This window comes from Exiguobacterium sp. SH0S7, assembly GCF_004337195.1.
Lineage (GTDB): Bacteria > Bacillota > Bacilli > Exiguobacteriales > Exiguobacteriaceae > Exiguobacterium > Exiguobacterium aurantiacum_A.
Genome location: NZ_SJVA01000002.1, coordinates 57672 through 173014, shown reverse-complemented (window position 1 = coordinate 173014; position 115343 = coordinate 57672). Strand labels below are relative to the sequence as shown.

Here is a 115343-nt window from a genome sequence, read left to right as displayed (position 1 = left end):
AAATCGACGGGTGAAGTCATGGCGACGGACCGAACGCTTGAAAAAGCACTCTATAAAGGACTCGTCGCTGCCGGGATGACGATCGCCTTGAAAGGAAACGTCTTGTTGACGGTCGCCGATCAAGACAAAGATGAAGCGCTCGACATCGCCCGTCGCTTCAACCGGCTCGGCTTCCGCCTGATGGCGACGTCAGGCACGGCGACGGCACTTACGGCAGCCAAGTTGCCGGTCCGACAAGTCGGGAAGATCCATGAAGCGGGTGAGACGATGCTGAGCGTCATCGAGCGGGGCGATGTCGACATCGTCTTGAATACGACGACACGCGACGCCTTAGCGACAAAAGACGGATTCATTATCCGCCGGGCCGCGGCCGAGCAAGGTGTGCTCTGCTTGACGTCGCTCGACACGGTGAAGGCGCTCTTGCAAGTCATCGAGAGCCTATCGTTCCAGACGACGAGCCTGCCGGCGTTCACCGAATTCAGGGTGACTGTATGAGACAACGGGCGACCATCTTATCGAACCGGGAGATCGCGAAAGCGACAATGGAAATGAAAGTGCGAATCGGTGATGCAACAATCGCACCGGGGACGTTTTTCCATGTGAAGACGTCCGAACTGTTGCGCCGGCCACTGTCGGTCGCAAACGTCGAAGCAGACGTCGTCACGTTTCTGTACAAAGTGGTCGGGACCGGGACGGCTGAACTCGCGACGAGACGAGCCGGGGACGAACTTGACGTCCTCGGTCCGCTCGGTAACGGGTTCCCGCTCGCAAAAGACGGCAAGCGCGTCGTTCTCGTCGGCGGGGGGATCGGGGTGCCGCCACTCTATTACACGCGCCGGATGCTCGCCGCGCGCGGAATCGAAACGGTGGCGATTCTCGGGTTTGATTCAGAAGCGAGTGTATTTTATGAAGACGAGTTCCGCGAACTCGGCGAGACGATCATCACAACGGTCGACGGAACGTATGGAGAGGCAGGCTTCGTGACCGGGCCGCTCGCTAGAATCGACGCCGACGTCTTGTTCAGCTGTGGTCCGGAACCGATGTTAAAAGCGGTCGCCGCGTCGCATATCGAAGAGCGCTACATCTCGATCGAGAACCGGATGGGTTGCGGCATCGGGGCGTGCTTCGCCTGTGTGTGCAAAGCGCCGGACGGTTACGTGAAAGTGTGCAGTGACGGACCGGTATTTCGGGCAGAAGAGGTGACGCTATGAGATTACACATCGAACTACCCGGCTTATCGTTAAAAAATCCGATCATGCCGGCATCCGGTTGTTTTGGATTCGGCGAAGAGTTCGCCAAGCTGTACGACTTGTCGATCCTCGGGGGCATCATGATCAAAGCGGCGACCGGGGAGGCACGGTTCGGGAACGAGACACCGCGTGTCGCCGAGACGGCGCAAGGAATGTTGAATGCGATTGGATTACAAAATCCGGGTGTCGACGCGATTGTTGAAGACAAGTTGGCATTCCTCGCCAAGTTTGACACTGAAATTATTGCCAACGTGGCGGGTTCGACCCCAGAAGAATACATCCACGTCGCGCGGAAAATGAGCGCCGACCCGTGCGTGAAAGCACTCGAGCTGAACATCTCGTGCCCGAACGTGAAGTGTGGCGGCATGCAGTTCGGGACCGATCCTTTGATGGCGGCCGAACTGACGCGCCTCGTCAAGGCGGCGTCGACGAAACCGGTATACGTCAAACTATCCCCGAACGTCACGTCAATCACGGAGATGGCACGTGCGGTCGAAGCGGCCGGCGCCGACGGCATCACGATGATCAATACGCTCGTCGGCATGAGGATTGACATTGCGACCGGTCAACCGATCTTAGCGAACCGAATCGGCGGATTATCCGGTCCGGCCATCAAGCCGGTCGCCATCCGGATGGTGTACGAAGTCGCCCAAGCGGTCAATATCCCGATTATCGGCATGGGCGGTGTGCGGACGGTCGACGACGTGCTCGAATTTATCTATGCGGGTGCATCGGCGGTCGCGGTCGGGACTGCCAATTTTGAAAACCCATACGTATGCCAGGAAATCATCGAAGCGTTGCCAGGCCGGCTCGATGAACTCGGCATCGATCATATTTTAGACGTTAGGGGGAAGGCGTATGAACAGGTTGTATCTCGCGCTTGATGTCGAAACACGTGACGAAGCGTTTTCACTCTTGAAAAAAATTGACCAACGCCCGGCCGTCAAAGTCGGCATGGAACTGTTCTACCGTGAAGGTGGACGGTTCGTCGAAGAACTCGTCGCGAGCGGTTACCCGGTCTTTCTAGACGTCAAAGTTCATGACATCCCGGAGACGGCAAGGCGGACGCTCCGCCAAATCGGCCGGCTCGGCGTCGAAATGACGAACGTTCACACGCTCGGCGGCGAGACGATGATGCGCTACGCATTGGATGGATTGCGTGACGTGAACGAGACGACCACATTGATCGGGGTGACCCAACTGACATCGACCGACGAGCGGATGCTGTCAGAACAACTCGGAATTGAAGGAAGTCTCGAGCAGGCCGTCTTGCGCCAAGCGGGACTTGCCAAACGGGCAGGACTCGACGGGGTCGTCGCGTCCGTTCACGAAGCCCGCGCGATTCGACAAGCGCTCGGTTCACAGTTTTTGACGGTGACGCCCGGCATCCGAATCAACGAAACGACAGACGATCAAGTCCGGGTCGCGACACCGCAAGCCGCTTTTGACGCCGGTGTGTCAGCTATCGTCGTCGGGCGCCCGATCACCCGGGCAGCCGACCCGAACGCAGCTTACGAATACTTTATGAAGGAATGGAGCCAAACGTATGAGACAAATCGCTGAGGCATTATTATCGATTGAAGCCGTCACCTTATCACCGAATGAACCGTACACATGGTCGAGCGGGTTAAGAAGCCCGATTTATTGTGATAACCGACTGACGCTCAGTTATCCAGAAGTGCGTTCACAGATTATCGATGCACTTGTCGACGCCGTCCGTCCGCTCGACGCCGACGTCATCGCGGGAACGGCGACGGCCGGGATTCCCCATGCGACGCTTTTAGCCGACCGACTCGGTCTACCGCTCGTCTACGTCCGGTCGAGTGCGAAAGGGCATGGGAAAGGCAACCAGATTGAAGGGCGATTCGACAAAGGAGCGCGCGTCGTCGTCATCGAAGACCTGCTCTCGACTGGAAAATCGAGCATCGAAGCGGCTCAGGCGATTCGAGCGGCCGGAGGCGAAGTCGTTTTGATTCAAGCCGTTTTCTCATACGGCTTAGACAGCTTGAGCGTAAATTTGACCGATGCGAACTTGACCGCCTCGTCACTGACGACGTTCGCTGAACTGATTGAAGTTGCTCGGAATCAAGACGTGATTTCTGAGAACGAAGCAATCTCGCTCACAGCTTGGCAAGAAAGCCCAACCGTTTGGAGCAAACAAGTGACATGCTGAAGAATCCACCTCCGGGCGGATTCTTTTTCATTTGGTAACATGTGATACTGAACGTGTTAGAATAGGGAAAGCAGTCGAAAAAGGAGAGAACTATGGCGTATTCTAGAATTAAAGGACAGTCATTGAAAGTACGGTTTCAAAACATCCCTAAACATCGCAAAATCGCATTCGGTCTCGTCCTCACGGTGTTACCTTTATTATTTTTCGTGAATTTATTCGTATTCAGCCACATGTTGGCGCTAGGGGACAAGTATGAGGACCGTTACCAGATGAAAAAGCTTCGGCTTGAGACAACGCATGGGAATGTTGAATTTTTCCGGAGTACGAACGAAAAAGTTCAGATCGAAGTACTGCAGACGAATTCGAAAGAACGTCGCATTAAAGTGAAGTCGGTCGGGGACACGATTTCCGTCGTCGAACGGTATGGACCGATGAGCCAGTTCGGGAGTCGGGCAAGCGCGGAGCCGTCCCGTTATAAAATCCGGGTCGCGTTGCCAAGTTCGATGACATCGATCGAAGTGACGGCTGAGCAAGTGACCGGACAAGGCCTAGTCGCGAAAACCATCGTTCTCGATGCCAACGCGGTCAATCTGAAGAAACTTGAAAGCGACCGGCTTCGAGTCGAGACGAAAAGCGATGCCACGTTTGAGACGGTTCGTGTCGTCACTGGCGACATCCGGTCGTATCGGGACGCGACAATCCGTGACGTCGTCGTCAACCAAGCGCTGACCGTCCAGACAGAGGCCGGGGCGCTCACGTATGAGCCGCGAAACGCGACCGGACAAGTAACCGTCACGACAACAGGAAACATCGCGGCGGCTGAGCGCTTTAAAGAAATTAGCAACGGTGTGTACCATCTTTCGAACTCGAATCGTCCGAACGTGGAACTGATTTCTGAGACAGGGAAGGTCGAACTGAAATGATCAACAAACGCTACATTCCTAAAGTCGGACTGCGAACGTTTAAGACCGGGATCGCCGTCGCCATCACGATTGCCTTGTCATGGTACGTCTTCGGCATTTATTCGGGGATGGGTGCCATCGCCGCCGTCGTCGCGATGCAACCGACCGTCAAACGGTCGTCGAAAATCGTCTTTAGCCGTATATTCGGTACGATCGTCGGCCTCATGTGCGGCTTGTTGATTGTCTATGCGTTCGGGGTGAACCCGATTTCGATAGGTCTTGCCGTCATCGTCGCGCTCACGCTCAACACGACGTTCGATAAGACGCACATGTCGACGTATGCCGCGTTCGCGATTGTGCTCATGCTTGAAAACCCGACGACCGACTTTTTCCACTACGCGTGGACGCGTTCGCTATTGACGGCGGTCGGTGTGTTCGTCTCGCTCGGCGTCAACTATGCGTTCATGCCACCGCGTTATGAAGAGCGTCTGCTCGGCGAGATTCGGAAGACGTCGGCGTATATGTTCCATCATTGGCGCGAACTGATCGGCTCCCCGGCAGAACTGCTCGAGACGCGCGCCCGTATCCTCGGCCATCAAGAGCTCCATATGATGTTGCAAGAGGATATGCAAATGACGAAGGTTAAGTTGAAGCATTTGACGATCAAGCAATATCGGTTATTGATTCATTTAGAGGATAAATTGGTCTTGCTGCTCGAGAGTCTCGCTGAGCACCGGGAAGCGTTACTCATGATGACCGAGGACGAACGTCACGCGTTCGAGTCCGAGTTTTTATTCTTGCTCGCCCACCATCACGATATTCTCTACACGTGTGACAAACCGTACTCGCTCTTCCAATTGAAGCATGAAGACTTATCTGTTTCTGAAATTTTACACGGACATCTGCTCGACTATCATGAACAGCTCGAGGCGTTCAAACATAATCCGAAATGAACAAAGGCCACGTCGCATGACGTGGCCTTTGTTCATTGTTTAAGCGATTTGACGAGCTGCTCGTCCGGAGTCACATATACCGTCTGCTGATCGGTGTAGATGACGAATCCCGGCTTGGCGCCGCTCGGTTTTTTCACGTAACGGGCTTTCGTATAGTCGACCGGCACCCCGCTCGAGGCACGTGCCTTCGAGAAGTAGGCGGCGACGGTCGCTGCTTCGAGGAGCGTCGTCTCGTCCGGTTCGGTCGACCGGATGATGACGTGTGAACCGGGGATATCTTTCACATGAAGCCAAATTTCGTCGCGACGCGCGAACTTGAACGTCAAGTGGTCGTTTTGCGTATTGTTTTTACCGACGTAAAACTCGATACCGGTCGAAGATGTGTAGCCTTCGAGCGCGACTTTGGCCGTTTGTTTCTTCTTCTGACGTTTTTGTCGGATGTACCCGCCTTCGGCCAGCTCTTCGCGAATCTCGACGATATCGCGCGGCGCGGCGACGTCGAGTTGGGCGACGAGCGTCTCTAAATAGCTGATTTCGGTCTCGTTCAGTTCAATTTGCTTTTGTACCTCGATTTTGGCGACTTTTAGTTTGTTGTATTTCTTATAGTAACGTTGCGCGTTCTCGTTCGGTGTTTTAAGCGGATCGAGCGGGATATCGATCATGGCGCCGTCCTCGTCATAATAGTCGACGACGTGGGCGACTTTCATCCCTTTCTCGAGCTGGAACAAATACGTCGTCAACAGCTCACCGTATTTTTGGAGCTCGTCCGATCGTTCCGTCGCTTTCATATCCTCGAGCAGGCGTTTCCGTTTTAATTGGTTGCGCTCGAGCTCTGACTTGAGCAGACGCTCGACGTCATGGGCTTGCTGCTTGACCCGGTCACGGTTCGCCTTCTCATAGTAAAAGCGGTCGAGCACTTCCCGGCTCGAGTCGTAGCGTTCTTCAGAAACGATATCGCCTGACGTGAGCGCGATCGGACTGAACCGTTCCTTCCCGGAGGCGAGCTGTTGGAATACATAAGCGCCGTCAAGATCCGCCATCACGCTGTCAAACGCCGCCTCTAAGTTCGTACGGTTCGGCGTCTTGGCCCGATGCATAATCTCTTGAGCGATCTGCGGGCTCATCCCAGAAAAGTGAGCGACGAGCTGCTTATCGAGCATACCTGCGTTCCAATCGATTCGTTTCAATCCGGCTTCCCGTTCCGTCAACGGATCGGACTTTTCTTGCGCCGGCGGCAAGATGTACTCGCTGCCTGGCATGATCGTCCGATACGTGTTTTGAGACGGAGGAAGGTGTTTGATCGCGTCTAAAATCTTGCCGTCCTCGTTCGTCAAGACGACGTTCGAGTGACGCCCCATCAGTTCGACATAGACGCGTTTGTTTTCTTCATCACCGAGCTCGTTACGCGATCTGATTGAGAAAACGATGACGCGGTCGCGGCCGACTTGTTCGATCGCTGTGATAAAGCCGCCCTCGATATGCTTCCGCAGCATCATACAAAACATCGGAGGCTCTTGCGGGTTCTTGATCGGGGTGTCCGTCAATTGAAGTCGCGCATACATCGCGTTCGCTGAAACGAGCAACGAGACGCTTTGTCGGTTCGATCTGACTTGAATCATCAAGTCGAGCGCATACGGTTGATGCACTTTATTGATTCGACCGCCAACGAGCGGTTGTAGTTCTTTTACGACACGATATGTCATTAATCCATCATATGCCATTAGTCTCATCACCTTTGTCCTTTTTCTGTCTCTACGTTATCAGATTCACAGAAAATATGGTACGATGAAGTAGGAAATCCGAACTTCTTCTTGCCGTAACAATTAAAGGACTGCTATTATAATGTAATGTGATGTTAGAAGATGGAGGGCTTGCATTGAATTTTAAAGAACGAGGATTATTAATCGTCTTATCTGGTCCAAGCGGTGTCGGCAAAGGTACTGTTTGCCGAGTGCTCCGTGAAGAGGCGGACAACAACCTTCAGTATTCGGTGTCGGCAACGACTCGAAAACCACGTGAAGGCGAAGTTGAGGGAGTGCATTACTTCTTTAAGACGAGAGAGCAATTTGAAGACATGATTGAACACGATCAACTGCTTGAGCATGCAGAATTCGTCGGCAACTATTATGGGACACCGGTCGAATGGGTGCGCGAGACGCTTGAAAGTGGCAAGGACGTCATTTTAGAGATTGAAGTCCAAGGAGCTTTCCAAGTAAAGGAACGCTTCCCAGAAGCCGTCTTTTTATTCCTCGCACCGCCGAGTCTGCAAGAACTTCGAAACCGTTTAGTCGGTCGAGGCACTGAATCGGAAGAAGTCATCAAGCAACGCTTGCTCGTCGCCCGTGAAGAAATCGAGTTGATGGATGCTTACGATTACGTCGTCACAAACGACGAAGTCGATAAAGCGATCGACCGGATCAAAGCGATCGTGACGGCCGAGCATTGTAAACGTGAACGTGTCGCGTCTCTCTATAAAAAAGCTATGATGGAGGTCATTTAATGTTATACCCTTCGATTGATGCCTTACAACGTATCATCCCGTCGAAATACACAATCGTGACGGTGGCCGCCAAGCGTGCCCGTCAGATCCAAGACGGAAAAGCACCAAAAATCGCTGCGCCAAAATCGTATAAACCGGTCGGTCAAGCGCTAGAAGAAATATTCTCGGGTGACACGACAATCATCGTGAACGAAAAGAACAACGGATGAAGTGTGACCCAAGTCGGATACGACTTGGGTCTCATTGTCTATAAAGGGGAGAAATGTGAATGGTGAACGACCGGAACATCTTGCTTTGTGTGAGCGGCGGTATCGCTGCATATAAGGCGTGCGCACTCACGTCAAAACTCGTTCAAGCAGGCGCGAACGTCCGCGTGGCGATGACAGCATCGGCTGAGCAGTTCGTCGGAAAAGCGACGTTTCAAGCACTCAGTCGCAATCCGATCTATTCGGACGTGTTCGAAGAGCACGACCCGACGAAGATCGCCCACATCGATGTCGTTGATACGAGTGATTTAATCGTCGTCGCCCCGGCGACGGCGAATATCATCGCTAAACTTGCTAACGGCATCGCCGACGACTTCATCACGACCTCGATCTTAGCAGCGAAATGTCCCGTCATCGTATCTCCGGCGATGAACGTCAACATGCTCGAACATCCGGCGACCCGCCGAAATATCGAGACGCTCAAATCATACGGCTATCAAATCATCGAGCCGGGTGTCGGCAATCTGGCCTGCGGCTGGATTGGCGGCGGACGTCTGCCCGAACCGGAAGATCTCGTCCGCATCATCGCGAGCCAGTTCGTCCCGAAACACTTGCTTGAAAAGCACGTCTTGATCACGGCTGGTCCGACGGTCGAACGTATCGATCCGGTCCGGTTTTTATCCAACGATTCATCCGGGAAGATGGGAGTCGCCCTTGCTGAGGCGGCGCGAGATATGGGCGCGAACGTGACGCTCGTCCACGGCCCGCTCCAAGTCCCGGTCCCAGACGGGGTGACCGCGATCGCGGTCGAGTCGGGACAACAGATGCTCGAGACCGTGCTCGAGCGATTTGCGACGCAAGACATCGTCATCAAGTCGGCGGCGGTCGCAGACTATCGTCCGAAGACGGTCCACACCGAGAAACATAAAAAAGTCCACGGCCCGTTGACGATTGAGCTCGAGGAGACGACCGATATTTTAAAAGAGCTTGGAACGAAGAAGACGCATCAGCTCCTCGTCGGATTCGCTGCCGAGACAGAGCAGCTTGAAGACCATGCCCGGGCTAAACTCGAGCGTAAAAACGTCGACTTCTTGGTCGCGAATGACGTGTCGAAGCGAGACATCGGTTTCCGGTCTGACGACAACGAAGTCGTCTTATTCCGAGCGGATGGCTCATTTGTCCGTCTGCCGCGGCAGAGTAAACAACGTCTCGCCCACGAGTTGCTCGCCTACTTTAAGGAAGGTTTACGATGATTGCCCACGTCCACGTCGATGCTCCGGTCATCACGATCGACCGACCGTTTGACTATGAGGTCCCGGTCCAGTTCGAGTCGTTGATCGAGCCAGGTATGCGCGTATCGGTACCGTTCGGATCGAGACGGTTACTCGGCATCGTGACAGGGGTATCGGACGGAACACGCGAAGGGTTAAAACCGCTCGAAGCACTTCTTGACGAAGAGTCGTCTTTGACCGAAGAGTTGCTCGAACTGTCGATGCACGTGAAACAGACGACGCTTTGCTTCCGCTCATCGGCACTTCTCGCCATGCTGCCGGCAGCGCTGAAAGTCAGTTACGATAAAGCGATCAAAGGGGAGTCACTTCCTGAAGGCGTTCGGGCCGGCACACACTTGTCCGAGTATCCAAAAGAAGTTCAGTCGCTGATTTTGGCCATGGCCAAAAAAGGGGACTTGTCGCTTTCACCGGTGCTTAAAGAGAAACGAACGGTCAAAACCGACTTGTTGATCGAGTTGAAGGATGCGAGCGTCGTCCCGGCGCGTGCCAAAAAACAGCTCGAGGCGGTCCGGCTACTTGAAGACGTGCCTCGTATGTACTGGTCGTCGCTCCGTCAAATCGGATTGACGCGGCCCCAGCTGCAAAAGCTCGAGACGCTCGGTGCTGTCAAAGTGACCGAAGTCGAATTGAATCGAGACCCGTATGCTTCGATCGAACAAGTAATCGATGATGTCAAACTGAACGACAGTCAAGCGGAAGCGGTGCGCGCGATTCGCGAGGCCGAAGCCGGTGAGACGTTGTTGCTCCACGGCGTGACGGGAAGCGGAAAGACCGAAGTGTATCTCGAGTCGATCGGCCAAGTCGTCGATGACGGGAAGCAAGCCGTCTTGCTCGTCCCAGAGATCAGCTTGACACCGATGATGGTCAAACGGTTCAAACGCCGTTTTGGCGACCGCGTCGCCGTACTCCATAGCGCCTTGTCGCAAGGCGAGAAATACGATGAGTGGCGGAAAATCAAGCGACGGGAAGTCGACGTCGTCGTCGGCGCCCGATCGGCCATTTTCGCTCCGCTCGAACACATCGGCCTGCTCATCTTAGACGAAGAGCATGAGACGACGTATAAACAAGAAGAAAATCCACGTTATCATGCGCGCGATGTCGCAATTTGGCGCGCGCGTCATCACGGTTGTCCGGTCGTGCTCGGAAGCGCGACACCGTCGCTCGAGTCATTCGCCCGCGCTCAAAAAGGCGTCTATCGCTATTTGCATTTGAGTGAACGCTACGGTGGCAAGATGCCGCCCGTCCATATTGTCGATATGCGCCGCGAGCTCGCGAAAGGGAACACGACGATGTTTTCAGAAGACTTATTTCTGGCCATCAACGACCGGATTGCGAAGAAAGAACAATGTGTCATCTTGCTCAATCGCCGCGGGTTCACGACGTTCGTCATGTGCCGTGATTGCGGGGAAGGGCTGACCTGCCCGCATTGCGCCGTCAACTTGACGTATCATCAGCACGGCGACCGGCTCAAATGCCACTATTGTGGCTATGAGATCGGGATGCCGTCGAAATGCCCGACGTGCGACAGTAAAAAGATCAAACAGTTCGGCACCGGCACGCAAAAGATCGAGACCGAGCTGTTGAACCGAATCCCGGAAGCACGGATCATCCGCATGGACCAGGATACGACGTCGCGGAAAGGGTCACACGAACAGCTGTTGAAACGGTTTGAGGACGGCGAGGCCGACATCCTGCTCGGTACCCAGATGATTGCCAAAGGGCTCGATTTTCCGAACGTCACGCTCGTCGGCGTGCTCGCAGCCGATGCGACGCTCGGCATGCCCGACTTTCGAGCGACCGAACGGACGTTCCAACTCGTCACCCAAGTCGCCGGACGAGCCGGGCGTGGTAGTTTACCGGGTGAGGCGTACGTCCAGACTTACAATCCGGACCATTATGTCATCGAGACAGCGAGTGGGCATGATTATGAGTCGTTTTTCGAGCGCGAGATGAAACTCAGACAAGTCGGCAACCATCCGCCTTACTGGTACGTGACGCTCGTCACGTTCGCGGCTGAAAATCCGCTCGTCGCGCAAGCCGAGGCCGACCTGTTCGCCGCCGATTTCGCGGCAGCGCACGTCGAGCAGTCCCGGCTGAACGGACCGATGCCGGCACCGTTATCGAAACTTAAAAACTTGTATCGCTACCAGCTGTTCATCAAGACGAAACAACCGGAAGCGTTATATCCCGTTCTCGCCATGTTGCAACAAGCGCGGGCGAAAGCGATCAGCAAAAAAGAATATCAATTGAGTATAGATGTAAATCCATACGTCTTCATGTGAGGTGGAACGAAATGTATAAAGTAGTCGAAATTCCAAATGAGATTTTGCGGGTCAACTGTGACCCGGTGACAAAGTTTGACAAGAAGTTGCGCCAGACGGTCGACCGGCTGTTTGACACGATGTATGAGTATGATGGCGTCGGTGTGGCCGCGCCGCAAGTCAATTTGAACCAGCGCCTTGCCGTCGTCCATACTGACGACGAAACAGGTCCGCTCGTATTGATCAATCCAGAGATCATTTCGACCGCAGGCAAAGCCGTCGGATTAGAAGGGTGCTTGAGCATCCCGGGTGAGTTCGGATTCGTCGAACGACATGAGTCGATCGTCGTCAAGACGCAAGACATGAAAGGGCGCTTTCAAGAAGTGAAAGCAAGCGGCTTCTTCGCGCGCGCCATCCAACACGAGATCGACCATTTAGACGGTGTCCTATTCACCGATAAACTCGCCGTTCCTAAGCCAGGAACCGACAAGCGGATCGTCTTCATGGGTACACCGGCGTTTGCCGTATCCGTACTTGAGCGCTTGCTCGAAGAAGGATACAATGTCGTAGGTGTTGTCTCTCAGCCGGACAAACCGGTCGGCCGCAAGCGTGAGCTCAAACCGACACCGGTCAAAGAGTGTGCGCTCCGTCATAATATCCCGGTATTGCAGCCGATCAAAGTTCGCACCGATTATGAGGATATTTTGGCGCTTGAACCGGATTTGATTGTGACGGCGGCTTACGGGCAAATCGTGCCGAGTGAACTGTTAGAGGCGCCGACATATGGCGCGATCAACGTACACGCCTCGCTCCTTCCAAAATACCGGGGGGGCGCACCGATCCATCAAGCAATTTTGGACGGAGAGACAGAAACGGGCGTCACAATCATGTACATGGTCGATAAATTGGATGCAGGTGACATGATCGCGAACACGATCGTCCCGATCGAAGAGACAGACACGGTCGGTACGCTGTTCGACAAACTTGCCGTCGCGGGGTCTGATCTGTTGATCAAGACGTTGCCAGCCTTTTTAGAAGGCTGGATCGAAGCGGTACCGCAAGACGAACGTGACGTCACGTTCGCACCGAACATTAGCCGGGACCGCGAACAGCTGGACTGGTCACAGCCGGGCGCATCGATTTTCAACCACATTCGTGGCATGAACCCGTTCCCGACGGCGTATACATTGATCGCGGGTGAGCGGGTGAAAGTGTTCGCGAGCGAGAAGACGAGCGGGAGCGGTGAGGCGGGCACAATCGTCCGGCTTGAAGAGGATGGGTTTGTGGTCGCGACTGGAGATGACGTCGCCATCAAAGTGACAGAGTTACAGCCGGCCGGAAAAAAACGGATGGACGGTGCCACGTTCATGCGCGGTGCCGGACAAAAGCTGCAAGTGGGCGACCAATTAGGAGGGTGACATGAACGTAAGACAAGCAGCGCTTGATACGCTGATCAAAATCGAACAAGGCGGAGCCTATTCGACGATCGCGGTCAACGATTTATTAAACCAAAAAAAGCTAGCTTCAAAAGACGTGGGACTTTACACAGAGCTCGTCTACGGAACACTCGGGCGGAAGCGGACGCTTGATTATATATTGGAGAAGCGTGTCCAAAACCCGAAAAAACTGGACAGTTTCGTCTTACCGCTCCTTCGGATGAGCGTGTATCAACTGTTCTATTTAGACAAAGTGCCGGACCGGGCCGTCTTACACGAGGCGGTCGAGATCGCCAAAAAACGTGGGCACTCCGGCATCGGCAAGTTCGTCAACGGCGTGTTGCGCAACGTCACCCGTGACGGGTTCCCAGATTTGAGCGGGCTCCCTGACGCCGAACGGATTGCGATCGAGCACAGTCATCCCGACTGGCTCGTCGCGGATTGGGTCAACACGTACGGGATTGAGGCGACCGAGGCGATGTGCAAGTTGAACAACGAGCCGGCCCCGGTGACAGTTCGCGTCAACCGCAAACAAATCACGGTCGACGATATGATCGAACGCCTCGCCGAGTCAGGCGTACAAGCGTCACGTTCTGAGCTATCGTCAGACGGTCTCGTCATCGAGTCCGGAAACGTTCATACGACGCCGTTTATCGACGCAGGACTTTTGTCGATTCAAGATGAGAGCTCGATGATCGTCGCCGACGCGCTCAGTGCCGAGAAGACCGAACGCGTGCTCGACGCGTGTGCCGCGCCAGGCGGCAAAGCGATGCACACCGCCGAACGGATGGACGGCGGGACGCTCGTGGCGCTCGACCTTCACCCTCATAAGGCAAAACTGATCGAACGACAAGTGAAGCGATTGCAAATCGATGGAGTGACCGCACTAGCCCTCGATGCCCGAGACGCCGGAGATGAGTTCGAACGCGAGAGCTTTGACCGCATCTTGCTCGATGTCCCGTGCTCGGGTCTAGGTGTCATTCGCCGCAAGCCAGATATTAAATGGACGAAGGACAAAGAATCCCTTTCTGGACTGCCGATCATCCAACGTGAAATTATCGACGCTGTCTTGCCACTACTGAAGCAAGGTGGTACGCTAGTGTACTCGACATGTACAATCGACCCGTCTGAAAATGAACGGCAGGCCGACTATATATTGTCGAACGGATTGACGTGGGATGAAACACTCCGAGATCGTCTTCCTGAAGTGTTACGTCCGATGGTGTCATCGGACCGCGCCGAACTCAAACTACTTCCGACAACGTTCGGAACTGACGGCTTCTACATCGCCGCATTTAAGAAAGAGGTATAAACATGAATCCAAAAGCAGTTGAAAAAAACCCATTAGTCGGCGCCAAGCCGTCTTTATATTCGCTCACATACCCTGAACTCGAACAATGGCTCATCGATGCAGGAGAAAAGTCGTTTCGCGCGAAACAGTTATATGACTGGATGTATGTCAAACGTGTGACGTCATTCGATGATATGACGAACTTGTCGAAACCGCTTCGTGAAAAACTCGATGCTTCGTTCCAGTTGACGACGTTAAAAGAACTCGTCCGTCAGGAATCGCAAGACGGCACGATCAAGTTCTTGTTCGAGCTCCAAGACGGCTACTCGATCGAGACGGTACTCATGCGCCACGAATACGGCAACTCGGTCTGTGTCACGACTCAAGTCGGCTGCCGCATCGGCTGCACGTTCTGTGCCTCGACGCTCGGCGGTTTGAAACGTAACCTCGAAGCTGGGGAAATCACGGCCCAGGTCCTCGACGTCCAGCGCGCGCTTGACGTGAGCGGCGAACGTGTCGACTCGATCGTCGTCATGGGAATCGGCGAACCGTTCGATAACTATGACGAATTGATGCGCTTCTTGCGTACGGTCAACCACGATGACGGGTTGAACATCGGTTCACGCCATATCACCGTCTCTACAAGCGGAATCGTGCCGAAAATCTACAAGTTCGCCGACGAAGGGATGCGCATTAACTTTGCGATCTCGCTTCATGCGGCGTCGACGGAGATTCGGACACGTCTCATGCCGATCAACCGTGCCTATAACTTGGACAAGTTGATGGAAGCCGTCAACTATTACACGGAGAAGAGTGGACGTCGTATCACGTTTGAATACGGTTTGTTCGGTGGCGTCAATGATACAGAAGAAGATGCACACAAGCTTGCCGACTTGTTGAAAGGCGTCAAATGCCACGTCAACTTGATTCCAGTCAACCATGTGCTTGAGCGCGACTATGTGCGCACGCCACGTAATCAAATTTTTGCCTTTGAAAAAGTGCTCAAAGATCGAAAAGTGAACGTGACGATTCGTCGCGAACAAGGTTCGGATATCGATGCGGCTTGTGGGCAGCTTCGAGCGAAGGAGCGCGAACAAGAAACGAGGTAATCAGGAAGATGGAATTAGCATACCGAACCGACCGTGGGCAGGTGAGGGCTCAAAACGAGGATGCCGTCTTGATTTTAGGAGACGAGCATGCCGGGATCGCCCTCGTGGCCGACGGCATGGGGGGGCATGAAGCAGGAGAGGTCGCTAGTCAGCTCGTCATCGAGCAGTTTCGTCGCGCTTTTCCGACGCTTCCGGCCACACCGTTAGCGATGGAGACTTGGTTCCGTGACAACGTGGAGCTGGCAAATGAGCAAGTGCTTGAATTCGCGAAGCAATCTAATCTCGTCATGATGGGGACGACCATCGCTGGCGTCTGTTGGCATGACGAAACGATTGTCATCGTACACGTCGGAGATAGCCGCGTCTACGCCCTTCGTGGCGGTACACTCCAACAATTGACGGAAGACCATTCTTACGTCAACGTGCTAAAACAACTTGGGGAATTGACAGAAGAAGAAATGCGGATCCACCCGAAACGAAATATTATCACCCGTGCGATCGGCTCAAAAGAGCACGTCGAACCTGATCTGCAAGTGTTTGCCGAACCCGAGTTCGACACGATTTTAATCTGTACGGATGGCTTGACGACTCACCTGACAGATGAAGCTATCAAACACGCCTTAACTCGTCCCATCTCTGCGGACGCTAAGGCGGACATGTTGATCGATCAAGCCAACCGATTGGGTGGGAGCGACAACATCACTGTGGCGCTCGTCCAATTTACAGATAGAAAGAGAGGATGAATCCGATGCGAAGTGGAGAACGAATCAACGATCGTTATCGGATCGAACAACAAATCGGTAGCGGCGGCATGGCAAATGTCTACCGGGCTCACGATGAGATTTTAAACCGAACCGTCGCCATTAAGGTGTTACGATCTGAATTCTCGCATAACGAACAATTTATACGCCGGTTCGAACGAGAAGCCCATGCGGCAACCAGTCTGAACCATCCAAACATCGTCGCCATTTATGACGTCGGAGATGAACAAGACATTTATTACATCGTCATGGAACATGTCGATGGTATGACGCTCAAACAATATTTACAGGAAGAGTACATATCAATCGAGGAATCGTTGCGGATCATGGGACAGATTTGTGATGCGATCGATCATGCCCATGCCCATCGCATCATTCATCGGGATATCAAACCGCAAAACATGATGATCGACCAAAACGGGAACGTCAAAGTGACCGATTTCGGGATTGCCGTGGCCATGTCGAACGCGACGCTGACCCATACGATGTCAGTCCTCGGGTCGGTCCACTATTTCTCTCCGGAACAAGCGCGTGGCAAGTTTGCTGATGAGAAGTCAGACATTTATTCGCTCGGTGCGGTGCTGTACGAACTTGTGACAGGACGAGTCCCGTTCATCGGTGAGACACCTGTCGCGGTCGCGTTGCAACATTTGCAAGATGATCCGATCCGACCGCTCGACTTGAACCCTAAAATTTCACAAGCGCTTGAGAACTGTATTATGCAGGCGCTCGCCAAATCGCCAGGGGCACGGCATGCCTCGGTCGCTGCTTTTAAAAAAGACTGCTTGACGTCGCTCAGCCCAGACCGCGCGGACGAACCGAAACGGAGGCCGACAGAACAAGACGAGTTTGATCAGACGCTCGTCATGGCGCCTGTCGTTCCGGAAGAACCGAAAGAAGTCGTCAAGCAGCCTGTAGCTGCAGTCGAGCCGGAATCAGCGACGCCGAAGAAACAAAAGAAAAAGAAGTGGTGGCTCTGGCTAGTTCTCGTTCTTCTATTGATCGGTGGCGGAGTGGCGGCGTATGTGGTTGCAGATGAAATGTCACGTGCCGTCGTGCCTGATGTCGTCGGCATGAGCGTCGGTGATGCGACGACTGAACTAGAAGCATCCGGATTTGTCGTTGAGACGACGGACCGGGTGAGTGACAACGTGTCTGAAGGCGACGTGATTTCGCAGAATCCTCAACCTGGGCGGAAGCCGAAGCGCGGAACGGTCGTCACCATCGTCGTGTCCGCTGGGAAAGAGACGGTCGAGATGCCTGACGTCGAGGGGGTGTCCCAAACAGCAGCGGAACGAACGTTGAAAGATCTTGATTTCACAGATATTGAAATCCAATCCGAAGCGTCCGAAACGGTCGACAGCGGAGATGTGATTTCGCAATCGATCACGCCAGGTGAAGAAGTCATCGCGTCGGAAGAGACGGTCACGCTCGTTGTCTCGACCGGCAGCAATAAAATCGAGCTTGCTAATTTGACGGGCTATACGTTCGAAGAAGCGTCAACTTATGCCGAGCAAAACAACTTGAAAATCGTGAAACGCGATGAGTATTCGACGAGTATCCCAGCGAATCAAATCATTCGTCAACTGCCGACGTCAGGGACGGCGGTCGATCCGGGAACGGAACTGACGGTCATCGTCTCACAAGGAGTCGAGCCGACCGACATCTCAATCGAGCGGGAAGTGGACGTCGAAATCGAACCGCCGGCAGAGGGTGACGAGGCGGAACCGGTCGAAGTCGTCATTCGTACCGTCGATGCCCGTGGTGAGATCGAAGTGTTGCGTGATATGATCACAGAAACGACGACGTATTCCTATACGCTCGTCATTGCTCCGGACGAAGTCGGTACCGCGACGATTGAAGTCGAGGGTGAAGTCGTTCGGACCGATACGGTGACATACGCACAAGCAAAAGATTCACAATGAAGAGGTGGCGTGCGCGTCACCTCTTTTCTAAGGAGGAAACAGGATGAAAGGAACGATTATTCGCTTGCAAGGTGGATTTTATGATGTCATGACCGAAACGAAAGTTGAAATCAGATGTCGCGCCCGGGGAAACTTCCGGAACCGAAACATTTCGCCCGTCGTCGGGGACGACGTCGATATTCAAGACCAAGGGGACGGGACCGGCTACATCATGGCTGTCGATGAGCGGTCGAACCATCTCGTCCGTCCGCCGATCGCCAACATCGATCAGGCGTTTCTGCTCTTTTCCGTGAAAGAGCCGGCGTTCTCGTTTCATTTGCTTGACCGCTTTCTCATTTTGATCGAATCGAAGCAAGTTCACCCAATCATCGTGTTGACGAAGATGGACTTGTTGCTAGAAGCTGAAAAAGAAAAAATTAGTGCGGCGGCAGCGCTATACCGTTCGATCGGCTATCAAGTCATTGAGACGTCGACCGAAGACGGAGCTGGAATCGAGCTCATCCGCAGCGCGTTCAAAGACAAGACGAGCGTGTTCGCCGGACAGACCGGCGTCGGGAAGAGTTCGTTGCTGAACGCGGTCGCACCGGAGCTCGAACTCGCGACTGGTAAGATTTCGAAAGCGCTTGGCCGCGGGAAGCATACGACGCGTCACGTCACGCTCATCACACTCGCGGACGGGTTCGTCGCCGATACACCTGGATTCTCGAGTCTTGAGTTCCCGGAAGAACTTGAAGTCGAGGAGATGCGTTGGTGTTTCCCTGAATTCGTCTTGCGGCACGATGACTGTAAATTCCGTGGTTGCGCCCATTTGAACGAGCCGGGTTGTGCCGTCAAAGCGGCGGTCGAGGCCGGAGAAATCGCTTCCACCCGCTATGCGAACTATGTTACGTTTATGGAGGAATTAAAAGATAGACAACGGAGGTACTAACATGATTAAAATCGCACCATCGATCCTGTCGGCCGATTTTGCCAACCTTGAGGCAGAGGTCAAAGCGGTCCAAGAAGCAGGGGCCGATTACATTCATTTTGACGTCATGGACGGTCAGTTCGTGCCGAACATCTCGATTGGACTGCCGGTACTCAAAAGTTTGCGTGACAAGTCGGACATAGTATTAGACGTCCATTTGATGATCGACCAACCGGAACGGTTCGTCGAGGACTTCGTTCAAGCAGGCGCCGATATCGTCACGGTCCATGTCGAGGCGACAAACCATTTGCATCGCGTATTGCAACAAATCAAAGGAGCCGGCGCCAAGTGTGGTGTCGTCTTGAACCCACATACGCCGTTGTCATCAATCGAGCACGTGCTCGGTGATGTCGATATGGTGTTGCTCATGACCGTGAACCCTGGCTTTGGCGGCCAAGCGTTCATCGAAGCGGTCGTCCCGAAGATCGCGGCGCTCAGCGAGATGCGCCAAGCGCGTCGTCTCGACTTCGAGATCGAGATCGATGGCGGGGTAAATCCTGCGACGGCAAAACTTTGTATCGACGCAGGTGCCGACGTCCTCGTTGCCGGTTCAGCCATCTATAACGAACCGAGCTATAAAGACGCAATCGATAGCATTCGCAACGCGTCTCGTGTATAATCATCTATAGAACAACAAATATTGTCGCAAGGGGTGTCACATCTGTGGCTGAGAGGCATGAGCTAACCCTTTGAACCTGTTCCGTTCACACGGACGTAGGGATGTGGCGAAAATGCACGTTGCTACACGATAGCAGCATGGCGTTTACGTCATGCTGCTTTTTGTCGTTCACTCATATCAAGGAGGGAATAAGATGAAACAACGTTTAAAACTACAGGCGCTCATTGAAATCTCGCTGTTCGCCTCACTCGGACTGATCTTTGACATGCTCATCCCATATCGGTTGCCGCAAGGCGGAGCAGTCAGCTTGGCGATGCTACCGATTCTCGTGATGGCGTATCGCCACGGATTGAGAGGCGGACTCGCGACGGGCGCGCTCGTCGGGACGCTACAACTGTTATTTGGGGCCTATATCTTCACGCCGGTCCAATTTTTACTCGACTATACGGTCGCCTACGGCCTCGTCGGAGTCGCCGGCATCTTCGCCGGTCAAGTCAAACAGTCGGCAAAAGACGGCGCCAAGAAAACGCTCACGTTCTATTTGATTCTCGGGGCGTTGATCGGCTCGGCGCTCCGCTACGTTGCGCACGTCGTCTCCGGCATTGTCTTCTTCGCCGAGTATGCGGAAGGACCGGTCGTCTTGTACTCGCTCGGCTATAACTTGACGTATATGTTGCCGTCGTTCCTCGTCTCGGCGGTCGTGATCGTGCTCTTGTTCACGTCGGCGCCGCGCTTCGCGACGCTCGCGACACGGGACATCAGATAATGCGCGTCTTGATTGTGGCTGCGAGCCCGGAAGCGGTCCCTGATCTTCCTCGGAACGCCGATTACGTCATCGGTGTCGACGGCGGCTATCATACGCTGCTCGACCGTGGGATGAAGCCGGACCTGCTCGTCGGTGACTTTGATTCGTTCACAGGCACCGTGCCGGAGGAAGCTGTCCGTTATCCGTCTGAAAAAGACGTGACCGACCTTGAGATCGCCCTCGAGGCGGCACGAGGGAAAGGAGCGGACGTGATCGACGTGTACGGTGCACTCGGGGGCAGGCTCGATATGACGCTCAGTAACGTCGGTCTGCTCGAGGCGTACCCCGAGATGCGGTTGTTCGCAGACGGGCAAGAAGTCCGTCTCGTCGGAAAAGGGGACTATCGTCTCCCGCGTCGTCCTGACCATTACTTGTCGCTCGTACCTTGGAAACGGGCCTCGGTCTCGATTCGTGGCGTCAAGTACCCGCTCGAGAACCATGACGTCGTCAGCTATGAGGCGCTGACGATTTCAAACGAGTGGTCGGCAGAAGAGGCGGACTTGCTCGTTCACAGTGGCAACGTCTTGATTATGTATATAAAGAAGTAAACAAAAAAATCCCATCGGCGTATGCCGCTGGGATTTATTTCGTTCGTGTATGGTAATTATACGCGTTCAACGAGACCTGATTTAAGAGCGCGAGCTGAAACCCAAACTCGTTTAGGTTTACCGTCAACGAGAATGCGAACTTTTTGTACGTTTACACCCCAAGTACGTTTTGTCTTGTTGAGTGCGTGCGAACGGTTGTTACCTGACTTAGGTGACTTACCTGTTACGTAGCATTTACGTGCCATGCGTTTCCCCTCCTTTTTTATGTGGGTTCGTCCTAATAGACACTCGTTTATATTAGCATGGGTTTTTTCACGATGCAACTAGAAAATAACCGGATGACAAGAAAAAAACTTGACATTACGGATGAGGATTTTAATAATGAATGAGGGTTGCGGTTACAATTGACCGAGTTTAGGGGCATGTCCTTTTAATAACTAGGTACTTATTGTAGAATATACTGTAGGAATCATTCCGAATAAAGGAGGCTACTCCATATGGCAATTGAAATGAAGACAACATATGGCAATATTGATATCACGAACGACGTGGTCGCGACACTCGCGGGCGGTGCGGCGATGGAATGTTTCGGCGTCGTAGGAATGGCGTCACAAGCTCAACTGAAAGACGGGATCGCAGAACTGCTCAAACGTGAGAACTATGCGCGTGGCGTTGTCGTACGTCAAGATGGAGAAGACGTACATATCGATATGCACATCATCGTGAGCTACGGGACGAAAGTGTCAGAAGTCGCGTACAACGTGCAAAGTCGTGTGAAATACACGCTCGGTGAAACTTTAGGATTAAACGTTTCGTCGGTAAATATATTCGTACAAGGCGTTCGTCTGACGAATGACTGACGAGAACGAAGGAGGATTTGGTGTGGGGTTAAAACGTTTAGATGGATTGGTGTTTGCGCAAATGGTCGCAAACGGTGCAGCCAACTTGAGCCAAAATGCAGATTACGTGGATTCGCTTAACGTCTTCCCGGTCCCAGACGGCGACACGGGAACGAACATGAATTTGACGATGACTTCAGGTGCGAAGGAAGTGGCCGCACTCGATACGGCGAACATCGCTGACGTGTCATCGAAGTTTGCCCGCGGCCTACTTATGGGGGCCCGTGGGAATTCGGGTGTTATTTTAAGCCAATTATTCCGTGGTTTCGGTAAATCGATCGAAGGAAAGACAGAATTGTCGACACTCGACTTTGCCGAGGCACTCAAACGTGGCGTCGACACGGCATACAAGGCGGTTATGAAACCGGTTGAAGGAACGATTTTGACGGTTGCTCGTGAAGCGGCCGACGAAGCGCTCCGTGCCTCTGAGTCGACGAGCGACTTCAATGAGTTCATGGAGCAAGTGATCACGGAAGCGAAAGCTTCGCTCGAGCGGACACCTGATTTGTTGCCGGTCTTAAAAGAAGTCGGTGTCGTCGACTCAGGCGGTCAAGGTCTCCTCGTCATCTATGAAGGGTTCCTCGCGAGCCTTGAAGGGAAAGAGCTCGAGAAGCCGCACGCACCGGTCATGGATGCCCTCGTTGAGGCAGAACACCATGCTGCGCAAGGTTTCATGTCGACGGAAGATATCGAATTTGGATATTGCACGGAGATCATGGTCCGTTTCCAAGACGAAAAGTTGAAACAGACTCCGTTCGATGAGGACGTGTTCCGTAACGAGCTGTCTGAACTCGGCGACTCGCTCCTTGTCGTCGCCGACGAAGAGTTGCTCAAAGTCCACGTTCACGTCGAGACGCCGGGCGACGTCATCACGAAAGGACAACGTTTTGGTGAGCTTGTCGCGGTCAAGATCGAGAACATGCGTCAACAGCATTCGACGATTCTTGAAGAAGAGCACGGTGCCAACCAGCACGGCGTTCAGGCGACTGCCGTCAAAGCGAAAGTGCCTTACGCGATCGTCACTGTCGCCATGGGTGAAGGTGTCAGTGAACTGTTCCGTTCGCTCGGTGCCGCACATGTCATCGAAGGCGGGCAGACGATGAACCCGTCTACGGAAGACATCGTCAAAGCGATTGAAGCGGCGAACGCCGAGCACGTCTTCATCTTCCCGAACAACTCGAACATCATCATGGCCGCTGAGCAAGCGGCATCGGTCGCACCTTGCGGCGTCTCGGTCATTCCGACGAAGACGGTACCACAAGGACTAGCGGCTGCCATCGCGTTCAATCCTGAAGCGGATGTCGAGACGAACGAGTCGGTCATGAAGACGGCCGCAACTACAGTCAAGTCAGGACAAGTGACTTACGCTGTCCGTGACACGAGTATCGACGGTGTCGAGATTCGTAAAGATGATCATATGGCGATTGCCGAGAAGAAAATCGTCGCATCATCAAAATCGAGTCTAGAAGCGGCAAAAGCGCTCGTAGATGCACTCGTAGACGCGGATGATGAGATTGTCACGATCTTGACGGGCGAAGGTTCGTCGGCGGAAGACGTCGCAGCACTCTCGGCTTACATCGAATCGAAGAACGATGAGATTGAAATCGAAGTTCATGACGGTAAACAACCGCTCTACTCCTACATTTTTAGTGTGGAATAAGCTGTATCTCAGCCCTGCCTTCTGTATAATGAAGGTAGGGTTTTTTTGAAAGGGGGAAATGCGATGAAATATCGCAGTGTGTTTGATATTATCGGACCGGTCATGGTCGGACCATCGAGTTCGCATACGGCCGGAGCCGCACGCATCGGTCTTATGGCCGGCAAACTGTTCGGCCGAACGCCGGACCTCGCGCGGATCACGTTTTACGGGTCGTTCGCCGACACGTATCGAGGTCACGGGACAGACGTCGCCATCGTCGGAGGCATCATGGGATTCGATACGTTCGATCTTCGCATCCCGCAAGCGCTCGACATCGCGAAAGAGCGGGGAATCAAAGTCGTCTTTGAGACGAGCGACGCGCTCACGGATCATCCGAACACGGCCCGGGTTCATCTCGAGGACGCGGAGGGGATGTTTGAGATCGTTGGGATCTCGATTGGCGGTGGCACGATTGAAATCACCGAATTGAACGGATTCCCGCTCAAGCTTTCCGGCGGTGGACCGGCACTCGTCGTCTTGCATCACGATCGCTTCGGGGCGATCGCGGCCGTGACGGGCATACTCGCCAAGCACGAACTGAACATCGGGCATATGGAAGTGAGCCGTCATGAAAAAGGCAAGCAAGCCTTGATGGCGATTGAAATGGATGAACCGATGCCAAAAGATGTATTAGCGGAACTGGAACGGTTACCTCAAATCGAACGGGTAGCTATCTTTGGGGAATAAGGAGAAACGACTATGTTTAAATCAGTAGAAGAATTAGTACGGACGGCAACGGAACGAAACATCCCGATCTCTGAAGTGATGATCGAGCAAGAAGTCCACGTCAGACGCTCGACACGAGAAGAGGTCATGGCGATGATGGAACGTAACCTTGAAGTGATGGAAGAAGCGGTCGAGCGGGCGATGCAAGGCGTGACGTCTGTGACGGGGCTGACTGGGAATGACGCCGTGCTCATGCAAGACTATGTCCGGTCGGGCAAATCACTTGCCGGTGACTTGATTTTAGATGCCGTCGCCAAAGCAATCGGCACGAACGAAGTGAATGCGGCGATGGGACGGATTTGCGCGACACCGACGGCGGGGAGCGCCGGGGTCGTACCGGGGACGCTATTTGCGGTCAAGGACCGTCTCGAGATGGACCGCGATGCGATGATTCGGTATTTGTTCACCTCGGGCGCGTTCGGATTCGTCGTCGCGAACAACGCCTCGATTTCGGGTGCGGCCGGAGGCTGTCAGGCCGAAGTCGGTTCCGCGACCGGTATGGCTGCAGCAGCCATTGTCGAAGCGGCCGGCGGGACGCCGGAACAGTCGGCGACGGCGTTTGCGATCGCCTTGAAAAACATGCTCGGGCTCGTCTGCGATCCGGTAGCGGGTCTCGTCGAAGTCCCTTGCGTCAAACGAAACGCTATGGGTGGAGCGAACGCGGTCGTCGCGGCTGATATGGCGCTCGCCGGCATCACGTCCCGCATCCCGTGCGATGAAGTCATCTCAGCGATGTACGAGATTGGTCAAATGATGCCGACCGCCTTGAAAGAGACGGCGCGGGGCGGACTCGCCAACACACCGACAGCACGTCGGATCGAACGCAATATTTTTGGAGAGAAAGAAAATGCCAAACAGTGACGCGTTGACGACGCTCCGAGGGGTCGGGCCAGAGATGGCCAAAAAACTAGAGACGATGGGTCTCGAACGAATCGAGGACGTGCTAGAGCACGTCCCGTTTCGTTATGAAAATTATAACAGCGGCACCGTGACGACGGCAGTCCACGGGGACCTCGTCAAATGGAGTGGGACCGTTCAAGCGGAACCGCTCGTCCGCTATTATAGTAAAGGTAAAAATCGACTTCAGTTCCGGCTGTTGTTAGAAGAGCGCTACGTCGTCCATGTGACGATGTTCAACCGCGCTTTCTATAAAGACAAACTGGCGCTTGGTGCGACGGTGACGGTCAAAGGGAAATGGGACATGAACCGGATGACGATCAGCGCGACCGATCTCGAGTTCGGTGAGCTTGCGGACGGGTTACAGCCGATCTATTCGCTTCGAGCCGGATTGACGCAAAAGAATTTCAGTCGAATCGTCAAACTCGCCTTCGATCAGACGACGACGTTTGAGGACCGGCTGCCGGAATCCATCCGCTTGCGTTACCGCTTGGAGGACCGGGCGTCGATGCTCAGAGGGATGCATTTCCCTGATTCGATCGACATGTACAAACAAGCGCGCCGCAGTTATGTGTACGAAGAATGCCTGCTCTATCAATTAAAGCTTCAGGCGTTTCGAAAGATGGAGCGTTCCGGGAAAGGAAGGGCGCTCACGCTCGAAAAAACGCAACTGAACGAGTTCGTCAAGCGGCTCGCCTTCCCGTTGACGGGTGCACAGACGCGCGTCATTCGTGAGATCGTGAGTGATATCGAGAAGCCCGAACGCATGAATCGCCTGTTGCAAGGGGATGTCGGGAGCGGGAAGACAGTCGTTGCCGCGATCGCCTTGTATGCGACAGTGAACGCGGGTTACCAAGGCGCGCTCATGGTGCCGACCGAAATTTTGGCCGAGCAGCACGTCGCTTCGCTTGAACAACTGTTCGAGCCGTACGGGATCCGTGTCGCCTTATTGACGAGTTCGGTCAAAGGGAAGGCGCGCGCTACGTTGCTCGAAGCAATCAAAGCGGGTGACGTCGACATCATCGTCGGCACGCACGCCTTGATTCAAGGGCCGGTTGAGTTTTCGCGTCTGCACTTGGCGATCACAGACGAGCAACACCGGTTCGGCGTCGAGCAGCGGAAGATGTTACGAGACAAGGCCGATCTTGCGGACGTCTTGTATATGACGGCGACGCCGATTCCGCGGACGCTCGCGATCAGCGCGTTCGGGGAGATGGATGTGTCGACGATCGATGAGATGCCGGCCGGCCGGAAGCCGATCGAGACGTATTGGGCGAAAACGGATCAAATCGACCGGGTGCATACGATGGTCGAGCGCGAACTGTCACTCGGACGTCAAGCGTACGTCATCGCGCCATTGATCGAGGAATCCGATACGCTCGAAGTCGAGAGTGCCACCGAGTTGTATCATTTACTCAACGAGCGATTCCCGAACTATGCGGTCGGACTCATGCACGGAAAACTGTCGAGTGCCGAGAAAGATGAAGTGATGAAGGCGTTCGCTGACAACTCCCTGCAAATTCTCGTGTCGACGACGGTCGTCGAGGTCGGGGTGAACGTGCCGAACGCCTCGCTCATCGTGATCCACGATGCGGAACGGTTCGGTTTGGCCCAGCTCCATCAGTTACGGGGGCGCGTCGGTCGAGGCGCACATCAATCTTATTGTATATTAGTAGGAGACCCGAAGTCTGATGTCGGTAAGCTCCGCTTGAAGACGATGACGGAGACGAACGACGGATTCATGTTAGCGGAAAAAGATTTAGAACTCCGCGGCGCCGGCGACTTCTTTGGGACAGCCCAAAGCGGGTTGCCGAGTTTCCGTGTCGCCGACCCGGTGCTCGACCTCAAAGTGATGGAAGTAGCGATGCAAGACGCCGTCCGCTTGCTCGGCAGCGAGACGTTTTGGCAGGAGTCCTCGTACAGACCGCTGCGTCAATACTTGAAGCGACTCGACTTACTTGTCGGTGAAAGGTTAGAATAACACTTGAAAATTAAAACTAAAGAATATATACTGCTATTAGTACCAGGTATTAAGTTCTTTAGGGAAGAGTTTAGGAGGGAACTGAATGCGGGTACCTAAGAAGGAGCGGCAACGCTTACTGCAAGAAACGATTGAACATAACCCGTTCATTAAAGACGACGAGCTGTCGAAGCAGTTCGCCGTCAGCATTCAAACGATCCGTCTCGATCGGATGGAGCTTAAAATTCCTGAAGTCCGGGAACGGATCAAGCATGTTGCTTCGGAGCACCTCGATGAAGTGAAGTCGCTCGCAATGAGCGAGGTCATCGGTGATATGATTGACTTGAAACTCGACGAATCGGCCATCTCGGTTCTCGACATGGAAAGAGAACACGTCTTTAGCCGCAATGAGATCGCCCGTGGACACGTCTTGTTCGCTCAGGCCAACTCGTTAGCGGTGGCGCTCATCGACGACGAACTGGCGTTGACCACTAAAGCGGAAATCCGGTTTAGTCGCCAAGTTCATCTCGGAGAGCGAGTCGTTGCCAAGGCTCGTGTTGTCAAACTGCGTCGAGACGGACGGACGGACGTCTCAGTGGATAGTTATGTCGGCGAAGAGTGTGTCTTTAGCGGAGACTTCACGATTTATCGTCGCGGTGAGGAGGAACAAGTATGAAGTTAGCAATTGATGCAATGGGTGGGGATCATGCCCCAAAAGCAATCGTGGACGGCGTAAAACAATTTGCTGAAAGTTTTCCGGACGAGCAGATGGAACTGTTTCTAGTCGGTGATGGAGTGAAGCTTGCATCCTACGGGTTGACCGACCCGCGGATTACAATCGTTCCTGCGAGCGAAGTCATCACAGGCGAAGATGAACCGGTCCGGGCGGTTCGCCGGAAAAAAGACAGCTCGCTCGTCGTAGCGGCTCAGCTCGTCAAAGACGGGAAAGCAGATGGACTCGTATCGGCCGGGAACACCGGGGCGCTCATGGCGGTTTCGCTTTTTGTCATCGGTCGGATTCCTGGAATCGAACGTCCGGCACTGTCGCCAACGTTCCCTACATATACGGGTAGCGGTGTCGTCGTCTTAGATGTCGGGGCCAATCCGGACGCTAAGGCAGAACATTTGGTTGATTACGCGATCATGGGTTCGCTATACGCCGAGCACGTCCGCGGCATCAAGCGCCCACGTGTCGCACTCCTAAACATTGGGACGGAGGCTGGGAAAGGAAACGCGCTGACGAAAGAAGCGTTCCCCCTCCTCGAACAGGCTCCGGTCCACTTCGTCGGAAACGTCGAGGCCCGCGAGGCGATGTCAGGTGACGTCGATGTCATCGTGACAGAAGGATTTGCCGGAAACATTTTGTTGAAAGGTGTGGAGGGTGCTTCGTCAATGCTCATGAAAATGTTGAAAGAACAGTTCACGAGCGATATTGTCTCGAAGCTTGCGGCTCTCGTCTTAAAACCGAAACTGAAAAACTTGAAACAAACATTAGATTATCGTGAGCAAGGTGGTGCGGGCTTGTTCGGAATCAACGCTCCCGTCATCAAAGCGCACGGGTCGAGTGACGCACTAGCCATCATGAGTGCGCTCAAACAGGCGAAAATCATGGTTGACCATGATGTCGTCGCGAAGATCAAACAAGCGAAAGCAACAGACTAACGTAAAGAAGGTGAGTACATGAGAGAAGCGTGGATATTTCCCGGCCAAGGGTCACAAACAGTCGGTATGGGTCAAACGTTCTTAGACGATCCTGAACAGATGCAAGCGATTGATCGTCGAATCGGATTTGATTTGCTCGACGTCATGGCGGCCGGATCAAAAGAAGAGCTTCAACAAACGGAAGTCGCACAACCTGCCATCGTGGCGCACGCGGCGCTGCTCGCGCTCGCACACGGGAAGACCGGTGCCAAACCGGACGTCGTGATTGGCCATAGTGTCGGTGAGTATGCGGCACTCGTCGTCGCGGGCGTCATCGATCTCGAAGAAGCGTGTGTGCTCGTACGTGAGCGCGGTAAGCTCATGTCCGAGGTGAAGGACGGAACGATGGCAGCGGTCATCGGCATGACCGATGTCGCAGAAGCGTTCCACTTGACCGAGAAGATCAGTGCCAGCGGAAACCTTGTACAAATCGCCAATTACAACTGTCCGGGCCAGTTCGTCATTTCGGGTCACGTCGACGCGGTCAAACAAGCAGAGACAGACTTAAAACAGGCTGGGGCGAAACGCGTGTTGCCGCTAGACGTGTCAGGCGCGTTTCATAGCTCGTATATGATGCCTGCTGCGACACGGTTTAAAGATGTGCTCGCATCGTCACCGTTCAAAGATGCGACGATTGGGATCATTTCGAACGTCGACGCGGCGATCCATACTGACGCCGAGAAACTAAAAGCTCTTCTCACCGAGCAACTGTACGCCTCGGTCCGGTTTGAGGACTGTGTGCGGAAAGCGATTGCTGAGGGGGTCGATACGTTCATCGAGTTCGGTTCGACGTCACCGTTGTCCGGGCTCATCAAACGAATCGATAAAAACGTAACACTTAAACAAGTGACGACGTTAGAAGAGGTTGCAGCGTTAGGGGGAGAAGTGCGTGCATGACCAAGTAGCAATCGTGACGGGTGCGTCCCGGGGTATCGGGGCCGCCATCGCGAAGCGTTTAGGGGAAGACGGCTTTCGAGTCGTCGTCAATTACTCGGGTAGTGTCGAGCAAGCAAAAGCAGTCGTTGCAGCCATTGAAGCGGCGGGCAGCGAGGCGATCGCCGTCAAAGCGGACGTCTCGAACGCTGACGATGTGAAAGCACTCGTCAAGACGGCAGTCGATACGTTCGGCCGTTTGGATTGCCTCGTCAACAACGCCGGGATCACACGAGACGGTCTGCTCATGCGCATGAAAGAGACCGACTTTGACGATGTGCTCGCGACGAACTTGAAAGGCGCGTTCTTGACGTCGCAAGCGGCGACGCGTCCGCTCCTCAAGTCGAAATCAGGGCGCATCATCAACATCGCCTCGGTCGTCGGAATCACGGGGAACGCCGGACAAGCGAACTATGCGGCAGCGAAAGCTGGACTCATCGGACTCACAAAATCGGTGGCGCGCGAGCTCGCGGCCCGTCACGTGACGGTGAACGCGGTCTGTCCAGGCTTTATCGAGACCGACATGACCGGTGCGTTGACAGACGCGCAGCGCGAAGCGACGCTCGGACAAATTCCGTTCAATCGCTTCGGCCGAGTCGAAGACGTGGCGAGCATCGTCTCGTTTCTCGCGTCAAGCGAGGCCGCTTACGTGACCGGGCAGACAATCGCCGTCGACGGCGGCATGACGATGGCGTAAAAACAGAACTTTACCAATTGTAGTACATTTAATATAATTTACTTTGGAGGGATTTTATCATGACAAAAGAACAAATCTTAGTAGACGTACAAGCAGCAGTAGCAGAGAAACTCGGGAAAGACGTTTCTGAAATCACAGCCGAAAAATCATTTAAAGACGACCTCGGTGCGGACTCGCTCGAAGTGATGGAAATGGTCATGGACCTTGAAGACAAGTTCGATATCACAATCGAAGACGAAGATGCCGAGAAGCTTGCAACTGTGGGCGACGTCGTGTCTTACATCGAAACAAAATTGTAATCAAGCCTCCCACCGCTCATTATGAGCGGTGGGCTTGTGCTTATACACGGAGGGACTTATGACAAAGGATAAGCGACGGTTCGACCGTCAAGGGTCGGCGCAAAGACGCCGACGAAATGAAGTGGAGCGAGCACGCATCGTGGAGAAGTTCACGTCACTCGAGGAACGACTTGGTGTGAAATTTACGAACCAAGAACTGTTAATGCAGGCGTTCACCCATTCATCATATGTCAATGAACAACGCGGTTTGAAAAAAGACAATGAACGGTTAGAGTTTTTAGGAGACGCGGTGCTCGAGTTGACAGTGTCCCGGTTTTTATATGAGACGTATCCGGAGCGCTCCGAGGGGGAATTAACGAAGTTACGGGCGGCCATCGTTTGTGAGCCATCGCTCGTGAACTTTGCCGAAGCCTACGCTTTCTCTGATTTTATCTTGCTTGGAAAAGGGGAAGAGCTGACGGGCGGACGGAAACGTCCCGCGTTACTCGCCGATGTGTTCGAATCATACATCGCCGCCCTCTACCTTGACCAAGGGATCGAACCAGTAGAACAGTTCCTCGCCGAAGCGGTTTTTCCGAAAGTCTTAGCCGGTGTGTTTGAAGAGCAGACCGATTATAAGAGTCAACTTCAAGAGAGTGTACAGCGCGAAGGGCTCGGCCCGGTCACGTATACGATCATCGAAGAACGCGGTCCGGCCCACAGCCGTGAATTCGTCTCCCACGCTCGTCTCAGTGACGATATCGTCGGCGAAGGGATCGGTCGTTCGAAGAAAGAAGCCGAGCAGATCGCGGCTAAAGAAGCGTTGATCGAATTCAATCGGCGGTACGCCGGCCTATAAAAAAAGGAGTGGACCCGCGCGGGTCCACTCCTTTTGGTTACGTCAATTGGCCAAGTTCTTCGACGAGACCGTCGACTTCAGAGATCGAGAGTGATGACCGGTTCATCACGTAGTCGTAAATCTCTTTCACGGCCGATGCATCGGCTTTGTTATATTCTTCCGCCTTGATCGCACCGCGGTTGATGATGTTCATTTTATCGAGGATTTCCTCGATCATTTGTTCATTCGTCATGTGTAGTACCCCTTTCTACAGTTCTTTTTAGAATAGCATGATTCTAGCATTTTGACGAACTAGCAACTGTGGTAAAATAAACGAATGAATGCTTACTTAGGATAGGATGGTCACGATGCACTTAAAACGAATCGAACTCGCTGGCTTTAAATCGTTTGCCAAGCGGATTGAACTAGATTTCCGTCCCGGCGTGACAGCCGTGGTTGGACCGAACGGGAGCGGGAAATCAAATATATCGGACGCTGTTCGCTGGGTACTCGGCGAACAGTCGGCCAAATCGCTCCGTGGGGCGAAAATGGAAGATGTCATCTTTGCCGGTAGCGAAGGCGAGAACCACCGCAACGTCGCCGAAGTGACGCTCGTTTTAGATAATAGCGATGCGCACTTGCGCCTGCCGTATGAAGAAGTGAGCGTGACGAGACGCGTGACGCGCAGTGGCGACAGCGACTATTTCATGAATAAAAAGCCGTGCCGCCTGAAAGACGTCATCGACTTGTTCATGGATACGGGTTTGTCCCGTGACGCGTTTGCGATCATCGGGCAAGGACGGGTCGAACAAGTCATCTCGGGTAAACCGGAAGATCGCCGCGCCGTCATTGAAGAAGCGGCCGGCGTGTTGAAGTACCGCCAACGCAAAAAACAAGCGGAACGAAAGTTGCAAGACACCGAGCTGAACTTGTCGCGCGTCGACGATATCTTATATGAACTTGCCGACCGGGTCGAACCGCTTCGTGAACAAGCGGCACTCGCTCGAGAGTTCCAAGTCGCCAAGGCGCGGCATGACGACCTCGAGACCGGGATTCTCGGTGCCGAGATCACCGAGCTCAAGGCGAAAATCACTTTCGCCACAACACAACAGACGGCAGCAGAAGAACAGTTACGCAACCAAGAAGCGGCGCTGAACGCGCTCGTCACCGAACGGGCCGCGCTCGAGGAAACATTGACCGAGCATCGGGCCGTCCTCGAGACGCTCCATCAGGATGAGCGTCTTCAAGCGACTGAGCTCGAACGGCTCTCAGGAGATATTAAACTCGCCAAAGCGCGAGAAGAACACGGAGCAGAGACGAAAGAACGACTCGAGCGCCAACGCGCGGAGTTGGTCGAAGAGACAGAGCAATTGCAGTCGCGATTGTCGGTCGCTCAAACGGACAAAGCCTTGAAGTCAGAAGCGTTGCAGGCCGTTGAGACGACACGTGACGAGCTCGCGCGGAAGCTTACGGCGGCGACTCGCGATTTCAACGCGGAGATCGAACAGCTTCAAAGTGAAGCGTTCGAACTAGCAACGACACGAGCCACGCTCAGCAACCAACAGAAACGGGAACGACGTGACATCGAACAGGCAGAGGAAGCGAAAGCACGTCTCTTGCGTGAGAACAAGGACCGGCTTGATGTTCGAACCGAACAGACCGCCTCGCTCGATGCAAACCGAGATCGTCTTGAAGCGGTACGTACGGCTTGGCAGGAACTGTTGGCCGAAGAAGAGGCATTGGTCGCTAAGGAAGTCGCGCTCCGAGAAAAGTTGTCGCGAGCCGAACAATCGTATCATGACCTCGACCGGCGCCGTCAAAAGACCGAAGACCGGATCGACATGTTAGAGCGGATGAAGCAATCATACGAAGGGTATTTCCATGCCGTCAAATTCGTATTGAAAGACCGTGCGAGCGGCGTGCTCGGAGCAGTTGCAGAGCTGATTCAAGTGCTCCCATCATATGAGGCCGCCATCGAGACGGCACTCGGTCAAACGCAACAACACGTCGTCGTCGAAGATGAAGCGGTCGGACGCCGTGAGATCGACAAGTTGCGCCGGGCTAATGCCGGGCGGGCTACGTTCGTCCCGATGACGACGGTGAAAGAGCGCTTTATCCCGAGCGAGGTCGCCCATCGTCTCGAGGCGATGGACGGCTTCGTCGGCATCGCATCGGACCTCGTGACGACGGAACCTTTGTTTGACAAATTGAAACGGTCCTTGCTCGGGGCCGTCATCGTGGCCAAGACGCTCGAGGTCGCGAACCGGATCGCTCAGACGACGGGCTATCGCTACCGGATCGTCACGCTCGACGGCGATATCGTCAACGTCGGTGGTTCGATGACAGGGGGGAGCCGGAAACAAGGCGTCGCCCTGTTCACCCAGTCAAGAGAGCTCGATGATTTGAAACAAGGATTGACGCAAGGGTTGGCCATGCTGCACGAACAGCAGCTTCGTGTGACGGAGTATGAAGCGGAGACAAGTCGTCTCAAACAGTCGCTCCACACGCTCAGAACACGGAAACGGCAAGAGGAAGAGACGCTCCGGGCGTTAGAGACCTCGTTCCGGGAATTAGAGCGGACGACCCAGGACGCGAAAGCGCAACTCGAACTGTTCGATCACGAGATGAATCGCTATACGCATACGATTGAAACATCTTCGGCAGAATTGACGCGCCTCGCAAGTGAACTCGAGGCGACGGAAGTTTTGCAGACGTCGCTGCGGACAGAGCTCGAGCAGTTGCGTGCGGAGCAGGCGAAAGGCGCGGAGACGACGGGGCAATTGCAAGAGGCAATCCGTCTAAACGAGCTCGACCTGCAACGTCATACGCTTGACCTGGATCGGGTGAATACGGAAGTCGAACGGCTCGTTGCCGAAGTCGACAAACAGACGACCCGACTCGATCAAATCAAACACGAACTAGAGCGGCTCGAAAGCGGACGGATCGTCTCATCCGCGGAACTTCGAATCGAGCATGACGGGGCGACGGAGCAGATGAAAGTGTTGAAAGGGCGAATTGAAGCGCAGTCGCAAGCGCTGAAAACAGAGGAAGAGACACACCGTATCCTCAGACAGCGTGAGCAGCAGGCGACGGACGTTCGCCGCCAATTCGAGGCCGACGTCCGTAAGCTTGAAACTGAGGCGAATGAACTCGAGTTGAAACAGCAGTGGAAACTAGACGCCCTCGAAGAACGTGGACTCGTCTACGACCTGCTCCCGGTATTATCGATCCCGCTCGACGAGGCGAAAGAAGAGTTCAAGTTGCTCGTCCGTCAAATCGAGGAGATCGGACCGGTCAACTTGAGTGCGATCGAAGAGTTTGAACTCGTCAATGAACGGTTCACGTTCTTGTCTGAACAGCGAGACGATCTCGTCAATGCGAAACAGGACCTGTACGACGTCATCTCCGAAATGGACCGAGAAGTGACACGGTTGTTCAACGAGACGTATGCGACCGTCCGCACGCATTTCAAACAGACGTTCAAAGAACTGTTCGGAGGCGGCGAGGCCGACCTTAAACTCGTCGATGCGACTGATTTATTAAACACAGGGATCGATATCGTCGCCAAACCGCCCGGCAAAAAGTTACAGACGTTAAGTCTGTTGTCTGGTGGCGAACGGGCACTGACCGCGATCGCGCTCTTATTTGCGATTTTAAAGACGCGCCCTGTCCCGTTCTGCGTGCTCGACGAGGTCGAAGCGGCGCTCGACGAGGCGAACGTCCACCGGTTCGGTGAATACGTCCGCACGTTGTCGATCGATACACAGTTCGTCATCATCACCCACCGTAAAGGGACGATGGAGGCGGCCGACACGCTCTATGGCGTGACGATGCAACAAAACGGTGTCTCGGAGGTACTTTCGGTCGAATTATCAGAAGCGAAACGTGTCGTCGAGACAGATGAAGAGATGGAGGAATTAACTTGAGTTTTTTTAAAAAATTAAAAGATAAATTGACGACCTCGACCCAAGAGGTGTCGCAAAAGTTTACAGACGGGTTGACGAAAACACGTGACGGGTTCGCGAGCGCCGTCAACGACCTCGTCTATCGGTTCCGTGAAGTCGATGAGGACTTCTTCGATGAACTTGAAGATTTGCTCATCCAGGCGGACGTCGGTGTGACGACGACGATGGACCTCGTCGAAGATTTAAAAGAAGAAGTGAAGCGTCGCAATTTGAAAGACCCGGTCGCCGTCCGCGACGCCCTCGTCGAAGTCGTGGCGAAACGTCTACAAGAAGACGAGTCAGACCGCGAGTTGAACATGCAGGACGGGTTGACCGTCATCTTGTTCGTCGGTGTGAACGGTGTCGGCAAGACGACGACAATCGGAAAGCTCGCCCATCAGTTGAAAGCAGAAGGTCGTTCGGTCATGCTTGCGGCGGGCGATACGTTCCGGGCCGGCGCGATCGACCAGCTGCAAGTATGGGGTGAACGTGCCGGTGTCCCTGTCATTCGCCAAGCGGAAGGTTCAGACCCGGCCGCGGTCGTGTTTGATGCTGTCCAAGCCGCGAAATCCCGCGGTGTCGACGTCTTGATTTGCGATACGGCAGGACGACTCCAAAACAAGGTCAACTTGATGAAGGAGCTCGAGAAAGTGAAACGGGTCATCGAGCGCGAAGTGCCAAACGGACCGCACGAAGTCTTGCTCGCGTTAGACGCGACGACGGGACAGAACGCGATGCTTCAAGCGAAGGCGTTTCAGGAAGCGACGAACGTGAGCGGGATCGTGCTCACGAAGTTAGACGGGACGGCCAAAGGCGGCATCGTCCTCGCAATCAGAAACGAGCTCGATATTCCGGTCAAATACGTCGGTCTCGGTGAAAAAATTGATGATTTACAGGCGTTCGACCCAGAGCAGTTCGTCCTCGGACTATTCGGTGACGTATTTGAAGAAAAAAACCAGACAAACGATGACCTCGCCTAACTTTCACTGTTAAGAAAAAAACTTGACAAGACGTTAGGACGGCTGTACTATTGTTAGTTGTAAAGGGATTTCACTTAACATGTGGAGGTGAGAGGTATGTCGCTCGAAAAGACGAATCGAATGAACTACTTATTCGATTTTTATCAAGCGCTTCTCACGCCGAAACAGCGCAACTACATGTCTCTTTATTACCTAGATGACTACTCGCTCGGAGAGATTGCGGAAGAGTTTGAAGTCAGCCGTCAAGCGGTCTACGATAACATAAAGCGTACCGAAGCAATGCTTGAGCAGTATGAAGAAAAGCTGGAGCTGTTCGAGAAATTCGAGCAACGGCAACTGCTTCTCCAAACGCTCAGACGTCAAGTCGAGCAAATGCCCGACGTGACGGAGACGGTTTCGGCGCTTGAGAATTTAGAGTAGGGGGCTGAAGCATGGCATTTGAAGGATTATCAGAACGGTTGCAATCGACATTGGCGAAAATGCGGGGGAAAGGTAAGATTTCCGAAGCAGACGTCAAAGAGATGATGAGAGAAGTTCGTCTTGCGCTCCTTGAGGCCGACGTTAACTTCAAAGTGGTCAAACAGTTCGTCAACGACGTGAAAGAACGGTCAATCGGCCAAGACGTCATGAAATCGTTGACACCTGGCCAACAAGTCGTCAAAATCGTTCATGAAGAATTAACGACCTTAATGGGGAGTGACGTCGTCCCGATCACCTTTAGTTCAAAACCACCGACAGTCGTCATGATGGTCGGATTACAAGGTGCGGGTAAGACGACGACGACCGGAAAGCTCGCGAACTTGATTCGCAAAAAGCATAACCGGAGTCCGCTTCTCGTCGCTGCTGATATTTATCGGCCGGCGGCCATCAAACAGCTCGAGACTCTCGGCAAGCAACTCGATTTACCGGTGTTCTCACTTGGCGATCAAGTGACGCCGGAAGAAATCGTCACAAAAGCTCTCGAGCACGCCAAAGTTAATCATCACGATTTCGTGTTGATAGATACGGCTGGTCGTCTTCATATCGACGAGACGCTCATGGGCGAACTCGAAAATGTGAAAACGATCGCCAAACCGAATGAAATCTTCCTCGTCGTCGATGCGATGACGGGTCAAGATGCGGTCAACGTGGCCGATCGCTTTAATGATTTGCTCGGAATTACCGGCGTCGTGTTGACAAAACTCGACGGTGATACACGTGGTGGGGCAGCCCTTTCAATCAAGGCAGTCACGGGAGCGCCGATTAAGTTCGTCGGTCTCGGTGAAAAGTTGGATGCCCTCGAACCTTTCCATCCGGAGCGCATGGCGTCAAGGATTCTTGGAATGGGTGACGTGCTCACGCTCATCGAAAAAGCGGAGTCACAAATGGACCAAGATGCCGCGAAAGAGCTTGAAAGCAAAATTCGTGATGCATCGTTCACGTTCGATGATTTTATCGAGCAATTGGGTCAAGTGAAAAACATGGGCCCGATTGATGAATTACTCTCGATGTTACCTGGTGCAGGTAAGATGAAAGGGTTGAAAAACGTCCAAATCGACGAGAAACAACTCGATCATGTCGAGGCAATCATCCGGTCGATGACGAAGCATGAGCGCACGAATCCCGAAGTGCTCAACGCGAGTCGTCGCAAGCGGATCGCAAAAGGGAGCGGTCGCTCCATCCAGGAAGTGAACCGTCTCATCAAACAGTTCGATGACATGAAGAAGCTCATGAAGCAGATGTCAGGACAAATGAAAGGGAAGAAAAAAGGTCTCGGCCTTCCGTTCTTCTAAGAAAACTTTTGTCAGTCAGGCAAAAAAGCAGTATACTATTAAAGTTGTCAATTCTTAAACACATAATGGAGGTATATTACCATGGCAGTTAAAATTCGTCTCAAGCGCATGGGCGCAAATAAATCACCTTTTTACCGGATCGTTGTAGCAGATTCACGTTCACCACGTGATGGCCGTTTCATCGAACAACTCGGTCACTACAACCCGGTTGCAAAACCAGAAGCAGAAGTTCGCATCAACGAAGAACTCGCGCTCAAATGGTTGGCAGACGGCGCGAAGCCATCTGACACAGTCCGCAACTTGTTCTCTAAAGCAGGGATCATGGAGAAATTCCACAACGCGAAAAACGCTAAGTAATCCTGAGGCCGACCTTTTATGAGGTCGGCCTATTTTTTTGAGGAGGTTTTATGATGGATTGGTTAAACGTAGGCAAAATCGCCAACACGCACGGTTTAAAAGGAGAATTGAAGTTGCTCGCCGCGACTGATTTTCCAGAAGAACGTTTTAAAATTGGTGAGACGCTCTACCTTGACGTCGACGGGAAGAAGATGCCGCTCGAAGTGACGACGTATCGTCCGCACAAACAGTTCCATCTCGTCACGTTCAAAGGGCTAGACAACATTAATCTCGTCGAAAAGTACAAAGGGATGTCGCTCTACGTCCATGCCGGAAACGTCCACGAGCTTCCGGAGCATGAATTTTACTACCACGAGATCATCGGATGTGAGGCCGTCGTCGACGGAGAAGTGATCGGTGTCGTCGAGGACATCTTTGAGACCAATGGCGCGAACGATGTCTGGGTCATCAAGCGTCCCGGCAAGACGGATGCGCTCATCCCGTACATCGAATCGGTCGTCCAAGACATCGACGTCGAAGCGAAACGTGTCATCATCACGCCGATCCCTGGAATGATCGACGATGAAAATTGATGTCTTGACCTTGTTCCCGGAAATGTTCGCCCCGCTCGATCATTCGATCGTCGGGCGTGCCCGGACACTCGGCCAAGTCGAAGTGCAGTTCACGAACTTCCGTGACTTCTCGACGAACAAACATCATAAAGTCGATGATGCTCCGTACGGAGGCGGCGCCGGGATGCTACTCACGCCGCAGCCGCTATTTGATGCGTTCGATTCGCTCGCAAAGTCGAAGCCGCGCGTCATCGTGACGACGCCGACGGGGCGACCGTTCAATCAACGCGTCGCCGAAGAGTGGGCGAACGAAGAGCACTTGATCTTTTTATGCGGCCATTACGAAGGGTTTGACCAACGGATCCACGACGAACTCGCGACAGACGAAGTGTCGATTGGAGACTTCGTGATGACCGGTGGTGAACTCGCGGCGATGGTCATGATCGACGCGACGGTCCGCCTCATCCCGGAAGTGCTCGGCGATCAAGCGAGCCACGAGGATGACTCGTTCTCGACCGGACTGCTCGAGTATCCGCATTATACGAGACCGGCTGACTTCCGCGGCCTCAAAGTCCCGGACGTCCTGTTGTCGGGCAATCACGCCAAAATCGAGTCGTGGCGCCGTGAGCGTTCGCTCGAACGAACGTTCAGGCGTCGACCGGAACTGTTAGATCAAATTGATCTGTCACCGTCCGATAAAAACTTCATCGAATCGTTGCGCGATTCATAAAATTATGCTATGTTTGAGCATGTGGGTTAGCCCCACCGATTACCGATGTTCCGCTATTGGATGCCGAGGCAAACGAAGATATGAACATTGAAGAAAAAGGAGATCAATTCATGAACGCACAAAAACTGTTCCGTGAAATCACAGAAGAACAATTCAAATCGGACGTACCTGCTTTCCGTCCTGGTGACACAGTACGTGTCCACGTTAAAGTCGTAGAGGGAACGCGTGAGCGTATCCAGATCTTCGAAGGCGTAGTCATCAAGCGTAAAGGTGGCGGCATCAGCGAAACATTCACAGTCCGTAAGATTTCTTACGGCGTAGGTGTTGAGCGTGCATTCCCGCTTCACTCACCGCGTGTCGCGCAAATCGAAGTCGTTCGTTACGGTAAAGTCCGCCGTGCGAAACTTTACTACCTCCGCAACCTTCGCGGTAAAGCAGCACGTATTAAAGAAATCCGTCGTTAAGATGGGGAAAGCTTGTCGCTTGCGACAAGCTTCTTTTTTTCTAGTACAATAAGTTCAAACGGACAGAGGAGTGAGGCAATTTGAAAGAAGTGTTCAGTTGGCTTAAAGCAATCGTAGTGGCGCTCGTCATCGCGTTCGTGATCCGAACGTTCATCTTTGTACCTGTCATCGTCGAAGGTGAGTCGATGATGCCGACGCTCCAAAACGCCGATCGGATGATCGTCAGCAAAATCTCTAACTACGTCGGTGAACTCGACCGGGGCGATATTATCGTCTTTCATGCGACTGAATCAAAGGACTATATTAAACGCGTCATCGCCATTCCTGGCGATACGCTTGAATATCGGGACGATACGCTCTATTTGAACGGAGAAGCAGTCGAAGAACCGTATTTAGAGGATTTTCAAGCCCAAATGAACGGCTTTCCTCTAACCGAGAACTTTACGCTCGAACAAGTGACGGGTGAAGCGGTCGTGCCGGAAGGCTCATACTTCGTTATGGGAGATAACCGACAAAACTCGAAAGACAGCCGTGAAATCGGCTTTGTCTCGAAAGAAAGCGTCGTCGGCAAAACGAACTTTGTGTTCTGGCCGATGGGTGACTTCGGGACGGTAGAAGAATAAGGTGGTGTTTTTTTGGCAATTCAATGGTTCCCTGGCCACATGGCTAAGGCGCGAAGACAAGTAACAGAGAAGTTAAAACTGATTGACGTCGTCATCGAACTCGTCGATGCACGTGTTCCGCAATCGAGCCGAAATCCGATGGTCGATGAGATCACGGCGGGTAAACCACGGCTGATCGTGTTGAACAAGGCTGACATGGCCGATCAAGCTGTCACTGACGCCTGGATGCGCGCCCTGAAGCGTGACGACATCGAAGTCGTCGCCGTCGATGCGAAGCATAGCAAAGGCTTAAAGCAGCTCATGACGGGCGCGGAGAAGCTCATGCAAGACAAGCACGACCGCATGCGTGAGAAAGGCCGTAATCCTGGCCCAATCCGTGCCCTCATCATCGGCATCCCGAACGTCGGGAAGTCGACACTGATCAACCGGCTCGCCGGGCGCAATATCGCCATCACCGGCGACCGTCCTGGTGTGACGAAACGGCAACAATGGATCAAGATGAAAGGCGGCGAGATGGAACTGCTCGACACGCCTGGTATTCTGTGGCCGAAGTTCGAGGACCAGATGGTCGGATATCGCTTAGCTGCTACGGGTGCGATCAAGGACGATATTTTAAACCTTGATGACATCGCGATGTATGCAGCGCGTGAACTACGCAGTCGTTACCCGGAACAGTTGAAAGAGCGGTTTAAACTCGACGACTTGCCGGAAGACGCGGTCGAACTGCTCGAGTTGATCGGAAAAAAACGTGGCCTTCTCAGCGGCGGCTACGTCGATTTCGAAAAAGCGAGCGAACTATTATTGAATGAGCTTCGTCATGAGAAGATCGGACGTGTCTCGCTTGAGACGCCGGCAGATCATAATATGGCGTGAAGTCCTGTGAAAACAGGGCTTTTTTGGATAGGAGGCAGATCGTGACGATTCAAGAGATTAAACAACGGCTAAAAACCGTCCGATATGAAGAGTGGGACGATGTCCGGGCCGAACTGAAGGATGACCCGCGCACGGGCGTCCAGGCGCTCCTGCAGCAACGTCAGAGACGGTTTGACGCAGAGCGGGACGAGCGGGACGATTATACACGCCGCCTGCAGTATGAGGCCGAGCTGAAACAGCAAGGCTTCAAGTTGGTCGCTGGCATCGACGAGGTCGGGCGGGGGCCGCTCGCGGGTCCTGTCGTCGCGGCGGCCGTCGTCTTGCCGGACGATTTTTACAGCCCGGGACTGAATGATTCAAAGAAGATGACGAAAGCGGCACGGGAACGAGCATATGCAAGGATCCTCGACGAGGCATTCGTCGGGGTCGGAATCGTCGACGCAGAAGTGATCGATCAAATCAATATTTATGAAGCGACGAAGCTCGCGATGACCGAGGCGGTCCGACAGCTTGACGGGGCCGACGCGCTCTTGATTGACGCGATGACACTCGAACTCGATTTGCCGCAGACGTCGCTCATTAAAGGGGACGAGTTGAGCGTCTCGATCGCGGCGGCGAGCGTCGTCGCGAAAGTCGTCCGCGACAAGATGATGGAAGAGTTCGCCGCGACGTATCCGGGATACGGTTTCGAACGCAACGCCGGCTACGGGACGGAACTTCATTTGAACGCGTTGAACGAGCACGGCATCACACCGATTCATCGCAAGTCGTTCGCACCGATTAAACATATGATATGAAAGGGGGAGCCCGATGCGGATCGATCACCAAGGCGTCCTGCCGTTCAAAGTCACCGAACAGACGTCGCGTCAGCTGCTCGTCGGCAACACGGTCGTCGGCAGGGTGCTCCAGCTCTTGCCCGGGAACGAAGCGGTCATGCAACTGCCGCAAGGACTGTTCCGGGTCGGGGTGAACGCAGACGTTAAAGAGAACGTCACGTACAAGATGGTCGTCACCGAGCTCGAGCCGAAACTCGTCCTGAAAGTGATGCCGCCTACGGCGGAACCGGCCCAGGCCGGGAAGACACCGGTGACGTTACTCTTAGAACAACTCGGCCGCTTCTCAAAAGAGGCCATCCAGACACCGGAATCCGTCAAAGCGATGGGACGGCAACTGCTCGAGAGCGGAGCGGGAAGTGACGTCAAACAGCTCGTCGGGGAACTGTTCAAGGCGAAAGGCGACCCGAAGTTTGAACAGTTCGTGCGGGCCCAAGAGACGTTCAACGCGGTCCAGACGCCGCCGTTCGTCGTCCAAGCATTTCACATACCGCAATTAGGACCGTTCGAACAAGTCAGGTTCCGGCTTGAGGCCCCGAAAAGCGAGATGATCGACGCAGACCATGCCCGTATCGTCTTATTTCTAGAAACGCCTCGCTTCGGCGAGACGGGCATCGACCTGCTCGTTCAAAAGCGGCACGTCACCGTGAAAGTATTCAACGAACAACACGACTTGTCCCCGTTCATCAAAGCGTACGAGCCGCTGCTCGGCAGTGCGCTCAAAGCGAACGGCTATGAACTGTCCCGATTCTCGTTCGAAGTGAGACAAGAATCGCTCCCCGAGACGTTCGCCCCGTTAGGAAAGGTGGATTTTCATGTATGATGGACCGTAAAAAAGCAATCGCCTTGTCTTACGAACAATCGATGGAATCTCCGCGCGTCGTCGCGAAGGGCGGCGGCCTCGTCGCCGAACGGATGCTCGCCCTCGCACAAGAGAACGGTATCCCGATCCATGAAGACCCGGCGCTGTTGTCACTCCTGTCGGCGTTACAGATCGAAGAGCATATTCCGGACGACCTGTATCAAGTGATCGCCGAGCTTTTTGTGTTTCTCTATCAGATGGAACAAGGTAAAATCGAAAATGTCTAGGGGTAGATGTGAAAAAAAGATGAAAACTTAAAGCAAGAACGATAGACAGCGCTTTCAGTTTTTCGTTACAATAGATATGCCGATATTAAAGGGGACTAAGGGGGAAACTAAATGAATATCCATGAGTATCAGGCGAAAGAATTGCTTAGAACGTTTGGAGTGGCCGTACCTACGGGCTATCCGGCTTTCACGGTAGAAGAAGCAGTTGCCGCCGCCGCCAAGCTAGACGGTGAATTGAAAGTAGTCAAAGCACAGATCCACGCAGGTGGCCGCGGGAAAGCCGGCGGCGTCAAACTTGCCAGAACGGATGAAGAAGTAAAACAGTACGCGACAGAGATTCTCGGTAAGACGCTCGTCACGCACCAGACTGGACCTGAAGGAAAAGTCGTGCAGCGCCTCTATATCGAAGAAGGTTCTGCCATCGATCAAGAATTTTACTTAGGACTTGTGCTTGACCGTTCGATCGGCCGAATTGTCATCATGGGTTCATCTGAAGGCGGTATGGACATCGAAGAAGTCGCTGAACATACTCCTGAAAAGATTCATAAAGAAATCGTCGACCCGGTCGTCGGACTCCGTCCGTTCCAGGCGCGCCGTCTTGCTTTCAAGATGGAAGTGCCGACTAAACTCGTCAACAAGTTTAGCGACATGGTCATGAAGCTTTATAAAGTGTACGTCGAGACGGACTGCACGATTGCGGAGATCAACCCGCTCGTCACGACGAAAGACGGTAACGTCGTCGCGCTCGATGCGAAATTGAACTTTGACAGCAACGCGCTTTATCGTCATACCGACATCGTCGATCTTCGTGACACGACGGAAGAAGATCCGCGTGAAGTCGAGGCGTCGAAACACGACCTTAGCTATATCGCCCTTGACGGCAATATCGGCTGTCTCGTAAACGGTGCCGGCCTCGCCATGGCGACGATGGATATCATCAAGCACTACGGCGCCGAACCCGCTAACTTCCTCGATGTAGGCGGCGGTGCGACAAAAGAAAAAGTCACAGAAGCGTTCAAATTGATTTTGTCGGATGACCAAGTCAAAGGAATCTTCGTCAACATCTTCGGTGGCATCATGAAGTGTGACATCATCGCCGAAGGAATCGTCGCGGCGACAAAAGAAATCGGACTCGACTTGCCACTCGTCGTCCGCTTAGAAGGAACAAACGTGGATGCGGGAAGACGCATTCTCGATGAATCTGGACTTGCGATCACTTCTGCGACCTCGATGGATGATGGGGCAGAAAAAATCGCGGCACTCGTTCGATAAGGGGGAAACGACATGAGTATTTGGGTGAATCAAGATACAAAAGTGATCATTCAAGGGATCACGGGGAAACAAGGTATGTTCCACGGCGAACAGATGCTAGCGTATAACACGAAACTGGTCGGCGGGGTCACACCTGGTAAAGGTGGTACGACCGTACTCGACAACGTACCTGTGTTTAACACTGTCTCTGACGCGGTCGAGGCGACCGGTGCGAACGCATCGATCATCTACGTGCCACCAGCTTTCGCGGCCGACTCGATCATGGAAGCGGCTGATAGCGGCATCGAACTCATCATCTGTATCACGGAAGGGATTCCTGTCATCGACATGATCCAAGTTAGCCGCTATCTCGAAGACAAACCGGCCCGTTTGATCGGACCGAACTGCCCAGGGATCATCACGCCGGGTGAGGCGAAACTTGGCATCATGCCAGGCTACATCCACACGAAAGGCCATGTCGGCATCGTCTCACGTTCAGGGACGCTCACGTATGAAGCGGTCCATCAGTTGACGACGGCCGGAATCGGCCAATCGACTGCGGTCGGGATCGGTGGGGACCCGGTCAACGGGACGAACTTCATCGACACGCTCCAAGCGTTCAACGAAGATGAAGACACGCTTGCGGTCATCATGATCGGCGAGATCGGTGGGACGGCTGAAGAAGAAGCCGCTGAATGGGTCAAGGCGAACATGACGAAACCAGTCATCGGTTTCATCGGTGGTCAGACGGCTCCTGAAGGCAAACGGATGGGCCACGCTGGAGCGATCATTTCAGGCGGAAAAGGAACGGCCGCTGAAAAAATCAAGACGTTAAACGCAAACGGGATCGAAGTCGCCGAGACACCTGCTGTCATCGGTGAGACGCTCATCCGTGTGCTTAAAAATGAAGGTCTGTATGATGCTTGTGTCACGGGACAACCGACGACGTAAGACCAATCGGAATGAGGGGTGCGCGCATCCCTCATTTTTTTAAAGGAGATTGTGATGAATCAAACAATAGCTCGTTTTGCGGCAGAACGTTTGCCGGTCGAGTTCGTCCATCATTACTTATCAAATCCGGGTCTGACTGAACGTAATTCGTTCCATCCGAACGTTTGGAAAAAAGCGAATCGGGCGTTCCGTTCAACGGTCACGTATGACCGTTTTTTGACGTGGGAGGACGAATTGTTCCCACGAATGCTATTACATATCCCCAACCCTCCGTACTGTTTGTTTTATCAGGGCGATTTAGAGGTACTACAAGAACAAACGACCGCTTTGGTCGGGAGTCGTGAATTGAATCGGATCAGTCGACCGCTCGTTGAATATTTACACCCTTTAATAGAAGAAACTGTATCGATTTCAGGCGGCGCGCTCGGTATTGATGGACTCGTTCATGAGTTGGCAGTCAGGCGGAACCGACCGACGATTGCGGTCCTCGGTTCGGGCTTTTCGCACATGTATCCACATGTTCATCACCAACTGTTCGAACAGATTTCGAAACAAGGATTGCTCCTTAGTGAATATACTCCGGAAACACCTGTCAAAAAATTTCAGTTTTTAGAACGGAATCGAATCGTCAGTGGATTAGGCGACCGACTCGTCGTCGTCCAAGCGAGACGAAAGAGCGGGACGATGAATACGGTGAGTCACGCGCTCGAGCAAGGCAAGACGGTGTTTGCGGTGCCGGGAAGTCCGCTCGATCCGTTAGCGGAAGGACCGAATAAATTGATTGAAGAAGGAGCGATTCCTTTGACGAATCCCGATCAAATTTTAAATGGTGCGATGATTGCACGTTGACAAACGGTCGGTAACATGAATATTATGGTAGGGATTTAAATGACCTCCAAAAGGGGAGCAGATGTATGGCAAAATATTTGGTGATCGTCGAATCACCTGCGAAAGCAAAGACAATTAAACGTTATTTAGGATCAAACTACACGGTCAAAGCGTCCATGGGTCACGTCATCGATTTACCGAAAAGTCAACTCGGTGTCGACGTTGAACATGACTTTGAACCGAAGTACATCACGATCCGTGGAAAAGGCCCAGTGTTAAAAGAACTGAAGACGGCCGCTAAAAAAGCGACGAAAATTTTTCTCGCGGCTGACCCGGATCGCGAAGGGGAAGCAATCGCCTGGCACTTAGCCCGTGCCCTCGGCGTCGATGAGACGACAGAATGTCGTGTCGTCTTCAACGAGATCACAAAAGATGCGATTAAAGAATCGTTTAAACATCCACGCAAGATCAATCATGATCTCGTCGACGCCCAACAGGCGCGACGGATTCTCGACCGTCTTGTCGGATACGGGATGAGCCCGTTGTTATGGAAGAAAGTCAAAAAAGGTTTGTCAGCCGGTCGTGTTCAATCCGTCGCTGTCAAAATGATCATCGACCGCGAACGTGAAATCAACGCCTTTGACCCGGAAGAGTACTGGACGATTAAACTGATGCTCAACCATGAGGGTGAGACGTTTGAGACATCGTTCTACGGAAAAGACGGGAAAAAGATGGAGTTGAAGACGGAAGCGGATGCCGACGCCGTCCTCAAGACGATCGATGAGTCATTCAAAGTCATCGATGTCACGAAGAAAGAGCGGAAGCGTAACGCATCATTACCGTTCACGACAAGTTCACTCCAACAAGATGCGGCTCGGAAACTGAACTTCCGCGCCAAGAAGACGATGATGCTCGCCCAGCAGCTTTACGAAGGGATCGACCTTGGTAAGAAGGAAGGGACTGTCGGGTTGATCACATATATGCGTACCGACTCGACACGAATTTCTGACTTGGCGAAAGACGAAGCGAAATCGTATATCGAATCGACGTTTGGTCCAGAGTACGTCGCCTCTCAAAAGCAGAAAGAGAAAAAAGCGGCGAACGCACAGGATGCCCACGAGGCGATCCGGCCGACGTCGGCGTTGCGTGACCCGGCTTCGATGAAGGCGTACTTGTCACGGGATCAACTCCGATTGTATAAACTCATCTGGGAACGGTTGGTCGCGAGTCAAATGGCGCCAGCGATTCTTGATACGGTGAAAATCGACGTCGAATCGAACGGCATGATTTTCCGTGCCAACGGATCGACCGTCAAATTCCCAGGTTTCATGAAAGTGTATATCGAGTCAAAAGACGACGATATCGAAGACATGAACTTAGAGCGGGAAGGATTGCTTCCGCCGCTTGAAGTCGACGACCTCGTCGCATTCGAAACGGTCGAGCCGAAGCAACACTTCACACAGCCACCACCGCGTTACAGTGAAGCGAGACTCGTCCGAGCGATGGAAGAGCTCGGCATCGGTCGTCCGTCGACTTACGCGCCGACACTCGACACGATCCAAAAGCGCGGTTACGTCGTGCTTGAAGAGAAAAAATTCATTCCGACCGAGCTCGGAGAACTTGTCATCGAGATGATCGATGAGTACTTTAACGACTTCATCACGGTACAGTTCACAGCCGACATGGAGACGCTTCTTGATTCGATCGCCAATGAAGAAGTCGAGTGGACGGAAGTCGTTGCCCCGATTTACCGGTCATTCGAGAAACGTTTGAAACGGGCCGAATCCGAAATTGAGAAGATCGAAGTGAAAGACGAGCCAGCCGGTATCGATTGTGAGATCTGCGGTTCGCCGATGGTCATCAAGATGGGACGGTACGGCAAGTTCATGGCTTGTTCTGGATTCCCGAACTGTACGAACACGAAGCCGGTTCAAGTCGAAATCGGCGTCCCGTGCCCGAACTGTAAAGACGGACAAGTCGTCGAGCGCCGCAGTAAGAAAGGTCGCCTGTTCTATGGCTGCTCGAACTATCCAGACTGTGAGTTCGTCTCATGGGACAAACCGGTCGCGAAACCGTGTCCTGAATGCGGTAAGTTGATGGTTGAGAAAAAGATTAAAGATGGCGTCAAATATCAATGCACGAACTGTACCCATACCGAGGTACATCAGTTAGAGGAGGATTGACCTTGCAGCAACGTGTAACTGTGATCGGAGCGGGCCTCGCCGGCTCCGAGGCGGCTTGGCAACTCGCAAAACGCGGGATTCAAGTCGATTTGTATGAAATGAGACCAGTCCGACAGACGCCGGCGCACCATACGGATCAGTTTGCTGAACTGGTCTGCTCGAACTCGCTTCGGGCGAACGGACTTCAAAATGCGGTCGGTGTGTTAAAAGAAGAGATGCGCACACTCGACTCGCTCATCTTGAAAGCGGCCGATACGGCAAGCGTTCCGGCCGGTGGCGCCCTCGCCGTCGACCGTCACGACTTCGCCGGCTTCGTCACCGACACGCTCAAGAACCATCCGCTCGTGACGGTACACAATGAAGAGATTAAACAGATTCCGGACGGGGTCGTCATCATGGCGACGGGACCGCTCACATCTCCTGACTTGTCTGCTTCATTGAAAGCTTTCACCGGTGAAGACTATTTATACTTCTACGATGCGGCCGCTCCGATATTAGACGGAGAGACGATCGACCGAGACAAAGTCTACTTGAAGTCACGTTATGACAAAGGCGAGGCGGCTTATCTCAACTGTCCGATGACGGAAGAAGAGTTTAATCTGTTTTACGAAGAACTCGTCAAAGCCGAAGTCGTACCGCTCAAAGAGTTTGAGAAAGAGATTTACTTCGAAGGCTGCATGCCGTTTGAAGTGATTGCTCAACGCGGGAAGAAGACGCTCTTGTTCGGACCGATGAAACCGGTCGGACTCGAAGACCCGAAAACGGGTAAACGTCCGTTTGCGGTCGTCCAACTCCGCCAAGACAATTCGGCCGGAACGCTCTATAACTTGGTCGGGTTCCAAACCCACCTCAAGTGGGGCGAGCAAAAACGGATCATTCAATTGATCCCAGGTCTCGAGAATGCGGAGATCGTCCGTTACGGTGTCATGCACCGGAACACGTTCATCAATTCACCGAGCCTGTTGAAACCGACGTATCAGGCCCGTACTCGCGATACGCTATTTTTCGCCGGTCAGATGACCGGTGTTGAAGGCTACGTCGAGTCGGCCGCGTCAGGACTACTCGCCGGAATCAACGCGGCGAAGATGGTTGCCGGTGAAGATCTCGTCGTCCTCCCGCGCGAGACGATGCTCGGTTCGATGGCGCATTACATCACGACGACAGACGGGAAGCACTTCCAGCCGATGAATGCAAACTTCGGTCTCGTGCCGTCGCTCGAAGATGCGCCGAAGAAGATGAAAAAGCAAGAACGTTATGAGCGCTATGCGAATCGTGCCCTTGAGACGATTCAGCAATATAAAGAGATTTAAGGGAAAGGAGCCAATTTTTGGTTCCTTTTTTTATGAATTTAAATTTCAATTGTGTAATTTGTGCAATACTTTGAAAATTTTCAGATTATTGAAGGGGTTTCTATTGTCACCTCTGATTCTGTATGCTATGCTAATTTCGATTTGACGGGAACATGCGTTTTTAAGCTGAAAGCAAGGGGGCGAGAGGATGGGATTCGCTGAGGATCAACAATCATTTTTACGCTATTGCCAAATCGAACGAAGGCTGTCGCCTCATACGAAACGCTCTTACGAACAAACACTCGAACAGTACGCCGCTTATTGCCAATCGACACATCAAGAGCCATATGATGTGCAGTCGGCGCGGCGTTATTTATATGTCCTTTACGAGAATGAAGCGGCGACGACGACCGTTTCCCAAAAAATCTCTTGCCTTAAACAGTTCGGGAAATTTGTGGCTCGAGAAACCGGGAGTGAACCGTTGTTTCATGACTTGACGTCGCCGAAACGTCGCAAGTCGCTGCCGACGTTTGCCGTACCGAGCGAGGTCGAACACCTGCTCATGACGGCAAACGGCCAAGACGACCCGTTCCTGCGGGCACGTGATGTCGCGCTTGTCGAAGTGTTGTACGGGACCGGGATGCGTGTCGCCGAACTTTGTGGCATGGACATATCGTCATATGATGCGGCGCTCTCATTCGTTCATGTCATCGGGAAAGGCAAGAAAGAACGTTACATCCCGCTCGGGCAATTTGCCGTCGAAGCGTTGGAGCATTACCTTGAATTAAGGCAAAACTGCGCCGCGGCACACGAAACGGCATTATTCGTTAGTCAAAAAGGGAATCGAGTGACAACAGACCAAATTCGTTACGTGATGAAGCGACTCCGGAAACTCGGCGGACTTCAAAAACCGTTAACACCGCATTCGTTACGTCATAGTTTTGCGACCGACCTGCTCGAACGCGGGGCCGATTTACGTGCCGTCCAAGAGTTGCTCGGACATGAGTCACTATCGACGACCGGTCGTTACACACACGTATCGACTGAACGCCTGCGAGCGGTCTATCAAGCCACACATCCGAGAAAGTAGGGGGTCATTCTATGTTTCATGCAACAACTATTTTCGCAGTCCGGCACGACGGAAAATGTGCGATGAGCGGAGATGGGCAAGTCACGTTTGGCAACGCCGTCATCATGAAAAACAAGGCTAAAAAAGTGAGACGGTTATACGGCGGGAAAGTCGTGGCCGGTTTTGCCGGTAGCGTGGCCGATGCGTTCACGTTATTTGAAAAGTTTGAGTCAAAACTCGAGATGTATAATGGGAACTTACCGCGAGCGGCTGTCGAACTCGCCAAAGAGTGGCGCGGCGACAAGATGCTTCGTCAGCTCGAAGCGCTTCTCATCGTCATGGACGCGGAACATCTCTTACTCGTGTCCGGGAGCGGCGAAGTGATCGAACCGGACGATGGCATCCTTGCGATCGGTTCAGGTGGGAATTATGCGCTAGCAGCGGGACGCGCTCTCGTACGTCACTCACCGGAGAAAACAGCCGAACAGATTGCTCGCGCGGCCCTAGAGATTGCTGGTGAATTATGCGTCTATACGAACGACCAAGTTATCGTAGAAACGATCGGAGGCGATATAGAATGAAACGTGAATTGACACCACGTCAAATCGTAGCTGAGCTAGACCGGTTCGTCATCGGGCAAAAAGATGCCAAACGTGCGGTCGCGATTGCACTGCGCAACCGTTACCGTCGTCAGAAGCTAAGCGCTGACTTACGCGACGAAGTCACACCGAAGAACATTTTAATGATTGGTCCGACCGGTGTCGGGAAGACGGAGATCGCGAGACGTCTTGCCAAGCTCGTCGGTGCCCCGTTCGTGAAAGTCGAAGCGACAAAATTCACTGAAGTCGGATACGTCGGACGGGACGTCGAATCGATGGTCCGAGACCTTGTTGAAGACTCGGTGCGCCTCGTGAAGGAAGAAAAGAAAGAAGACGTGAAGGAACCAGCGGAAGCCGCTGCAACCGAACGTATTCTCGATGCACTGCAAGGTAAGGCTAAAGTTGAGCCGACAGCCGCAAACCCGTTCGAAGCGCTGTTTGGCGGTCAAGGGCAGAAGACGCAAGAGCCGACGGACGATCAATCGACTGATCGGTCTCAATTACGTAAGTTGCTTGAACTCGGTGAACTTGAAGAGCGATTGATCGAAGTCAACCTTGAAGAGAAACAGACAGTTGATTTGTTTCAAGGACAAGGGATGGAAGGCTTATCGAATCTTCAAGACATGCTCGGCCAAATCGTCCCGAAAAAGCGGAAGAAGCGGAAGATCCCGGTTCGAGAGGCTCGACCGCTCATCGTTGCCGAAGAGGCGGAAAGTTTGCTCGACATGAATGAAGTACATGACGAGGCGGTACGGCGTAGCGAACAGATGGGCATCATCTTCGTCGATGAGATCGATAAAATCGCGACGAAGTCACAAGACCATGCTGGCGTCTCTCGTGAAGGTGTGCAGCGAGACATCTTGCCGATTGTCGAGGGCTCGACCGTCGTCACAAAATATGGTCCCGTCAAAACGGATCACGTTTTATTCATCGCGGCAGGTGCTTTCCATATGGCGAAGCCGTCAGATCTGATTCCTGAACTGCAAGGTCGTTTCCCGATCCGTGTCGAGTTGAGTAGCTTGACCGAGGAAGATTTCGTCAAAATTCTGACGGAACCTTCACAAGCGCTCATCAAACAGTACAAGGCCCTTCTCGAGTCAGAGGAGATCAGCGTCGAATTTACCCACTCGGCCATCGAAGAGATTGCGAAGATCGCAACGCACGTTAACCGAGAAACCGATGATATCGGAGCACGCCGTCTCTATACGATCATGGAGCGCGTGCTCGAGGACTTATCGTTTGAGGCGGCCGACATGCCACAAACACACGTCGAGATCACACCAGCGTATGTGAAAGAAAAAGTCGGCTCGATCGCGGAAGATCGAGACCTTAGTCAATTTATTTTATAAGAATTCTGTATGCACATACAGGGAGGAAAATTAGAATTATGAACTTACTAGATAAAACACGTCAATTGAACACGATGCTTCAGCAAGAGGCGAGCGCGCACGTCGACTTTAAAGAGATGGCAGATAAGATGCGTGAAGTACTCGAAGCGAACACGTTCATCGTGAGCCGTCGCGGTCGCTTGCTCGGTTTCGCCATTAAACAACAGATTGAGAACGAGCGGATGAAAGCGTTCCTAGTCGATCGTCAGTTCCCTGAACCGTACGCATCGAACTTGTTCAACGTGAAAGAGACGACGGAAAATATCGGCATCGATAGCGAGTATACGGCGTTCCCGGTCGAGAACCGTGAGCTGTTCCTTGATTCAATGACGACGATCGTCCCGATCATCGGTGGCGGAGAACGACTCGGGACACTCGTTCTCGGCAGACTGAATAACGAGTTCACTGAAGACGACCTCGTCCTTGCAGAATATAGCGCGACAGTCGTCGGAATGGAGATCCTCCGTGAGAAAGCAGCGGAAGCAGAGGCGTCGGCGCGCAAGAAAGCCGTTGTCCAAATGGCAATCAACTCGCTGTCTTATTCAGAGCTTGAAGCGATCGAACATATATTTGAAGAACTTGGGGGTAATGAAGGCCTGTTAGTTGCTTCCAAAATTGCCGATAGAGTGGGAATTACTCGCTCTGTCATCGTTAACGCATTGCGCAAGCTTGAAAGCGCTGGCGTCATCGAATCACGTTCGCTCGGAATGAAAGGAACGTATATCAAGATATTAAATGATAACTTCTTGTTTGAATTGCAGAAGTTGAAATCAAATTAAAATCGAGCGGATATTCGCTCGATTTTAGCTAAAAGTCCTTTCAATTAGGACTTTAGTTGCAAAAAGGCGTTCCTTTGTGAAAAGGAGCGTCTTTTTTTAGTGCAAAAGTAATTATTTTCAGAATATGTCGTGAATTCGACAAAAACAGACGATACCATTTACCTGTTTTAATAAAAATATCTTTCAGAACTGTTACAGATTTGTTTCAATGAAGTAGTAGAATTTCCAAATAAGGTATATACATGCATTCTTTTAAGTGAAAGTGAGTGAGACGCATGAATTGGATCGGCACAGATTATCAATTAATGAAGCAAGCGATCAATCATTCAGTCATGAACCAAAAAGTGATCAGTCATAACTTGTCGAACATCGACACGCCGAACTTTAAAGCGAAACAGGCTGTGTTCGAACAGACGTTAAGCAACGAGATGCGCCTCAAATTAGCCGGGGGCCGTCCGAGTGACCGCGGTAGTGCAACGAAAATCGTTGACCGGGCCGGAGGGGCGATGCGAAGTGACGGGAACAGTGTCGATCTCGATTATGAGATGAGTGAACTGGCCCGTAACCAACTGCAGTATGAGGCGATGATGGAACAATTGAACCGTCGACTCGGTGGACTTAAAACCGTTATTAGAGGAGGACGTTAATTATGGGTATGTTCGATAGTTTTCATATATCCGCTTCGGCACTCATGTCTCAGCGCCTTCGGATGGATACGGTATCGGCGAACATCGCGAACGCCCAGACGACTCGCGGCAAACTTGTCGATGGGGAATGGCAACCGTATACACGGAAAATGACGGTGCTCCAAGAAGCGCCGTTTCGTCAACAGCTGTCGGCGGTGAGCGGAGGCGTCGAAGTTTCCAGCATTGTCGAAGACGAAAGTCCTTACAAACTCACATATGACCCGAGTCACCCGGATGCGGATGAACGGGGATATGTTCAGATGCCAAACGTCGACCTGTTAAAAGAAATGGTTGATTTGACAGGTGCGACAAGATCATATGAAGCGAACATTGCAGCGATGAATGCGTCAAAAGCGATGCTCGTCAAAGCGCTCGAAATCGGTAAAGGATAAGGAGTGACAGACTATGCAAATTAACCCGATTCAATTAATCGGTAACCAGACCGCGGCTCTGCCGACAGTGAAAGAGACACCGTCTCAGTTTGGGTCATATTTGAATGAAGCGATGCAGTCGCTCAATGAAGTTCAACAGGCAACGAGTACGGCACGGAAAGACCTTGCCGTCGGTAAAGCCGATCTTCACCAAGTCATGATCCAAAGCGAAGAGTCGTCGATTGCGATGCAACTCGCCATTGAGGTGCGTAATAAAGCGGTCGAGGCCTATCAAGAAATGATGCGAATGCAAGTTTAATGAAGAGGATGACGAGTTGCGATGAATGATAAGTTAAAAGAACAATTCAGCTCACTAGCCGGCTCACTGAAGGCGATGCAAACGAACCGTAAAATCATTTGGGGAGTCGTCATCGTCGGCGTACTTGTCGTCGCGGTGCTCTTGACGGTTTGGCTCTCGCGCCCGAACATGGCTCCTCTCTACACGAACCTCTCGGCCCAAGAAGCTGGAGAAGTGACGGAAAAGCTGACGGCTGATGGAGTAAAGTCAGAAATCAAAGCGACGTCGAACGGTGTCAGCGTCTACGTGCCGAGCGAGCAAGTCGACCAATTGAAAGTTAACTTGGCGGCTGCCGGGATTCCAAAGTCAGGTGCGATCGATTACAGCTTTTTCAGTGAGAACGCCGGATTTGGAACGACGGACCGAGAAATGGCAGTCATCGAGCGAAGCGCGATGCAAACCGAACTCGAACGTTTGATTACACAAATCGAAGGCATCAATCAGGCAAAAGTCATTATCTCGCTTCCAGAGAAATCGGTGTTCTTGGCCGAAGATCAAGGGGAGCCGACGGCTTCGATCGTCCTAAATTTAGGAGCAGGTACGAATCTTGAGCCGGCGACGGTCAAAGGACTTTATCATTTGATCAGTAAGAGTGTCCCGAACTTAAAACCGGAGAACATCTCGGTCATGGACCAATATTTCACGTATTACGATTTGGATCAATCGACGATGGCCGGTGGAACTTCGACCGACCCGTTAGCACTGAAGCGTCAAGTCGAGAAAGACGTACGTCAACAGATTCAACAAATGCTCTCGGTCTTACTCGGAGAACGCAGCGTGCTCGTCTCGGTCACGGCCGATATCGACACGACCCAATCGGCAGAAGAGCAAAACCTGGTAACCCCGGTCAACGAGGATACGATGGAAGGGATTGTGACGTCTGCTGAACGGATCGCTGAAGCGTACACAGGTGGTACGGGAGCAGCGGCAGCGGCAGGAGCTGGTGAAAATGATACCGTCAACTTCCCAGCCGCCACGGGAACCGGGGAAGAAGAAAGCGAAAAGAACCATGAAATCATCAACTATGAGGTCAATCGCATCACGAAACAAATTCAGAACGCCCCATACACGATTCGTGACCTCGGTGTTCAACTGATCGTCGAGCCGCCAGACGGCGCTCAAGCGATCGATCCGCAACTTGAGGGCGACCTTGAGACGATGATGTATTCCATCATCCGGACGTCGCTCGCTAAAACGGGCGAGGCGTTGACGGAAGCGGAACTCGAACAGAAAGTCGTCGTCGTGTCACGACCGTTCGCTGAGACGGAAGAAACGGCAGTGGCAGAACAGCCGACAGCGTGGTGGATGTACGCAGCCGCAGCAGGTGCTGTCGTCTTGCTCGCACTTCTATTCTTCGCCATGCGAAGACGGAATAAGCAACCGGTTCCGGAAACGAATGAATGGGAAGTACCGTATGAAGACGAAGTACCTGATCTCGACTTGGAAGAGCGAGGCGAAGGTGCCGTCAAGAAGAAACAGTTGGAGAAATTGGCAGAGAGTAATCCAGAAGAGTTCGCCAAGCTTCTTCGTACTTGGATGTCTGAGGAGTGAGTACTGTGAACTACGCAAAACAACCGAACCGAGAAAAAGCGGCCATGCTCATGATCTCGCTTGGACCTGAAGTGGCGGCAAGTGTGTATAAACACCTGTCCGAAGAAGAGATGGAGCAGTTGACGCTACAAATATCGGCACTCCGAAAAGTGTCGTCTGAACAAAAGGAAGCCATTTTAGGAGAATTTCATGACCTGGCGATGGCACAGAGTTATATCACCCAAGGTGGCATCGGGTTTGCGAAAACGGTTTTAGAGAAAGCGGTCGGAGAAGAGAAGGCGATGGCGTTGATTCATCGTCTCACTTCGACGCTGCAAGTCCGACCGTTTGAATTTGCCCGAAAAGCCGATCCGAAGCAGTTGCTCAACTTTATTCAAAACGAGCACCCGCAGACGATCGCCTTAATTTTGGCTCATCTTGAACCGGTCAAGTCCGGGCAAATCTTGTCGGAACTTCCGCCAGAGATTCAGTCGGAGGTCGCGAAACGAATCGCGACGATGGACCGCCTCAACCCGGACGTCATTCATGAGATCGAACAGATTCTTGAAAAGAACTTATCGCAAACCGATATGCAAGATTACGCCCAATCCGGCGGAATCGAGGCAGTCGTCGAAGTGCTTAACGGTGTCGACCGGACGACGGAGCGGACGATTCTTGACGCGCTCGAGATCGAAGACCCGGAACTCGCGGAAGAAATCAAAAAACGGATGTTCGTCTTCGAAGATATCGTCACGCTCGACTCACGTGCGATTCAACGGATTATTCGCGAAGTCTCCAACGACGACCTTCTGCTCGCGCTCAAAGTATCTTCCGAAGAGGTCAAACAGATCATCTTCAAAAACATGTCGCAACGAATGGTCGATACGTTCAAAGAAGATATGGAGTTCATGGGACCGGTCAGACTGCGTGACGTCGAAGAAGCACAAAGCCGCATCGTCGGAATCATCCGCCGCCTAGAAGATGTTGGAGAGATCGTGATTAGCCGTGGTGGAGGAGATGACATCGTTGTCTAACGTAATCAAACGTCAACGAGCGATGCCGCTCGAACCACAGCGAATCGATTCGCGTCCATTCCTTGAACCGTTTTCAGAGGTTGTGGTCGAACGTAGTCATGAACAAGAGTTAGAAATGAGATATGCTTCACTCCGCCAAGAGGAAGAAGCGATCAAGTTGCACCGTGAAGCAGTGGAACATGAGCTTGAACTGTTACGAGAGCAAACGCTTGAAGCTGCTTATCAGGAAGGGTACGGGTCAGGTTTTGACTTAGGACGTCAAGAAGGAAAGTCAGAGTTCGATGAGTTGACAGCCCGATTGAACACGGTCGGCACCGAACTTGAGAACTTGTTCGAACAGAAATGGCGAGATGCCGAGACGAAGTTAGTTGATTTGGCTGTCGAGATCAGTGCACGTGTCACGACCGATCTCGTCCGAAACGAGGAGGCGTTGTTCGCCGACATGATCCGCGAACAACTGCTACGCCAAATCGATGCCGAAGCGTTGACCGTCTTCGTCCACCCGACGCGACTTGCATCGATCCAACGTTTCGAGTCGATGTGGCAATCCGAACAGATGCCGCCGTTGAAATATCGGGCCGATGTCTCGTTGACAGAGACGAGCGTGCGGATCGAGACGCCACATCATGGCAACGAGCTCGACGTATCGTACAGTTTTGAACGAATTCGTTCAAAGATCGAGGAGGTTCTATCCGATGGCGCTTATTGACCGCGTATTCGACACAATCACCGCTGCTCCCGAAGATGAGTATGTGCGTAAAGTCGGTCGTGTCTGTCGCGTCATCGGGCTGATGATCGAATCGAACGGTCCGAGCGCGTTTATCGGTGAGCGCTGCCTGATCGAGTTACCGTCCGGCCAAACGGTTGAAACCGAGGTCGTCGGCTTCAATGAAGAGCGCGTCTTGCTCATGCCTTACGGAGAAACGACACAGATCGCCCCAGGTTGTATCGTCAAAGGGACGGGGCACATGCTCCAAGTACCGGTCGGGTTCGAACTGATCGGTCAAGTCCTTGACGGGCTTGGGCGTCCTTTATCGGGTGCGGCGATGACGACGGGCAAACGCTACGATGTGCTTCGAAAACCGCCGAACCCGTTAGAACGTCCACGCATTTTAGACGTTTTGTCGACCGGGGTCCGGATCATCGACAGTCTGTTGACGGTCGGAAAAGGTCAACGTGTCGGTTTGTTTGCGGGATCAGGCGTCGGGAAATCGACATTGCTTGGCATGATCGCTAAACGCTCATCGGCAGATATAAACGTGATCGCATTGATCGGCGAACGGGGACGAGAAGTGAAAGAGTTCATCGAAAAAGAACTTGGTCCTGAAGGCATGGCTCGATCGGTCGTCATCGTAGCGACGAGCGATCAACCCCCGCTCGTGCGTTTGAAGGGCGCTTACACGGCGACGGCGATCGCCGAGTACTTCCGGGACCAAGGCAAAGAGGTCGTCCTTATGATGGACTCAGTGACCCGATTCGCGATGGCCCAACGAGAGATCGGGCTAGCGACCGGAGAACCACCGACATCGAAAGGATATACGCCTTCCGTGTTCGCGATGCTTCCGCAACTGCTAGAGCGGAGCGGGACGTCCGTCACCGGTTCAATCACGGCGTTTTATACCGTCCTCGTTGACGGGGACGATATGAACGAACCAATCGCGGATGCCGTCCGTGGGATTTTAGACGGTCACTTCGTGATGGACCGTTCGCTCGCCAACCGAGGGCAGTTTCCGGCGATCCATGTCTTAAAGTCGATCAGTCGGGTCATGAACCAGATTGCTTCACCTGTACATCGCGATGCCGCGCAGACGTTTCGGAGTTGGCTCGCCACTTATCTGGATGCGGAAGACTTGATTAACATCGGAGCCTATAAAAAGGGCACGAATCCTGCGATCGATACAGCAATCGATGAATATCCGGGACTGCTCACATTTTTAAAACAGTCGATTGAAGAAGAGGCATCGATCGAGCAGACGCTCGATCGTCTTGTCGGAATTGCGAGAGGTGAATCATGAACAAGCTGTTGTTAGAACGCATCATGCCGATTGCCGAGCATGCAAAAGAAGAATCGGCGACAGAGATGAGAGGTCATAAGGCGCGATTCGAAGCCGAGATGGAGACGCTGTATCGATTAGTAGTGACGTATGAGACGCTCATGAAGAGTCAAGATGAACAATCTGGTGTGATTGATCTGCTCATGTTCCAATATCGTGAAAAGGCGAGGGAACAGTTAAAGCGTCAAATTGAGACGCAACAACTCGTCGTGCAACAGTCGCGGAACCGTTACAATCTGGCTCAAGAGCGTTTGCTCGGAAAAGTTGTCGAAGAGAAAAAATATGTAACGTTGCATGAGAAGGTCAGCCAAAATGAAGTGGCCGTCTCGAAACTCACCGAACAACATTTTATCGATGAGTTGGCAGTGATTCATCACGGGAAAGGGAAGTAAGCGGATGGAAAAAGAGAACAATAAGCGAGGCATACAGCTCTTGGTCGCTCTTGTCCTCGTCCCGGCAATCTTTTTACTCGTCGGCGGAATCGTCGTCATGAACTATGCGATGGACCGGCCGCTATTATCGGTGCCGTTCATAGAAACAAGCGAACAGGCAGACAAAGATGAGACGGTTGAAACAAAAGTCAATGTCACCGGCATTGACGCGGACACGACGAATCGTTTAAAAGTCGCGAACGCTGAGATTGAAAAACTTCGCACGGAAAACGTCGAATTGACGAATGAAGTAAAAGCGAGACAAAAAGAAGTATCGGACTTGATTAAAGAGCGGGATCGCCTCGTGTCTGAACTCGGAGCCACTACGGAAGCAGAAGTGGAGGAAGAGACGTCGAACGTGTCTCGCGTCTATGAAGAAATGTCCGCCAAACAAGCGGCCGCAATCATGAACGAACTCGACAGCCCGCAAGTGGTGACAATCTTAAAAGAACTGTCGCCGAAACAACAGGCTGACATATTAGGACGGATGGACGCACAACAGGCGGCCGTCGTCACGCAATTGCTCCAATGAAACGTGAAAGGAGGAAGAGATGATGAATATCGCCTTACTTGCTCAAGCGGTCCAAGGAACGACAGCGAAAGGCGGGGAGACAGGATCTACCCCGACCGGACAGTTTTTAGAGCTGCTGTCATCGATGCTCGGCACCTCGACGGAAACGTTAGCTGAGTTGGAAGCTGCGCCGACGACACTTGCACCGAATGCGCCAATTGTGACAGATAGCGCCCTTCCGCTCGAGAACTTGTCGAGCCAACTTGAACAGTGGTTACAACAACCCGATAGTTTAGAGTGGTTAAAGTCTTTGCCACAAGACGCCTATCGTAAGTTCATGGACGCCTATATCGGCATCATCGCCCAAACAGCTACAGCTACAGGAACGACAGCAGAAACGGTCTCTTCAGACGTTATGACCACAATGGCTACCGCCCAAACGATATTACCGGGCGCGATGATGTTAGGAAAGGCGGAACGTGATGCGTTGGGTGGAAAACAAGGCCAGCCAACCGTAAACGAGAACGTCCAAGTCATCCAGCAAATCGTTTCGCAATTTAAAGGGAGTTTAACCCAGACCACAAAACATATTCCCCTCCCTTATCAAAATGAAACGCCGATAAATGTATTACCGCAAGCCGGAAAAGAAAACGTCGACTGGTTACCGAAAGGCATGACATGGTCACGACCACAAATTGACTCGGAAACGGTCATGTACGCGTCAAAGGGATCGCTTCCAGAGAACCTCCAAGCCCGGATTGAGGCTGCTCTTCAAAGAGCACCGTTCCGAAGCGGGGCCGATGGGTCGAAAGTGTTTACCGTTCGACTCTATCCGGAACAGCTAGGTGAACTCGTCGTCAAACTCGAGCGCCATAACGGCGAACTCGTCGTCAAGCTGTTCGCGAGCAACCAAGAAGCAAAACAGCTGCTCCAGTCGCAAATGCAACAACTGCAACAGACGCTCCAACCGCTGTCGCAGCACATCCGGGTCGAAGTGAGTTTGACGCAACAAGCGCTCGAAGCGAAATCATCGACGTTTAGCGGGTCAGACCAACCTGAACCAGAACAACAGGAACAACCGAAAGGGGAACCCGACGATGACGACCATCCAACCGAAGACGAATGATTATACGTTACCTGATCAATCGCTGCCTAAAGCGACGAACCAATACGATAAGGACATGTTCTTAAAGCTATTGATGGCCCAACTTGGCAACCAAGATCCGATGTCACCGATGGAAGACCGAGAGTTCATCTCACAAATGGCTCAATTTTCATCACTCGAACAAATGCAGACGATTTCGAAACAACTTGATTCAGTACTCGTCGACCGCCACATGGCCTCGATCTCCGAGTTCAGCAATATGATCGGCAAGACGGTCGACCATAAAACGGAGACTGAGACGGAGACGATCAAAGGATCGGGACGTGTCGTCTCGATTTCAAGAACGGATGAGTCAGGATACATGGCCGATCTCGAAGACGGCAGCTCGGTAAGCGTCTACAATATTACGTCCATCAAACAAGCATAAGGGGGATTCATCATGTTAAGAGCAATGTACTCAGGAATCAGCGGATTAAAGAACTTCCAGTCAAAGCTTGATGTCGTCGGTAACAACATCGCCAACGTCAACACGTTCGGGTATAAAAAAGGCCGCGTCACGTTCAAAGACCTCGTCAGCCAGCAAGTCGGTAGTGCGTCAGGCGGGAACGGGCTAACAGCCGGCGGGATCAACCCGAAAGAAGTCGGTCTCGGAGGCACGATGGCGACGGTCGACAACGTCTACAACCAAGGCGCGATGCAAAACTCAGGGAGAGCGCTCGATGTCGGGATCTCAGGTGAAGGCTTCTTCGCAGTCAACGTGAACGGGCAAACCCAATACACACGGGCCGGTAACTTCTATACAGATAATGCCGGGGATATCGTCAATGGTGATGGAGCATATGTACTTAGCACAGCGGGCGCTAAAATCACTGTACCTGCTGGAGCGAAATCACTATCGATTGGAAAAGACGGACAAGTCAGTTACGTCAATGCTGCGGGTGCTTCAACAAACGTCGGTCAAATTCAAGTCGTCACGTTTGCCAATAACGCCGGTCTATCAAAAGTCGGAGCGAACAACTATATTCAATCGCAAAACTCAGGGGCTCCAAACCCTGGCATTCCAGGTCAAAACGGACGCGGTGAACTCGTCTCGGGCGCACTCGAAATGTCGAACGTCGACTTATCAGAAGAGTTCACAGAAATGATTATCGCGCAACGTGGGTTCCAGGCGAACACACGAATCATCACAACGTCAGACGAGATTTTACAAGAACTCGTCAACTTGAAACGCTGATGATACGCGTCACGACATTGCGGGATGAGGAATTTGTCTTGAACGCCTTGTTCATCGAGACGGTCAAGGCCGAACCTGACACGATCATTCATTTGTATAACGGTAAAACTTATATCGTCAAAGAGACGAAAGATCAAATCATCGATCGGACGACAGCATTTTACGGCTCGATTGGGTTGATGGGAACGACAGTCACAAGAGGTGAAGAAGATGAGTGAAGAAAAACAAAAAGGAGGCGCCATGAAAATGGTGCTCATCCTGCTCGTCGTCCTACTCGTCATGGGGGGCGCTGGGTTTATGACTTATAAATATGTATTCGGCGACAACGTGACGGCTAAAACGAAACCTGTGACGGCAGAAGAACTCGCCGAGCGCAGCTTCACGACCGAGGATATGACGACGAACATTCAAGACGAACGGTTCATCAACGTCCAATTCACGATTGTGACCGATGCGGCAGAGACGAAAGAAGATCTTGAACTTCGTAAATTCCAAGTCCATAACGTCATCCTTGGTGATTTGGCCGGTATGACGAAGGCACAGCTCACGACGAAGGAAGATATGCAGAAGTTCGAGCAATCCTTGCGCGAGCAATTAAACGGACTGCTGGAAAAAGGTGAGGTCCAGCGCGTCTATATGACGAAGAAAATTATACAGTGAGGTGGCATCATGGGAGAAGTACTGTCTCAACAAGAAATTGATGCCCTGTTATCAGCGCTAAGCAGTGGAGATGTCGAAGCCGATTCCTTTTTGAATCAAGAAGAAGAACGAAAAGTACGGCAGTATGACTTCAAACGGGCCGTCCGTTTCTCTAAAGATCAAATTCGTAGCTTGACCCGGATCCATGAACATTTCACACGGATGCTGACGACTTTTTTCTCGGCCCAACTTCGGACGTATGTCCAGTTCACGGTCAATTCAGTCGAACAGCTTCCATATGATGAGTTCATTCATTCGATTCCGAGTATGACGATGATCAACTTGATTGAGGCGCCCCCGCTTAACGGCCGGTTCATCATCGAAGTCAATCCGAACATCTCTTACGCGATGTTGGACCGACTGCTCGGGGGACCTGGCGTCGAGATTGAAAAAGTCGAGAGCTTCACTGAGATCGAGATGCGAATCTTGACTCAGCTATATAAACGAGCTTTTGCCGGTTACGGGGAAGCGTGGGAGTCGATTGCCGAGATCAAGTCCGAAATGACGGCTGTTGAAGTGAATCCACAGTTCCTTCAACTCGTGTCACCAAACGAGACGGTCGTGCTCATTTCGATCGGGGTCACGATCGGAGAAGTGAGCGGGACGATTAACGTCTGTTTGCCGTTCGTGACGATCGAGCCGGTGCTATCGAAACTATCGAGTCATTATTGGATGCAAGAGGCGAACCGCCGCAATGCGAGCGGGAACAGTCAAGAACCGCTCAAAGCCCAATTGATGAACTCGACGGTAGAAGTCGTGTCCCTGCTCGGGGAGACGACAATCACGTTCGGTGACTTGTTGCATTTAGAGATCGGTGACTGTTTGACGCTCGACCAATTAGTGAAAGACCCGCTATCTGTCTTAGTTGGGGAAAATAAAGTATTCAGAGGGCAAGTCGGTGTGAGTGGGAAGCGGATGGCGGTCCAAGTACTTCACCGGGTGAAGGAGGAAGAGCAATGAGTGAGATGTTGTCACAAGATGAAATTGACGCGTTATTACGAGGAACGAGCGACAGTTCGCCAAAACCGGTAGACGAGAGCGGAGAACATCTCGACTCGATGGAAAGCGACGCCCTAGGAGAGATTGGGAATATCTCGTTCGGAAATTCCGCGACGGCGCTGTCGACGTTACTGCAACAAAAAGTAGAAATCACGACCCCGGTCGTCAGTGAAGTGACGATCGATGAGCTCAGAGATCGTTATCCGACACCTCACGTGGCGCTTCGGGTCGGTTATACCGAAGGGTTGAAAGGGGAGAACGTCCTCGTCTTGACCCGTGAAGACGCGGCCATCATTTCTGATTTGATGCTCGGCGGGACCGGTATCGGTGTCGATCCGGAAGGACTCGATGAGATTCGATTGTCGGCTGTTCAAGAAGCGATGAACCAAATGATGGGGGCTGCGGCCACGTCGCTCTCGACCGTGTTCTCTAAAAAAATTGATATTTCGCCGCCGCTCGTCGAAGTATTCGATGCGACGAAAAATCAGACGATCATTGACCGGCTCGAACTTTGGGAGACGATGGTGCTGATCGAGTTCGATTTGAAAGTCGGCACGTTGATTGATTCAAAAATTGTCCAAATTGCCCCTATTCAATTCGGGAAACAACTGGTGAACGAACTGATTGCAGCTACGACTTCAGCCCCGGCCGCGCCTAAACAAGAGCAGCCGAAAGTTCAAGCGGCGGTCACACCAGCGAAAGCTCCGGCACCTGCTCCGGCACGCGCTGAAAAAACGTCAGCCCCAGAAGTGGCGGTCAGCCAGGCTGAGTTCATGCCGCTCCACGCCCCAACGTCAAACGATTCGGTGCCGGCAAACCTAGGTTTGCTGTATGATGTGCCGCTCAACGTGACGGTCGAACTCGGCCGGACGAAACGGTCAGTGCGAGAAGTGCTCGAACTGTCGCAAGGGTCGATCATCGAACTTGATAAATTGGCAGGGGAGCCCGTCGATATTTATGTGAACCAACAACGCATTGCCCGCGGCGAAGTCGTCGTCATCGAAGAGAACTTCGGGGTACGTGTGACAGAAATCATCCAACCGCATGAGCGGATTGGAATCGTTTAAGGAGGAAGAACAATGAGTGCAAAAATTTTGGTGGTAGATGATGCGGCGTTCATGCGCATGATGATTAAAGATATTTTAACGAAGAACGGGTTTGAAGTGGTCGGTGAGGCAGAGAACGGTATTGACGCGGTCGCAAAATACCGTGAACTCACGCCAGATCTCGTCACCCTCGACATCACGATGCCAGAAATGGACGGCCTGGCGGCATTGAAAGAAATTCGCGGGTTCGATTCGAACGCCAAAGTCATCATGTGTTCGGCGATGGGGCAACAAGCGATGGTCATCGATGCGATCCAAGCGGGAGCAAAAGACTTCATCGTAAAACCGTTCAACGCGGAACGTGTCGTCGAGGCAGTTTCGAAAACGGTCGCACAATGAACAAGTGGTGGTTGATTTTCCTGCTCGTGGTCGGGCTGTCTGTGCCGGCCACGGTCGAGGCCGCCACCGTGGATAAACAGTTCGAACAACAGCAGCCTGAAGCCAAAGATCAATCTGTCCCTACGACCGTCTCGACGGTCGGGACGTTGGTCAAGGTCGTCTTGAGTTTAGTTGTCGTAATTGGAGGATTCCTCGTCTTGATGCGTTGGTTAAACGCACGGACGCAAGGTGTGAAGACGGCGCAACATATGAAACATCTCGGTGGGGTACCGCTTGGGAAGGACCGCTCGGTGCAGCTCGTCAAGTTAGGTGAGCAAGTATACGTGCTCGGTGTCGGTGAATCGATTCAATTGATTGATCGAATCGACGCGGAATCGATCGATGAAGCAGCGCACGACGCGCCTTCACTGAACACTTCGAACACATCAACGTTCTTAGATACGTTCAAACAACAACTGTCACAGATTGAAGAAGTGAGGAAGAAGCAATGACGACGATTGAACAACTGATCAATTTAGAAACGCCGGACAGCACGTCGACTTCGATTAAATTATTAGTCGTATTGACACTGCTCACGCTGGCGCCGTCATTCTTGATTTTGATGACTTGTTTTACACGTGTCGTCGTCGTCCTTTCGTTCATTCGGCCAGCCTTAGGAACGCAACAGACACCGCCGAACCAATTGATCATCGGGCTCGCCTTGTTCATCACGCTGTTCGTCATGTCTCCGGTCTTATCTGATTTAAACGACAAGGCGTTGTCTCCGTATATGGACGACGAAATCAGTCAAGATGAGGCGTTCGAGGAAGCCGGTAACACGATGAAACGATTCATGGCAAAGTATACGCGACAGGAAGATTTGCAACTGTTTATCAAATACGGGAATTATGAGCAACCGGAGTCGGTCGAAGACGTTCCTTTGCTCGCGATGGTACCAGCTTACGCCATCAGTGAGCTCAAGACGGCGTTTCAAATCGGCTTTATGATTTTCTTGCCTTTTTTGATCATTGATATGGTCGTGGCGAGTGTGCTCATGTCGATGGGGATGATGATGCTTCCACCGGTCATGATCGCTCTGCCGTTCAAATTGTTGTTGTTTGTATTAGTGGATGGATGGCACTTAATCGTGGAATCATTGCTTAGAAGTATGTAGGAGGAACGATTATGACGCATGAAATGGTCATCTATTTGGCGACAGAGAGTGTATGGACGTTATTAAAGATTTCGATGCCACTTCTTTTGATCGCCCTCGTCGTCGGACTCGTCATCTCGATTTTACAGGCGACGACTCAAATTCAAGAACAGACGCTATCGTTCGTTCCAAAGCTGGTCGCAGTCTTTATCGGGCTCGTCGTTTTCGCGCCGTGGATGCTGCAACAGATGGAAGGATTTACGCGGATGATCTTTGAACTGATGGTCGAGGTCGCCTCGAAATGAATGCGGTCGATTTCATTAGTTTATATGGATTGACGTTTGCGCGTCTATCCGGATTTTTCGTAAGTGTGCCTTTATTTTCTTCAAGGCAGCTCCCGGTCATGCACCGTGTCGCGTTTAGTGCTTTTTTAGCTTATTATGCGATGTTCACGGTAACAGAGCCGCTTGAACTCGGGCAGGCCTTCATCGTTCAAGTGCTGTACGAAGTGCTGATTGGACTTCTGCTCGGCATTTTGATCAACATCTTATTTTTTGCCCCACAGATTGCCGGGGGAATCATCGATTTGCAGCTCGGTCTGGCGATGGCGTCAGCGTATGACCCAATGTTTGGCGGACAGTCACCGTTGATCGGGCGATTTTATTACATCTTTACGCTGTTCATCATGCTATCAAGTAATCTGCACTTACTGTTGATCGACGGTATCTATTACAGCTTTCAAATTTATCCGCCTGGTCAACCGATGATCAACTTTAGCGAAGGATCGCTCATGATGGCCGTGAAGGTCGTCACGATGACGATGATGGTCGCATTGCAACTCGCGTTCCCGCTCATGGCATCGCTGCTTCTCGTCGACTTGGCGCTTGGCTTCTTAGCAAAATCGGCCCCGCAGTTCAACATTTTTGCCATCGGGTTCTCGTTCAAATTGATCGCCGGGTTTTCCGTGATGGTCATGATGATGGGATTGACGCTGAATGGGATCAGCCAATTCATCCCGGTGTTGCAAGAGATATTACGTGATTTTATGAAGTTGTTAGGAGACGCTCAATGAAGCCTCTATACTCTTTATCGGTCGATCTTCAGTTTTTTGCAGGAGAAAAAACGGAAAAAGCAACACCTCGAAAACGAGAAGACTCGCGTAAAAAAGGACAAGTTGCGAAATCAGCCGATCTGACCGGAGCGTTCGCCTTGTTCGCGATGTTCCTCATGTTATCTTTTCTCGGACCTTATGTCGGTCAGCAACTGTTTGGCCTGACGAAAGAGCTGCTCGGTCCAACGTATTTGCTGTACGACTTATCAGAAGGCATGTCCGGGATGATGATCGATTTGGTCATTCGCGCCGGGATCATTTTAGCACCGTTCTTGATCGTTGCGGTCGTGTTCGGTATTTTAATCAACTATTTCCAAATCGGTTCACTGTTCTCAACAGAGGCGATTCAACCAAAGTTAGAGCGGATTGACCCGCTCAAAGGGGTAAAGCGCATCATCAGCATGAAAGCAGTCGTCGAATTTTTAAAGTCCTTATTCAAATTATTGATTATCCTGACGACTGCGGTCGCTATACTTTGGCAAAATCAAAAAGAATTGTCACGCATGGCCGTCGAACATGTTCGTGAATCGGTCGTCGCACTCGCTGCAATCACGATCGAACTCGGGCTGTGGGTCAGTGTCGCATTGCTCGCGCTCGCATTGCTCGACTTCTTTTATCAACGGTTCGATTTTGAAAAATCGATCCGCATGTCGAAACAAGACATTAAAGACGAGTATAAGAACAGTGAAGGCGACCCGCTCATCAAGTCGAAAATCAAACAACAACAACGGGAGATGGCGATGCGGCGCATGATGCAAGAGATTCCTAACGCGGACGTCGTCATCACCAACCCGACCCATTTCGCTGTCGTCATCCGTTATGACGATACGAAAGACTTTGCGCCGCTCGTCGTCGCCAAAGGGGTCGACCAAGTCGCTTTCAATATTCGTGACGTCGCAAAAGAGCACGATATCCCGATCGTGGAAAATAAACCATTGGCCCGTGCGCTCTACGCACAGCTAGACATCGGAGAAGTCGTCGACGAGTCGTTTTATCAGGCGATCGCCGAAGTGTTGGCGTTCGTCTATCAACTGAAACAACCGTCTTGAGGAGGAGTATGCGTTGGCTGTAAAAGCTAAAGATTTCGCAGTATTGATTGGCGTTCTTATGATCGTCGTCATGCTGGTCATCCCGTTACCGGGGTTCTTACTAGATTTTCTTATCATAGTGAATATATTGATCGCCCTCATGATTTTACTCGTGGCGATGAACGCCCGGGAAGCGCTTGATTTCTCTGTCTTCCCGTCCCTCTTGCTGATCGTCACGCTGTTCCGTCTCGGGCTGAACGTGTCAACGACCCGTTCGATCCTTTCGACCGGATATGGTGGGGAAGTCATTGAAACGTTCGGGAACTTCGTCATCGGCGGAAACGTTCTCGTCGGATTCGTCGTATTCCTCATTCTCGTCATCATCCAATTCGTCGTCATCACGAAAGGTGCCGAGCGGGTATCTGAAGTCTCGGCTCGATTCACACTCGACGCGATGCCGGGGAAACAAATGGCGATCGATGCCGATTTGAACTCTGGATTGATCGATGACAAAGACGCCCAAATCCGCCGTAAAAAGATTCAAAGCGAGGCTGATTTTTATGGTTCGATGGACGGGGCCTCGAAATTCGTAAAAGGTGACGCGATTGCCGGGATCATTATCGTCGTCATCAACTTGATTTTCGGTATCATCATCGGCGTTGTTCAAATGGGATTACCTGTCGGTGAGTCGTTTACGACGTTCTCGCTTATGACAATCGGGGATGGGCTCGTCAGTCAGATTCCGGCCCTCCTCATTTCGACGGCGACCGGGATCATCGTCACCCGTGCCGTCTCGGACGGGAATCTCGGGGAAGACGTGATCGACCAGCTCGGTCAAAATCCGACGTTGCTCTATATCGCCGGCACGGTCATCTTCTTGCTCGGATTCGTGTCACCGAGCCTACTACCGGTGACGACGCTGATCGCGGGTGCGACATTCTATGGGGCGTACTCGATGCGCCGCAGCCTGAAGCAAGCGATTGCTGAACCGCTACCGGATGAGGAACCGTCGGCACCGACCGAGACCGTCGTCTCGCTCCTGCAAATCGATGCGATCGAGTTCGAGTTCGGCTACGGGCTGATTCCACTCGCGGATGAGTCGCAAGGCGGCGATCTGCTCGACCGTGTCGTTATGATCCGCCGTCAACTCGCACTCGAACTCGGGTTCATCTTACCGACGGTTCGAATCCGTGACCACTTGCAACTGTCACCGAACGCTTACCGGATCAAAGTGAAAGGCAATGTCGTCGCAGAAGGTGAGTTATTGCTCGATCACTACTTGGCGATGAGCCCTGGAATTGAAGACCCTGAAGTGTACGGGATTGAAACGACGGAACCGGCTTTCGGATTGCCCGCCCTTTGGATCGATGAAGAGACGCGGACGCGGGCCGAGATGAGCGGTTATACCGTCGTCGATCCACCTTCTGTCGTCGCCACGCATTTAACGGAGACGCTTAAAAAACATGCGTCCGAACTACTCGGACGGGAAGAGACGAAACAACTCGTCGAGCACTTGAAAGAGACACACCCGGTGCTCGTCGAAGATGTGACCCCATCCGTGCTCTCAATCGGAGATATCCAAAAAGTACTTCGTCATCTATTGAAAGAGCACGTCTCGATTCGCAACTTGCCGCTCTTGTTTGAGACGATGGCCGATTATGGGAAAGTGACGAAAGACGCTGATATATTAGGCGAATACTGTCGTCAAGGACTCGCCCGTCAGTTGACTGACCAAGTCAGCCCGCCGGACGGTCCACTCTATGTCGTCACACTCGGAGGACAGACCGAGCAACTTATTCAAGACGCTGTCCAAAAAACCGAGTTCGGCAACTATTTGGCGCTCGATCCGGAACAAGCGCGCGAAATCATCGAGCGCTCTGGTGAACAGCTGTCGATGTTTGAACGCTACGGGGCTTCGGCGGTCATTCTTTGCTCGCCGACGATTCGGATATTCGTGAGACAGTTGCTCGAACGGTACTATCCTGACGTTCCGGTACTTGCGTATAACGAATTGCTCAGCTCGCTCGAAGTGAAAAGTATTGGGGTGATTTAATATGCAAATTAAAAAATATACAGGCAAGACGATGTCCGAAGCGATGGCGAAAGTGAAACAAGATTTTGGCGACGAGGCTGTCATCTTAAATTCTCGCCAAGTCAAGAAAGGGTGGTTCGGGTTGTTCGCTTCACAAGAAGTTGAAGTGATTGCCGCACTCGAGAAAGCGCCGCTAACGGTCAAGCCTCGAACCGAGCCGAACCTACAGCCGAAGCAAGCAAAGGCGAAATCGATTCCTACACCTACACCCACTCCACAACCGGTGATGCCTGTTCCTGAAAAGAGGCGTTTGCCGGCGGGGCTGAACCATATCGAGTCGCTCTTATCATCTGAGTCGTTCACGGATGAATCGTGGGAAGAGCGAATCAACGAACTGTACTATACGACTAAATCGCTAGAGGTCGTCGAGCAATACGTCTATGACCAGATCCGCAGTTCCTTTTTACCGGTCCCGGATGCGTTGCGCTACGTCATGCTCGTCGGTCCGACCGGTGTCGGCAAGACGACGACGCTCGCGAAGCTTGCCGCCCACTATAAGCTCGACCAAGGGATGTCGGTCGGTTTGATTACGACCGACACGTACCGGATCGCAGCGATTGAACAGCTGAAGACATACGCTGAGATTTTAAATATCCCCGTCGAGGTAGCCTATGACTTTGACGACTTTAAACGGGCGAAACAACTGTTTGCCAGAAAAGATATCGTCTTGATCGATACGGCCGGACGCAATTTCCGCGACGAGGCGTACGTCGAACAGTTTCATAACCATCACGACTTCTCGGAGACGAGCCTGTCACTCGTGCTCAGTCTGACGTCGAAAATGAAAGACATGGATTTGATTTACCGACAGTTTGAAAAATTGCCGCTCCGGTCGCTCATCTTCACGAAAGCGGATGAGACGAGTGATATACACGCGATGTATCGGATGGTGCGCGAGAGCGGACTCCCCGTCGCTTGGCTGACAGACGGCCAGGAAGTGCCGGACGATATGGTCGCCGGCGACTCAGACATCTTGACGCAAAAGATGCTTGAGAAGGAAGGGTGGACACGATGGACCAAGCAAGGCGTTTAAGAGCGAAGACGGATGTCGCGCCAACGACAATCGCGTTCGCGAGCGGAAAAGGCGGCGTCGGCAAGACGAACGTCTGCGTGAATACCGCAATCGGGCTCGTCGAACTCGGAAAACGTGTCTTGATCGTCGATCTCGACATCGGGATGGCGAACGTGCACATTCTTTTGAATGCGGCGCAGTCTAAAACGATGGTCGATTCTGTGAAAACACGGACTCCGCTTGCGTCTTCGGTTCAGAAAGACGTGCACGGTGTCGATATATTACATGGGGGAAGTGGACTTGACACATTAGTTCAATTCTCAGAAGCAGACATGCAGTTTTTAATGCGTGAACTTGAAGTGCTGACGACTTATGATTACGTACTGTTTGACATGGGAGCAGGAGCAACGGACGCATCGTTACGATTCATTGAAGGATGTGACGAGATGTTTCTCATCCTGACCCCAGAACCGACATCGCTGATGGATGGTTACGCGTACACGAAACTCGTGCATCGTCAAAGTCCGGATTTACCGATCGGGGTCATCGTCAATCGGGCGCAGTCGGGGGAAGAAGCACTCCAGTGTTACGAACGGATGGAAGTCGCATGCCGACAGTTTTTGAATAAACCGATTCGGTTCCTTGGATTTTTACCAGATGACGCTTCTGTAAGGAAAGCGGTCATCGCTCAAGTCCCGTTTTACCAATTTGACCGAAAGAGTGATATTAGCTGGAGGCTTGAGCGTATTTTGACAACGCTTACCGGTACACCACCGAAGCCACGGCACTTCATGGATCGGTTGATTGGGAATTTGCGGCAACAGTGGAAGCGAGTCTAACGACAGGGAGGCAATATAGATGGACGTGAACGAATACTTAGGGTTGTTTTTGGATGAGTCACAAGAGCATATCCAATCGGTCAACACACAGTTGATGAAATTTGAGCAAACGGCTAGCGCTGAAGCGGTTCAAGAGATTTTCCGTTCGGCCCATACGCTCAAAGGGATGTCGGCGACGATGGGTTACGAAAGCGTGGCCAATTTGACACACGAAATGGAGAGCGCCCTTGACCTTGTCCGGTCAGGCAAAAAAGAGAGCAACCAATTGTTGCTTGATACGATGTTTATCGCGATGGAACAGATTGAAGCGATGATTGCCGACATCGAGACGGGTGGAACCGGTACGAACGTCGACGTCAAAGCGACGGTTTCGGCATTCCAGTCGTTTATCGGAGGTAAGGAACAAAAAATCGCTACGGCGGAAGAGTCGTCGGTGTTTACTGTCGACTTGTATGCGGATTCGGTCATTGAACAAGCGAAACAGACCGGTTTTGAGGCGTTCCAACTTCATGTTAAGTTATCGGATGCCGTCGTCTTAAAAGCAGCCCGGGCTTACATGGTGTTTGATCGGCTCCAAGAGCTCGGTGAAGTCGTCCGGACCCACCCTGAGACGGAAGCGATTGAGCAAGAACAGTTCGACTTGTCGTTTGATGTCTTGTTCTTGTCACAAGAGACGGCTGCAGTCATCGAACACGCCGTCTCGCAAGTGTCGGAAGTTGAAACAGTCCACGTCTCGGTATTTACGAGCGTGAGCGAGAGCGAGCCGGAAATTGCTGTGAGTGCAGAAGCGGTAGCGGTGCAAGAAATGAAACCGAAAGCGCAAGAAGCAGAAGAACCGAAAGAACAAGCTGTCGCTCAAGCGAAGACGATTCGTGTCAATTTAGAACGGATCGATCGTCTCATGAACTTGTTTGAAGAATTCATCATCGACCGCGGCCGACTCGAACGCCTTGCCGACGAGGTCGGACAACCCGAACTAAACGAGACGGTCGAGAAAATCAAACGCGGCACGAACGAACTGCAATCACTCGTGTTGACGTTACGGATGATGCCAATCGAGCAAGTGTTCAACCGGTTCCCACGGATGGTCCGCTCGGTCGCAAAAGACATTCATAAAAAAGTTCAACTCGATATCTCAGGAGCTGACACGGAACTCGACCGGACCGTAATCGATGAGATCGGTGATCCGCTCGTCCACTTGATCCGCAACGCGATCGATCATGGCATCGAGCTTCCTGACAAACGCGTCCAAGCCGGCAAACCGCAACAAGGGCGACTCGCCCTCCGTGCTTACCATGGCGGTAACCGTGTCTTCATCGAGATCGAAGATGATGGAGCGGGAATCAATGTCGATAAAGTCCGGTCGAAAGCGCTCGAACGTGGTGTCATCACGACCGAAGAAGCGGCGTCGATGACAGACAACGAGCTCGCGATGCTCATCTTTGCACCGGGCTTCTCAACGGCAGATGTTGTCACAGACTTGTCAGGTCGTGGCGTCGGACTCGACGTCGTCAAAAATAAAATCGAATCGCTCGGTGGTGTCGTCACCCTCGAGACCGTGGTCGGACAAGGAACCAAGTTCCAAGTCAGTCTACCGCTCACGTTATCAATCATCTCGGCGATGCTCGTCCAAGCGGGTGATGAGACGTATGCCATCCCGTTGTCATCGATTCTCGAGACGACATTGCTCGATGAAGCCAACATCCTGACGGCCCATCGCGAACGTGTCTTCGATTTCCGCGGACAACTCGTCCCGCTCGTTTATTTAAAAGAAATTTTCGGGATCGATTCGGAAACAAAATCACAGTTCCCGGTCGTCGTCGTGCGTAAAGGTAATAAACTCGTCGGAGTCGTCGTGAACGACTTGATTGGTCAACAAGAGATTGTCATGAAGCCACTCGGGACGTATCTCGAAGGCATTCCGGCTATTTCGGGGGCAACGATTCTCGGAGATGGACGGGTCGCTCTCATCGTAGACAGCAACGATCTCTTTTAAGGAGGAAGAAAGATGGAACAAAAATGGGTAGTGTTTTCACTCGCATCGAACACGTACGGAATCGATGTCCAATCAGTCCGTTCGATTGAACGGTTACAACCTGTCACCCGGGTGCCGAACGCACCAACACACGTGAAGGGTGTCATCAACCTCCGTGGTGTGGTCACACCGGTCATCGACCTCAGGCTTCGCCTCGGTTATGAAGAAATCGCACCGACAGATGAGACACGGATTTTGATCGCTTCTTTGAATCAAGGCGATGCTGGTTTTATCGTCGATCGTGCCAATGAAGTCGTCGAGAGCGATGAAGTCCGGATCGAACCGATTCCGGATTCGAGCCACGAGATGCACTCGGCACACTTGACGGCGATCGCCAAAGGCGAGGACAAGCTGTTCTCGCTTCTCGATGCGAACGCGTTGTTCGAGGACCAACATGCTGAGTGAATTTGAACAAGATTTGTTAAAAGAACTTGGGAATATCGGTTCTGGTCATGCGGCGACCGCGCTCTCGACACTGCTCGCCAAGCCGGTCAACATCACGGTGTCGTCTGCCGAAATGGAACCGATCACGTATTTACCGGACCGCGTCGGCGGCCCCGAGCGCCATGTGGCCTCTGTCCTGTTAGAGCTTGGAGGCGAGATCAGTGGCATGATCTTGATCATGTTCCCGGTGGATGATGCGGAGAGTATGGTGGCTTCGCTGATCGGTTCACCGTTCACGTTCCAATCGAACAACGAGCTCGGTCAATCGGCGTGGGAAGAGATCGGTAATATTATGAGCGGGGCTTACGCGCGAGCGTTAGGCGACTGGCTCAATACGCCGATCATGATTCAAGTGCCGGCGACCGCGATTGATATGGCCGGATCAATCGTCGAGTTTGTCGTCACGTCCGTTCAACCGGAAGAAGATGCCGCGCTCTATATCGACACGACGTTCATGATTGACGAGAAGGTGAGTGCCGGGCATGTGCTCTTCTTACCGACGCACGGCTCGCTAGATCGGATTCAACGAAGGTTGCTTGGCCATGGCTGAAGTTCTTAAAATCGGGATTGCCGAGTGGAAGCAGACGACAGCACCGAACCGGCTCCGCACGGCGGGACTCGGTTCATGCGTCGGTGTCATCTTGTATGATGCCCGGATGCAAGTGGCAGCGATGGCGCACGTCATGCTTCCAGATTCGGCGATCGCAAGGAAACACCAGACGATCGAAGTCGGGAAATATGCGGATACAGCTATCGATGCTCTCGTCGAGTCACTCAAACGGGTCGGGGCAGGACGTCTGCAAGCCAAGATGGCCGGTGGGGCTCAAATGTTTCAATTCAAATATGAGAACGCGGCGATGCGCATCGGGGAACGAAATGCCGAAGCAATCCGCGTCGCTTTAAAAGCACACCACATCCCGCTAATCGCCGAGGATTGTGGTGGGCATAACGGACGAACGATTGAATTTGACGTCGCAACATGCGTCTTATCGATTCGGACAGTGAGTATCGGAACAAAAGAACTATAAGGGGGGATCGACATGACGACTCAGCTTACCCAGTTGTGGGATCGTTGGAATACTGACCGCGATATGGATACGGCAAATGAATTATTATCACATTATGAATTTCTGATCCATTATCACGTGCAACGAATGATCGTGACGCTCCCAAAGAGCGTCGAACGCGACGAATTGAAAAGTTTGGGTTACATGGGATTGTACGATGCCCTCATGAAATATGATCCGGAACATAATAATAAATTCGATACGTATGCAGCTTTTCGGATTCGGGGTGCCATTATCGACGGACTTCGAAAAATCGATTGGCTGCCGCGCTCGGTACGAGAGCGCGTGAAGAAGATAGACCATGTCGCCGAACAACTCGAGCAAAAGCTGCACCGTGCCCCGACGAAAGAAGAATTGGCCGACGCGTGCGCGCTTCCGATCGCTGATATCGAAAAGGCGATGGCGGAAGGGTATTTCGCGAACATGTTGTCGATTGACGAGGCGGTGACGCTCCAAGAAGAAGGGAAAGTCATGTCGGTCACGTATTTTGACCCCGATTCGGAAAAACCGGAAGACACGTTGTTGCAACGCGAGTTAGTCGACGTGCTGACGACCGAGATTGATCATCTGTCTGAAAAAGAACGTCTTGTCGTCTCGCTATTTTATTTTGACGAGTTGACATTGACGGAGATTGGGGAAGTGTTAGAATTATCGACTTCCCGCATCTCACAGATTCATTCGAAGGCGTTAAAGACACTCAAACAGGCGCTAGGCCGCTCGTATCTAGAAGAGAAGACATCGTGAGGAGGTGAAGGGATGACTTTTGTGTTGATGATCGCGGGGATCGTGATTGCCTATGGTCTATTGATCGGGTTCCGGCAGATCCAAACATTGAACGAACGCGTCAATCGGCTCGAAAGCGAGAAACGCGAGACAGAGGCGTTGCTCTTGTCATTCATGGAATCGATGAGCGATGTTGTGAAAAACGACGCGCCTGAATCGTCAAAACCGACCTCGGCTGAAATCGTCGAGACAGAAACTGAAACGTCTGAAGACGGCACGGGTAACCCGAGCGTCGAAGAGGTTTTGCTCCGTCATTCAGTCCGTGACACGGCACGTCTCCTCGGAAAAGGAGAGGGCGAAGTGGCGCTTTATGCGAAACTTCGACAAAAGTGAGAGTTGCCGGATTCGGCGACATGTGCTATATTAATTTTCGGTGTTAAAACACATCACACACGTCTCGGGATGGTATTCCTCGGTGCCGAAAGGTCGGAGTACAACGATGAACGAGGCGGAGGACTTTTTTAAACCACAAGGAGGAAACTTATCATGGCAGTAATCTCAATGAAGCAATTGCTCGAAGCTGGTGTACATTTCGGTCACCAGACACGTCGTTGGAACCCAAAAATGGCGAAATACATCTTCACGGAGCGTAACGGAATCTACATCATCGACCTTCAAAAGACGGTTAAAAAAGTAGACGAAGCTTACAACTTCGTTCGTGAACTCGCGGCAGAAGGCGGAAACGTCCTCTTCGTAGGTACGAAAAAACAAGCTCAAGATACAATCAAAGAAGAAGCACTCCGTTCAGGTATGTACTTCATCAATGAGCGTTGGTTGGGTGGAACACTCACAAACTTCTCAACAATCAAAAAGCGTATTAACCGCTTGAAGCAACTTGAGAAAATGGAAGCTGACGGCACGTTCGAAGTACTTCCTAAAAAAGAAGTCATCATCTTGAAAAAAGAAATGACACGTCTTGAGAAGTTCCTCGGCGGAATCAAAGATATGCCAGGCGTTCCTGACGCTCTCTTCATCGTTGACCCACGCAAAGAGCGGATCGCGATTGCAGAAGCTCACAAATTAAACATCCCAATCGTTGCGATTGTCGATACAAACTGTGACCCAGATGAAATCGACTACGTTATCCCAGCGAACGACGATGCAATTCGTGCGGTTAAATTGCTCACTTCTAAGATGGCTGATGCGATCATCGAAGCGAAGCAAGGCGAAGAAGAAGTTGCTGAAGAAGCTGTAGCTCCAGAAGCTGAAGCTACAGAAGCTGAGTAATCAGTTAGACAACAGGTGATAAAGGGAAAGCCTTTTATCACCTTTTTTTAGGACATAGTCTATTCGAAGCCTAGTGCTTTTATTTTAAAAAAATGTAAGTTTTACAAGGAGGAATTTCCGATGGCAGTTACAGCAGCAATGGTAAAAGAACTTCGTGAAAAAACAGGAGCAGGTATGCTCGATTGCAAGAAAGCACTCACTGAAACAGACGGTGACATGCAAGCGGCAATCGACTTCCTTCGTGAAAAAGGGATTGCTAAAGCAGCAGCTAAAGGCGATCGTATCGCAGCTGAAGGCTTGACAGCAGTAGCGGTTGAAGGCAACAAAGCTGCTCTCGTCGAAGTCAACTCAGAGACGGACTTCGTTGCGAAAAACGAGAAGTTCCAAACACTCGTCAGCGACGTGGCGAAAGCGGTTCTCGCTTCAGGAGCGACAACAGTTGAAGCAGCACTTGCTGCTGAATTCGTGGCTGGTAAAACGCTTGAGATTCACATTCAAGAAGAAGCATCGACAATCGGAGAGAAAATCTCGCTCCGCCGCATCGCTGTTCTTGAAAAAGCGGACGACGCTGTATTCGGCACTTACCTTCACATGGGCGGACGCATCGGTTCGGTCGTCGTCATCGACGGCACGACAGATGAGTCAGTAGCGAAAGATGTAGCTATGCACGTAGCAGCAGCTAACCCACTTTATGCGACACGTGACCAAGTCTCGGCTGAAGAAGCAGAGCGCGAGAAGAAAGTCTTGACTGAACAAGCAATCAACGAAGGCAAACCTGCTAACATCGTCGAGAAGATGATCGCGGGACGCATGAACAAGTACTTCGAAGAAATCTGCCTCGTCGACCAAACGTTCGTCAAAGACGCTGACTTCAAAGTTGGAAAATACGTAGAGTCTAAAGGCGGCCGTATCAACTCGTTCGTACGTTTCGAAGTTGGAGAAGGTATGGAAAAACGCGAAGAAAACTTTGCTGAAGAAGTAATGAACCAACTTAAAAAATAATCTGCGTCATGTATGATGATGCAATTAAAATTGGGAACACGTCTGTATAACCTTGAGTTAGTTCGTTAAGGGAGCGTGTTCCCTTTTTTCAAGCATGAGGAGGCAAAGTATGGAACCGAAATATAAGAGAATTGTGTTAAAATTGAGTGGAGAAGCGCTCGCAGGAGATCAAGGATACGGAATCGATCCGGCAATCGTCAACTCGATTTCTGGACAGATTAAAGAGTTAGTCGCCATGGGCGTCGAAGTAGCGGTCGTCGTAGGTGCCGGGAATATCTGGCGCGGAAAGACGGGAAGCGAACTCGGTATGGACCGTGCCAATGCCGATTACATGGGCATGCTCGCAACTGTACTTAACTCGCTTGCACTTCAAGACAGCCTCGAAACACACGGTGTCCAAACCCGCGTCCAAACATCAATCGAAATGCGTCAAGTTGCTGAGCCGTATATCCGCCGCCGGGCCATGCGCCACCTTGAAAAAGGCCGGGTCGTCATCTTTGCAGCAGGGACGGGTAACCCGTACTTCTCGACAGATACGACAGCAGCGCTCCGGGCAGCCGAGATTGAAGCTGACGTCATCTTAATGGGGAAAAACAACGTCGACGGCGTCTACTCGGCAGACCCGAAACTTGTCCCGGATGCGGTCAAATACGAGTCACTCACATACTTGGACGTCTTAAAAGACGGTCTCCAAGTCATGGACTCGACAGCGACGTCACTATGCATGGACAACCATATTCCGCTGATTGTATTCTCATTGCTTGAAGAAGGAAATATCAAACGTGTCGTTCTCGGTGAACATATCGGGACGGTAGTGGGAGGAATCAATTCATGAGTGCAAACGAAGTTATGAAAACGGCTGAAGAGAAGATGGTTAAAGCCCATACATCACTAAAACGTGATTTTGGGACGCTCCGCACGGGACGCGCCAGTGCATCGATTTTGGACCCGGTCCAAGTCGACTACTACGGTGTGCCAACGCCGCTTAACCAAGTAGCGAACATCAACACGCCGGAAGCTCGTCTTTTGTTAATCCAACCATGGGACAAGTCGCTCGTGACAGAAGTCGAAAAAGCGATTCAAAGAGCGGATCTCGGTCTGTCGCCGTCTTCTGACGGGACGGTCATCCGTTTAGCGATCCCTGCCTTGACGGAAGAGCGCCGGAAAGAACTCGTTAAAATCACGAAGAAGTATGCGGAAGAAGCGAAAGTTGCGGTTCGTAACGTTCGTCGTGACGCGAACGAGAACTTGAAGAAGCTTGAAAAAGATGGAGATTTGACAGAAGACGACCTCCGTGGTTACGCGGACGACGTTCAAACGTTAACGGATTCTTACATCAAAAAGATTGATGAGTCTGCAGCGGTCAAAGAAAAAGAGATCATGGAAGTATAATCACGGAAGTGGTATACCAAAAAGCTGTGTGGGGACCCTTTTACTGAAAGGGTCCCTCTTTCATACAATCAGGAGGATAGACTATGTTTAAATGGGTGAATCCTAAAACGAAGACTGAGGCGGAATTGAGCATCCCCGAACACGTCGCCATCATCATGGACGGAAACGGCCGTTGGGCGAAGAAACGTGGGCTCCCGCGCATCATGGGTCACCGGGAAGGAATGAAATCGGTTCGTGAATCAGTCCGGACGGCTCAAGAACTCGGGATCAAGTCGCTGACGCTTTACGCGTTCTCGACTGAAAACTGGACGCGTCCAGAAGAAGAAGTCAATTTTTTGATGAAGTTGCCGAAGCAATTTTTAGAGACCGACTTAAAAGAACTCGACGAACAAAACGTCAGAGTGCTCGTCGCCGGTGACGTGTCGAAACTACCACGTGGAACGCGCGAGGCAGTCGATGAAGCGCGGACGCGCACCGCGACGAACACAGGGCTAGACCTCGTCTTCGCGTTGAACTATGGCGGCCGTGACGAACTCATCCAAGCGATGCGTGACATTGCGCGCGACGTATCGGCCGGACACATCAATCCAGATGAAATTGACGAGTCGATGATCGGAGAGCGGCTCATGACGAATATGCAAGATGTCGATTTGATCATTCGGACGAGCGGTGAACAACGGTTATCGAACTTCCTGCTCTGGCAAGGGGCGTATGCCGAACTCCACTTCACAGACGTATTGTGGCCCGATTTCAAACGTGAGCACTTCGTCGAAGCAATCGAAGCGTACAATACACGTACACGCCGGTTTGGTGGGGTGTGAGATGAAAACACGAATTATTACCGGACTTTGGGCCGGCGCTATTTTTGTCAGTTTGATCGCCCTTGGCGGCAGCCCGTTCGTCATCTTGATGGGCGTGCTCGCTTTGATCGGCTTGAGCGAGTTTACGATGATGCGTAAGCATAAGCTGACAGCGTTTCCGTTTTTAGTTACATCGTTGCTCGTAGCATTCCCGTTCGTCATGATGCTTTTAGAACGGCAGTGGTTGACGGGTGAACTTCCGATCTCGACGAGTCAATGGATGGTGCTCGGATTAATGTTGCTTCTCTTTTGGACGGTCGTCACGAAAAACCGTTTCACATATGAAGATGCGAGTTTTTATTTCGTATCGGCTGTTTATCTCGTCATCGGGTTTTCAAGCTTTGCCCTCGTCCGTCTGTCTGAAGACGGGCTGGCGAAAGTATTGCTCGTCTTATTTATCATTTGGGCGACTGACTCGGGTGCGTATTTCACGGGTAAAGCCATCGGCAAGACGAAACTGTGGCCCTCGATCAGTCCGAACAAGACGATTGAAGGAGCTGTCGGCGGTATTGTTTCAGCTGCAGTCGTCGGTATCGTCTATGTCTTGATCGAACCGGTCCTGCCGCTCGTCGAAGTGCTCGTCTTAGCGGTTGTCGTTTCTGTCGTCGGCCAGCTCGGTGATTTGGTACAATCAGCGTACAAACGTCAGTTAGGCGTAAAAGATTCTGGCCATCTATTGCCGGGACATGGTGGTATTTTAGATCGGTTTGATAGTATGATCGCGGTATTCACCGTCATTTGGATTTTCAATTTGTTATAAAAGGAGTGTCAAGATGAAGCGAATCAGCTTAATCGGGGCGACTGGTTCGATCGGCGTACAGACGTGCGACGTGATCGAGCAGCACCCCGACTTGTTTGAACTTGAGGCGTACGCGTTCGGAACGAACGTCGAGGTGGCCGAGGAATGGATCAACCGCCTTCGCCCGAAATACGTATCAGCCAAAACGATCGAGGTACTCGAACAGCTCAAGCCACGCCTTACATACGAACCACTCTTTTTTATCGGACTCGAAGGGTTGATCGAATGTGCGACCGCTGAGCGGGCTGATGTGGTCGTCACGGCCGTCGTCGGGGCAGTCGGCTTAGAGCCGACGCTTGCCGCCATTAAAGCCGGTAAAGATATCGCCTTGGCGAACAAAGAAACGCTCGTCACAGCCGGACATCTCGTCATGGCCGCCGTCAAAGAGCACGGCGTCAGTTTGCTCCCGGTCGACAGTGAACACTCGGCCATCTATCAATGCCTTAACGGAGAACGTCGCGAGGACGTTTCAAAAATCATTTTGACAGCCTCGGGCGGAAGTTTCCGTGATCAGACACGCGCTGAATTAGCGAGCGTGACCGTCGAAGAAGCGCTCAATCATCCGAACTGGTCGATGGGTGCAAAAATCACGATCGATTCGGCGACAATGTTCAACAAAGGGCTCGAAGTCATCGAAGCGCACTGGTTGTTCGATATCGATTATAATGATATTGAAGTGGTGCTCCATCGGGAGTCGATCATTCACTCGATGGTCGAGTTTAAAGACGCAGCAGTCATGGCGCAACTCGGAAACCCTGATATGCGGGGACCGATCCTCTATGCGCTCTCTACCCCGAAACGGCTTGAAATCGAAGGGAACAAGCGGTTAAACTTGAGAGAAATCGGGACGCTCCATTTTGCGGAAGCCGATTTAGATCGCTATCCGGCTCTTCGACTAGCGTATGAAGCAGGTCGTCAAGGTGGTTCAATGCCGACCGTGTTGAATGCGGCTAACGAAACGGCTGTCGATTTGTTCTTGAACGGAAAAATTTCGTTCGTCGAGATTGAATCGATCGTCGCGCAAGCGATGGATGCACATACAGTCATTGTAGAACCGACGCTTGAGCAGATCCTTCAAGTCGATCAATCGGTTCGTGAACAAATTCAGCAACGAAAGTGAAGGTGGGAAATAGATCATGCAAACTTTTATCGCCATCGTTTTGATGTTTGGGGTGCTCATTTCAGTTCATGAATGGGGACACCTCGTCATGGCGAAACGGGCAGGGATTCTCTGTCATGAATTTGCAATCGGGTTTGGACCGAAAATCTTTTCATTCAGAAAGAATGAGACGCTCTATACGATTCGCTTATTGCCGATCGGTGGTTACGTCAAGATGGCGGGTGAGGATTTCGAGCCGATCGAAGTGAAGGCCGGTCAACAAGTCGGGCTCCGGTTAACGAGCGCGGGCACAGTCGACCGCGTCTATTTCCAACCGGACCAAGCGACGGATGTACACGTCGTCGGCACGGTCGACAAGTTCGATTCGATCCGTGAATTGAAGATTCAATTGCTTGTCGATGAAGAAGTGCGGGTGTACACACTCGAGCGCGACACACTCCTCGTCGATCAAGGTATGGAGATTCAAATCGCACCGTACGACCGCACATTCGGAGCGCAATCAGTTTGGAAGCGAGTGCTCGCGATCGCAGCCGGCCCGGCCATGAACTTCGTCCTTGCTTTCGTCTTGCTCGTCATTGTCGGTCTCGTGCAAGGCACACCGACAGACGACGGTCAAATCGGGACGGTACAACCGGATTCGGCGGCTGATCAAGCCGGGCTCGTCACCGGAGACGAAATCGTCTCGATCGAGGGTGAGACGATTGATAACTGGCTCGATCTTCGAACGGTTTTGGCCGATCGTGCCGATACACCGACCGAGGTGACCTATATTCGTGCGGGTGAGGAACAAACGGTAACGCTCACACCTCAAGCAGTCGAACAAAATGGCGAGACGGTTGGTATCCTTGGCGTGACAAATGCGCTCGAGCGATCACCGACAAAAGCGTTCACCACAGGAGCTGAGACGACGTGGACGATGTCGACATTGATTTTCTCTGCGGTCGGTGATTTAGTGACCGGCCAAGTCGGAGTCGATCAACTCGCAGGTCCAGTCGGGATTGTCCGCATGACCGACGAAGTGGCAGCGAGTGGTTTCATCATGTTGCTCAACTGGACGGCACTTTTATCCGTCAACTTGGCGATTTTCAACTTGTTGCCACTTCCGGCGCTTGACGGGGGACGACTCATCTTCTTGTTGTTCGAAGCTGTGCGTGGTCGACCGATCGATCCAAAAAAAGAAGGGTTTGTCCACTTTATCGGATTTGCCCTGCTTATGCTGCTCATGCTCATCGTCACTTGGAACGATATCCAATCATTTTTCAAATAGACTGTGTTAGAGAAGGGAAACGTTGATATTTATGAAACAATCGAGATTGCTTATGCCTACTTTAAGAGAGGTTCCTGCCGACGCTGAAGCTGTCAGCCATCAACTTCTCGTGCGCGGTGGATTTATTCGACAAAATGCAGCGGGGATCTACTCTTACTTACCACTCGGTCATCGTGTGTTACAAAATATTCAAACGATCATTCGTGAAGAGATGAACCGGGCCGGGGCGCAAGAACTGCTCATGCCGGCGATCCAACCAGCAGAGCTATGGGAAGAGACGGGACGTTGGGACATCTACGGACCTGAACTGATGCGCTTGACGGACCGTCATGACCGCCGTTTCGCACTTGGAGCGACCCACGAAGAGTTGATCACGTCGATTGTCCGTGACGAGTTGAACTCGTATAAGAAGTTACCGGTCAACTTGTACCAGATTCAGACGAAGTATCGCGATGAGCGTCGCCCGCGGTTCGGATTATTACGCGGACGTGAGTTTTTGATGAAAGATGCCTACTCGTTCCACGCCACACAGGCTGATTTAGACGAAGAGTACGACAACATGTATAACGCATATTCGCGTATCTTTGACCGCGCCGGTTTGAAGTATCGTCCGGTCGTGGCTGATTCAGGTGCGATTGGTGGGAAAGACACGCACGAATTCCAGGCGCTCGCCGAAATCGGTGAGGATACGATCGTCTATACGGATTCGTCGTCATACGCGGCGAACATCGAGATGGCGGAAACGCTTGACCGTTACGACATGCAAGCTGGTGTTGCGCTCGAGCTCGAGCAAGTCGATACGAAAGATCATAAAACAATCGAAGACGTGGCGCGTTTCTTGGACGTGGAGACGAACACGACGATCAAGTCGGTGTTGTTCAACGTCGACGGCGAGACGGTCATGGCGATCGTTCGCGGCGATCACGAAGCGAACGATGTCAAAGTGAAGAACGCCCTTGGCGGACTCGATATCCAAATGGAAGACGAGTCGAAGATCATTGAATTGTTCGGCTGTGAACCAGGGACGCTCGGACCAATCAACTCGCCGGTCAAAGTCGTCGCGGATTACGCCGTTAAATATTTAGTCGATGCGGTATGTGGCGCCAACGTTGCGAACACGCACTTCATGCACGTCAATGCAGAACGCGACTTGTCGCACTTGACGTATCATGACCTCCGCTTCGTCGTCGAAGGCGACTTGGCACCAGACGAATCTGGTCCAGTCCGGTTCGCACGTGGGATCGAGGTCGGTCAAGTGTTCAAACTCGGCACGCGTTACTCAGAAGCGATGGGCGCGACGTTCTTGAACGAAGAAGGCCGGGCGGAACCACTCATCATGGGTTGTTACGGCATCGGTGTCTCGCGGACACTTTCGGCGATCGTCGAACAGCATCACGACGACCGCGGTATCGTTTGGCCGAAGAGTGTCGCACCGTTTGATCTGCACTTGATCGCGATCAACGCGAAAGACGAGACGCAACTCGAACTTTCGAACCGACTTTACGATGAACTGTCATCGAAGTATGATGTATTGTACGACGACCGCAAAGAACGGGCCGGCGTTAAATTTGCCGACGCTGACTTGATCGGCTTGCCGATTCGTATCAACGTCGGTAAGAAAGCCGGCGAAGGCATCGTCGAAGTGAAAGTCCGTGCTACGGGCGAAGTGATTGAAACGACGGTAGAAGAGTTGCCGCAAGTGATTGTCGCGCAGCTTAACGAGACGCATTGATCGATGAAGGTGACGGTTTCTTGCCGTCACCTTCATTTTTCGACATTGTCATATAAAAGGGGGGACGACTTACCCGTGGAAGCAAATCAAAAGATGCAATTACTGTTGACGGATCTCGGAATCACGACAGAGAGTGATCAGTTCGACGGAGCGGAACTATCGCGTCTTGTCGTCAATAAGCAACGACGGACGTGGACGTTTTATTTCAAGATCCGCCAAGTGTTACCATATGAGGTTTATCAATTGTTCATGAGTCGGGTCGAGAATCGGTATGCGACGTTTGCTGATGAAGTGTACGCTCGTTTTACGACAGAGACGGGTGGAAGCGAGCAGGATTATATCGACTACTGGCCGCGCATCGTTAGTGAGCTCAGTCAAGTGTCGGGAGCGATGCGAAGCTATTTCGCAACTGTCAAACCGCGCTTCGAGCAAAACAAGTTGCTCATTCCCGTCCGCTCCGCACCTGAGGCGAGCTACGTCGATAAAGAGCTGTGCCAAGAAGTTCAAGCGCTCTACAGTGCTTACGGCTTTACGAAAAAGCCGTGCCAAGCGAGTTTCTCAGAAGACGCGGAAGCGAATCAGGCGTTGCGTGAACAAGTCGTCCAAGAAGATATCGAACAGGCGAAACTCGCACTCGCGGCCCAGTTCGCCAAAGCGACCGAGACGAACGATGAGCCGATCACGGAAGTGCGGATGGGCGCCTTGATCAAAGACGAGATCGTCCCGATCAAGACGATCATCGAAGAAGAACGCCGTGTCGCCATCCGTGGACTCGTGTTTTCAGCCGAACGGAAAGAGTTGAAGAGCGGGAAGAAGCTATTCACGATCAAGATGACCGACTATACCGATTCTCTCATCGTCAAAGTGTTCGCACGTGACGATGATGACGACCGTATGCTCAGTGCCGTCAAAAAAGGCATGTGGATTCAAGCGGCGGGACGTGTCGAAGACGATAGCTTCATGCGCGAACTGTGCATGATGGCGTCGCAACTCCAAGAAGTGAAAGTCGAACCGACGCGTGACGAATGGGCCGGAGAAAAACGCGTCGAACTCCACGCCCATACGCAGATGAGCCAAATGGATGCGGTCACGAATGTGTCGGCGCTCGTCGCCCGGGCCGCCAAGTGGGGCCATCGCGCCATCGCCATCACCGATCATGCCGGTGTGCAGTCGTTCCCGGAAGCATATTATGCCGGGAAAAAGAATGACATTAAAATCTTGTACGGTGTCGAGGCGAACGTCGTCAATGACGGCGTGCCTGTCGCATATCATCCGACCGACGTCGCGCTCGACGAGGCGACGTACGTCGTGTTCGACGTCGAGACGACCGGTCTGTCGGCCGTCTACAACAAAATCATCGAACTCGCCGGCGTCAAGATTAAAGACGGTGAGATCATCGACCGGTTCGAAGCGTTCGCCGACCCGAAACATCAACTCTCGGCGACGACGATCGAACTGACTGGGATCACCGATGACATGGTCCACGGGCAGCCCGACCCGGAAGTGATCGCGAAACAGTTCGTCGACTGGTGCGGCGACGGGATTCTCGTCGCTCATAACGCCTCATTCGATATGGGCTTTCTCGAGGCGACGCTCCGAAGCGGAGGACATGAGCCGGACGATTATCCGGTCATCGATACGCTTGAACTGGCCCGGACGATTTTACCGACGCTCAAAAACCACCGTCTCAACACGCTCGCCAAGCGGTTTGATATCGAATTGACGCAGCATCACCGGGCCATCTATGACGCCGAGGCGACGGCGTACCTGCTCATGAAGTTGCTCGATTTGGCTAAACAGATGTTCGAGATGCAGACGCATCGGTCACTGAACGCGAAAGTCGGCAGTGACGTCTCGAAGATCCGTCCGTTTCATGCGACGGTTTACGCGAAGACGAAAAAACCAGGATTGCGTCACTTGTATGAGTTGATTTCGTTGTCGCACATCGACTACTTGTTCCGGATGGCTCGGATGCCGCGTTCTGAGATCGAGAAGCGCCGAGAAGGGCTGCTCATCGGCTCGGCGTGCGACAACGGCGAGATCTTTGACGCCGCCTTGAACAAGTCGGACGAAGAGCTCGAGAAGATGATGGCATTTTATGACTTCATCGAGATTCATCCGCCGGCACTTTACATGCATCTGATCGATAAAGAGATCGTCGCGAACGAGCTTGAACTTCGTGATATCATCAAACGGATCATTCGCGTGGCAGGTCAAGCCGGACTTCCGGTCTGTGCGACCGGGAACGTCCATTACTTGGACCGGACGGATCGGTCGTATCGCGAAATCCTGATCCGGACGCAAGGTGGGGCCAACTTCATTAACACGAGAAAAGAGTTGCCTCATGCCCATTTCCGGACGACGAAAGAAATGATGGAAGAGTTTAAATTTTTAGGTGACGAGCTCGCACGGGAGATCGTCATCACGAATCCGAACGCGATCGCCGATCAGATCGAAGCGATTCAAATTATCCCGGATGAACTGTATACGCCGAAAATCGAAGGGGCGGATGACGAGGTCCGCAATATGAGTTATGACATGGCCCGCTCGATTTACGGGGACGAGCTTCCGGAGATTGTCGAGGCCCGGCTCGAGAAGGAACTGAAATCAATCATCGGCCACGGTTTCGCCGTCATTTATTTGATCTCACATAAACTCGTCAAGAAGTCACTCGACGACGGTTACCTCGTCGGTTCACGGGGATCGGTCGGTTCGAGTCTCGTCGCGACGATGACCGAGATCACCGAGGTCAATCCACTACCACCGCATTATGTCTGTCCGAAGTGTCAACACTCTCACTTCTTTAATGACGGATCGGTTGGGTCCGGGTACGATCTTCCGGACAAGCAATGTCCGGAGTGTGGGACGTGGTATACGAAAGACGGACACGATATCCCGTTCGAGACGTTCCTTGGCTTTAAAGGGGACAAAGTACCAGATATCGATTTGAACTTCTCAGGTGAGTACCAGCCTCACGCTCACGCGTACACGAAAGTGTTGTTCGGAGAAGAGTACGTCTATCGTGCCGGGACGATCGGGACGATTGCCGACAAGACGGCGTACGGATATGTGAAAGGCTATGCGACCGAAAACGACAAGATTTACCGGAACGCCGAAGTCGATCGTCTCGTCTCGGGTGTCACCGGTGTCAAACGGACGACCGGGCAGCATCCAGGCGGGATTATCGTCGTCCCGGACTATATGGACATCGCCGAAATCTCGCCGATCCAGTATCCGGCCGACGACCGAACGTCTGAATGGAAGACGACACACTTCGACTTCCATTCGATTCACGACAACTTGCTCAAGCTCGACATTCTCGGACACGATGACCCGACCGTCATCCGGATGCTCCAAGACTTATCAGGCATCGACCCGTTGACAATCCCGACGGATGATCCGACCGTCATGAAAATCTTTTCGTCACCGGAAGTGCTCGGTGTCACACCGGAGCAAATCGAGTCAAAAACAGGGACGCTCGGTATTCCTGAGTTTGGGACAAAGTTCGTCCGCCAAATGCTTGAAGAGACGAAACCGTCCACGTTCTCAGAGCTCGTCCAAATTTCCGGTCTGTCTCACGGGACGGACGTTTGGATCGGGAATGCAAACGAGTTGATCTATAACGGGACGTGTGAACTGAAAGACGTCATCGGGTGTCGTGACGACATTATGGTCTACTTGATTTACGCCGGACTTGAGCCATCGTTCGCCTTTAAAATCATGGAGTCGGTCCGTAAAGGGAAAGGTTTGTCTGACGATATGGAGTCTGAGATGCGGGAGAACAGCGTCCCGGAATGGTACATCTCTTCTTGTAAGAAGATCAAATACATGTTCCCGAAAGCACACGCGACCGCGTACGTGCTCATGGCCGTCCGGATCGCTTACTTCAAAGTGCACCATCCGATTCTGTATTACGCGACATACTTTACGGTCCGCGCCGGTGATTTTGATTTGTCGGCGATGATCAAAGGGTCTCAGGCCGTCCGCAAGGCGATGTCTGATATCCGGGAGAAAGGCTTCGACGCCACGGCGAAAGATAAAGGGCTTCACACCGTGCTCGAACTCGCACTTGAGATGCTCGAACGCGGCATGAAATTCCAAAACATCGATCTTTACCGTTCGAATGCGACCGAGTTCTTGATTGAAGGCAACACGCTCATTCCACCGTTCAACGCTGTTGATGGACTCGGGACGAACGCGGCGAAAGCGATTGTTGAGGCGCGTGCCGAAGGTCAGTTCTTGTCAAAAGAGGATCTCCGGAAACGGGCGAAATTGTCGAAGACGATTATCGAGACGCTCGATACGATGAAATGTCTCGAAGGCCTGCCTGACGAGAACCAACTTTCGTTCTTTGATTTTGGGGTGTAAGTTGCGAAAAAGCGGGAAAATATGATATATTGGTATCGAACAATGTTGGATACTACGACGGAAAGGAGTAGGGAACCCTACTCCTTTCTTGTATGTAAAAGCCAGAAGGAGGGATGAGAGTGTCCAAAATAACAGAAGTCGTCGAAACAATCGCGTTGCCGATTGTCGAGCAAGCGAACATGGAATTGGTCGATGTTGAATTCGTAAAAGAAGGGCCAGACTGGTTCTTGCGCGTCTATATCGATAAACCGGGGGGCGTCGATTTAGATGATTGCGTCAACATCAACGAGCAACTCTCGGAGAAATTAAACGCTACCGATCCAATCGAACAAGCCTATTATCTTGACGTCTCGAGTCCCGGTGCCGAACGACCACTTAAAAAGCCGACTGACTTTGAGCGGGCGATCGGGAAAAACGTCTACATTAAAACGTTTGCCCCGATTGAAGGTGCCAAAGAGTTCGAGGGCATTTTGACGGAGTACGACGGCGAGACCGCAGTTGTCGAAACGCGCATCAAGACTAGAAAAAAAGCGATATCGCTACCGGTTGATAAAATTGCACAAGCCCGCCTAGCGGTCACGTTTAGTTAAGGAGAGGTAAAGATGGGGCCACAATTACTCACAACAATCGAACAGATTGCACAAGAAAAAGGAATCGAGAAAGAAATCATCATCGATGCGCTTGAACAGGCGCTCATTTCGGCATATCGCCGAAACGTCGCCAACCCGAACGAGCACGTCAAAGTTGAGTTTGACCAAGTGACAGGTGATATTCGCGTGTTCGCGCTTCTCGAAGTCGTTGAACGCCTGACGCATCCGGACCAACAGCTTTCGCTTGAAGAAGCGCACGAGATCGACCCGAACTTTGAGTTAGGGGACTTCCATAAAGAAGAAGTGACACCGAGCGACTTCGGTCGTGTCGCAGCGATGACGGCCAAACAAGTCGTCACGCAAAAGATGCGTGAAGCCGAGCGCGAACGCATCTACAACCACTTCGTCGATAAAGAAGACGAGATCATGACAGGGATCGTCGAGCGGTTTGACCCGCGCAACTTGTACATCGGTTTAGAGAACAACATCGAGGCGGTGTTGACGCCGAACGAACAGATGCCGAACGAGTCGTATAAGATCCATGAACGCATCAAAGTATACGTGACGAAAGTTGACTCGACGACGAAAGGTTCTGGCGCGGCGATTCAAGTGTCGCGGACACATCCTGGCCTACTTCGTCGTTTGTTCGAACTCGAAGTTCCAGAAATCGCGAGCGGGACGGTCGACGTCATGTCGGTGTCGCGTGAAGCGGGAGACCGTTCGAAAATCGCGGTCCACTCAGATATCGTCGATCCGGTCGGTGCATGTGTCGGTCCAAAAGGGCAACGTGTTCAGACGATCGTCGATGAATTGAACGGTGAGAAGATCGACATCGTCCGTTGGTCGAACGATCCAAAAGAGTTCGTTAAAAACGCACTCAGCCCGGCTCAAGTCGTTGACGTATATGTCAATGAACCGAACAAGTCGACGACAGTCGTCGTGCCGGACTATCAATTGTCGCTCGCGATCGGGAAGCGCGGTCAAAACGCGCGCCTCGCCGCCAAGTTGACAGGTTGGAAAATTGATATTAAGAGTGAGACGGATGCAGAGAGCATGAACTTGTTCGATACGTATGCCGAAAAAGTTGAATCAACGCCAGAAATTGTTCACAATGAAGTTGAACAGACTGACTCGGTTGATGTGACGCTCGAACCAACCGCGGTAAAAGAAGAGGAATGACCATGAAGCAAAAGAAACTTCCTTTGCGTAAATGTGTGATCACTCAAGAGATGTTACCAAAGAACGATTTGATTCGTGTCGTACGGACGCCAGAAGGCGACGTCGTCATTGACACGACCGGCAAACTGAACGGTCGTGGCGCGTATTTGTCAAGAGATGTCGATGTGATTCGTTTAGCAGAGAAAAAACGAACGCTTGATCATCATCTGAAAGTAAAAACGAGCGAGACACTTTATGAACAGCTAGAACAAGCTGTCACAGGTGCCGAATCATGAGTCAGTGGGAATCATTGTTAGGCCTCGCCTCACGTGCGAGGAAGGTAACGATGGGAGAAGAGTTTGTCTTGAAGGATGTACGGGCTGGCCGAGCCAAGCTCGTCATTCTTGCCGGAGACGCGGGAGCGTCGACGAGAAAACGGATTACCGACAAATGTACATCGTATGGTGTTCCATTAATTGAAGTGAGCGACCGACATACAATCGGAGCCGCTTTAGGTAAAGACATGCGAGTCGTCGTGTCTGTGACAGAATCCGGATTTGCGAACAAGCTTAAGCAACTTCTCTCTTAACTATTAACGGAGGTGGATGCTTTGGGAAAACGCGTCTATGAATTTGCAAAAGAACAGAATGTAACAAGTAAACAAGTCATTACTCAGCTCGAGAAGATGAACAAGTCAGTGAAAAATCACATGGCTGTATTGGATGATGAGTCGGTCAAGCAACTCGACCGTGTCTTCAACCCTGAGAAATATCGTTCGGCTGAGAAGCAAGAAAAACCTGCTGAGTCGAAGCCGGCTGAAGCGAAGCCTGCTGCGAAACAAGAAGCTGAGAAAAAAGAAGCACCGAAAGCCCGTCCACAAACTTCTAGCGCCCCGAGCAATCAAGCGGGCAACCGTGGTGGCAACCGTTTCGGCAACAACCGTAACGATAACCGCAACAAAAAGCGCGGCGGTAAATTTAAAGGGAAGCCTGCAAAAGCGGCAATTCCGTTAGAAGCAGATCCAAATTCAAAAACGAGCCAGCGTAAAGCATCTCGTTTAGCGCAAGAGTCTGAAATGGGCAACGTCATCAAGTACGAGGATGTCCTCAGCGTATCGGATCTCGCGGCGAAGATGGATAAAAAGCCAAACGAAATCATCATGAAATTGATGGGTCTTGGCGTCATGGCGACGATCAACCAAACACTCGATGACGAGACGATCGAATTGCTCGCAACTGAATTCGGTTTCGAAGTCGAAAAAGAAGTCATCATCGATGAGACGGACTTCGAAGAAGTAGAAATCGACTTCTCTGAGTACGACCTCATTGAGCGTCCTGCCGTCGTCACAATCATGGGTCACGTCGACCACGGTAAAACGACGTTGCTCGACTCGATTCGGAACACGAAAGTCGTCGCTGGCGAAGCGGGTGGGATCACGCAGCATATCGGTGCGTACCAAGTTGATATCAACGGTAAAAAGATCACATTCCTCGACACACCAGGTCACGCCGCCTTTACGACGATGCGTGCCCGTGGAGCTGAAGTGACGGATATCGCGATTATCGTTGTCGCAGCAGATGATGGTGTCATGCCACAGACAGAAGAAGCGATTTCTCACGCGAAGGCGGCAAACGTCCCAATCATCGTTGCCGTCAACAAAATGGACAAAGAAGGGGCTAACCCTGACCGCGTCAAACAAGAGTTGACTGAATTCGGACTCGTACCGGAAGAGTGGGGCGGCGAAACAATTTTCGTGCCGATCTCTGCTTTGAAAGATGAGGGAATCGATGAGTTGCTCGAGATGATCTTGCTCGTTTCAGAAGTCGAAGAGTACAAGTCGACGCCTGAAATGCCAGCTCGCGGTTCGGTCATCGAAGCGAAGCTCGATAAAGGTCGCGGTCCGGTCGCCACGCTTCTCGTTCAACACGGGACACTTCGTATCGGTGACTCGATCGTCGTCGGCAGCACGTTCGGACGTGTCCGGGCCATGGTCAACGATATCGGTCGTCGTGTGAAAGAAGTTGGCCCATCGACGCCAATCGAAATTACAGGATTGAACGATGTCCCACAAGCTGGTGACCAGTTCATCGTCTTCGAAGACGAGAAAAAAGCACGTGCAATCGGAGAGAAACGTTACCAACGTTACCTCGAGTCGCAGCGCCGTGAATCGGCTAAAGTCAGTCTTGAAGACTTGTTCAGCCGGATTCAAGAAGGCGAAGTCAAAGACTTGAACGTCATCATCAAAGCAGACGTTCAAGGATCGGCTGAAGCGCTCGCCGGATCACTCCGCAAAATCGACGTCGCAGGCGTCAAGATCAACATCGTGCACCAAGGTGTCGGTGCGATCACAGAAGGTGACGTCATCCTCGCTTCAGCAGCGAACGCGATCATCATCGGATTCAACGTCCGTCCAGACGGTAACGCCCGATCAATGGCCGAACAAGAACATGTTGAAATGCGTTTGCACCGGATCATCTATAACGCAATCGATGAAATCGAAAGCGCGATGAAAGGGATGCTTGACCCTGAGTTCGTTGAAGAAGTGATCGGACAAGTCGAAGTCCGTGACGTCTTCAAAGTTTCAAAAGTCGGTGCGATTGCCGGCTGTTACGTCACTGAAGGTAAAATCTCACGTGATGCCGGCGTACGCGTCATCCGTAACGGGATCGTCGTGTACGAAGGTAAACTCGATACGCTCCGCCGCTTCAAAGACGATGTCAAAGAAGTTGCGACAGGCTACGAGTGTGGGATCAAAGTAGAGAAGTTCGACGACATCAAAGTGGAGGACGTCATCGAAGCGTTCGTCATGAAAGAAGTCGAACGTAAATAAAGTGAGGAGGGAACACGTATGAACATTCGTGCCCAACGTGTTGCTGAACAGATGCGTAAAGAGATCACAGATATCCTTTTACGCGAAGTCAACGACCCACGTACAAAGAACGCGACCATCACGAGCGTAGACGTGACGGGAGATTTGCAACAAGCGACGGCCTATTACACGGTGCTCGGAGACGTCGCCGAGGTGAAGGCTGAGACGCAGGCAGGTCTTGATAAGGCGAGCGCCTTCATTCGCCGTGAAATCGGTAGCCGGATCCGTCTCCGTAAGACGCCGGAATTGTCGTTCGAATACGATTCTTCGGTCGCATATGGTAGCCATATCGATTCGTTGATCCGTGATTTGAATAAAGACTAATAAATTGAAGGGGGGACTTGTGTCTCCCCTTTTTTGATATGGAGGAATGAACGTGGAACCGACAGGGATTTTAATACTAGACAAAGACAGCGGGATGACGAGCCACGATTGCGTCTTCAAGCTGCGTAAACTGTTTCAAACGAAAAAAGTTGGCCATACCGGCACGCTCGACCCGGAAGTGACCGGCGTGTTGCCGATCTGTTTCGGCCGTGCGACGAAACTGTCCCGTTTTTTGACCGATGAGGGCAAGCGCTACGTCGCCGAAGTCACGATCGGGACGGCGACGATGACGGAAGACGCACACGGCGAAGTCGTCGCGCAAACAGATGTCGCGCCGGATGCGTTCACGGGTGAAGACGTCGACCGCGTTCTCGGCACGTTGATCGGAAGCATCGAGCAGGTGCCTCCTTATTTTTCGGCCGTCAAAGTGAACGGGAAGAAGCTATACGAATACGCCCGCAAAGGACAGACGGTCGAGCGGCCGCGCCGCATCGTCAAGATTCATCGGTTAGAACGGACGAACGAACCTGTCTTCGAGGACGGCGTCTGTCGGTTTCGCATCGATGTCGAGTGTGGAAAAGGCACGTTTATTCGGACACTTGCCGTCCAAATCGGAGAAGGTCTCGGTTACCCGGCCCATATGAGCGACCTACGTCGCACACGGTCAGGCACGTTCGATGAAAGGGACGCCGTGACGCTCGCGGAGCTCGCGACGTTAGAGACGGTCGAGGCACGCGCTGAACGCCTCATCCCGCTCGAGGACGTGATCAAACGTTGGCCTTCCATCAACATTCCGGCCAACCGGGAACGGTATATTCGCAACGGTGGGCGCTTAAACGACGTCTCGCTCGAATTTGAACTGTTTACTGTCTATAATGAAGAAGGAATTCCGCTCGCCCTCTATAGACGGCTTGACGGAACGACAGACGCAACAGTCGAGGTCATGTTGACAATCGACTAAGGGGGAATTTGAAGTATGGAAACGATACATCTCACACATCCCGAGACGCCAGAGTTTGTCCCTTCGGTCATGGTACTCGGATTCTTCGACGGCGTTCACATCGGCCATCAAGCCGTGATCGAGCACGCCAAACAGCGCGCGGAGCAGCTTGACGTGCCCGTGACCGTCGTCACGTTCGATCCGCACCCGAAACAAGTGCTGTCGAACAATGCGGATGCTGTCCGTTATATCACGCCGCTCAAACGAAAATTACAGCGGATCGCCGCGCTCGGTGTCGAACGTTGTCTCGTCTTGACGTTCACAAAGCAATTGGCATCACTGTCACCGCAACAGTTCGTCGACGATTATTTGATCGGCGCGGGCGCCGTGCACGTGACGGCCGGATTTGACTATTCGTACGGGAAATTCGGGGAAGGGACGATGGAGACGATGCCCTACCACGCCCGAGGACGCTTCACGACGTCCGTCGTCGCCGAACAGACGAGTGACGGCGACAAAGTCTCTTCGACCCGGATCCGCAAACTTCTTGGCGCAGGCAGTGTCGACCTGGCGAGTGAGCTGTTAGGGGCGCCTTACGTCATCTGTGGCGAAGTCATCCATGGTGACGCCAGAGGGCGGACGATCGGCTATCCGACCGCGAACATGGTGATGGATGCGTCTTATGTCATGCCACGGCTCGGCGTTTATGCGACCCGCGTCCGCCTAGAAGACGGCCGGACGTTTGATGCGATGACGAATGTCGGTCGTCGGCCGACGTTTTATGACACCGGAGACGTCTCGATTGAAAGTCATTTATTTGATTTTTCGGAGGACTTGTACGGACAATTGCTCGAAATCGAATGGGTTCACTATTTGCGCGATGAACGGGCGTTCGATGGACTCGATTCGCTGATCGCGCAGTTGAAACAAGATGAGACGGCGGCTCGGGCAATCCTATCTTGACTTTGGGGTAGGGGTCATGTATTCTAGTTTGGTACGCAAAGTACACCGCTTCGCTTGGCTGGACGATTCACCAACGACGGCTCGGCAACGCGGCAATTTTCTATTAAATGGAGGTGGAGAGGCAATGGCACTCTCAAAAGAACGTAAAAACGAAATCATCGCGGAATACGCGACAAAACAAGGTGACACTGGTTCACCGGAAGTTCAAGTTGCTGTTTTGACTGAACAAATCAACACTTTGAACGAACATCTTCGCACACATAAGAAAGACCACCACTCACGTCGCGGTCTTTTGAAAATGGTTGGACGTCGCCGTAACTTGCTCACGTACCTTCGTAACAAGGACGTAACACGTTACCGTGAATTGATTCAACGCCTTGGTCTCCGTCGTTAATCCGAACGGGCCAAATGACGGACTGGGACATTCGTTCCTAGTCCGTTTCTTCTTTTTTTGGAGGAAAATCATTAGACAAACATATGAATGAGTTACATAATAAACTAGATAAGGTTTGAGAGGAGAATGTACATGTTAGGTACGAAACAAGTTTTTTCTACAGAATGGGGCGGTCGTCCGCTGTCTGTAGAAGTAGGTCAACTCGCGAAGCAGGCGAACGGTTCTGCACTCGTCCGGTACGGGGACACGGTCGTGCTCGCCGCGGTCACAGCTTCAAAAGGACCAAAGGATTTAGATTTCTTCCCGCTTACGGTCAACTATGAAGAAAAATTATACTCGGTCGGTAAAATCCCAGGAGGTTTCCTTCGTCGGGAAGGTCGTCCTGGTGAGAATGCGATTTTAACGTCACGTCTCATCGACCGTCCAATCCGTCCATTATTCCCAGACGGATTCCGTCACGACATCCAAGTCATGATTTACGTCATGTCGAATGATCCGGACTGCTCGGCTGAGATGGCTGGTATGCTCGGAACGTCGATCGCCTTGTCGATCTCGGACATCCCGTTTGACGGACCGATCGCTGGAGCGACGGTCGGACGTGTGGACGGACAGTTCGTCGTCAACCCGACGGTCGCACAACTCGAGAAGACAGATCTTGAACTTCAAGTCGCCGGAACGGCAACTGCGATCAACATGGTCGAAGCAGGCGCGAACGAAGTACCGGAAGACGTCATGCTCGAGTCGATTTTGTTCGGTCACGAAGAGATCAAAAAGCTCGTCGCGTTCCAAACGGAAATCGTCGAAGCGGTCGGGAAACCGAAGTTTGAATACACGGTCTCTAAATTTGACGACGTATTGTCACAAGAACTTGAAGCGGCTCGCCCAGAAATTAACGCTGCCGTTCAAGTTGAAGAGAAACACGCGCGTGACGAAGCGATCAACGAAGTCATCGCGAAGTATGTCACGTTGTATGAAGCGCGTCTCGCTGACGAGCCGGCCAAGTTGAAAGAAGTATCTGGTATTTTGAACAAGTTCGTCAAAGACGAGGTCCGCCGCTTGATCACGGTCGATAAAGTTCGTCCAGACGGCCGTCGTCCGGAAGTCATCCGTCCACTCGCTTCAGAAGTCGGCGTGTTGCCGCGTGCGCACGGTGTCGGTTTGTTCACACGAGGGCAGACGCAAGTCATGTCGGTTGCGACACTCGGCGTCATCGGTGACGCTCAAATCATCGACGGCATCGGCTTAGAAGAGAATAAACGTTTCATGCACCATTACAATTTCCCGCCGTTCTCGGTCGGTGAAGCTCGTCCGGTTCGCGCGCCGGGCCGCCGCGAAATCGGCCACGGTGCGCTCGGTGAACGTGCGCTTCTCCCGGTCATCCCGAAAGAAGCAGACTTCCCGTATACGATCCGTCTCGTCTCAGAAGTGCTCGAGTCGAACGGTTCGAGTTCACAGGCTTCAATCTGTGGCTCGACACTCGCCCTCATGGACGCCGGAGTTCCGATCAAGGCACCGGTCGCGGGAATCGCGATGGGTCTCATCATGGAAGGCGAACACTATACAGTACTCACTGACATCCAAGGTCTCGAAGATCATCTCGGCGACATGGACTTCAAAGTCGCTGGAACGAAAGACGGGATCACAGCGTTGCAGATGGACATTAAAATCGCCGGCATCACGCGTGAGATTTTGGAAGAAGCGCTCGAACAAGCTCGTTCAGGCCGCCTCCACATTCTCAACCACATGCTCGAAACGCTTGACTCATCGCGTCCACAGTTGTCGAAGTATGCTCCGAAGATTGTCACGATGAAAATCAATCCAGACAAGATTCGCGACGTCATCGGACCTGGTGGTAAGATGATCAACAGCATCATCGATCAAACTGGTGTCAAAATCGATATCGAACAGGATGGTACGGTGTTCATCGCCTCGACCGATCAAGAAGGTATCGACATGGCGATGACACTCATCGGTGATATCATCCGTGAAGTCGAAGTCGGCGAAGTGTTCGACGCGACAGTCCGTCGGATCGAGAAGTTCGGCGCATTCGTCGAGTTGTTCAAAGGCAAAGACGCGCTCGTCCACGTCTCTGAGTTCAGCCTCGACCGCGTCGCCAACGTGGAAGACGTCGTCAAGCTCGGTGACACGATCAAAGTCAAAGTCACAGAAATTGACGATAAAGGCCGCGTCAACGCCTCGCATAAAACGTTGATTGTCGAAGGGCTTTCTCCGGAAGAGCGAGAAGCGTATGAAGCGAAACGTAAAGCACAACGCGAGAGCCGTCCGCCACGTGACAGTCGTCCTCCGCGTCGTGACGGAGACCGCCGTCCGTCAAGACCAACAAACTAATTATTTTGGCCATCGTCTGGTGCGATGGCCTTTTTCATAGGAGTGATAAAATGGAATGGATTACCTTAAAGAATGGCGTCCGCATCGTGATCGAACCGATGGCAGACGTCCGCAGTACATCGACCGGTGTATTCATCAAAGCCGGGACACGGACCGAGGAAGACAATGAGATCGGGATCAGCCACTTGATCGAACATATGTTGTTCAAAGGAACAACAACAAAAACGGCGAAAGAAATCGCTTCATTTTTTGATGAGCTTGGCGGCAGTGTGAACGCCTTCACTTCAAAAGACCATACATGCTACTACGTCAAGACGCTCGATGAACATGCTGTCATCGCCTTCGACGCACTGGCCGATATGTTGTTCCATTCAGTCTTTGATGAGACTGAGCTTGAAAAAGAGAAACGGGTCGTGTTAGAAGAGATTAAAATGTACGAAGATACGCCGGAAGACCTCGTGCATGAGTTGCTCGCCTATGCCGTCTACCGTGACGATATATTAGCGAAGCCGATTCTCGGGACGGAAGCGAGCGTGCTCAGTTTCTCTCGCGATCAATTGCTGCGTTATGTCGAATCAATGTATACAGGCAACCGTGTCGTCGTCTCGATCGCCGGTCATGTGACCGACGAGCTGGTCGAAGCGGTCACGTCGAGGTTTGCGGAACTCCCATCAGGGGAATCACCGAAAGAATCGACGATTCCGGTTCTATACAGTGATGTGTTGAAAAAGCATAAAGAGACGGAGCAGGCGCACCTTTGTTGGAATTTCGAGGCGATTTCGGCAACGAACGACCGGCTCCCGCACCTGGCGCTGGCAAACAACGCGATCGGTGCGACGATGTCGTCGCGGCTGTTTCAATCGATTCGTGAAGAGCAAGGGTTAGCTTACTCGATCTATTCGTACTATACGACGTTCGTTGACCATGGCACGTTCACGATTTATATCGGGACGTCACCGGAAACACTCACTCAAGTCGAGACGATCATGGAGCGTGAACTTGAAGCGCTCAAGGCGCAGGGGTTAACCGAAGAAGAAGTCGCTAAAGGCAAACGCCAGTTGAAAGGTTCACTCGTCCTCGGCAACGAAAGCACGAGCGCCCGAATGAACCGGAACGGGCGTAACCTCGTCTTACTCGACGAAGTCGAGGATTTGGACGAAGTGCTCAATAAAATCGACCGCATCGAAACCGATGAAGTCAACGCCTTGATTCGGGAACTGCTCGGGCACGTCCCGGCAAAATCATATGTTCTTCCGTCCGAAGACTGACTTGAAACCAGATTGTAAGTTCTCTACACTGATTAAGAGGTATTCTTTACATTGGACAGGATACAGGTGAAAGAAGGGAAAGACTTGAACTTAACGGATTTAGCAACCAATATACAATTGATTAATCAACCAACTATAGAGGGCATCAACGTGACCCATGTCACGACCGATTCACGGGAAGTCGTACCAGGAACGCTGTTTGTCGCGATTAAAGGCTACACCGTCGACGGTCACGACTATGCGGACTTAGCGGTGAGTAAAGGGGCGGTCGCGGTCGTCAGTGAGCGCCCGCTCGACATCAGCGTCCCAAACCTGCTCGTGCGCGATAGTTCGCGTACGGTCGGCTTATTAGCGTCGGCATTTTATAACTATCCGTCTGAACAGATGCGTCTGTTCGGTATCACGGGGACGAACGGAAAAACGACGACGACGACGATTTTACGTGACGTTTTATCAAAGCTTGGACATAGCACCGGATTGATCGGTACGGTCGAGGTCCGGATTAACGATACGGTCGTCCCGAGCAAGAACACGACGCCGCAAAGTTCTGAGCTTCAGCAGCTGCTGGCTCGCATGCGCGGTGAAGGGGTGACCGATGTGATGATGGAAGTGTCATCACACGGACTTGAACTAGGTCGTGTCATCGGAACGGACTTCGACATCGTCGGTTTCACGAACTTGACACACGACCATCTCGATTTTCACGGGACGTTTGAAAACTATGCGCGGGCCAAAGGTTTGCTGTTCGCCCAACTCGGACAGATGGCGTCGCGCGACAAAGTTGCCGTCTTGAATGCGGACGATCCGTACAGCAAGCTTTACGAGACGATGACGGGTGCTCGTGTCATCACATACGCCATCGACGAAATGGCGGATGTGACAGCGTCAGACATCGTTCAGACACTGTCAGACACGAGTTTCCGTCTCAACTATCAAGGAGTCAGTCTGCCGGTGACGGTCCAGTTCATCGGACGTTTCAACGTATACAACCTGTTGCTTGCGACGGGTTGCCTGCTCGCGGCTGGGTACAGTTTACCTGAGATCATCCAAGCGCTCGAATCGATTCATCCGGCCAAGGGACGGATGCAACGACTCGACGTGCCTGGGTATAACGTCTATGCGGACTATGCCCATACACCGGACGGGATTGAGCAATGTTTGAAGTCGCTTGTCGGTGTCCCTAAAGAGAACATCGTCTTCTTGATTGGAACAGGCGGAAATCGCGATGTGACGAAACGCCCGACAATGGGCGAGATGGCCTCAAAATATGCCGGTACCGTCATCATCACGACGGATGATCCACGTTTTGAGGCGTATGATTCGATCACGAGCGGCATTGCCGCCGGGATGACCCATGACAACTTTGTTGAAATCGGCGACCGTGAAGAAGCGGTGTCTTACGCCGCACGTCTAGCCAAAGCGGATAATATCGTCGTGTTGGCCGGTAAAGGACATGAGAAGTACCAAATCATCGGTAACGAGAAAATCCCGCTCGATGAGGAAGCGATCGTCCGGGCGACAATTTTAAATACGGAGGAATCTTGATTTATGGCAGTACAACCGATTACCTTGACAGAGACAGAGCATGACGATTTCGTCAAAGCACACGACCGCGGCGACTTGCTCCAACTTTCGAGTTGGGCAGACGTCAAAAAACAAAATGGTTGGTCCGCTGAGCGGATTGCCGTCGCTACAAATAGTGAGACGACAGGAGTGGCGCTTCTTTTATTCAAACAAGTGCCAAAGCTACCGTTCACGCTTTGTTACGCACCGCGCGGTTTCGTCGTCGATTACGATGACGTGGCATCATTGCGTGCCTTGACCGAGGAAGCGAAACGCGTCGCCAAACTGAAAAAGGCGATCGTCATCAAAATCGATCCGAACATCGACCGGGACGAAGTACCGGGCTTACTTACGGAAATGTCTAGCCTCGGTTTTACACATAAAGGGTACGGCGGCGGCTTTGACTATGCCCAACCCCGTTTCACGATGGAGACGGACCTCCGTCCGAGCGAGAAAGATATTTTCGCCAAGTTCCATCATAAGTTTCGCTATAACGTCCGTCTTGCCGAGCGTAAAGGGATTGTCTGTACTGAAGTCGGTCGGGACGGCTTGAAAACGTTCGCCGAACTGATGAAAGTCACAGGTGAGCGTGACGGCTTCGCCATTCGCGGGCTCGATTACTTCGAGAACTTATACGATTGCCTGCAGCCGAATGACGCTCGTTTATTTTTGACGAAACTTGAACCGAAACTCGCGCTCGATCAACAAATGGCGACGCTCGACAAAGCAAAACGGGATCTTGACAAGATCGAACGGTCTTTGGAAAAAGAAACAGTCGAGAAAAAACGGATCAGTTTGTCGAATCGTCAGAAACAGACGCGCGATCAACTCGTGAAAGCTGAAGCGGCCTTGCCGGAACTCGAACAGCTTCATGCCAGCTATCCGGATGGTCTCGTGTTATCGGGCGGCTTGTTGACGCTCGCCGGCCGCCGTTCGTATTACTTATACGGTGCTTCCTCGAACGAGTTTCGGGAGTTCATGCCGAACCACCTGATGCAATGGACGATGATGCAATCTGCCAAGGCAAGTGGTGCCGAGCGCTATGATTTCGGTGGTGTATCGGGCAGTACGGAGCCGGACGATGAATATGCGGGCCTGTATGCGTTTAAATCGGGCTGGGGCAGCGATCAAATCGAGAAAGTCGGCGAGTTCGACCTCGTCTTGAACCGCCCGCTCTACTTTGCCCTCGAGACAGGATTACCGCTCGTCAAAGGACTCCGTAAACGGTTAAGAAGATGAAATGGTCAGGCGTTTTGACGTTTGCGATGACGGCGTTTTTGATTGGGATCTTCTTGGCGTATACGTTCTCGCGGCCCGGGCCGATGCCTTGGGTCGATGAACCGACGTTCGAAGCCGGGATGTGCGAACGGAGCCCGCGCTCGGAACAGACGATTGTCGACCGTAGTGACAAGGCGTTTGCCAACTTGCATCCTCATGTGCGTGATCGTGGCGAATCGTTCGTAAGACTGGCGTATTCATGTCTCGGGCTTGAAGTCCGCTTGACGTCAGGCTATCGTTCGGCCGATGAACAGAATGCGCTCTACGCGCAAGGACGCTCAAAACCAGGGCAAGTCGTGACGAACGCCAAGGCGGGACAAAGTTATCATAACTATGGACTCGCGGTCGATTTTGTCATCATCCACGATAACCGGGCCGACTACGATTTGAACGCGGATCACAATAAATCGGGGGAACCCGACTGGCAAGAACTCGGTGAACTCGGAAAAGCGCTCGGCTTCGAATGGGGTGGGGACTGGAGAAGTTTTCCGGACTATCCTCACTTGCAGATGGACTTCGGCTTATCGGTTCGACAGCTCGCAGCTGGCAAGCGGCCGGACACTAAAGCGACGATGCCGCTCGCGGATGTGATGAAACCTCTAGTCGATTGAACGGAAATGGTGGCATATAAGCGTTTTTTCCGATACAATATTCAGTAGCGATAAGTGGACGAAACAGAATATGAATCATCTAGGAGGTTTTTGTTAGTGTCAAAGAAGAAGACAGAGAACGTTAGCGTCTTTGCGCTTGGTGGCGTAGGCGAAATCGGGAAGAACATGTACGTCGTGGAACTAGACGACGACATCTTCGTCATCGATGCCGGCCTTATGTTTCCAGGCGATGAGATGCTCGGGATTGATATCGTCATCCCGGACATTACGTATTTAAAAGAAAACAAAGATCGGGTACGCGCTATTTTCATCACCCATGGTCACGAAGACCATATCGGCGGACTCAGCTACGTACTCCGTGACTTGAAGCATGTCCCGGTCTACGGGACGAAATTGACGCTCGGTTTAATCGAGCTCAAGTTAAAAGAGGCGGGCTTACTGAAAGAAGTCGACCTTAGATTGATTGACGCTAAAACGAAATTGACTATCGCTGATCATTTCATCACTTTCTTCCGCGTCAACCATTCAATCCCTGACTGTGTCGGTGTCTGCATTCAAACGTCACAAGGCGCGATCGTTCATACCGGCGACTTTAAATTCGACTACACGCCGGTCGATGGGAAGCAGTCTGACTTTAACAAGTTAGCAGCCATCGGTCAGCGCGGTGTGCTCTGTTTATTGTCAGATTCAACAAACGCAGAACGACCAGGCCAAACAGGGTCTGAATCTTTAGTCGGTGCTGAATTAAACGATGTGATCTATCAAGCCGAGGGTCGTGTGATCGTCGCGTCGTTCGCTTCGAACGTCCATCGTTTGCAACAAGTATTTGCTGCAGCCGAGGCGAACGACCGTAAAGTCGCAGTCGTCGGACGCAGCATGGTCAACATCGTCGAAGTCGCACAACGTCTGAACTACCTTCGTTTCAAGCCGAAGACGCTCGTCGAGCTCTCGCAAGTGAACCGTTTGCCGGACGATAAAGTCGTCATCTTGACGACCGGTTCACAAGGTGAGCCGATGGCGGCTTTGACGCGCATGGCGCGTAACGCCCACAAACAAGTGAATATTCGCTTGAATGATACCGTGGTGATCGCGGCGACGCCAATTCCGGGTAACGAAAAATCGGTCTCGAAAACGATCGATCTCTTATTCCGTTCTGGTGCGAACGTCATCTATAACCAGCGTAAAGTGCACGTATCCGGTCACGGTTCGGCTGAAGAGCTCAAGCTCATGCTCAACCTCGTCAAGCCGAAATACTTCCTCCCGATTCACGGGGAGTACCGGATGCAGATGGCCCACTCGAAACTCGCCCAACAGGTCGGGATCAATTCGAGCAACATCTTTATCGTCGAGAAAGGTGACGTCGTCGAGTTCACGGGCCGTAAAGCCCGGATGAGCCGTAAAGTTCCTGCCGGCAACGTCTTGATCGATGGAATCGGTGTCGGGGACGTCGGGAATATCGTTCTCCGCGACCGTCGCCTCTTGTCGCAAGATGGTGTCGTCCTCTGTGTCGTCACGTTGAACCGTAAACAGAAGAAGTTGATTTCAGGCCCTGAACTCATCTCGCGTGGATTTGTCTATATGCGCGAATCAGAAGTGATGATCTCAGAAGCGAACCGGATTGTCACGAAACAGATTGAGAAGAGTCTCGAAGCTGGAAGTGATTGGACCGAATTGAAATCAAATATCCGCGAGCGGCTCAGCGTCTTCTTGTTTGAACAGACGAAACGTCGTCCGATGATCTTGCCGATCATCATGGAAATTTAAAGAATTGAGATCGAGGCAAAAGTCATCTGACTTTTGCCTCTTTTTTTAGGAGGAGTAGAAGTTGGCACAAAAAACGAGAAAGACCCCGGTGAAGCGTAAGCCGCGACCGACGACGAGGAATCGTAAGCGGAAACAGCCAATCCCACTCCGTACATATGGTTGGGCCGGCTTTATCTTGTCGATGATCGCGTTCATCTTTTCGCTGTTCGAGTTCGGCTGGGTCGGGACTCAGACAGCGACGTTTGCGACGACGCTGTTTGGGGGCTGGGGTGCACTCACATATTTGATCGTCGCATTCATCTTGCTTGTATTCTTGAACGATTTCCGTCCGATCCAACGAGCCGGCATCTTCCTGCTGTTCGTGTCCTTCCTATTGTTCGGGGACATGGTGTGGGGAGCGGAACGGGGAGTGGTCAACGGGGCGCTCTACGGATTGAACCAATACTTGCTATCGGACTTCGGGATTATCTTCCTTGGCATCATCAGCCTCGTCGTCGGTGTCTCGCTTCTGTCTCCGGCGATTTGGCGGACAATCGGGAACCGGTTGCTCGAAAGTTTCGTTGCGATTAAACAAGAATGGCGTGACCGAGAACGTACACCCGCCAAACCGAAACCGACTGAGAAGAAGCGGGTCGACGCACGCGCGTCCGAATCAACACCCAAGCCTCAAGAAGTGGAGGCCGAGGCGGACGCCGTCGTCATGCATGATATTCCGATTGTCGGGTTTAGTGAGACCATCGACGCCGAGAAGCGTCAGAAAGTGTCTGACGAGACAGTGAAGAGCGAGGTTGTATCAGATATCCCGACCGAGGACATGATGATGACAGCGGCTCAGGACGTGTCTGCGACATACGAATTGCCGAAGTTCACGATTTTAAGTGAACCGGTCGTGACCGACTTGTCAGGAGAGAACGCACGATTGAAGGCGAACGCAACGAAACTCGTCCAAACGCTCAAGTCGTTCGGCGTCGGGGTGAAAGTGCTCAAAATCCATCTCGGTCCGACTGTCACGAAGTACGAGCTGCAACCGGACATCGGCGTCAAAGTGAGCCGGATCACCTCATTGAGTGATGATCTCGCACTCGCGCTTGCCGCCAAAGACATTCGCATCGAAGCACCGATCCCAGGGAAGGCGGCCATCGGCATCGAAGTCCCGAACCAAGAAGTCGCGCCGGTCTGTCTGCGTGAGGTGTTAGAAGCGGAGCCTGTCAAACGCGATGAGGCACCGCTCCTCGTCGCGCTCGGTCGCAGTATTAGCGGTGAGACGGTCACGATCGCGTTGAACAAGATGCCTCATCTACTCGTCGCAGGGTCGACCGGCTCCGGGAAGTCGGTCTGTATCAATGGGATGATCGTGTCTATTTTGATGCGGACGCGGCCAGATCAAGTCCGCCTCATGATGATCGACCCGAAGATGGTCGAGTTGAACGTCTACAACGGCGTCCCGCATTTATTGACGCCGGTCGTGACGGATCCGAAAAAAGCGGCTCAAGCGCTCAAGCAAGTCGTTGCCGAGATGGAGCGCCGCTACGAGCTGTTTAGCCGCTACGGTGTCCGTAACATCGAGGGCTACAACGACCTCGTCGACAAGTCAGAGGACGAAGACGCTAAACGGCTCCCGTTCATCGTCGTCATCGTGGATGAGTTGGCCGACTTGATGATGGTCGCCTCAAACGACGTCGAGGACGCGATTATGCGGCTCGCCCAGATGGCACGAGCGGCCGGTATCCATATGGTGCTCGCCACGCAACGTCCATCCGTCGACGTCATCACGGGTGTCATTAAAGCGAACATCCCATCACGGATCGCGTTCGCGGTCTCGTCAGCGACCGATTCAAGAACGATCCTCGACGGCGGGGGGGCTGAGAAGCTGCTCGGTCGAGGTGATATGCTCATGCTTGCGAACGGAATGAACAAGCCGGTACGCGTCCAAGGGGCGTTCGTATCCGATCAGGAAGTCGAGACGGTCGTCAACCATGTCATCGCCCAGCAGCGGGCCCAGTACGTCGAGGCGATGATGCCAAAAGAAGAAGAAGTGACGACGATCGACTCGGACGACTCGTTATTCGAAGAAGTCGTCCAATTCATCTTGACGCAAGAAACGGCGTCGACTTCGATGATTCAACGAAGATTCCGCATCGGTTATAACCGGGCGGCCCGCTTGATTGATTCGCTCGAACAAGCAGGATACGTCGGTCCTTCGGAAGGATCGAAGCCACGGAAAGTACTCGTTAACCAACAAGATGCATAATATAAAAAACGAACTATAAGAACAAACGCGTTCGGAATAGTTCGTTTTTTGTTTATTTTTAAAAGTATCGTCAATTCAGTTACCTCGCGTCGGATAAACATGTACAGTATAAGTTATATAGCACATCTGGGATATATGACCTATTAAGACATACTACTGAAAACGTTGAAACGCTTTCATTTTTTAATACCGTTTTCATTTTACGATTTCTTTTCAAACACTCGTAGAACAGGTAATATAGACTAAGTGGTGTACATAATCCCTTAGCTTTAAAATATTTCCTTGATTCCGAACAAAAAGTATTGCGTTCTTTTTATGGAATCCCTATACTTAATATTGGCAAGGACATTCATACGTCAGATGTCTGAGCACTGGTAAGAATAGGTAAAGGTGGTGAGGCCCATGTCGATCAAGCTCGATCATCGCTTGCTCTATCTTCGCGTGATTGAGAAAATCAAGCAGGATATCGACGATGGTGTCTATCGTGAAGGAGAGAAACTTCCTTCAGAATTCGAGTTGTCGAAGCAACTAGGAGTCAGTCGAGCGACGCTCCGAGAAGCGCTTCGTATTCTCGAAGACGAGAAATTTGTCGTGCGGAAACATGGTGTCGGGACATTCATCAGTTCGAAACCCCCATTCACTTCGGGGATCGAGGAACTGTTCAGTGTCACGGACATGATCATGCGCGCCAAGATGACACCAGGAACAAAAGTATTGGTGGCCGAAAAAGTGTTAGCGACAGAGAGAGAAGCCGAGCGTCTGAAAATTGAACCGAACTCACCGATTTATCGGATTGTCCGGATTCGTTACGCAGATGAAACACCGGTCGTTTACTGTGTGGATAAAATTCCAGCCCATCTCGTCTCTAATCCTGAAGCGTTGACAGAAGGAAAGTCGTTATTCGATGCGCTTGAAAAAGAGGTAGGACGTCGGGTCGCATATGCGATCACGCACATCGAGCCGAGCGTGAGTTCAGAGATCTCGACCCAACTTCAAACGGACCAACCGTTACTAGCTTTAAAACAACTGCATTACGATGAGAGCGATTTACCGTTGCTCGATTCGGCAAACTTTTTCCGAGCGGACCGCTTCGACTTCCATGTCGTTCGCAAACGCGTCTAAGCAAGTTCTTGTAAGGCGGAAACGGTTATTTTTGGGTAATTGCGTGAAAGCGCTTTCTTATACCGGTGTAAAGACGACTGATGACATGACAACCTTAATTGTTATGATCCGAAAGGGGAAACACGACGATGATGAACAAGAAAAAAACGATTCTTTCAGCTTTAGCAGCAGGTCTCACGCTCTCAACAGTACTCGCAGCATGCGGTGGGGATGACAACGAGGGTACTTCTTCAAACGGCGAAGGCGGAGAAGGCAGCGACTTCAAAGTCGCGATGGTAACCGATACTGGCGGCGTTGACGACAAATCGTTCAACCAATCAGCTTGGGAAGGTCTTAAAAAGTTCGGAGAAGACAACAACTTGACTGAAAACGAAGGCTACAAATATCTTCAATCTTCGAAACAAGCGGACTATCAGCCAAACTTGCAGCAATTGGCGCGCGATAACTTCAACTTGATCTACGGTATCGGTTTCTTGATGGGTGAAGATATTCAGAAAGTTGCCGAGCAGTTCCCAGACAACAACTTCGCGCTCGTCGATATGGTCGTGGACGCACCGAACGTCGCATCGATCACGTTTAAAGAACAAGAAGGTTCGTTCCTCGTCGGTGTCGTCGCAGGTCTCACAACGAAAACAGACAAAGTCGGTTTCATCGGCGGCGTCGAGTCAGACTTGATCAAAAAGTTCGAAAATGGATATAAAGCGGGCGTCATGGCCGTCAACCCAGACGCGACAATTGACGTCAAGTACGCTGAAGACTTCAACTCAGCTGAAAAAGGAACGGCGATCTCTTCAGGTATGTATGGAGCAGGCTCTGACATCATCTATCACGCAGCAGGCGGAACGGGTGTCGGTGTCTTCACAGAAGCGAAAAACCGTAAGAAGAACGGCGAAGACGTATGGGTCATCGGCGTTGACCGTGACCAGTACGAAGAAGGACTTCCTGAAAACGTAACGCTTACTTCAATGGTCAAACGTGTTGATACGGCAACTTACGAAGTATCGAAACTCGCAATGGAAGATAAATTCCCAGCAGGCGAAATCGTTGAGTTCTCATTGAAAGATGATGGTGTAGGTATCGCTGAAACATCAAGCGAAAACGTTGCAGCTGACGTCCTCACAAAAGTTGAGGAATACCGCACGCAGTTGATCGACGGCGACATCACGGCTCCAGCGACTGACGCTGAGTTCGAAGAGTTCATGAAAACAGTAAAATAATTCATTAAGTTAGGGGGGACCCATGCGGTCTCCCTTTACTTAAAGTTAGGGGTGGACTTTCTTGGAATATGTAATTGAAATGCTCAATATTCGCAAAGAGTTCGGAACGTTCGTAGCCAACGACAACATCACCCTCCAACTTCGCAAAGGCGAGATTCATGCGCTGCTCGGCGAGAACGGTGCCGGGAAATCAACGCTAATGAACGTCTTGTTCGGTCTCTACCAGCCAGAAGGTGGAGAGATTCGAGTGCGCGGGGAGAAAGTGAATATTGAAAATCCGAACATCGCCAATGATCTCGGAATCGGTATGGTACACCAACACTTCATGCTCGTCGAGAAGTTCACGGTGACCGAGAACATCATTCTCGGGTCTGAACCGAGAAGTGGATTGACGGTCGACCGGGCGACGGCTCGTAAAAAAGTAATGGACATTTCGGAACAATACGGTCTTCGCATCGATCCTGATGCCAAAATCGAGGATATTTCGGTCGGGATGCAACAACGTGTCGAAATTTTAAAAACGCTTTACCGCGGGGCTGAAATTTTGATTTTTGATGAGCCGACCGCTGTTTTGACGCCGCAAGAAATCCAAGAACTCATTCAAATCATGAAGCGTCTCATTGAAGAAGGCAAATCGATCATCTTGATCACGCATAAATTAAAAGAAATCATGCAAGTCGCCGATCGTTGTACGGTCATTCGTCGCGGACGCTATATCGGTACCGTCGAAGTCGACGAGACCGTGAATGAAGATAGCTTAGCCGAGATGATGGTCGGGCGTGAGGTAAACTTTGATGCGGAATATTCCAAGGCAGATCCACAGCAAGTCGTGCTCGACGTTCAACAGCTCGTCGTCAAAGACAGCCGTGGACTGAAAGTCGTCGAGGGCCTAGATTTACAAATTCGTTCTGGAGAGATTCTCGGTATCGCCGGGATTGACGGGAATGGTCAGACTGAATTAATTGAAGCGCTTTCAGGTCTGAAAAAGCCTGAAGCAGGCAAAATCTTATTGAACGGGAAAGACGTGACCGGTTTCACGCCGCGTAAAGTGACAGAGTCCGGCGTCGGGCACATCCCGCAAGACCGACACAAACACGGCCTTGTCCTCGACTATTCGATTCGTGACAATATGGTGCTCCAAACATACTATAAAGAGCCGTTCTCAAAGCGTGGTTTGATGAACTATAAAGCCGTCGCTGATAAAGCAAAATCGTTAATTGAGAAGTTTGACGTCCGAACTCCGTCGATCGACGTGCCAGCCCGTGCTCTATCGGGCGGTAACCAACAGAAAGCGATCATCGCCCGGGAAGTCGACCGATCACCAGACTTGTTGATCGCCGCGCAACCGACGCGGGGGCTCGATGTCGGAGCCATCGAATTCATTCACGAGCAACTCATTAAAGAACGGGAGAAAGGACGCGCCGTCCTGCTCATCTCGTTCGAGCTTGAAGAAATCCTTCACGTCTCCGACCGGATCGCCGTTTTATACGAAGGAAAGATCGTCGGAATTCGCGATCCGAAAGAAACGACCGAGCAAGAGCTTGGCTTCTTGATGGCCGGCGGTAAGAGAGGGGAAGAAACAGTATGAACAAGCTAGCATATAATCGACTTCTCATCCCGCTTTTGTCGATCTTGATGGGATTACTTGTCGGTGCGATCGTCATGCTCATCGGTGGTTACAACCCGATCCAAGGGTTCTCATCACTTTTCAGCGGCATGGTCGGCAGCCCGTATGCGATCGGTGAGACGCTCCGTGCGGCAGCACCGCTCATTTTCTCAGGTTTGGCCGTCGCGTTCGCGTTCCGGACCGGACTGTTCAACATCGGGGTCGAAGGTCAAGTCTTGATCGGGTGGGTGGCAGCGGTTTATGTCGGGATCAATTTTGACTTGCCGATGTTCATTCACTTGCCGCTTGCGCTTCTCGCGGCCATGTTCGCGGCAGCGCTATGGGCATTCGTACCTGGTTTCTTGAAAGCCAAGTTCCATGTCCATGAAGTTATCACATCAATCATGATGAACTATATCGCCCTCTACACGACGAACGCGATTTTGCGTAGCGTCATCGGTGTGACGAACGAACGGACCGAAGATATTAAAGACTCGGCCTCGCTCGCCTCACCGTTGCTACAAGAATTGACGACGTTCTCGCGTCTGCACTGGGGTATTCTCATCGCCGTGCTCGCAGCGATCGTCTATTACTACATCTTACAACGGACAACGCTCGGGTATGAGCTTCGTGCCGTCGGATTTAACAAACACGCCTCGCAATATGCGGGGATGAGCGTTAACCGGAACATCATTCTCTCGTTCGTCATCTCTGGAATGTTCGCCGGACTTGCCGGCGCGATGGAAGGTCTCGGGACGTTCAACGGAATGACGCTCAGCGCGTCGTTCACCGGCGTCGGATTCGACGGGATCGCTGTCGCCCTGCTCGGTGCGAACACGGCGGTCGGTGTCTTCCTGGCAGCCATCTTGTTCGCCGGGCTCAACATCGGCGGACTTGCGATGCAACTCGGGGCTAACATCCCGTCTGAGCTCGTCAAAGTCATCATTGCCGCCATCGTCATCTTCGTGGCGTCGGGGTATGCCTTGAACTATGTGATTGAAAAACTTAAAGGAAACCGTAAGAAAGGAGTGGAGAAAAAATGAGCTTCTTAGAAGTACTCTACATCGTCGTTCCGGTTGCGTTAGCCTATGCGACTCCACTCATCATCGCGGCGCTCGGTGGCATTTTCA

118 protein-coding genes, 1 pseudogene and 1 riboswitch (2 of these 120 cut by a window edge) are annotated in these 115343 nt (G+C 52.1%); of the genes and pseudogenes, 116 read left to right on the top strand and 3 right to left on the bottom strand.

Features of this window, described 5'->3' with window-relative positions:
* The 7 genes from carB to EVJ22_RS04570 form a co-directional block, all read left to right on the top strand.
* Positions 1 to 495, top strand: partial view of a carbamoyl-phosphate synthase large subunit gene (gene carB, locus EVJ22_RS04600; protein ID WP_131443385.1) — the end only. It extends 2709 nt beyond the left edge of the window; 495 of the gene's 3204 nt are visible here — the last part of the coding sequence; its start codon lies beyond the left edge, outside the window; its stop codon occupies positions 493 to 495.
* A complete protein-coding gene (locus EVJ22_RS04595) occupies positions 492 to 1211 on the top strand; it encodes a dihydroorotate dehydrogenase electron transfer subunit (RefSeq protein WP_131443383.1) in 720 nt (239 codons plus the stop codon). The genes carB and EVJ22_RS04595 overlap by 4 nt, the downstream gene beginning before the upstream one ends.
* Complete coding sequence (locus tag EVJ22_RS04590; protein WP_071399570.1) at positions 1208 to 2134, top strand: dihydroorotate dehydrogenase; 927 nt, start codon at positions 1208 to 1210, stop codon at positions 2132 to 2134. Before EVJ22_RS04595 ends, EVJ22_RS04590 begins: the two co-directional genes overlap by 4 nt.
* A complete protein-coding gene (gene pyrF, locus EVJ22_RS04585; RefSeq protein WP_131443381.1) occupies positions 2109 to 2813 on the top strand; it encodes an orotidine-5'-phosphate decarboxylase in 705 nt (234 codons plus the stop codon). The genes EVJ22_RS04590 and pyrF overlap by 26 nt, the downstream gene beginning before the upstream one ends.
* Positions 2797 to 3423 carry an orotate phosphoribosyltransferase gene (pyrE, locus tag EVJ22_RS04580; protein ID WP_131443379.1) on the top strand — a complete coding sequence of 209 codons (627 nt, stop codon included), beginning with the start codon at positions 2797 to 2799 and terminating at the stop codon, positions 3421 to 3423. The genes pyrF and pyrE overlap by 17 nt, the downstream gene beginning before the upstream one ends.
* Before the next feature lie 92 nt (positions 3424 to 3515).
* Positions 3516 to 4346: a DUF4097 family beta strand repeat-containing protein gene (locus EVJ22_RS04575; RefSeq protein ID WP_131443377.1), complete on the top strand. Its 831-nt coding sequence runs from the start codon at positions 3516 to 3518 to the stop codon at positions 4344 to 4346.
* Positions 4343 to 5278: an FUSC family protein gene (locus EVJ22_RS04570; protein WP_131443375.1), complete on the top strand. Its 936-nt coding sequence runs from the start codon at positions 4343 to 4345 to the stop codon at positions 5276 to 5278. Before EVJ22_RS04575 ends, EVJ22_RS04570 begins: the two co-directional genes overlap by 4 nt.
* A 32-nt stretch (positions 5279 to 5310) precedes the next feature.
* On the opposite strand, the gene EVJ22_RS04565 is transcribed toward EVJ22_RS04570, so the two are convergent.
* Positions 5311 to 6999 (bottom strand): Rqc2 family fibronectin-binding protein, encoded by a 1689-nt coding sequence (locus tag EVJ22_RS04565; protein WP_131443373.1) that lies wholly within the window; start codon positions 6997 to 6999, stop codon positions 5311 to 5313.
* 131 nt (positions 7000 to 7130) lie between these two features.
* Between EVJ22_RS04565 and gmk the strand changes: the two genes are divergently transcribed.
* The 14 genes and pseudogenes from gmk (at position 7131) to EVJ22_RS04500 (ending at position 20998) form a co-directional block, all read left to right on the top strand.
* Complete coding sequence (gene gmk, locus EVJ22_RS04560) at positions 7131 to 7778, top strand: guanylate kinase (protein ID WP_070327534.1); 648 nt, start codon at positions 7131 to 7133, stop codon at positions 7776 to 7778.
* A complete protein-coding gene (rpoZ, locus tag EVJ22_RS04555; RefSeq protein ID WP_070327533.1) occupies positions 7778 to 7987 on the top strand; it encodes a DNA-directed RNA polymerase subunit omega in 210 nt (69 codons plus the stop codon). The genes gmk and rpoZ overlap by 1 nt, the downstream gene beginning before the upstream one ends.
* A gap of 59 nt (positions 7988 to 8046) precedes the next feature.
* Positions 8047 to 9237, top strand: coding sequence for a bifunctional phosphopantothenoylcysteine decarboxylase/phosphopantothenate--cysteine ligase CoaBC (gene coaBC, locus EVJ22_RS04550; protein WP_071399574.1), 1191 nt, complete (start codon positions 8047 to 8049; stop codon positions 9235 to 9237).
* Positions 9234 to 11558, top strand: a complete 2325-nt coding sequence (priA, locus tag EVJ22_RS04545) for a primosomal protein N' (protein ID WP_071399575.1) — start codon at positions 9234 to 9236, stop codon at positions 11556 to 11558. Before coaBC ends, priA begins: the two co-directional genes overlap by 4 nt.
* A gap of 11 nt (positions 11559 to 11569) precedes the next feature.
* Positions 11570 to 11998, top strand: a pseudogene (gene def, locus EVJ22_RS15620) (peptide deformylase); the annotation flags it as partial.
* 33 nt (positions 11999 to 12031) lie between these two features.
* On the top strand, positions 12032 to 12955 hold the full coding sequence (fmt, locus tag EVJ22_RS04540) for a methionyl-tRNA formyltransferase (protein ID WP_255569974.1): 924 nt from the start codon (positions 12032 to 12034) through the stop codon (positions 12953 to 12955).
* Position 12956: 1 nt separating this feature from the next.
* Complete coding sequence (gene rsmB, locus EVJ22_RS04535) at positions 12957 to 14285, top strand: 16S rRNA (cytosine(967)-C(5))-methyltransferase RsmB (protein WP_131443371.1); 1329 nt, start codon at positions 12957 to 12959, stop codon at positions 14283 to 14285.
* A gap of 2 nt (positions 14286 to 14287) precedes the next feature.
* Entirely contained in the window at positions 14288 to 15373 is a 1086-nt protein-coding gene (rlmN, locus tag EVJ22_RS04530) for a dual-specificity RNA methyltransferase RlmN (protein WP_071399577.1), read from the top strand.
* Between the two features lie 8 nt (positions 15374 to 15381).
* Positions 15382 to 16116, top strand: a complete 735-nt coding sequence (locus tag EVJ22_RS04525) for a Stp1/IreP family PP2C-type Ser/Thr phosphatase (protein ID WP_071399578.1) — start codon at positions 15382 to 15384, stop codon at positions 16114 to 16116.
* 5 nt (positions 16117 to 16121) lie between these two features.
* Complete coding sequence (gene pknB, locus EVJ22_RS04520; RefSeq protein WP_131443370.1) at positions 16122 to 18059, top strand: Stk1 family PASTA domain-containing Ser/Thr kinase; 1938 nt, start codon at positions 16122 to 16124, stop codon at positions 18057 to 18059.
* Positions 18060 to 18102: 43 nt separating this feature from the next.
* Positions 18103 to 18987 (top strand): ribosome small subunit-dependent GTPase A, encoded by an 885-nt coding sequence (gene rsgA, locus EVJ22_RS04515; protein WP_070327526.1) that lies wholly within the window; start codon positions 18103 to 18105, stop codon positions 18985 to 18987.
* 1 nt (position 18988) lies between these two features.
* Positions 18989 to 19645, top strand: coding sequence for a ribulose-phosphate 3-epimerase (rpe, locus tag EVJ22_RS04510; protein ID WP_131443368.1), 657 nt, complete (start codon positions 18989 to 18991; stop codon positions 19643 to 19645).
* A gap of 19 nt (positions 19646 to 19664) precedes the next feature.
* Positions 19665 to 19764: riboswitch (TPP riboswitch) on the top strand.
* A 74-nt stretch (positions 19765 to 19838) separates the two neighbouring features.
* Positions 19839 to 20411 carry an energy-coupled thiamine transporter ThiT gene (gene thiT, locus EVJ22_RS04505; RefSeq protein WP_070327524.1) on the top strand — a complete coding sequence of 191 codons (573 nt, stop codon included), beginning with the start codon at positions 19839 to 19841 and terminating at the stop codon, positions 20409 to 20411.
* Positions 20411 to 20998 (top strand): thiamine diphosphokinase, encoded by a 588-nt coding sequence (locus EVJ22_RS04500; RefSeq protein WP_071399580.1) that lies wholly within the window; start codon positions 20411 to 20413, stop codon positions 20996 to 20998. The genes thiT and EVJ22_RS04500 overlap by 1 nt, the downstream gene beginning before the upstream one ends.
* 56 nt (positions 20999 to 21054) lie before the next feature.
* Here EVJ22_RS04500 and rpmB read toward each other — a convergent pair whose 3' ends face one another.
* Positions 21055 to 21243: a 50S ribosomal protein L28 gene (gene rpmB / locus EVJ22_RS04495; RefSeq protein WP_015881349.1), complete on the bottom strand. Its 189-nt coding sequence runs from the start codon at positions 21241 to 21243 to the stop codon at positions 21055 to 21057.
* A 252-nt stretch (positions 21244 to 21495) separates the two neighbouring features.
* Here rpmB and EVJ22_RS04490 point away from each other — a divergent pair, with 252 nt between their 5' ends.
* The 11 genes from EVJ22_RS04490 (at position 21496) to rnc (ending at position 31647) form a co-directional block, all read left to right on the top strand.
* Positions 21496 to 21858: an Asp23/Gls24 family envelope stress response protein gene (locus EVJ22_RS04490; protein WP_016509701.1), complete on the top strand. Its 363-nt coding sequence runs from the start codon at positions 21496 to 21498 to the stop codon at positions 21856 to 21858.
* 22 nt (positions 21859 to 21880) lie between these two features.
* Positions 21881 to 23557, top strand: coding sequence for a DAK2 domain-containing protein (locus EVJ22_RS04485; protein ID WP_199749308.1), 1677 nt, complete (start codon positions 21881 to 21883; stop codon positions 23555 to 23557).
* 63 nt (positions 23558 to 23620) lie between these two features.
* Positions 23621 to 24283, top strand: coding sequence for an L-serine ammonia-lyase, iron-sulfur-dependent subunit beta (gene sdaAB, locus EVJ22_RS04480; protein ID WP_131443366.1), 663 nt, complete (start codon positions 23621 to 23623; stop codon positions 24281 to 24283).
* Positions 24284 to 24295: 12 nt separating this feature from the next.
* Positions 24296 to 25183: an L-serine ammonia-lyase, iron-sulfur-dependent, subunit alpha gene (gene sdaAA / locus EVJ22_RS04475; RefSeq protein WP_070327520.1), complete on the top strand. Its 888-nt coding sequence runs from the start codon at positions 24296 to 24298 to the stop codon at positions 25181 to 25183.
* Positions 25170 to 27200, top strand: coding sequence for an ATP-dependent DNA helicase RecG (gene recG / locus EVJ22_RS04470; protein WP_131443364.1), 2031 nt, complete (start codon positions 25170 to 25172; stop codon positions 27198 to 27200). The genes sdaAA and recG overlap by 14 nt, the downstream gene beginning before the upstream one ends.
* A gap of 85 nt (positions 27201 to 27285) precedes the next feature.
* Complete coding sequence (gene fapR, locus EVJ22_RS04465; protein ID WP_016509712.1) at positions 27286 to 27855, top strand: transcription factor FapR; 570 nt, start codon at positions 27286 to 27288, stop codon at positions 27853 to 27855.
* Entirely contained in the window at positions 27852 to 28841 is a 990-nt protein-coding gene (gene plsX, locus EVJ22_RS04460) for a phosphate acyltransferase PlsX (RefSeq protein WP_070327518.1), read from the top strand. The genes fapR and plsX overlap by 4 nt, the downstream gene beginning before the upstream one ends.
* Positions 28842 to 28859: 18 nt before the next feature.
* Positions 28860 to 29777, top strand: coding sequence for an ACP S-malonyltransferase (gene fabD, locus EVJ22_RS04455; protein WP_131443361.1), 918 nt, complete (start codon positions 28860 to 28862; stop codon positions 29775 to 29777).
* Positions 29770 to 30510, top strand: coding sequence for a 3-oxoacyl-[acyl-carrier-protein] reductase (fabG, locus tag EVJ22_RS04450; protein WP_131443359.1), 741 nt, complete (start codon positions 29770 to 29772; stop codon positions 30508 to 30510). Before fabD ends, fabG begins: the two co-directional genes overlap by 8 nt.
* A 59-nt stretch (positions 30511 to 30569) precedes the next feature.
* On the top strand, positions 30570 to 30809 hold the full coding sequence (gene acpP / locus EVJ22_RS04445; RefSeq protein WP_016509693.1) for an acyl carrier protein: 240 nt from the start codon (positions 30570 to 30572) through the stop codon (positions 30807 to 30809).
* 121 nt (positions 30810 to 30930) lie between these two features.
* A complete protein-coding gene (rnc, locus tag EVJ22_RS04440) occupies positions 30931 to 31647 on the top strand; it encodes a ribonuclease III (RefSeq protein WP_070327951.1) in 717 nt (238 codons plus the stop codon).
* A gap of 37 nt (positions 31648 to 31684) precedes the next feature.
* Here the strand turns inward: rnc and EVJ22_RS04435 are convergent, their stop codons facing one another.
* Positions 31685 to 31879, bottom strand: a complete 195-nt coding sequence (locus EVJ22_RS04435) for a DUF1128 family protein (RefSeq protein ID WP_016509709.1) — start codon at positions 31877 to 31879, stop codon at positions 31685 to 31687.
* A 115-nt stretch (positions 31880 to 31994) separates the two neighbouring features.
* Here EVJ22_RS04435 and smc point away from each other — a divergent pair, with 115 nt between their 5' ends.
* The 84 genes from smc to EVJ22_RS04015 all read left to right on the top strand — a co-directional run.
* Entirely contained in the window at positions 31995 to 35552 is a 3558-nt protein-coding gene (smc, locus tag EVJ22_RS04430; protein WP_233589599.1) for a chromosome segregation protein SMC, read from the top strand.
* On the top strand, positions 35549 to 36550 hold the full coding sequence (gene ftsY / locus EVJ22_RS04425; RefSeq protein ID WP_070327514.1) for a signal recognition particle-docking protein FtsY: 1002 nt from the start codon (positions 35549 to 35551) through the stop codon (positions 36548 to 36550). Before smc ends, ftsY begins: the two co-directional genes overlap by 4 nt.
* Before the next feature lie 96 nt (positions 36551 to 36646).
* Positions 36647 to 36970 carry a putative DNA-binding protein gene (locus EVJ22_RS04420; protein ID WP_070327513.1) on the top strand — a complete coding sequence of 108 codons (324 nt, stop codon included), beginning with the start codon at positions 36647 to 36649 and terminating at the stop codon, positions 36968 to 36970.
* A gap of 11 nt (positions 36971 to 36981) precedes the next feature.
* The gene (ffh, locus tag EVJ22_RS04415; RefSeq protein ID WP_071399586.1) at positions 36982 to 38322 is read left to right on the top strand and encodes a signal recognition particle protein; all 1341 of its coding nucleotides are present in this window, start codon (positions 36982 to 36984) and stop codon (positions 38320 to 38322) included.
* Positions 38323 to 38403: 81 nt separating this feature from the next.
* Positions 38404 to 38679 (top strand): 30S ribosomal protein S16, encoded by a 276-nt coding sequence (gene rpsP / locus EVJ22_RS04410; protein ID WP_021067098.1) that lies wholly within the window; start codon positions 38404 to 38406, stop codon positions 38677 to 38679.
* A 53-nt stretch (positions 38680 to 38732) separates the two neighbouring features.
* Positions 38733 to 39251 carry a ribosome maturation factor RimM gene (gene rimM, locus EVJ22_RS04405; protein ID WP_071399587.1) on the top strand — a complete coding sequence of 173 codons (519 nt, stop codon included), beginning with the start codon at positions 38733 to 38735 and terminating at the stop codon, positions 39249 to 39251.
* A complete protein-coding gene (trmD, locus tag EVJ22_RS04400) occupies positions 39241 to 39960 on the top strand; it encodes a tRNA (guanosine(37)-N1)-methyltransferase TrmD (RefSeq protein WP_071399588.1) in 720 nt (239 codons plus the stop codon). The genes rimM and trmD overlap by 11 nt, the downstream gene beginning before the upstream one ends.
* A 110-nt stretch (positions 39961 to 40070) precedes the next feature.
* On the top strand, positions 40071 to 40424 hold the full coding sequence (gene rplS, locus EVJ22_RS04395; RefSeq protein ID WP_070327950.1) for a 50S ribosomal protein L19: 354 nt from the start codon (positions 40071 to 40073) through the stop codon (positions 40422 to 40424).
* An 80-nt stretch (positions 40425 to 40504) separates the two neighbouring features.
* Positions 40505 to 41047 carry a signal peptidase I gene (gene lepB / locus EVJ22_RS04390; RefSeq protein WP_016508241.1) on the top strand — a complete coding sequence of 181 codons (543 nt, stop codon included), beginning with the start codon at positions 40505 to 40507 and terminating at the stop codon, positions 41045 to 41047.
* A gap of 12 nt (positions 41048 to 41059) precedes the next feature.
* Complete coding sequence (gene ylqF, locus EVJ22_RS04385; RefSeq protein ID WP_071399589.1) at positions 41060 to 41920, top strand: ribosome biogenesis GTPase YlqF; 861 nt, start codon at positions 41060 to 41062, stop codon at positions 41918 to 41920.
* Positions 41921 to 41961: 41 nt separating this feature from the next.
* Entirely contained in the window at positions 41962 to 42717 is a 756-nt protein-coding gene (locus EVJ22_RS04380) for a ribonuclease HII (protein WP_233589598.1), read from the top strand.
* 13 nt (positions 42718 to 42730) lie between these two features.
* Positions 42731 to 43576: a hypothetical protein gene (locus EVJ22_RS04375; protein WP_071399590.1), complete on the top strand. Its 846-nt coding sequence runs from the start codon at positions 42731 to 42733 to the stop codon at positions 43574 to 43576.
* The gene (locus EVJ22_RS04370; RefSeq protein WP_016508266.1) at positions 43576 to 43842 is read left to right on the top strand and encodes an EscU/YscU/HrcU family type III secretion system export apparatus switch protein; all 267 of its coding nucleotides are present in this window, start codon (positions 43576 to 43578) and stop codon (positions 43840 to 43842) included. Before EVJ22_RS04375 ends, EVJ22_RS04370 begins: the two co-directional genes overlap by 1 nt.
* A gap of 111 nt (positions 43843 to 43953) precedes the next feature.
* Positions 43954 to 45114: an ADP-forming succinate--CoA ligase subunit beta gene (gene sucC / locus EVJ22_RS04365; protein WP_070327507.1), complete on the top strand. Its 1161-nt coding sequence runs from the start codon at positions 43954 to 43956 to the stop codon at positions 45112 to 45114.
* Positions 45115 to 45126: 12 nt separating this feature from the next.
* A complete protein-coding gene (sucD, locus tag EVJ22_RS04360; protein WP_070327506.1) occupies positions 45127 to 46044 on the top strand; it encodes a succinate--CoA ligase subunit alpha in 918 nt (305 codons plus the stop codon).
* Between the two features lie 54 nt (positions 46045 to 46098).
* Complete coding sequence (gene dprA / locus EVJ22_RS04355) at positions 46099 to 46893, top strand: DNA-processing protein DprA (protein WP_071399591.1); 795 nt, start codon at positions 46099 to 46101, stop codon at positions 46891 to 46893.
* 65 nt (positions 46894 to 46958) lie between these two features.
* Positions 46959 to 49055 (top strand): type I DNA topoisomerase, encoded by a 2097-nt coding sequence (gene topA, locus EVJ22_RS04350; RefSeq protein WP_131443355.1) that lies wholly within the window; start codon positions 46959 to 46961, stop codon positions 49053 to 49055.
* Between the two features lie 2 nt (positions 49056 to 49057).
* Entirely contained in the window at positions 49058 to 50365 is a 1308-nt protein-coding gene (gene trmFO, locus EVJ22_RS04345; protein WP_370246363.1) for an FADH(2)-oxidizing methylenetetrahydrofolate--tRNA-(uracil(54)-C(5))-methyltransferase TrmFO, read from the top strand.
* A 187-nt stretch (positions 50366 to 50552) separates the two neighbouring features.
* Positions 50553 to 51434 (top strand): tyrosine-type recombinase/integrase, encoded by an 882-nt coding sequence (locus EVJ22_RS04340; RefSeq protein ID WP_071399594.1) that lies wholly within the window; start codon positions 50553 to 50555, stop codon positions 51432 to 51434.
* Positions 51435 to 51445: 11 nt separating this feature from the next.
* On the top strand, positions 51446 to 51994 hold the full coding sequence (gene hslV, locus EVJ22_RS04335) for an ATP-dependent protease subunit HslV (protein WP_071399595.1): 549 nt from the start codon (positions 51446 to 51448) through the stop codon (positions 51992 to 51994).
* Positions 51991 to 53361 (top strand): ATP-dependent protease ATPase subunit HslU, encoded by a 1371-nt coding sequence (gene hslU, locus EVJ22_RS04330; protein WP_071399596.1) that lies wholly within the window; start codon positions 51991 to 51993, stop codon positions 53359 to 53361. The genes hslV and hslU overlap by 4 nt, the downstream gene beginning before the upstream one ends.
* Before the next feature lie 38 nt (positions 53362 to 53399).
* Positions 53400 to 54179, top strand: coding sequence for a GTP-sensing pleiotropic transcriptional regulator CodY (gene codY, locus EVJ22_RS04325; RefSeq protein ID WP_016508279.1), 780 nt, complete (start codon positions 53400 to 53402; stop codon positions 54177 to 54179).
* A gap of 275 nt (positions 54180 to 54454) precedes the next feature.
* The gene (gene flgB, locus EVJ22_RS04320) at positions 54455 to 54826 is read left to right on the top strand and encodes a flagellar basal body rod protein FlgB (protein ID WP_016508220.1); all 372 of its coding nucleotides are present in this window, start codon (positions 54455 to 54457) and stop codon (positions 54824 to 54826) included.
* A gap of 2 nt (positions 54827 to 54828) precedes the next feature.
* Positions 54829 to 55257 (top strand): flagellar basal body rod protein FlgC, encoded by a 429-nt coding sequence (gene flgC, locus EVJ22_RS04315; protein WP_071399597.1) that lies wholly within the window; start codon positions 54829 to 54831, stop codon positions 55255 to 55257.
* 13 nt (positions 55258 to 55270) lie between these two features.
* Entirely contained in the window at positions 55271 to 55555 is a 285-nt protein-coding gene (gene fliE / locus EVJ22_RS04310) for a flagellar hook-basal body complex protein FliE (RefSeq protein ID WP_016508240.1), read from the top strand.
* 21 nt (positions 55556 to 55576) lie between these two features.
* Entirely contained in the window at positions 55577 to 57145 is a 1569-nt protein-coding gene (gene fliF, locus EVJ22_RS04305) for a flagellar basal-body MS-ring/collar protein FliF (RefSeq protein WP_131443353.1), read from the top strand.
* 5 nt (positions 57146 to 57150) lie between these two features.
* Entirely contained in the window at positions 57151 to 58158 is a 1008-nt protein-coding gene (fliG, locus tag EVJ22_RS04300) for a flagellar motor switch protein FliG (RefSeq protein ID WP_084813104.1), read from the top strand.
* Positions 58142 to 58867 (top strand): FliH/SctL family protein, encoded by a 726-nt coding sequence (locus EVJ22_RS04295; RefSeq protein ID WP_233589597.1) that lies wholly within the window; start codon positions 58142 to 58144, stop codon positions 58865 to 58867. The genes fliG and EVJ22_RS04295 overlap by 17 nt, the downstream gene beginning before the upstream one ends.
* Entirely contained in the window at positions 58854 to 60173 is a 1320-nt protein-coding gene (fliI, locus tag EVJ22_RS04290) for a flagellar protein export ATPase FliI (RefSeq protein WP_131443351.1), read from the top strand. The genes EVJ22_RS04295 and fliI overlap by 14 nt, the downstream gene beginning before the upstream one ends.
* Positions 60170 to 60604 (top strand): flagellar FliJ family protein, encoded by a 435-nt coding sequence (locus EVJ22_RS04285; protein WP_016508248.1) that lies wholly within the window; start codon positions 60170 to 60172, stop codon positions 60602 to 60604. The genes fliI and EVJ22_RS04285 overlap by 4 nt, the downstream gene beginning before the upstream one ends.
* A gap of 4 nt (positions 60605 to 60608) precedes the next feature.
* A complete protein-coding gene (locus EVJ22_RS04280) occupies positions 60609 to 61175 on the top strand; it encodes a MotE family protein (protein WP_071399602.1) in 567 nt (188 codons plus the stop codon).
* A 22-nt stretch (positions 61176 to 61197) separates the two neighbouring features.
* Complete coding sequence (locus EVJ22_RS04275) at positions 61198 to 62280, top strand: flagellar hook-length control protein FliK (protein ID WP_233589596.1); 1083 nt, start codon at positions 61198 to 61200, stop codon at positions 62278 to 62280.
* Positions 62252 to 62686 (top strand): flagellar hook capping FlgD N-terminal domain-containing protein, encoded by a 435-nt coding sequence (locus tag EVJ22_RS04270; protein ID WP_071399604.1) that lies wholly within the window; start codon positions 62252 to 62254, stop codon positions 62684 to 62686. Before EVJ22_RS04275 ends, EVJ22_RS04270 begins: the two co-directional genes overlap by 29 nt.
* A gap of 12 nt (positions 62687 to 62698) precedes the next feature.
* Complete coding sequence (gene flgG, locus EVJ22_RS04265) at positions 62699 to 63493, top strand: flagellar basal body rod protein FlgG (RefSeq protein ID WP_071399605.1); 795 nt, start codon at positions 62699 to 62701, stop codon at positions 63491 to 63493.
* Positions 63493 to 63711 (top strand): flagellar FlbD family protein, encoded by a 219-nt coding sequence (locus EVJ22_RS04260; protein ID WP_071399606.1) that lies wholly within the window; start codon positions 63493 to 63495, stop codon positions 63709 to 63711. The genes flgG and EVJ22_RS04260 overlap by 1 nt, the downstream gene beginning before the upstream one ends.
* Entirely contained in the window at positions 63704 to 64153 is a 450-nt protein-coding gene (locus EVJ22_RS04255) for a flagellar basal body-associated FliL family protein (protein WP_071399607.1), read from the top strand. Before EVJ22_RS04260 ends, EVJ22_RS04255 begins: the two co-directional genes overlap by 8 nt.
* A gap of 9 nt (positions 64154 to 64162) precedes the next feature.
* A complete protein-coding gene (gene fliM, locus EVJ22_RS04250; protein ID WP_070327489.1) occupies positions 64163 to 65152 on the top strand; it encodes a flagellar motor switch protein FliM in 990 nt (329 codons plus the stop codon).
* Positions 65149 to 66258 (top strand): flagellar motor switch phosphatase FliY, encoded by a 1110-nt coding sequence (gene fliY / locus EVJ22_RS04245; protein WP_071399608.1) that lies wholly within the window; start codon positions 65149 to 65151, stop codon positions 66256 to 66258. Before fliM ends, fliY begins: the two co-directional genes overlap by 4 nt.
* A 12-nt stretch (positions 66259 to 66270) precedes the next feature.
* On the top strand, positions 66271 to 66636 hold the full coding sequence (locus EVJ22_RS04240) for a response regulator (protein WP_035385909.1): 366 nt from the start codon (positions 66271 to 66273) through the stop codon (positions 66634 to 66636).
* A complete protein-coding gene (locus tag EVJ22_RS04235; RefSeq protein ID WP_071399609.1) occupies positions 66633 to 67127 on the top strand; it encodes a flagellar biosynthetic protein FliO in 495 nt (164 codons plus the stop codon). The genes EVJ22_RS04240 and EVJ22_RS04235 overlap by 4 nt, the downstream gene beginning before the upstream one ends.
* The gene (gene fliP / locus EVJ22_RS04230; protein ID WP_016508219.1) at positions 67124 to 67789 is read left to right on the top strand and encodes a flagellar type III secretion system pore protein FliP; all 666 of its coding nucleotides are present in this window, start codon (positions 67124 to 67126) and stop codon (positions 67787 to 67789) included. Before EVJ22_RS04235 ends, fliP begins: the two co-directional genes overlap by 4 nt.
* Before the next feature lie 11 nt (positions 67790 to 67800).
* Positions 67801 to 68073, top strand: coding sequence for a flagellar biosynthesis protein FliQ (gene fliQ / locus EVJ22_RS04225; protein WP_070327486.1), 273 nt, complete (start codon positions 67801 to 67803; stop codon positions 68071 to 68073).
* On the top strand, positions 68070 to 68840 hold the full coding sequence (gene fliR / locus EVJ22_RS04220; RefSeq protein ID WP_131443347.1) for a flagellar biosynthetic protein FliR: 771 nt from the start codon (positions 68070 to 68072) through the stop codon (positions 68838 to 68840). Before fliQ ends, fliR begins: the two co-directional genes overlap by 4 nt.
* On the top strand, positions 68837 to 69928 hold the full coding sequence (flhB, locus tag EVJ22_RS04215; RefSeq protein ID WP_071399611.1) for a flagellar biosynthesis protein FlhB: 1092 nt from the start codon (positions 68837 to 68839) through the stop codon (positions 69926 to 69928). Before fliR ends, flhB begins: the two co-directional genes overlap by 4 nt.
* A 58-nt stretch (positions 69929 to 69986) precedes the next feature.
* Positions 69987 to 71960 (top strand): flagellar biosynthesis protein FlhA, encoded by a 1974-nt coding sequence (gene flhA / locus EVJ22_RS04210; protein ID WP_131443538.1) that lies wholly within the window; start codon positions 69987 to 69989, stop codon positions 71958 to 71960.
* A gap of 1 nt (position 71961) precedes the next feature.
* Positions 71962 to 73032: a flagellar biosynthesis protein FlhF gene (locus tag EVJ22_RS04205; protein WP_071399613.1), complete on the top strand. Its 1071-nt coding sequence runs from the start codon at positions 71962 to 71964 to the stop codon at positions 73030 to 73032.
* On the top strand, positions 73011 to 73850 hold the full coding sequence (locus tag EVJ22_RS04200; protein WP_071399614.1) for a MinD/ParA family protein: 840 nt from the start codon (positions 73011 to 73013) through the stop codon (positions 73848 to 73850). Before EVJ22_RS04205 ends, EVJ22_RS04200 begins: the two co-directional genes overlap by 22 nt.
* A 19-nt stretch (positions 73851 to 73869) precedes the next feature.
* Entirely contained in the window at positions 73870 to 75846 is a 1977-nt protein-coding gene (locus EVJ22_RS04195; protein WP_071399615.1) for a chemotaxis protein CheA, read from the top strand.
* Positions 75847 to 75858: 12 nt separating this feature from the next.
* Complete coding sequence (locus EVJ22_RS04190; protein ID WP_016508282.1) at positions 75859 to 76290, top strand: chemotaxis protein CheW; 432 nt, start codon at positions 75859 to 75861, stop codon at positions 76288 to 76290.
* Positions 76280 to 76879: a chemotaxis protein CheC gene (locus EVJ22_RS04185; protein WP_070327478.1), complete on the top strand. Its 600-nt coding sequence runs from the start codon at positions 76280 to 76282 to the stop codon at positions 76877 to 76879. Before EVJ22_RS04190 ends, EVJ22_RS04185 begins: the two co-directional genes overlap by 11 nt.
* Positions 76872 to 77357: a chemotaxis protein CheD gene (locus EVJ22_RS04180; RefSeq protein WP_071399616.1), complete on the top strand. Its 486-nt coding sequence runs from the start codon at positions 76872 to 76874 to the stop codon at positions 77355 to 77357. Before EVJ22_RS04185 ends, EVJ22_RS04180 begins: the two co-directional genes overlap by 8 nt.
* A gap of 12 nt (positions 77358 to 77369) precedes the next feature.
* Positions 77370 to 78140, top strand: a complete 771-nt coding sequence (locus EVJ22_RS04175) for a FliA/WhiG family RNA polymerase sigma factor (RefSeq protein ID WP_035385905.1) — start codon at positions 77370 to 77372, stop codon at positions 78138 to 78140.
* 12 nt (positions 78141 to 78152) lie between these two features.
* The gene (locus tag EVJ22_RS04170; protein WP_071399617.1) at positions 78153 to 78512 is read left to right on the top strand and encodes a hypothetical protein; all 360 of its coding nucleotides are present in this window, start codon (positions 78153 to 78155) and stop codon (positions 78510 to 78512) included.
* Positions 78513 to 78665: 153 nt separating this feature from the next.
* Positions 78666 to 79406 carry a 30S ribosomal protein S2 gene (gene rpsB / locus EVJ22_RS04165; RefSeq protein WP_021067146.1) on the top strand — a complete coding sequence of 247 codons (741 nt, stop codon included), beginning with the start codon at positions 78666 to 78668 and terminating at the stop codon, positions 79404 to 79406.
* Positions 79407 to 79526: 120 nt separating this feature from the next.
* Entirely contained in the window at positions 79527 to 80408 is an 882-nt protein-coding gene (gene tsf, locus EVJ22_RS04160; RefSeq protein WP_071399618.1) for a translation elongation factor Ts, read from the top strand.
* A gap of 109 nt (positions 80409 to 80517) precedes the next feature.
* Positions 80518 to 81243 (top strand): UMP kinase, encoded by a 726-nt coding sequence (gene pyrH, locus EVJ22_RS04155; protein WP_071399619.1) that lies wholly within the window; start codon positions 80518 to 80520, stop codon positions 81241 to 81243.
* Positions 81240 to 81800 carry a ribosome recycling factor gene (gene frr, locus EVJ22_RS04150; protein WP_035385902.1) on the top strand — a complete coding sequence of 187 codons (561 nt, stop codon included), beginning with the start codon at positions 81240 to 81242 and terminating at the stop codon, positions 81798 to 81800. The genes pyrH and frr overlap by 4 nt, the downstream gene beginning before the upstream one ends.
* Before the next feature lie 83 nt (positions 81801 to 81883).
* The gene (locus EVJ22_RS04145; protein WP_131443344.1) at positions 81884 to 82621 is read left to right on the top strand and encodes an undecaprenyl pyrophosphate synthase; all 738 of its coding nucleotides are present in this window, start codon (positions 81884 to 81886) and stop codon (positions 82619 to 82621) included.
* A 1-nt stretch (position 82622) separates the two neighbouring features.
* Positions 82623 to 83420: a phosphatidate cytidylyltransferase gene (locus EVJ22_RS04140; protein ID WP_071399621.1), complete on the top strand. Its 798-nt coding sequence runs from the start codon at positions 82623 to 82625 to the stop codon at positions 83418 to 83420.
* Positions 83421 to 83433: 13 nt separating this feature from the next.
* A complete protein-coding gene (gene dxr / locus EVJ22_RS04135) occupies positions 83434 to 84579 on the top strand; it encodes a 1-deoxy-D-xylulose-5-phosphate reductoisomerase (protein ID WP_071399622.1) in 1146 nt (381 codons plus the stop codon).
* 16 nt (positions 84580 to 84595) lie between these two features.
* Positions 84596 to 85846, top strand: coding sequence for an RIP metalloprotease RseP (gene rseP / locus EVJ22_RS04130; RefSeq protein WP_131440240.1), 1251 nt, complete (start codon positions 84596 to 84598; stop codon positions 85844 to 85846).
* A 31-nt stretch (positions 85847 to 85877) separates the two neighbouring features.
* Entirely contained in the window at positions 85878 to 87578 is a 1701-nt protein-coding gene (locus EVJ22_RS04125; RefSeq protein ID WP_131443343.1) for a proline--tRNA ligase, read from the top strand.
* Positions 87579 to 87653: 75 nt separating this feature from the next.
* The gene (locus EVJ22_RS04120; protein WP_071399624.1) at positions 87654 to 91946 is read left to right on the top strand and encodes a PolC-type DNA polymerase III; all 4293 of its coding nucleotides are present in this window, start codon (positions 87654 to 87656) and stop codon (positions 91944 to 91946) included.
* A gap of 119 nt (positions 91947 to 92065) precedes the next feature.
* Positions 92066 to 92536 (top strand): ribosome maturation factor RimP, encoded by a 471-nt coding sequence (gene rimP / locus EVJ22_RS04115; RefSeq protein ID WP_070327467.1) that lies wholly within the window; start codon positions 92066 to 92068, stop codon positions 92534 to 92536.
* Between the two features lie 12 nt (positions 92537 to 92548).
* Positions 92549 to 93715, top strand: a complete 1167-nt coding sequence (nusA, locus tag EVJ22_RS04110; protein WP_070327466.1) for a transcription termination factor NusA — start codon at positions 92549 to 92551, stop codon at positions 93713 to 93715.
* Positions 93712 to 93990: an RNase P modulator RnpM gene (gene rnpM, locus EVJ22_RS04105; protein ID WP_233589595.1), complete on the top strand. Its 279-nt coding sequence runs from the start codon at positions 93712 to 93714 to the stop codon at positions 93988 to 93990. The genes nusA and rnpM overlap by 4 nt, the downstream gene beginning before the upstream one ends.
* Positions 93987 to 94283 (top strand): YlxQ family RNA-binding protein, encoded by a 297-nt coding sequence (locus EVJ22_RS04100; protein ID WP_070327464.1) that lies wholly within the window; start codon positions 93987 to 93989, stop codon positions 94281 to 94283. The genes rnpM and EVJ22_RS04100 overlap by 4 nt, the downstream gene beginning before the upstream one ends.
* Before the next feature lie 21 nt (positions 94284 to 94304).
* Positions 94305 to 96524 (top strand): translation initiation factor IF-2, encoded by a 2220-nt coding sequence (gene infB, locus EVJ22_RS04095; RefSeq protein ID WP_071399625.1) that lies wholly within the window; start codon positions 94305 to 94307, stop codon positions 96522 to 96524.
* Positions 96525 to 96542: 18 nt separating this feature from the next.
* On the top strand, positions 96543 to 96887 hold the full coding sequence (gene rbfA / locus EVJ22_RS04090) for a 30S ribosome-binding factor RbfA (RefSeq protein WP_071399626.1): 345 nt from the start codon (positions 96543 to 96545) through the stop codon (positions 96885 to 96887).
* A 46-nt stretch (positions 96888 to 96933) separates the two neighbouring features.
* Positions 96934 to 97848, top strand: a complete 915-nt coding sequence (gene truB / locus EVJ22_RS04085) for a tRNA pseudouridine(55) synthase TruB (RefSeq protein ID WP_173647406.1) — start codon at positions 96934 to 96936, stop codon at positions 97846 to 97848.
* Positions 97849 to 97863: 15 nt separating this feature from the next.
* Positions 97864 to 98790, top strand: coding sequence for a bifunctional riboflavin kinase/FAD synthetase (locus EVJ22_RS04080; protein ID WP_131443340.1), 927 nt, complete (start codon positions 97864 to 97866; stop codon positions 98788 to 98790).
* A gap of 124 nt (positions 98791 to 98914) precedes the next feature.
* Positions 98915 to 99184, top strand: a complete 270-nt coding sequence (gene rpsO, locus EVJ22_RS04075; protein ID WP_016508254.1) for a 30S ribosomal protein S15 — start codon at positions 98915 to 98917, stop codon at positions 99182 to 99184.
* A gap of 132 nt (positions 99185 to 99316) precedes the next feature.
* Positions 99317 to 101533: a polyribonucleotide nucleotidyltransferase gene (gene pnp, locus EVJ22_RS04070; protein ID WP_071399628.1), complete on the top strand. Its 2217-nt coding sequence runs from the start codon at positions 99317 to 99319 to the stop codon at positions 101531 to 101533.
* Between the two features lie 50 nt (positions 101534 to 101583).
* Positions 101584 to 102801: a M16 family metallopeptidase gene (locus tag EVJ22_RS04065; protein ID WP_071399629.1), complete on the top strand. Its 1218-nt coding sequence runs from the start codon at positions 101584 to 101586 to the stop codon at positions 102799 to 102801.
* A gap of 66 nt (positions 102802 to 102867) precedes the next feature.
* Complete coding sequence (locus EVJ22_RS04060; protein WP_084813105.1) at positions 102868 to 104346, top strand: UDP-N-acetylmuramoyl-L-alanyl-D-glutamate--2,6-diaminopimelate ligase; 1479 nt, start codon at positions 102868 to 102870, stop codon at positions 104344 to 104346.
* A gap of 3 nt (positions 104347 to 104349) precedes the next feature.
* The gene (locus EVJ22_RS04055) at positions 104350 to 105603 is read left to right on the top strand and encodes a lipid II:glycine glycyltransferase FemX (protein ID WP_070327458.1); all 1254 of its coding nucleotides are present in this window, start codon (positions 104350 to 104352) and stop codon (positions 105601 to 105603) included.
* Complete coding sequence (locus EVJ22_RS04050) at positions 105600 to 106253, top strand: M15 family metallopeptidase (protein ID WP_071399630.1); 654 nt, start codon at positions 105600 to 105602, stop codon at positions 106251 to 106253. The genes EVJ22_RS04055 and EVJ22_RS04050 overlap by 4 nt, the downstream gene beginning before the upstream one ends.
* A gap of 96 nt (positions 106254 to 106349) precedes the next feature.
* Positions 106350 to 108017 carry a ribonuclease J gene (locus EVJ22_RS04045; protein ID WP_070327456.1) on the top strand — a complete coding sequence of 556 codons (1668 nt, stop codon included), beginning with the start codon at positions 106350 to 106352 and terminating at the stop codon, positions 108015 to 108017.
* A 61-nt stretch (positions 108018 to 108078) separates the two neighbouring features.
* Positions 108079 to 110268 (top strand): FtsK/SpoIIIE family DNA translocase, encoded by a 2190-nt coding sequence (locus tag EVJ22_RS04040; protein WP_131443339.1) that lies wholly within the window; start codon positions 108079 to 108081, stop codon positions 110266 to 110268.
* A 402-nt stretch (positions 110269 to 110670) separates the two neighbouring features.
* Entirely contained in the window at positions 110671 to 111390 is a 720-nt protein-coding gene (locus EVJ22_RS04035; protein WP_016510124.1) for a GntR family transcriptional regulator, read from the top strand.
* 131 nt (positions 111391 to 111521) lie between these two features.
* Positions 111522 to 112607, top strand: a complete 1086-nt coding sequence (locus EVJ22_RS04030; protein ID WP_131443537.1) for a BMP family lipoprotein — start codon at positions 111522 to 111524, stop codon at positions 112605 to 112607.
* A 61-nt stretch (positions 112608 to 112668) separates the two neighbouring features.
* Entirely contained in the window at positions 112669 to 114195 is a 1527-nt protein-coding gene (locus EVJ22_RS04025; protein WP_071399632.1) for an ABC transporter ATP-binding protein, read from the top strand.
* A complete protein-coding gene (locus tag EVJ22_RS04020; RefSeq protein ID WP_071399633.1) occupies positions 114192 to 115256 on the top strand; it encodes an ABC transporter permease in 1065 nt (354 codons plus the stop codon). The genes EVJ22_RS04025 and EVJ22_RS04020 overlap by 4 nt, the downstream gene beginning before the upstream one ends.
* On the top strand, positions 115253 to 115343 hold the 5' end (the start) of the coding sequence (locus tag EVJ22_RS04015) for an ABC transporter permease (RefSeq protein WP_071399634.1). Its footprint extends 869 nt past the window's final position; 91 of the gene's 960 nt are visible here — the first part of the coding sequence; it begins with the start codon at positions 115253 to 115255; its stop codon lies beyond the right edge, outside the window. Before EVJ22_RS04020 ends, EVJ22_RS04015 begins: the two co-directional genes overlap by 4 nt.

What these genes read in the sequence shown, in the direction of transcription:
- EVJ22_RS04255 (WP_071399607.1), top strand. Translation starts at nt 63,704, where the DNA reads ATGAGTGAAGAAAAACAAAAAGGAGGCGCCATGAAAATGGTGCTCATC.
- pknB (WP_131443370.1), top strand. Translation starts at nt 16,122, where the DNA reads ATGCGAAGTGGAGAACGAATCAACGATCGTTATCGGATCGAACAACAA.
- fliY (WP_071399608.1), top strand. Translation starts at nt 65,149, where the DNA reads ATGAGTGAGATGTTGTCACAAGATGAAATTGACGCGTTATTACGAGGA.
- EVJ22_RS04145 (WP_131443344.1), top strand. Translation starts at nt 81,884, where the DNA reads ATGTTTAAATGGGTGAATCCTAAAACGAAGACTGAGGCGGAATTGAGC.
- EVJ22_RS04375 (WP_071399590.1), top strand. Translation starts at nt 42,731, where the DNA reads ATGCGGATCGATCACCAAGGCGTCCTGCCGTTCAAAGTCACCGAACAG.
- EVJ22_RS04190 (WP_016508282.1), top strand. Translation starts at nt 75,859, where the DNA reads ATGGAACAAAAATGGGTAGTGTTTTCACTCGCATCGAACACGTACGGA.
- tsf (WP_071399618.1), top strand. Translation starts at nt 79,527, where the DNA reads ATGGCAGTTACAGCAGCAATGGTAAAAGAACTTCGTGAAAAAACAGGA.
- EVJ22_RS04340 (WP_071399594.1), top strand. Translation starts at nt 50,553, where the DNA reads ATGGGATTCGCTGAGGATCAACAATCATTTTTACGCTATTGCCAAATC.
- trmD (WP_071399588.1), top strand. Translation starts at nt 39,241, where the DNA reads ATGAAAATTGATGTCTTGACCTTGTTCCCGGAAATGTTCGCCCCGCTC.
- hslV (WP_071399595.1), top strand. Translation starts at nt 51,446, where the DNA reads ATGTTTCATGCAACAACTATTTTCGCAGTCCGGCACGACGGAAAATGT.
- EVJ22_RS04500 (WP_071399580.1), top strand. Translation starts at nt 20,411, where the DNA reads ATGCGCGTCTTGATTGTGGCTGCGAGCCCGGAAGCGGTCCCTGATCTT.
- rpsO (WP_016508254.1), top strand. Translation starts at nt 98,915, where the DNA reads ATGGCACTCTCAAAAGAACGTAAAAACGAAATCATCGCGGAATACGCG.
- EVJ22_RS04035 (WP_016510124.1), top strand. Translation starts at nt 110,671, where the DNA reads ATGTCGATCAAGCTCGATCATCGCTTGCTCTATCTTCGCGTGATTGAG.
- EVJ22_RS04180 (WP_071399616.1), top strand. Translation starts at nt 76,872, where the DNA reads ATGGCTGAAGTTCTTAAAATCGGGATTGCCGAGTGGAAGCAGACGACA.
- priA (WP_071399575.1), top strand. Translation starts at nt 9,234, where the DNA reads ATGATTGCCCACGTCCACGTCGATGCTCCGGTCATCACGATCGACCGA.
- fliF (WP_131443353.1), top strand. Translation starts at nt 55,577, where the DNA reads ATGAATGATAAGTTAAAAGAACAATTCAGCTCACTAGCCGGCTCACTG.
- fliR (WP_131443347.1), top strand. Translation starts at nt 68,070, where the DNA reads ATGAATGCGGTCGATTTCATTAGTTTATATGGATTGACGTTTGCGCGT.
- EVJ22_RS04205 (WP_071399613.1), top strand. Translation starts at nt 71,962, where the DNA reads ATGCAAATTAAAAAATATACAGGCAAGACGATGTCCGAAGCGATGGCG.
- rpe (WP_131443368.1), top strand. Translation starts at nt 18,989, where the DNA reads ATGATTAAAATCGCACCATCGATCCTGTCGGCCGATTTTGCCAACCTT.
- pyrE (WP_131443379.1), top strand. Translation starts at nt 2,797, where the DNA reads ATGAGACAAATCGCTGAGGCATTATTATCGATTGAAGCCGTCACCTTA.
- rpsP (WP_021067098.1), top strand. Translation starts at nt 38,404, where the DNA reads ATGGCAGTTAAAATTCGTCTCAAGCGCATGGGCGCAAATAAATCACCT.
- EVJ22_RS04570 (WP_131443375.1), top strand. Translation starts at nt 4,343, where the DNA reads ATGATCAACAAACGCTACATTCCTAAAGTCGGACTGCGAACGTTTAAG.
- rseP (WP_131440240.1), top strand. Translation starts at nt 84,596, where the DNA reads ATGCAAACTTTTATCGCCATCGTTTTGATGTTTGGGGTGCTCATTTCA.
- EVJ22_RS04420 (WP_070327513.1), top strand. Translation starts at nt 36,647, where the DNA reads ATGTCGCTCGAAAAGACGAATCGAATGAACTACTTATTCGATTTTTAT.
- rpmB (WP_015881349.1), bottom strand. Translation starts at nt 21,243, where the DNA reads ATGGCACGTAAATGCTACGTAACAGGTAAGTCACCTAAGTCAGGTAAC.
- hslU (WP_071399596.1), top strand. Translation starts at nt 51,991, where the DNA reads ATGAAACGTGAATTGACACCACGTCAAATCGTAGCTGAGCTAGACCGG.
- EVJ22_RS04200 (WP_071399614.1), top strand. Translation starts at nt 73,011, where the DNA reads ATGGACCAAGCAAGGCGTTTAAGAGCGAAGACGGATGTCGCGCCAACG.
- sucC (WP_070327507.1), top strand. Translation starts at nt 43,954, where the DNA reads ATGAATATCCATGAGTATCAGGCGAAAGAATTGCTTAGAACGTTTGGA.
- frr (WP_035385902.1), top strand. Translation starts at nt 81,240, where the DNA reads ATGAGTGCAAACGAAGTTATGAAAACGGCTGAAGAGAAGATGGTTAAA.
- EVJ22_RS04595 (WP_131443383.1), top strand. Translation starts at nt 492, where the DNA reads ATGAGACAACGGGCGACCATCTTATCGAACCGGGAGATCGCGAAAGCG.
- EVJ22_RS04195 (WP_071399615.1), top strand. Translation starts at nt 73,870, where the DNA reads ATGGACGTGAACGAATACTTAGGGTTGTTTTTGGATGAGTCACAAGAG.
- flgB (WP_016508220.1), top strand. Translation starts at nt 54,455, where the DNA reads ATGAATTGGATCGGCACAGATTATCAATTAATGAAGCAAGCGATCAAT.
- fabD (WP_131443361.1), top strand. Translation starts at nt 28,860, where the DNA reads ATGAGAGAAGCGTGGATATTTCCCGGCCAAGGGTCACAAACAGTCGGT.
- rsgA (WP_070327526.1), top strand. Translation starts at nt 18,103, where the DNA reads ATGAAAGGAACGATTATTCGCTTGCAAGGTGGATTTTATGATGTCATG.
- rimM (WP_071399587.1), top strand. Translation starts at nt 38,733, where the DNA reads ATGGATTGGTTAAACGTAGGCAAAATCGCCAACACGCACGGTTTAAAA.
- codY (WP_016508279.1), top strand. Translation starts at nt 53,400, where the DNA reads ATGAACTTACTAGATAAAACACGTCAATTGAACACGATGCTTCAGCAA.
- rbfA (WP_071399626.1), top strand. Translation starts at nt 96,543, where the DNA reads ATGAACATTCGTGCCCAACGTGTTGCTGAACAGATGCGTAAAGAGATC.
- fliM (WP_070327489.1), top strand. Translation starts at nt 64,163, where the DNA reads ATGGGAGAAGTACTGTCTCAACAAGAAATTGATGCCCTGTTATCAGCG.
- fliI (WP_131443351.1), top strand. Translation starts at nt 58,854, where the DNA reads ATGGCGCTTATTGACCGCGTATTCGACACAATCACCGCTGCTCCCGAA.
- EVJ22_RS04050 (WP_071399630.1), top strand. Translation starts at nt 105,600, where the DNA reads ATGAAATGGTCAGGCGTTTTGACGTTTGCGATGACGGCGTTTTTGATT.
- sdaAA (WP_070327520.1), top strand. Translation starts at nt 24,296, where the DNA reads ATGTTTAAATCAGTAGAAGAATTAGTACGGACGGCAACGGAACGAAAC.
- EVJ22_RS04030 (WP_131443537.1), top strand. Translation starts at nt 111,522, where the DNA reads ATGAACAAGAAAAAAACGATTCTTTCAGCTTTAGCAGCAGGTCTCACG.
- EVJ22_RS04295 (WP_233589597.1), top strand. Translation starts at nt 58,142, where the DNA reads ATGACATCGTTGTCTAACGTAATCAAACGTCAACGAGCGATGCCGCTC.
- EVJ22_RS04185 (WP_070327478.1), top strand. Translation starts at nt 76,280, where the DNA reads ATGCTGAGTGAATTTGAACAAGATTTGTTAAAAGAACTTGGGAATATC.
- truB (WP_173647406.1), top strand. Translation starts at nt 96,934, where the DNA reads ATGAACGTGGAACCGACAGGGATTTTAATACTAGACAAAGACAGCGGG.
- EVJ22_RS04235 (WP_071399609.1), top strand. Translation starts at nt 66,633, where the DNA reads ATGAACAAGTGGTGGTTGATTTTCCTGCTCGTGGTCGGGCTGTCTGTG.
- smc (WP_233589599.1), top strand. Translation starts at nt 31,995, where the DNA reads ATGCACTTAAAACGAATCGAACTCGCTGGCTTTAAATCGTTTGCCAAG.
- fliQ (WP_070327486.1), top strand. Translation starts at nt 67,801, where the DNA reads ATGACGCATGAAATGGTCATCTATTTGGCGACAGAGAGTGTATGGACG.
- EVJ22_RS04590 (WP_071399570.1), top strand. Translation starts at nt 1,208, where the DNA reads ATGAGATTACACATCGAACTACCCGGCTTATCGTTAAAAAATCCGATC.
- EVJ22_RS04490 (WP_016509701.1), top strand. Translation starts at nt 21,496, where the DNA reads ATGGCAATTGAAATGAAGACAACATATGGCAATATTGATATCACGAAC.
- dprA (WP_071399591.1), top strand. Translation starts at nt 46,099, where the DNA reads ATGAATCAAACAATAGCTCGTTTTGCGGCAGAACGTTTGCCGGTCGAG.
- flhB (WP_071399611.1), top strand. Translation starts at nt 68,837, where the DNA reads ATGAAGCCTCTATACTCTTTATCGGTCGATCTTCAGTTTTTTGCAGGA.
- rpsB (WP_021067146.1), top strand. Translation starts at nt 78,666, where the DNA reads ATGGCAGTAATCTCAATGAAGCAATTGCTCGAAGCTGGTGTACATTTC.
- nusA (WP_070327466.1), top strand. Translation starts at nt 92,549, where the DNA reads ATGGGGCCACAATTACTCACAACAATCGAACAGATTGCACAAGAAAAA.
- acpP (WP_016509693.1), top strand. Translation starts at nt 30,570, where the DNA reads ATGACAAAAGAACAAATCTTAGTAGACGTACAAGCAGCAGTAGCAGAG.
- EVJ22_RS04270 (WP_071399604.1), top strand. Translation starts at nt 62,252, where the DNA reads ATGACGACCATCCAACCGAAGACGAATGATTATACGTTACCTGATCAA.
- EVJ22_RS04080 (WP_131443340.1), top strand. Translation starts at nt 97,864, where the DNA reads ATGGAAACGATACATCTCACACATCCCGAGACGCCAGAGTTTGTCCCT.
- EVJ22_RS04170 (WP_071399617.1), top strand. Translation starts at nt 78,153, where the DNA reads ATGACTTTTGTGTTGATGATCGCGGGGATCGTGATTGCCTATGGTCTA.
- pnp (WP_071399628.1), top strand. Translation starts at nt 99,317, where the DNA reads ATGTTAGGTACGAAACAAGTTTTTTCTACAGAATGGGGCGGTCGTCCG.
- ffh (WP_071399586.1), top strand. Translation starts at nt 36,982, where the DNA reads ATGGCATTTGAAGGATTATCAGAACGGTTGCAATCGACATTGGCGAAA.
- EVJ22_RS04020 (WP_071399633.1), top strand. Translation starts at nt 114,192, where the DNA reads ATGAACAAGCTAGCATATAATCGACTTCTCATCCCGCTTTTGTCGATC.
- EVJ22_RS04055 (WP_070327458.1), top strand. Translation starts at nt 104,350, where the DNA reads ATGGCAGTACAACCGATTACCTTGACAGAGACAGAGCATGACGATTTC.
- EVJ22_RS04065 (WP_071399629.1), top strand. Translation starts at nt 101,584, where the DNA reads ATGGAATGGATTACCTTAAAGAATGGCGTCCGCATCGTGATCGAACCG.
- rnpM (WP_233589595.1), top strand. Translation starts at nt 93,712, where the DNA reads ATGACCATGAAGCAAAAGAAACTTCCTTTGCGTAAATGTGTGATCACT.
- recG (WP_131443364.1), top strand. Translation starts at nt 25,170, where the DNA reads ATGCCAAACAGTGACGCGTTGACGACGCTCCGAGGGGTCGGGCCAGAG.
- rsmB (WP_131443371.1), top strand. Translation starts at nt 12,957, where the DNA reads ATGAACGTAAGACAAGCAGCGCTTGATACGCTGATCAAAATCGAACAA.
- EVJ22_RS04525 (WP_071399578.1), top strand. Translation starts at nt 15,382, where the DNA reads ATGGAATTAGCATACCGAACCGACCGTGGGCAGGTGAGGGCTCAAAAC.
- rlmN (WP_071399577.1), top strand. Translation starts at nt 14,288, where the DNA reads ATGAATCCAAAAGCAGTTGAAAAAAACCCATTAGTCGGCGCCAAGCCG.
- plsX (WP_070327518.1), top strand. Translation starts at nt 27,852, where the DNA reads ATGAAGTTAGCAATTGATGCAATGGGTGGGGATCATGCCCCAAAAGCA.
- EVJ22_RS04140 (WP_071399621.1), top strand. Translation starts at nt 82,623, where the DNA reads ATGAAAACACGAATTATTACCGGACTTTGGGCCGGCGCTATTTTTGTC.
- flgC (WP_071399597.1), top strand. Translation starts at nt 54,829, where the DNA reads ATGGGTATGTTCGATAGTTTTCATATATCCGCTTCGGCACTCATGTCT.
- EVJ22_RS04370 (WP_016508266.1), top strand. Translation starts at nt 43,576, where the DNA reads ATGGACCGTAAAAAAGCAATCGCCTTGTCTTACGAACAATCGATGGAA.
- rplS (WP_070327950.1), top strand. Translation starts at nt 40,071, where the DNA reads ATGAACGCACAAAAACTGTTCCGTGAAATCACAGAAGAACAATTCAAA.
- EVJ22_RS04240 (WP_035385909.1), top strand. Translation starts at nt 66,271, where the DNA reads ATGAGTGCAAAAATTTTGGTGGTAGATGATGCGGCGTTCATGCGCATG.
- EVJ22_RS04100 (WP_070327464.1), top strand. Translation starts at nt 93,987, where the DNA reads ATGAGTCAGTGGGAATCATTGTTAGGCCTCGCCTCACGTGCGAGGAAG.
- EVJ22_RS04435 (WP_016509709.1), bottom strand. Translation starts at nt 31,879, where the DNA reads ATGACGAATGAACAAATGATCGAGGAAATCCTCGATAAAATGAACATC.
- topA (WP_131443355.1), top strand. Translation starts at nt 46,959, where the DNA reads ATGGCAAAATATTTGGTGATCGTCGAATCACCTGCGAAAGCAAAGACA.
- EVJ22_RS04280 (WP_071399602.1), top strand. Translation starts at nt 60,609, where the DNA reads ATGGAAAAAGAGAACAATAAGCGAGGCATACAGCTCTTGGTCGCTCTT.
- fliE (WP_016508240.1), top strand. Translation starts at nt 55,271, where the DNA reads ATGCAAATTAACCCGATTCAATTAATCGGTAACCAGACCGCGGCTCTG.
- EVJ22_RS04125 (WP_131443343.1), top strand. Translation starts at nt 85,878, where the DNA reads ATGAAACAATCGAGATTGCTTATGCCTACTTTAAGAGAGGTTCCTGCC.
- gmk (WP_070327534.1), top strand. Translation starts at nt 7,131, where the DNA reads ATGTTAGAAGATGGAGGGCTTGCATTGAATTTTAAAGAACGAGGATTA.
- thiT (WP_070327524.1), top strand. Translation starts at nt 19,839, where the DNA reads ATGAAACAACGTTTAAAACTACAGGCGCTCATTGAAATCTCGCTGTTC.
- dxr (WP_071399622.1), top strand. Translation starts at nt 83,434, where the DNA reads ATGAAGCGAATCAGCTTAATCGGGGCGACTGGTTCGATCGGCGTACAG.
- flhA (WP_131443538.1), top strand. Translation starts at nt 69,987, where the DNA reads ATGATCGTCGTCATGCTGGTCATCCCGTTACCGGGGTTCTTACTAGAT.
- EVJ22_RS04575 (WP_131443377.1), top strand. Translation starts at nt 3,516, where the DNA reads ATGGCGTATTCTAGAATTAAAGGACAGTCATTGAAAGTACGGTTTCAA.
- fliP (WP_016508219.1), top strand. Translation starts at nt 67,124, where the DNA reads ATGACGACGATTGAACAACTGATCAATTTAGAAACGCCGGACAGCACG.
- sdaAB (WP_131443366.1), top strand. Translation starts at nt 23,621, where the DNA reads ATGAAATATCGCAGTGTGTTTGATATTATCGGACCGGTCATGGTCGGA.
- sucD (WP_070327506.1), top strand. Translation starts at nt 45,127, where the DNA reads ATGAGTATTTGGGTGAATCAAGATACAAAAGTGATCATTCAAGGGATC.
- EVJ22_RS04175 (WP_035385905.1), top strand. Translation starts at nt 77,370, where the DNA reads ATGACGACTCAGCTTACCCAGTTGTGGGATCGTTGGAATACTGACCGC.
- pyrH (WP_071399619.1), top strand. Translation starts at nt 80,518, where the DNA reads ATGGAACCGAAATATAAGAGAATTGTGTTAAAATTGAGTGGAGAAGCG.
- EVJ22_RS04260 (WP_071399606.1), top strand. Translation starts at nt 63,493, where the DNA reads ATGATACGCGTCACGACATTGCGGGATGAGGAATTTGTCTTGAACGCC.
- flgG (WP_071399605.1), top strand. Translation starts at nt 62,699, where the DNA reads ATGTTAAGAGCAATGTACTCAGGAATCAGCGGATTAAAGAACTTCCAG.
- pyrF (WP_131443381.1), top strand. Translation starts at nt 2,109, where the DNA reads ATGAACAGGTTGTATCTCGCGCTTGATGTCGAAACACGTGACGAAGCG.
- fapR (WP_016509712.1), top strand. Translation starts at nt 27,286, where the DNA reads ATGCGGGTACCTAAGAAGGAGCGGCAACGCTTACTGCAAGAAACGATT.
- EVJ22_RS04285 (WP_016508248.1), top strand. Translation starts at nt 60,170, where the DNA reads ATGAACAAGCTGTTGTTAGAACGCATCATGCCGATTGCCGAGCATGCA.
- EVJ22_RS04275 (WP_233589596.1), top strand. Translation starts at nt 61,198, where the DNA reads ATGAATATCGCCTTACTTGCTCAAGCGGTCCAAGGAACGACAGCGAAA.
- coaBC (WP_071399574.1), top strand. Translation starts at nt 8,047, where the DNA reads ATGGTGAACGACCGGAACATCTTGCTTTGTGTGAGCGGCGGTATCGCT.
- EVJ22_RS04565 (WP_131443373.1), bottom strand. Translation starts at nt 6,999, where the DNA reads ATGGCATATGATGGATTAATGACATATCGTGTCGTAAAAGAACTACAA.
- rpoZ (WP_070327533.1), top strand. Translation starts at nt 7,778, where the DNA reads ATGTTATACCCTTCGATTGATGCCTTACAACGTATCATCCCGTCGAAA.